This window comes from Anaeromyxobacter terrae (genome assembly GCF_022690685.1).
In the GTDB taxonomy this organism is placed as follows: domain Bacteria; phylum Myxococcota; class Myxococcia; order Myxococcales; family Anaeromyxobacteraceae; genus Anaeromyxobacter; species Anaeromyxobacter terrae.
The window spans coordinates 1-86,624 of the sequence record NZ_JALCYY010000020.1 but is presented as its reverse complement, the minus strand read 5'-3'; the positions used below and the strand labels follow the sequence as shown (position 1 = coordinate 86,624).

Below are 86,624 nucleotides of genomic sequence, written 5' to 3'. Positions count from 1 at the left end.
GCCCGCGGGGCGCGCCCGAGCGCGGCGTCGCCGAGCGTTCCGGTGACGGCGACGAGGTCGCCCGCGCGCGCGCCGCTGCGCAGCAGCGCCCGCCCCTCGGGGACCGCGCCGATGACGGTGACGGTGACGGACAGCTCGGACGCCCGCGTGACGTTCCCACCGGCCACGGCGATGCGGTGGCGCCGCGCGCAGGCGCCGAGCCCGCGGCCGATGCGCACGATCTCGGCGGCGCCCACGCCGGGCGGCACGCCCAGGCACACGAGCGCCCACAGCGGTCGCGCGCCCATGGCGGCGAGGTCCGACAGGTTCACGGCGAGCGCCTTCCAGCCGACGTCCTCCGGCGAGAAGGCGCGGTCGAAGTGGACGCCAGCCACCACCGCGTCGGCGGTGGCGACGAGCTCCTCGCCCCGAGGCGCGGCGAGCACCGCCGCGTCGTCGCCGGGGCCGACCCGCACGCCCTCGCCGCGGAGCGGCAGGGCGTTCGTGAAGCGGCGGATGAGCTCGAACTCGCCGGGCGGCGGCCGCCTGGGCATGCCGCGCTAGGAGGCGCGCCCGACGGCGGCGAGCGGGACGATGGGGGTGTAGGCGGGCGCGACGCTCGGGCGGAGCGGCAGCACGAGCGAGAAGGTCGTGCCCACGCCGGCCGTGGAGCGCAGCCCCACCTCGCCGCCGTGCGCCTCCACGAAGCTCTTCACGATCGCGAGGCCGAGGCCGGCGCCGCCGTACTCGCGCGTGGACGAGCCGTCCACCTGGTAGAAGACGTCGAAGACCTTGCCGAGGTGCTCCTCGGCGATGCCGATGCCGCTGTCCGCCACGTGGATCGCGAGCCGATCGCCCGCGAGCGCCTCGGCGAAGACCTTGATCGCCCCGCCCGCGGGCGTGAACTTCACCGCGTTCGAGCAGAGGTTCACGAGGCACTGGCGGAGCTTGTCGCGGTCGGCCTGGATGCGGGGCATCGCGCCCGCCTCGCAGGAGATCTTGAGCCCCTTCTTGCGCGCGAGCGGGAGCACGGTCGCCACCGCGTCGCGCATGATCTGGGTGGCGTCGACGTCGGAGAGCACGAGCCGCACCCGGCCGGCCTCGATCTTGGAGATGTCGAGGATCGAGGTGATGAGCTGCAGGAGGTTCTCGCCCTTCTCCATGATGATGCCGAGGTACTCGCGCTGCTCGGCGGTGAGCGGGCCGCCGAGCCCCTCGAGCATCATCTCCGAGTAGCCGATGACGCTCGTGAGCGGGGTGCGCAGCTCGTGGCTCATGGTGGCGAGGAAGTTCGACTTGAGCCGGTCGAGCTCCTTCAGCTTCGCGTAGCTGTCCTCGAGCTCGCGGTTCTTCTCCTGCAGCTCGCGGTAGCTCTCCTGCACCGCCTCGATGTGGAGCTTCGCGGCGATGAGGCTCTTGTGGCCGGTGAAGACCATCACGTCGAGGAGATCCATGAAGTGCTTCAGGATCTTCTCGGCGGTGGCGACCGAGACGCGCCGGATCTTCTGCTGGTAGCCCTTCGCGAGGTCCGCGTCGAAGTCGGGCGCGATGGCGGTGAGGGACGCGGGCAGCTCGGCGAGGTCGTCCGGGACGAACGGGCCGAACACCACCCGGCCGAGGAGGTCGCCCTCGTAGAGGATGGGCTGCACCACGTAGCGGCAGCCGGAGAAGCACTGCACGACGAGCGCGGTGGGCTCCTCCGGGAGCGGCTCGCCCTTCGCCTTGCCCACCGTGGCGATGCAGCCCTCGCGGCCGGCGGCCTTCGACCAGATGTAGCCGCAGAAGTCGGCGTTCCCCACCCGCACGTCCACGAGCTTGTTGCCCGCCTCGTCGAACACCTTGATCCCGACGCGGTACAGCTCGGAGAACGAATGGCACACGTCGCCGAACGCCCGGAGATCGAGCAGATCCCCGAGCGGCAGCCGCTGCTGCAGGAAGGACGGCGGCAGCGTCATCGCGCCGGCGCCTCCGCGAGCCGCGAGCCGCGCACGTCCACGTGCGAGAAGATCTGGCCGAGGAACTCGCGCTCCGACACCTGCCAGGTGGCCTCGAGGCCGAACCGCTTGTCGAGGGTGCGGTAGGTGACCTGGAGCAGCGCGTGCAGGGTCTCGAGGACGCCGTCGCCGCGGATCGCCACCGCCGGCACGATGCGCGGCTGGATCACGCGGAGCAGATCGCCGAGCTCGCCGTCGCCGCGCGCGTCGTCGAGGTCCCGCTTGTTCATCTGGATGACGATGGGCAGGGAGCGGTAGTCGAGCCCGTTCGCCTCCAGGTTCTTCAGCATGTTGTTCCAGTAGGCGAGCGTGGGCGCGGCCTCGCTGCGGCGCGAGTCGGCGACGAACACGACCGCGTCGGTGCCCTGCAGCACGATGCGCCGGGTGGACTCGTGCATCACCTGGCCAGGCACCGTGTACAGCTTCAGCTTCACCTTCACGCCCGCCCGGGTGCGGAAGAAGACGGGCATCATGTCGAAGAAGAGCGTCCGGTCGTCCTTGGTGTCGAGCGTCATGAGACGCCCGCGGATCTTCGGATCGATCTTCTGGAAGAGCGACTGGAGATTCGTCGTCTTCCCGGACAGCGCCGGGCCGTAATAGACGACCTTGACGACGATCTCGCGCGTGTCGGCGTTGAACTGGGCCATACGGTCGGTGGGGGCGGCGTTTCGCCCGAGGGGCTACTCTAACCGATCGGCGCGCGATCCCCGACGCCCCCGGCGGTGAACGGACGCCCGCTCGGACGGGGAGCCGGTGCTCCCTCGACGCACACCGGGCCCGGGATCACGGCCGGTGCGCCGGGGCGCGCCCGCCCTTCTCCCACCAGGCGCGCGCCTCCTCCACGCTCCGGAGGAGCGGGCTCCTCGGCAGGGTCGCGAGGAAGGCGCGGCCGTAGCCCTTCGTGACGAGGCGCCGGTCGAGGATCGCGACGAGGCCGCGATCGTCGCGGGTGCGCACGAGCCGGCCGAAGCCCTGGCGCAGCGCGAGGGCCGCCGCCGGCACCGACAGCTCGGAGAAGCCGTCCCGCCCCTCCGCCTCGAGCGCGCGCAGCCGGGCCGCCACGACCGGGTCACCCGGCGGCGCGAACGGGAGCCGGTCGATCACCACGAGCGACAGGGCGTCGCCCGGGACGTCGACGCCCTCCCAGAAGCTCGCCGTCGCGAAGAGCACCGACGGCTCGGCGCGGAACGCCTCGAGGAGCCGCGCCTTGGGGCGCTCCCCCTGGAGCAGCACCTGGTAGGGCAGGTCGCGGAGCGCCGCGTGCAGCGCGAGCATGTTGCGGTTCGAGGTGCAGAGCACGAAGGCGCGGCCGCCGGTCACCTCGGTGAGCGCGCGGATCGCGCCGGCGGCGGCGTCGAGGAAGCCGGGCGCGTTCGGCTCGGGGACCGTGGCGGGCGAGACGATGGCCGCCTGGCGCGGGAAGTCGAACGGGCCGGGATAGCGCGCCTCGTCCACGTCGAACTCGGGGGCGAGGCCGACCTGGCGGCGGAAGTAGTCGAAGCGCCCCTGGGCGGCGAGCGTGGCGCTCGTGAAGATCACCGTGTCGGTGCGCCGGTAGAGCCGGGCCTGCAGCTCCTCGGCGACGTCGATGGGCGCCGCGCGCAGGAACACGCCGCGCCCGCGCGCCTCGGCGAAGTACACCCGGGAAGGCTCCTTCATCGCCGTGACCGCCGCGAGCTCCACCCGCAGCTCGCCGGCGCGCCGCGCGATCTGCGCGAGCTGCGGCGCCTCGGCCTCGGCGAGGAGCTCGCGCAGCGCCTCGAGCGCGGAGTCGAGGCGCGCCTGGTCGCGCTCGCACGGCGCGAGGATCTCCTCGGCGAGCGGCGCGCGCACGCTCTCCTCCTCCGCGAGACGCCGCGCGCTCCGGCCCCGCGGGGCGCCGCGCGCGCCGAAGCCGCGCGACGGCCCGGCCCCGGCGCCGCCCGCGCGCAGGCCGTCGGCGACCGCCTGGAAGAACCGCTCGCCGGCCCGGCGCAGCTCGCCGGTCGCGTCGCGCATCATCGACGCGAGGTCAGGGCGGTCGCCCACCGCGCGCAGCGCGTCGCGGCCGAGCTCGTCCACCCGGTACGAGGAGACCTGGAGCCCGAAGTACTCGGTCGCGACCTCCTCGATGGCGTGCGCCTCGTCGAAGATCACGACGTCGTAGTCGGGGAGGATCTCCACGCCCGCGCGGCTCGTGCGCATGGCGAGGTCCGCGAAGAACAGGTGGTGGTTCACGAGGAGCACGTCGGACTGCCCGGCGAGCGCCCGCGCCCGCGTGACGAAGCAGTCCTCGTAGCGCTCGCACTCGCGGCCGGTGCAGGTCTCGGTCGTCGCCGACAGGTCCTTCCAGGTGTGGAGCTGGTCGGGCAGGTCGAGCTCGCTGCGGTCGCCGGTCTCGGTGGTGCGCGCCCACGCCTCGATGACCGGCCAGAGCGCCGCCTCCTCGCGCGCCGCGAAGGTCGGCGCCCGCGCGAACTCCGCCCCGCGCGCGAGGCAGTAGTAGTTCGAGCGGCCCTTCAGGTAGGCGGCGGCGAAGTCGAGCCCGCACCGCTCGCGCAGGAGCGGGATGTCCTTCCCCCAGATCTGCTCCTGCAGGGTCTTCGTGGCGGTCGAGACGATGACCCGCCGCCCGGAGAGCGCCGCGGGGACGAGGTAGGCGAGGGTCTTGCCGGTGCCGGTGCCGGCCTCGGCGACGAGGTAGCGCCGCTCGCGCAGCGCGCGCTCGACGGCGCGCGCCATCTCGAGCTGGTCCTCGCGATGCTCGTAGCCGGGGAGGGCCCCGGCGATGCGGCCGTCCGGGCCGAGGACGTCCTCGACGGTGAGCGCGGCGGGTGCGGGGATCAGGATCGGGCTCCGAGCGGTGCGAGGAGGTGGAAAGCGGCGAACGCGGCCGCGCCGAGGAGCGCCGCCGCGACGACGAGGAGGAGGCGCCGGAGCCCCACCGAGCGGGCGGGGGTGGGCGCGCTCCTCGGCAGGAGCGCGAACCCCTGCACCGTCGCCCGGCGGATCACCTCGTCGCGGAAGCGCGCCGCGAAGGGATCCTCCGGGCGCGCGGCCAGGGCGTCGCGGTAGCGCCGGCCGGCGACGGCGAGCCCGGCGAGATCGTGGAAGCGCGCGAGGTAGGCCCCATGCACCGCCTCGTCCTCCCATGCGGCCACGACGCGCGCCCAGGCCTCGGCCTCGCCGGGGTCCGCCTCCGGCTCCGGCGCGGAGGCGCGGAGGGTCTCGTCGGGCGACGTCATGGGACCGGCGAGTCTAGCCGATCACGCCCCGGCGCCGAACGCCGTCCCGCGAACCGGAGGGGCCTGGCGATCGCCCGCTAGAACGAGATGGGGACGGGGACGAAGGTCGCGAAGAACAGGAGCAGTGACAGGATCGCGATCGCCCGCCGGCCCGGCCCGAGCGGCTCCTCCTCGAGCGCGGCCGGGTGGCCGAGCCCGACCACGAAGCGGGTGAGGAACCACCAGATGAGCCAGCTCCAGGAGCCGAAGACTCCGGCGAGGAGCAGCCCGGCGCTCGTGACGCGCGCGAGGACGTGCGCGCGCCGGCGGCCGAAGAGCGCGTAGAGCACGTGGCCGCCGTCGAGCTGCCCGGCCGGCACGAGGTTCAGCGCGGTGACGAGGAGGCCGAGCGAGGCGGCGACGGCCACGGGGTGCATCACGACGTCGGTGCCGGGCGCGAGCGGGCCGACGACGAGCCGCTGTGCGGCGAGCGTGAGGAGGCTGTGGCCGAAGTGGATCACCTCGCCCGTGCCCTCCGGCGACGGTCGGCCCGAGAGCCAGGAGAGGAGCATCCCGAACGGTGAGACGGGCGAGCTCGCCGCCGAGACCGCCTGGACCTCGGAGTGCGCGAGCCCCCACACGAGCAGCGGGAGCGCCACGAGGAGCCCGGCGAGCGGGCCCGAGGCGCCGATGTCGAGGAGCGCGCGCCGGGACGGGATCGGCGAGCGCATGCGGATCACCGCCCCGAGCGTGCCGACGCCGAAGGGAACGGGGATGAAGTACGGCAGCGTCGTGTCCACGCGCGCGCGGCGGGCGAGCAGGTAGTGGCCCATCTCGTGGGTGAAGAGGATGCCGACGAGCGAGAGCGCGAAGGGGAGCCCCTCGAGGAGCACGGCCGGCGCATCGCGGACGCGCCCGAGGAGCTCGCCGATGGTGCGCACGTCCGCCGCGGCGGGCGAGAAGAGCAGCCCCGCCCATCCCGTCGTCGCGAGCGTCGCGAGGAAGAGCGCGAGGTTCGCCGCGGGGAAGCGGGCTCGCGGCCGGGGCCGCACGAGGACGTCGTCCATCCCCAGACAAGCTAGTGGCGGCCCCGGGCGCGGGCACGGGCAGGCAGGCGCCCGCTCCGGGGCGGCCCCCATCCCGAGCGGAGAGGACGCTCGCAAGTGCACCTGCAGGCGGGGGACGCGCGGGGAGAGGCTACATCCCGCCGGCGCCGGGGCCCGCGAGCTCCTCAGGCTTCATCTCGCGGAGACCGTTCGCGTCGACGGTGAGGAAGAACAGCTCGCGCTCGGGCGTCCGGTCGGCCCCCATCGTGAGCTCGCCGGTTGCGCCCTTGAAGCCGCGCACCGCCGCGAGGCCGTCGCGCAGGGCGGCGCGCGTCTGGGCGCGATCGTGCTCGATCACCTGGCGCGCCATCCCCGCGGCGTCGTAGGCGGACGCCTCGAGGATGGTGGGCGTCTGGCCGGGGAACTTGTGCTCGAACGCCTCGACGAAGCGCTTCGTGCCCGGGCGCGCCGAGCCGGCGAAGAACCCGTCCACGTAGATCGCGCAGCGCACGTGGCGGCCCGCGCCGCCCGGCGACTGGTCGAACAGCCCCGGGTCGCCGCCCCAGCCGTTCGCGCCGAACAGCTGCACGGGGCGCAGGTCGGGGCGGCCGGTGAGCTTCTTCAGCTTCTCGACGGCCTCCGGCTCGCAGGTCTGGGTGAGGACGTCCTCGACCGCCAGCGCGGGCGCGATGAGCTTCACGTTCTTCGCGAAGTCGGGGATGAAGATCGCGTCGAAGTCGGCGATGGGCGGGAGCTTCTCGCGCGCCTTCTCGAGCGCCTTGCGGCGCCGGAACGGGTCCTTCTCCTTCTCGGCGATCTCGCGCGACTGCTCCTGCCAGTCGCTGCGGTCCTCGAGGTAGAGCTTGCCGACCATGCTCTTCACGAGGGGCGTGAAGGTGGTCCGGTCGGGGGCGTAGGTCTCGGCGGCGCGCACCTCGCCGCCGCGCGCCTCGAGGTCGTCCCAGAACGCGTTCGCGAGCTCCACGCCGTAGCTCATCGACGGGTAGAGGACGGCGAAGCGGCGCATGCCACGCTTGCCCATGGCGAGGCCGACGATCGCCTCCGCCTGCTCGCTCGCGGTGAGCATGTTCTGGAAGACGAACGGCCCGGCGGCGGTGATCCCCTCCTGCTTGGAGAGCGAGACGAACGGGATCTGCAGCTCCTCGGCGGCCGCGGCCGCCCGCTCGCCCTCGGCGTTCGTGACGCCACCCACCACCGCGATGGCGCCCTCCTCCAGCACGAGCGCCTCGAGCGCCGCGGCGGCGCCGTCCGGCTCGCCGCGCGTGTCGCGCACCGCGACCTTCACGCCCGAGCCCTCGAGCGCCAGCGAGACGCCCTGCAGGATCGCCTCGCCCCAGCGCTTGTAGTTGCCGGAGAGCGGGACCGCGACGCCGAGCACGTTCGGGCGGACGTAGGTGAGGCGCGAGATCCGGTCGACGAGCCGCTTCGCGTCGTCCGCGTAGGGCCCGTGCGGCCAGCGCAGGAACACCTCTCGCGCCGCCTGCTCCGCGCTCGCGTAGTCGCGCAGGTGCAGGTGGACGCGCGCGACCTTCATCGCGAGCGGCTCCTGGAGGGGCGAGTCCTGCGGGAGCGCGCGGCGCAGCCCGTCGGCGTCCTCGAGCCCGAGCGCGTCGACCGCCGCGGTGGCGCGCGCGAGGGTCTTCGTCCGCGCCTCGCCGTCCTGCGTCTCGGCGAGCGTCGCGAGCCAGCGGACCGCGTCGGCCTCGGCGCCGGCGGCGAGCGCGGCCTCGGCGGCGCGGGCGGCCGCGCCAGGGCGAGCCTCGGCGGGGAGCTTCTCGTAGAGGGTGGCGAGGCTCGCGAGCCCATCGCGGGTCCGCCCGAGCTCGATGTCGGAGAGGGCGAGCAGGTACTTCGCCTGGACCGCGCGCGGGTGGAGCGGGTGCTCGCCGAGCAGCGTGCGGAGGTCCTCGGCCGCGCGGGCCGGATCGCCCGCCGCGCGCCGGAGCTCCGCCGCCTCGTGCAGCGCGTCGCCACCGGCCGGCACGCCGCGGTAGCGCGCCGCGAACGCCTCGAGCCGCGCCGCGGCCTGGGCGGGCGGCAGGCCCTTCCCCTCGGCGCGCACGCCCTCGAGGTCGCGGCGCGCGAGCGCGTCCGCGTCCTCGACCGACATCTCCTGGCCGTTCACGACCACCCGCTTCGGGCAGGCGGCGAGGGCGAGGAACAGGAAAGCGAGCACCTTCCGGGCGGCGACGCGCATGGGAACCCCGATCTACTGCGGAACCCGCAGGGTGGGAACAGATTCCCCGGCTCGGCGCACGATCCCGGGCCTGCGGCGGGCGTCCTCGCTCCTTGCGCCTGCGGCGCACTGCCAGGCGCCGCTGTGCGCGGCTCCCGTCGAAGGAGCGCCTCGGCGCGCGTCGCTGCGGTTGCCCGCCTCGGCTCCGGGCTCGTGCGCCTTGCGTGGAAGTTACCCCTTCGCCTCGCGCAGGAGGTCGCCGACCTTCTGCCAGAAGCTCCGCGCCTGCGGGTGAGTCTCCTCGCCGGAGAGCGCGGCGAAGCGCTCGAGCAGCTCGCGCTGCTCCTTGCCGAGGTGGGTGGGCGTCTCGACGAGGACGCGCACGTGCTCGTCGCCGCGCCCGCCGCCCGACAGCGCGGGGATCCCCTTCCCCTTCAGGCGGAACACCTTCCCGCTCTGCGTGCCCGCCGGGACCTTGAGCTTCGCCGGCCCGTCGAGGGTGGGGACGTCGATGGTCGCGCCGAGCGCCGCCTGCGCGAAGGAGATGGGCATCTCGCAGAGGACCTCGGTGTCCTCGCGCGAGAAGATCGGGTGGTCGCGCACCTGCAGCACGACGTAGAGATCGCCGGGGCTGCCCCCCGCGACCGGCGCGGGCTCGCCCTCGCCGGAGAGCTTGAGGCGCGTGCCGGTGTCGACGCCGGGCGGGACCTTCACCTCCACGGTCGCCTCCTCGCGGAGCGCGCCCTGTCCGCCGCAGGCCGGGCACTTGTCGACGATGACGCGGCCCGAGCCCTGGCAGTGGTGGCAGGTGCGGGCGATCGAGAAGAAGCCCTGGGTGAGGCGGATCTCGCCCGCGCCGCCGCAGGTCGGGCAGGTCTTCGGGCCCGTGCCAGGCTTCGCGCCGGAGCCGTGGCAGGCCTCGCACGCCTTCGGGCGCGGGATGGTGATGCGCGCGACCGTCCCGAACGCCGCCTCCTCGAAGCCGATCTCGAGGTGGTAGCGGAGGTCCGAGCCGCGGGTGCGCTGGCGCTGCTGCCGCCGCGCGCCGCCGCCGCCGAACATCTCCCCGAAGATGTCGCCGAAGATGTCGTTGATGCTGGCGCCGCCGCCGAACGGGAACCCCTCGGCCCCGGGCATGCCTCCGTTCGTGTGCCCGAACCGGTCGTAGCGCGCGCGCTTGTCGGGATCCGAGAGGACCTCGTAGGCCTCGGACGCCTCCTTGAACTGCTCCTCGGCGTGCTTGTCCCCCGGGTTCTTGTCCGGGTGGAGCTTGTGGGCGAGCCTCCGGTACGCGGTCTTGATCGCCTGCTCGTCCGCGGCGCGCTCGACGCCCAGGACATCGTAGTAGTCTCGCTTATCCACGTCTTTTCGCGCCCTTCCGCAGCGGACCGCCCGCGCCGGCGGCAATATAACGCACGCAACGGGGCTGACAATTCGGCCTGCCCGCCCTCGCCCGCAAAGGTGAGGCGCGGGCGCCACCCCGGAAGCCGGCTGGAGCTCGCCTCCTCGGCCCGCTCGGTGGAGGCCGCCGGCTAGCTGCCGCCGCCCTGCTGCGCGTAGATCGCGTCCGCGATCCGGTAGGCGCTGCCCTCGAGCCGGCCGAGCGCCTCCTTCACGGCGGCCGGGTCGCTGCCCTCGAGCGTCGCCTTCAGCGCGTCGAGGTCGGCCCGGATCTCGGCGAGATCGCCCTCGGCGAGCGCGCTCGCGTACTCCTCGAGGCTCTTCTCGGTCGTGTAGATGAGCCCCTCGGCGTTGTTCTTGAGGTCCGCGAGCTCCTTCTTCACGACGTCGTCGGCGCGGTTCGCCTCCGCGTCGCGGATCATCCGCTGGATCTCCTCCTCGGTGAGCCCGGAGGAGCCGGTGATGCGGATCTGCTGCTGCTTGCCGGTGCCGAGATCCTTCGCCGAGACGTGCACGATCCCGTTCGCGTCGATGTCGAAGGTGACCTCGATCTGCGGGACGCCGCGGGGCGCGGGCGGGATGCCCACGAGCTCGAAGCGCGCGAGGGTCTTGTCGTCGGCGGCCATCCCGCGCTCGCCCTGCAGCACGTGGACGGACACGAGCGGCTGGTTGTCGACCGCGGTCGAGAACACCTGCGACTTCTTGCAGGGGACGGTGGTGTTCTTGTCGATGATCTTCGTGAACACGCCGCCGGCGGTCTCGACGCCGAGCGAGAGCGGCGTCACGTCGAGGAGGAGGACGTCCTTCACCTCGCCCTTCAGCACGCCGCCCTGGATGGCCGCGCCGACCGCGACGACCTCGTCCGGGTTCACTCCCTTGTGCGGCTCCTTGCCGAAGAAGCGCTTCACGACCTCCTGCACCTTCGGCATGCGGGTCATGCCGCCGACCAGGATGACCGTGTCGATCTGCTGGACGGTGACGCCCGCGTCCTTGAGGGCGGTGCGGCACGGCTCGAGCGTCCGCTCGATGAGATCGCCGCACAGCTCCTCGAGGGTGGCGCGGTCGAGGGTCTCGGCGAGGTGCTTCGGGCCGGTCGCGTCGGCGGTGATGAACGGGAGGTTCACCTCGGTCTCGGTCGCGCTCGAGAGCTCGTGCTTCGCGCGCTCCGCGGCCTCCTTGAGCCGCTGCAGCGCCATCCGGTCGCGGGTGAGGTCGATGCCGGTCTGCTCGCGGAAGCGCCGCGAGAGCCAGTCGATGAGCCGCTGGTCGAAGTCCTCGCCGCCGAGGAAGGTGTCGCCGTTCGTCGCCTTCACCTCGAACACGCCGAGGTTGAGCTCGAGGACGGTGATGTCGAAGGTGCCGCCGCCGAGGTCGTACACCGCCACCCGCTCGGTCGCGCCCGCCTTCTGCTTGTCGATGCCGTAGGCGAGGGCGGCGGCGGTGGGCTCGTTGATGATGCGGAGCACGCTCAGGCCGGCGATGCGGCCGCCGTCCTTCGTGGCCTGGCGCTGGGCGTCGTTGAAGTAGGCCGGGCAGGTGACGATCGCCTCGCTGACCGGCTCGCCGAGGTAGTCCTCGGCGGTCTGCTTCATCTTCGCGAGGACCATGGCGGAGATCTCGGCGGGCGAGAACGCCTTGCCGCTCGCCTCCACCCACGCGTCGCCGTTGTCGGCCGGCACGATCCGGTACGGCACGAGGCCGGCGGAGCGCGCCACCTCGGGGTCCTGGAACTTGCGGCCGATGAGCCGCTTCACGACGTAGACGGTCGACTCGGGGTTGGTGATGGCCTGCCGCTTCGCGATCTGGCCGACGAGCCGCTCGCCGCCGTCCGTGAATGCGACCATCGACGGCGTCGTGCGCGAGCCCTCGCTGTTCGGGATGACGACGGCGTCGCCGCCCTCCATCACCGCGACGCAGGAGTTCGTCGTGCCGAGGTCGATGCCGATCACCTTCCCCATCGATCGATCACCCTTCCTTCGCGCCCGCGGCCGGAGGGGGCGCCGCGATCGCCACGCCCACCATCGCCGGCCGGACGAGCCGGTCGTTGAGCTTGAACCCCCGCGCGTGCTCGAGGACCACCGTCCCCGGCGGCTCCGCGTCGGTCGCGACCTGGAGGAGCGCCTCGTGCACGGCCGGGTCGAAGCGCTCGCCCATCGCGCTGAAGGCGGTGACGCCGTGCCTCGCGAGCGCCTGCTCGAAGGTGGTCCGCACGAGCCGCACGCCCTTCGCGAGCGCGTCGCCCTCGGGCGCCGCGGCGAGCGCGCGGTCGAGGCCGTCGAGCACGGGCAGGACGTCCTTCACCACCTTCTCGATCCCGAAGCGCTGCACCTCCTCGCGCTCCCGCGCCGCGCGCTTCTTGTAGTTGTCGAGATCGGCGGCGGCGCGGAGCAGCTTCTCGTGCTCGGCGCGGAGCTTCTCGAGCACCTCGCGCCCCTTCGCCTGGGAGAGCTCGAGCTCCGCCCGCACCCGCTCGAGCTCGCCGGGCTCGGCGGGCTCGGCGGGCTCGGCGGGCGCGCCCTCCACCTCGAGCGGCACCGCCTCGGGCTGGGCCTCGCCCCCCGAGATCCGCTCGACGGAGCGGAGCGCCTCCTCGACGGCGTCGAGGGGAATGTCCGCCCGGAAGGCACCTTTGTCGTGGGTGTCGGCCATCGCTCGCGATCGTGATCCGAAGGGGCCCGCGACGCGGCCGGCGCGCCTCGCGCCGCGCGCGCGCGCGCTCGCCGGTCATCATGGCACGGGCTCGACGGGCGGAACAAGGTTTGCGCCGCGAGGAGCGAGCCCGGACGCGCGGTCCGTGTGCGCCGGTCCCGCTAGCCGTCCGACAGCGCCGCGAGCGCGCGCGAGATGTGGCGCGCGGTGAGATCCACGAGCGGTATGACGCGCGCGTAGTTCATGCGCGTCGGGCCCACCACCGCGAGCGTTCCGAGCACGTGATCGCCGCGCCCGTACGGCGCGGCGATGACCGAGACGTCCGGCACCACCGCGAACTCGCTCTCCGCGCCGATGAAGATCTGCACCTCCTGCGAGGTGAGCACGCGGTCGAGCACGCGCAGGATGCGGTCCTTCTCGGCGAACGCCTTGAGCAGCGCCCGGGCCTTGCGCACGTTCGCGAACTCTGGCGCGTCGAGGAAGCTCTCCTCGCCGTCGACGAGCACCCGCTCCTCCCCCGGCGCGAAGGTCTGCTCCGCGAGCGAGAGCGCCATCTGGAGGAGGTCGTGCAGCGCGCTCTGGTCGGCGCGCATGTCGGCGAGGATCTGCTCGCGCACGGCGGGGAGCGTCTCCGCCGCCGCCGCGAGCGCCTGGATCTTCTCGTTCAGGTAGTGCGCCGCGCGCTCGAGGTCCGCCGCCGCCATGGGGAACTCGAGCTGCACGAGCTTGTTCGTGACGATCCCCGCCTCGGAGACGAACACCGCGAGCACCCGGTTCTCGCGCAGCCGCACGAACTCCACCTGGCGGACGGGATCGGCCCTCGGGCGCGGCGTCGTGACGACGCCGGCGTGGTGCGAGAGCGAGTGGAGGAGGTCGGCGGTGCTCTCGAGGAGCTGCCCCACGTCGCTCGCGGCGTGCGCGAGCCGCTCGATCCGATCCCGATCCTGCGCCGACGGCGGGCGCACCTTGAGGAGCGAGTCGACGTAGAGCCGGTAGCCGCGCTCGGTGGGGATCCGGCCCGAGGAGGCGTGCGGCTTCTCCAGGAAGCCGAGCTCCTCGAGGTCGCCCATCACCGAGCGGACGGTCGCCGGCGAGCAGTCGAGCTCGTGGCGCGCGAGCAGCGGCTGGCTCGCGACCGGCTCGCCGGTCTGGATGTAGTCCTGGACGAGCGCGCGGAGGATCTCGCGCTCGCGTCTGTCCAGCTCGCCCGTGGGCCCCGGCATCACTTCCGCCTATTCGCCGGCGAGGTGCCTCTCCGCAGCCGCGGCGAGGGCCGCGAAGCGGCTCCCGGAGAGCTCTCGCCAGCGCGCGCCCGCGAGCGCTCGGTCGCCCGCCGCCTCGGCGACGAGCGCCTCGAGGTGGGCGCGCTCCTCCGGATACACGTAAGCGAACGCCGCCCGCGCCGCACCGCCGTCGTCGAGCCGCAGGGCCTCGGCGAGCGCCGCGTGCGCGGGACCCAGCTCGCCGCGCCCGTCGGCGAGCAGGGCGATCGCGTACCAGGGCTCGGGTCGCGCGGCGTCGATGGCGCGCGCCGTCTCGAGGTACGCCTGGGCCGCGGAGACGTAGCCCTCCGCCGCGTACAGCTCGCCGAGGTTCACGAGCGCCGCCTGCTGCTCGCGTGGCTTGCCGCTCGCGACGACCTCGTCGAGCAGCCGCCGAGCCGCGTCTGCGTGCCCCTCGAGCAGGTAGCTCACCGCGAGGTCGTTGAGCGCGGCGAGGCGATCGGGATCCTGGGCGAGCGACGCCTCGAAGGACGCCCGGGCGCCCGAGAGGTCGCCCGCCCGGACGCGCTCCGAGCCGGCGCCCGGCGGGCTCGCGAGCGTGGCGAGCATGGGGGCGGCATCCTCGCGAGCGGCCGGGCGAGGCTCCGCCCCGCCGCACGCAGCGAGAGCGAGCGACGCGAGGGCCGCAGCGATGGAGGAGCGAGTGATCGAATGCCGCACGGGTGCCTCGACGGCGTTCCAGGGCTGGTCCGAGTGTAGCGGTGCCCCAGAGAGCGATCAAGGAAGCAGGTGGCGCAGCGGGCGCGGTGAGAGGGGGGGCGTTAGGATCTGGGCTGAGGCGTCGGGCACGGCGAGGATCGGCGTGAACGCTCCTCCGAAGTCGCGAACGCTCCCCAGGGGGCGAGCGACTGCGGCGGCGCGAGCACGGCGAAGGTCGTCCGTTGAGCCCGGCGCCTCTTCCTTTTGACCGCGTCCCGAGCGGGCATGAAACGCGGCGCGCCCCCCGGGCGGCGTCGCAAGTAAGATGCCGCCCCCCGAGCCGATCGCCGTGATCACGACGAAGCCTGCCTCAGACGAGACCCCCCCGAGCGATGCGCGCGCCCGCGTCCGGCGCGCCCTCGAGACCGACCGGCGCGCCGACGTGGTGGGCGTCGCCGGCGCCGCCCGCGGCTACCTGGTGCGCGACCTGCTCGCGCCCGGACCCGGGCGGGCGCGCTCCGTCCTGGCCGTCGCCCCCGACGAGGAGGACGCGGAGGCGCTCGCGCGCGACCTCGCCTTCTTCCTCGGTCCGGAGGGGGTGGTGCGCGTCCCCTCCGACGCGGTGCTGCCCTACGACGACCTCTCGCCCGACCGCGGCGTGGAGATGGAGCGGCTCTCCGCGCTCGCCCGGCTGCATCTTGCTGGGGGGCGCGACGAAGCTGCGCCCCCCAGACCCCCGCTCGCTCCGGGGCAGCCTCATCCGGCTGCCCCTGCGCTCGCCGATGCTTTCGCACCGGTGAAGGCGGTGGTGGTCTCGGCGCGCGCGCTCGCCCGGCGGATGGTGCCGCGGCGCGTGTTCGAGGCAGGGGCGGACCTGCTCGGCAAGGGCGTCGCGATCGAGCGCGAGGCGCTCGCGGCGAAGCTCGTCCTGCTCGGCTTCACCCGCACGCCGCTCGTGGAGGATCCGGGCACCTTCGCGATCCGGGGCGGCATCGTCGACCTGTGGAGCCCGGCGGATCCGGCGCCGGTGCGGCTCGAGTTCTTCGGCGACGAGATCGAGAGCTGCCGCGCCTTCGACCCGCAGACCCAGCGCAGCGAGGGCGACGTCGCCGAGGTGCTCCTCTGCCCGGCGCGCGAAGCGCTCTTCTCCGAGGAGGGGAAGGAGGCGGCGAAGGCGGCGGTGCGCGACGCGGCCGAGCGCGTGAACCGGCCGACCTCGCGGGTGCGCGAGGTGCTCGACGCCATCGACGCCGGCACCCCGTTCTTCGGGATGGAGGCGCTCCTCCCCGGCTTCCACCCGGGCGGCCTCGGCACGCTCCTCGACTACCTGCCCGCGGGCACCGCCGCCTACGTGGACGACGCGGCCGGCGTGGACGAGGCGCTCCAGGATCTCGACGCCGAGCTCGCCCGCGAGCACGAGGCCGCCCTCGGCCGCGAGGAGCTGGCGCTCCCGCCCGAGGCGCACTTCCTCCCCGCCGCCGAGGCGCTCGCCGCGCTCGCGGCGCGGCCGGCGGTGCGCCGCCACGGGGTGTGGCTCGGGACCTCGGAGCCGATCCGCTTCTCCTTCTCGGACACCCACGCCATCCGCGGCGAGATCGAGGCCGCCCACGGCGAAGAGGGCGCGCTCGCGCCGCTCACCCGGAGGCTCGACGAGTGGCGCCGGCGCGGCATCGCGGCGGTCGTCGCCTGCGGCTCGCCCTCCGCCGCCGACCGGCTTCGGAGGCTCCTCGAGGACCGGCGCCAGGCGGTGCGCGCGCACGAGGGCCCCCCCGGCGACCCGCGGGCGATCTTCGACCCCGCCATCCACGCCCACGTCTTCCAGGGCGAGATCTCGCAGGGCTTCGTGGACGGCGAGGCGGGGCTCGCCGTCGTCGCGGAGGAGGAGATCTTCGGGCGGCGCGTCCGCAAGAAGGCCCGGCGCACGAAGGAGGAGAACGCCTTCGCGGCGGCGTTCCGCGAGCTCAACGACGGCGACCTCGTCGTCCACGTCGAGCACGGCATCGCCCGCTACCTCGGCCTCACCAAGATGCAGATCCGCGGGGTGGAGGGCGACTTCCTCGTCCTCGCCTACGACGGCGCCGACCGGCTCTACCTGCCGGTCGCGAAGCTCCGCCAGGTGCAGAAGTTCACCGGCGCCTCCCCGGAGACGGTCCGGCTCGACCGGCTCGGCGGGCAGTCCTTCGCGCTCCGCAAGGCGCGGGTGAAGGAGCAGCTCCTCAAGATGGCGGCGGAGCTGCTCGACATCTATGCCGCGCGCGCGGCGCACCCGGGGTTCCAGTTCGCCGAGCCGGACGGGATCTTCCGCGAGTTCGAGGCGGAGTTCCCCTGGGAGGAGACGCCCGACCAGGCGAAGGCGATCGCGGACGTGGTGCGGGACATGCGCAAGCAGCGCAGCGGCGAGGCGGCCACGGCGCCGATGGATCGCCTCGTCTGCGGCGACGTCGGCTACGGCAAGACCGAGGTGGCCATGCGCGCCGCCATGCTGGCGGTGCTCTCGAAGAAGCAGGTGGCGGTGCTCGTGCCGACCACCGTGCTCGCCTCGCAGCATGAGCGCACCTTCCGCGAGCGCTTCAAGGGCTACCCGGTGCGCATCGAGGCGGTCTCCCGGATGAAGACCTCCGAGGAGGTGAAGCGGATCCTGAAGGACGCCGCCCAGGGGAAGGTCGACGTCGTCGTCGGCACGCACCGGCTCCTCGCCGCGGACGTGAACTTCAAGGAGCTCGGCCTCGTGGTGGTGGACGAGGAGCAGCGCTTCGGCGTCGCCCACAAGGAGCGGCTGAAGAAGCTCCGCAGGCTCGTCGACGTGCTGACGCTCACCGCGACGCCCATCCCCCGCACGCTGCACATGAGCCTCGCCGGCGTGCGCGACCTCTCCATCATCGCCACGCCGCCGGAGGACCGGCGCGCCATCCGCACCTTCGTCATGAAGTTCGACCCGCAGGTGGTGAAGGAGGCGATCGAGACCGAGCTGAAGCGCGGCGGGCAGGTCTACTTCGTCCACAACCGCGTCCGCTCCATCGCGGCGATGCAGAAGTTCCTCGCCGACATCGTGCCCGAGGCGCGGGTGGGCGTCGCCCACGGGCAGATGGGGGAGGGAAAGCTCGAGGAGGTGATGAGCCGCTTCGTCCGCAAGGAGCTCGACGTGCTCCTCGCGACGTCCATCATCGAGAGCGGCCTCGACATCCCGAGCGCGAACACCATCATCGTGAACCGCGCCGACCACTTCGGCCTCGCGCAGCTCTACCAGATCCGCGGCCGCGTCGGCCGCAGCCGCGAGCGCGCCTACGCGTACCTGCTCGTCCCGGCGCGGCGGCCCGTGACGAAGGACGCGCAGAAGCGGCTCGAGGTGCTGCAGCGCTTCAGCGAGCTCGGCGCCGGCTTCAAGATCGCGAGCCACGACCTCGAGATCCGCGGGGCGGGGAACCTGCTCGGCAAGGACCAGTCCGGCCAGATCGAGGCGGTCGGCTTCGAGCTCTACTCCGAGCTCCTCGACGAGGCGGTGCGCGAGCTCAAGGGCGAGCCGCCGCGCGAGGACATCGACCCCGACGTGCAGCTCCCGGTGCCGGCCTTCATCCCCGACCCGTACATGCCGGACGTCCACCAGCGGCTCTACTTCTACAAGCGGCTCGCCCAGGCGACGACCGACGAGGAGCTCGACGAGGTGCGCGCCGAGATCATCGACCGCTGCGGCGATCCGCCGGAGGAGCTCGACGCGCTCTGCGACGTGATGGCGGTGAAGGTGCGGCTGCGCGCGCTGCGCATCCGCGCGATCGAGGCCGGCCCCGGCCGCCTCGTCCTCACCCTCGGCGAGACCGCCGCGCTCGACCCTTTCCTGCTCGCGAAGCACGTGGCCGCCTCGGGCGGCGCCCTGCGGCTCACCCCCGACATGAAGCTCGTCTCCTCGCTCGGGGGGGCGAAGCCCCCGCCGGCGAAGGTGCCGCCCGGCAAGCCGGCGAAGGGGGCGAAGGGCAAGGCGGCGCGCCCCGCGCCCGTCCCGGTCGGCAAGGCGGCGGTGGGGCTCGTGCCGTCGCCGGCGATGGAGCTGTCGACCGGGCGGGAGCTCCTCGGCGCCGCCCGCGTGCTCCTCGCCGGCCTCGCGCGCTGCGCGCGGCCCGAGTGAGCGGCGGCGCGCCGGCCGCCCCGGCAAGCGGCCGCCATGAAAGGCGTTTCGACCGCGGGTGCGCGCCCGGGCGCAGGGGATGCGGCGGGGCCTCGCGCGGGTGCGTCGCGTCCTTGATCCCCCCCTCGTTCCGTGCTCTTTTCAGCCGCTCCAAGCCAGCGCCCGGGCCCCCGGCAGGGAAGAACGGGGCGTGGTCCTGCGTTGGCTGACCGGCCTTTTCCGCACATCTTCCCGAAGGAGCACCCGCATGCTGCGCCGTTCCCTCGTCATCGGCCTCTGCGCGCTCGCCGTCGCCTGCCAGTCGCCGAAGGACAAGAAGTCCGGCCCCGTGATCGCGAAGGGCAACGGGGTCACCATCACGGCCGATGAGTTCAAGGCCCGCCTCGACGAGCAGTCGCCGTTCATCCGCGCGCGCTACTCGACCCTCGAGCGGAAGAAGGAGTTCCTCGACAACCTCATCCGCTTCGAGGTGCTCGCGCGGGAGGCCGAGAAGCAGGGGCTCGCGACGGACCCCGACGTGCAGATGACCCTGAAGAAGATCATGGTCCAGAAGCTCGTCCAGAAGAACTTCCAGGACCTCGAGCGCGCGAAGGAAGTCCCCGAGCCCGAGCTCCAGAAGTACTACGACGAGCACAAGCCGGACTACTTCCGCCCGAAGCGCGTGCGCGTCGCCGCGGTGGTGTTCGAGGCGCCGGCCGGCTCGCCGGAGCGCGCGAAGAAGCTCGCCGCCGCGAAGGCCGCGCTCGCCAAGATCAAGGCCGACGAGAAGAAGAACCCGCTCGCCTTCAACCAGGCGGTCGCGCAGTACTCCGAGGACGCCGCCACGAAGAACGCCGGCGGCGACCTGCAGTACAAGTCGCACGAGGAGCTCACGGCGGCCTACTCGAAGGAGCTCGCCGACGCCGCCTTCGCGCTCTCCGCCGGGCAGACCTCGGACGTCGTCCAGACGCCGAAGGGCCTCTACCTCCTGAAGCTCACCGCCCAGCAGGAGGAGCTGAACCGCTCCTTCGATCAGGTGAAGGCGCAGATCGCGAACAAGCTCTACCGCGAGAAGAAGACGAAGGAGTTCGACGAGTGGCTGAAGCGCCTCAAGGACGAGGCGAAGATCTCGGTCGACGAGAAGGCGCTCGAGGCGGTGGAGGTCTCCGCCGCCGCGCCGGGCGCCCCCGGGATGCCGGGCACCGGGATGACGGGGGTCATGCCCCACGGCCCGATGCCGAGCGCGACCCCCGTCCCGCCGCCGGCGAAGTAGGCGTGCGCGCGAGGCTCCTCATCCCGCTCGTCGCGCTCGGCGTCCTCGCCGGCGCGGGCTGCGGCCGGTGCGGCGGCGCGAAGAAGGACGCGCCGCCCGCGCCGCGCCCCGTGGCGCTCGTGAACGGCGAGCCCATCGGCGCCGAGGTGCTCGCGCGCGAGCTGCGCGAGGCGCGCGCCGGCGAGGCGCAGGCCGAGGGGGGGGACACGCTCCGCCGCGGCATCCTCGACGAGCTGGTGGATCGGGCGCTCCTCCTCCAGGAGGCGCGCGCCCGGTCCATCGTCGTGGGCCAGGACCAGGTCGAGCGCGCGTTCCTGCGGGTGCGCGCCGAGTACCCCGGCTCGAACTTCGACGACCTCCTCGCCCAGCAGCGCCTCGGCCAGGCCGACCTCAAGGGTCGGCTCAAGGACCAGCTCACCATCGAGCGGCTCTTCGAGGAGCAGGTGTTCCCGCAGGTGCAGGTCGCCGACGCAGAGATCCAGCGCTACTACGCGGACCACGCGGCGGAGTTCGAGGAGCCGGAGAGGGTGCACGTGCTCCAGGTGGTCGTCTCGACCAAGGAGGAGGCGCTCGCGATCCGCGACCGCCTCCGCAGGAACCCCCAGACCTTCGCGGAGGTCGCGCGCAAGTCGTCGATCGCCCCGGAGGGCAAGGCCGGCGGCGACCTCGGCTACATCGGGCGCGGCTCCGGGTTCCCGGAGGTCTTCGACGTCACCTTCACGCTGCCGCTCAACAAGGTGAGCGACGTCACCCCCTCGCCTTACGGCTTCCACATCTTCAAGGTGGTCGACCGGCGCGCCGCGGCCCGGCGCACCCTCGACCAGGCGCGGGCCGAGATCGCCGAGAAGCTCACCCGCGAGAAGCGCGCGCGGGCCCAGGACGGTTATCTCAAGGCCCTGCGCGAGCGTGCCCGCATCGAGATCGACGAGAAGGCCCTCGCCGGAGTGACTCCGTGACCTCAGCTGCCCTCCCCCTGCTCGCCCTCCTCGCCGCCGCACCGGCGGCCGGCCCGAGCCCCCAGATCGTCGACCGCGTCGCCGGGCTCGTGAACGGCGAGGTGATCACCCTCTCCGAGCTCGCCGAGCGCGCCGGCCCCGCGCTGCTCAAGGCCGAGCAGCTCAGCCCCGGGCCGGAGCGCGACCAGGCCCAGTCCGCCGCGCTGAAGCGCGCCTTCGAGGACGTGATCGCCGAGCGGCTCCTCCAGTCGAAGGCGGCCGAGCTGCAGCTCGAGGCGACCGAGCAGCAGATCGACGAGGCGGTCGAGGACATCAAGAAGCGCAACAACTTCGACGAGCCGGCGCTCGATCGGGCGCTCAAGGAGCAGGGGCTCGACCGCGCGACCTTCCGCGCCAACGTGAAGCGCGAGTACGACGCGTTCCTGGTCCTGCAGTACCAGGTGCGCGCCAAGGTGAAGGTCTCGGACGACGACCTGCGCAACTACTACCAGTCCCACCCGCAGGAGTTCGGCGGGGAGGACGAGGTGAAGGTCCGCCATATCTTCCTGCCGGTGCCCGACAACGCCACGAAGGCGCAGGAGGCGAAGGTGCAGGAGCAGATGACCCGCGTCCTGCAGCGGCTCAAGACCGGCGAGGACTTCGCCGCGGTGGCGCGCGAGGTGTCGAAGGGCCCCTCCGCCGCCGAGGGCGGCGACCTGGGCTGGCTCCGGCGCGGCACCATCGAGAAGGCGCTCGAGGACGCGGCCTTCGCCCTGAAGGCGGGCGAGCTCTCGAAGCCCGTGCGCGCGGGACCCGGCCTGCACGTCTTCAAGGTCGAGGAGCGCCGCGTGGCGGGCGAGAAGTCGTTCGAGGACGCGAAGGAGGAGATCCGCGCCCACCTCGTCGACCAGCAGGCCGGCACCTACCGGACGCAGCTCATCGCCGAGCTGCGCCGCGACGCGCTCATCGAGCCGAAGCTCCCCGAGCTGCAGAAGTGAGCGTGCGCGCGCGCCGGGACGACGTCGCCGCCGCGCCGCGCGCCATCGTCTCGCCGTCCCGCGCGCCGGGGCGCCGCGCCGCCGCGCGCGCACGGCCGGAGCGCGCCCGGCTCCCCGCGCTGCCGCGCATCGCCGTGAGCCTCGGCGACCCCTCCGGCGTGGGCGCCGAGGTGACCGCCAAGGCGCTCACCGCCCTCCGCGGCGCCTTCGTCCCCTACGTCTTCGGGGACGCGCGCGTGCTCGCGCGCGAGCTCTCCTCGAGCGGGCTCCCGCTCGTCGTCCCCGGCGCGCCGCTCCCGCCGGAGGGCGCGCTCGTCACCGTCACCCGGCTCCCCGCCGGCGCGGTGCGCCCCGGCCGGCCCGACCCGCGCGCAGGCGCGGCGCAGCTCGCCGCCCTCGAGGCCGCCTTCGAGGCGGTGCGGCGCGGCGACGCCGACGCGCTCACCACCGCGCCGGTGTCGAAGGCGCAGGTCGCCCGGGCGCTCCCCGGCTTCGTCGGTCACACCGAGTGGCTCGAGGCGCGCTGCGGGGTGCGCCGCTCGGTGATGATGCTCGCCGGCGAGAAGCTCAAGATCGCGCTCGTCACGAACCACGTCGCCTTCGCGAAGCTCCGCCGCGCGCTCACCCCCGAGCGCATCGCGGAGACGCTCGTCATCACCCACCGCGCGCTGCGCGAGGACCTGGGCCTCGCGCGCCCGCGGCTCGCCCTCGCCGCCCTGAACCCGCACGCCGGAGAGGAGGGCGCCTTCGGCGACGAGGAGACGACGCTCCTCCCCGCTGCGCTCGCCCGCGCGGCGAGCCAGGGCGCGCGCGCGCGCGGCCCCTTCCCCGCGGACTCGGTGTTCTTCCGCGCCGCGCTCGGCGAGTTCGACGCGGTGGTGGCGCTCTACCACGACCAGGGGCTCATCCCGGTGAAGCTCCTCGACGCGGTCGCGGGCGATCCGGCGGTGAACGTGACGCTCGGGCTCCCCATCGTGCGGACGAGCCCGGATCACGGCGTCGCCTACGACATCGCCGGCTCGGGCGTCGCGAACCCGGCCTCGATGATCGCGGCGCTCCGGCTCGCGGCGCGGATCGCGGGCGTGCGCGCCAAGGCGCCCCGCCGGCTGCGACGGCGCTGAGCGCCGCTCGCCCGGCGAGGACGGCACTCGACCTCGACGCGGCGCACCTCAAGTCGGCTGGAGCGGCAGCTCGACCTCGAAGCACGAGCCGCGGCCCGGCTCGCTGCGCACGGAGATGGTCCCCTGATGCGACTCCACGATCTGGCGCGCGATGAACAGGCCGAGACCGAGCCCGCCGTAGTGGCGCGTCGAGGTGGCCCGCTCGAACCGCTCGAAGATGTGCGGGAGACGATCGGCCGGGATGCCGATTCCGCGGTCGAGGACCGTGATCCGCACGCGTCGGTCGCGCATCCGCTCGAGCGTCAGGTCGATGGGCTTCCGGCCGCCGTACGAGATGGCATTCGACAGGAGGTTCGTCAGCAGCTGGTCGATGCGCGAGCGGTCCCACCGCCCCACGATCCCCTCCTCGGCGTGGAGCGTGAGCGCCGTCCCGCCCCGCTCGAGCTCGACCTCCATGCGCTCGAGGATCCGCCGCGCCTCGGCGACGAGATCGAACTCCTCGAGCGCGAGCGTGAGGCGCCCGTCCTGGATGCGCGTGACGTCGAGGAGCTGCGTGACGAGCGCGGTGAGGCGCTGGGTCTCGCGGGCGGCGAGGGTGAGCATGTGGGGCGCGATGGACGGGTTCGTGGCGTGGAGCCCGCGCTCGAGGCTCTGCACGACGAGCTGCAACGACTGGATCGGCGTGCGCAGCTCGTGGGAGGCGATCGACAGGAACTCGTCGCGCAAGCGGACCGCCTGCTGCGCCTCGCGGTAGAGCTGGGCGTTGTCGATCGCGATCGCGGCGCGATCCGCCAGCTCCCGGGCGAGCTCCAGATCGGCGCGCTTGTATCGGCCCAGCGTGCCCGAGCCGAGCGTCAGGGCGCCGAGGACCCGCCCCCGCGCCAGCAGCGGTACGGCCAGCGCGCTCCGGCACCCCATCTCCGAGATGAGCCTGGCGTGCTCGTCATCGTAGCAGTACGCGCGAATGCCCTCGGCGGGCAGCTCGGAGATCAGGATGGGCTCGCCGCTGCGCAGGGCCCGGGCGGAAGGGTGAGGCGCGTCGTAGGTCGGCGGATAGCGCCTCAGGAGCTCCTCGATGACCGGCTCCTTCGCCGGATCGGCGTGCGCTCCGGCGATTCGCCGGAGCTGCTGACCCTCGACGAGATCGATCAGGCACCAGTCGGCGAGCGACCGCACGCACAGCCGGCCGACGCGTCTCAGCGTCTCCTCATGGTCGAGCGAGCCCGCGAGGAGCGCCCCCGCCTCCGCCAGGAAGGCCGACCGGCGCTCCGCCTCCTCGGCGGCTGCCTTCGCCTGCTCCGCGGCCCTCCTCGCGTCCTCTGCTCCAGCCCTTGCCCCGCGCTCCTGGGCGAGCAGCCGCGCGTTCTCCACCGAGATGGCCGCCTGAGCCGCGACCAGCCTTAGCGCCTCCAGGCGATCCCGCGTGAACGCCCCCACAACGAGGTCATTCTCCTCGTAGAGCAGGCCCACGGGCTCGGCCTGGCGCAGGATCGGCAGGCAGAGCACCGACCTCGGTCTCCGGCGGGCGAAGTAGGGGTCGGATGAGAACTTCCCCGACGCGCTGGCCGCATCGTCCAGGATGACGGGCTCCCGCGTCCGCCACGCGTACTGGACGAGCGAGGCAGGCACGGGCGGCACGGCGGGCGGGAGCTCGTCCGACGCCGCCGTGAGCGGCAGCGCCGGCCGGAGCTGGGTCGTCACGCCGTTTTCCCCGCCGACCGCCTCCGCCTCCATGAAGAGGTCGTCGCCGTGCGCCAGGAACAGGCAGACGCGTTGCGCGCCCCCTTGCTCGAGCGCGACCCTCAGGAGCGTCCCGACGAGCCTGTCGAACAGGATCTCTCCCGAGATGGTCTGTGACGCCTTGACGACGGAGAGAAGGTCCAGCTGCTCGGGACGCACCGCGATCGACGCGGTCGGGTCGAACGGCCCGGTCTCGAGGATGTGGCGATGGAGCCGCTCGAGCTGCCGCACCTTCCCATCGGCACCCCAGCGCCGGTAGCAGGCTCGCGCGTGGCGAACGTACGTGTCGGCGAACGCCTCGAACCCCCTCGTCCGGTAGAACCTCGACGCGAGCTCGCTCGCGATCGCCTCGTTCTGGACGAGCCCGTTGTCGCGCGCGGACCGGATCGCCCGCTCGTACAGGCGCATCGCCTCGAGGTCGTCGCCCGTGATGCGAGCCAGCTCGGCGGAGACGAGCGCACTCTTGCTGGAGAAGTTCTCGGGGCAGTTCTCGGCCCACTCGCGAAACTGCGCATGGTGCTCGCGCAGCGCCTCCAGGTACTCCCGCTGCGTCTGTGGCGGCGCGCCTCCGTGCGCGCCGGCGAGCGAGAGCGCCCGGTAGTAGTGGAACTCGGGGACCTGCATGTGGCCGGGAGTCGACCACAGCAGCGCTCGCGCCCGCTCTGCGGCCTCGATCGCCTCCGCGTAGTCTCCTGAGATGAAGCGCGCCGCGAGCTTGAGGATGTAGTACCAGCAGACGGTGAGCGGCCTGACCTCGCGATGGAGGTGCTCCTCGAACACCCGCTGATCGAACGTCGCGTCGTCGAACGTCGAGAAGCTCGCGGTGAGCCCCCGCATGTTCTGGATGAAGCGCTGCATGCTCACGATCTCGTCGACGACCGGCGCGTACCTGGCCTTGCGGACGAACTCGAGGCGCACCTCGGACTCGCGGTAGACCGTCTCGAGCGGCGAGCCCTGCGTGATCATGACCGTGACGATGTGGTTGGCGCAGTAGCAGGCGTAGGTCAGGTCACCCACCTCGACCGCGGCGCGGAACCCCTCCTCGAGATACCGGAGGTCGGTCTGCAGCGGCTTCGTCCAGAAGTTGATGAGATCGCCGAAGCAGATGTCGATCCTCGGCTTCAACGCGACGAGGCGGTGCCTCTGCACGTAGTCGTAGGCGAGCTTGCCGAAGCGATAGCCCTCCTGGTACTTGCCGAACACCGGGCCGAGCGTGATGCCGAGCCACACGTAGCCCACTGCGGACGCGGCGGCGTTCCCGTGACGCAGGCACAAGTTCACCATGTGGCAGCTCAGCTGCAGGAGCAGGTTCAGATCCGTGAACATGGCCGCGACCGTCGGCGCCGCGAGCGCTCCGAGCGCGGCTTGCGTCTCGCGATCCGTCATCGCCGGTAGATCGATCAGGTGTTCGATCTCTCGCGCGCCGAGGTTCCGCCAGAGCTCGTCGTACTCCTGCTGCACCTCTTCCCGGGTGGGGTGTGGCGTCAGCTCGATCCCGAACAGCGAGATGCACCGGAGGGCCGTTTCGACGGCCTTGTCGTTGTCTCCCTCGGTGGTGTGCAGGTCGACCAGGAACTCGTAGATGGCAGCCCGGTCGACCTTGTCGCGGGCGTGGGCGAGTAGCGCGGTGACGAGTTCCTGGGACCGGCCCCGGTTGCCGAGCAGGTACTCGAGCTGCGCCAGCTCCAGGTGCAGATCGTAGGTCAGCCCGTAGTCGACGTCCCAGCTCTCCTCGTCTACGAGCGCAACGCCGCGCAGGACGTACCCGGCGGCGCCGGCGTATGCGGCCGATGCCTTGGCTCGCCTCCCCGCGATGAGGTTCAGCTCGGCGAGCTTCGTCCTCTCGCTCCGGTCGGTGATCAGCGAGGAGCCGAGGTTGAGCTGGTTCACGATGTCGAACACGCTCTCGCCGAGCTGCTCGGCGGGTGTGTGGGCCAGGAGCAGCTGCCCGATCCGTAGGTGGGTCGCCCCTCGCCGCTCCTCGGGGATGAGCGCGTAGGCGGCCTGCTGCACGCGGTCGTGCGAGAACCTGTACCTGTCACCGGAGCGGTCGAGCAGCCCTTCTCGAACGAGCACCCAGAGATCGCGATGGGTCTCCTCCTCCGATCGCTCCCGCAGCATCGCCAGGGTGTCGGCGGCGACGACGTTTCCCACGCATGCGGCGAGCCTCACCGCCTCCTGCGCCTCCGCCGGCAGCCGCTGGAGCTTCGCCACCATCAGCTCGACGACGTTTTCGGTGTACCCCTTGGCGCGCGCTGCGGCGACGTCGGAGCGCCACGCCAGCGACTCCGGGTCGAAGCAGATGAGGCCGTCGTCCTGGAGCGAGGTCAGGAACTGGATGGCGAAGAACGGGTTCCCCGCCGTCTTCTCGACGACGAGGTCCGCCAGCTCCCGGATCTGCTCCGGGGAGCTCCGCATCGCGTCGGCGACGAACTGGCCGAGGTGTTCCCGGGAGAGCGGGGTGAGAACCAGCTCGTGCACCGCGACGGCGGCCTTGCGCAACCCGGCGAGCATCGCCATCAGCGGATGTGCCGCGGTGACTTCGTTGTCGCGGTACGCGCCGATGGCGAGCAGGTGGCGGGTGTCCTGGTGCGTGAGGACGTCGGCCAGCAGCTCGAGGCTCGCCGAGTCGACCCACTGCAGGTCGTCGAGGAAGACGGTGAGCGGGTGCTCCTTGCGCGCGAACACGCCCAGGAACTGCCGGAACACCATGTGGAAACGGTTCTTCGCCTCGGCGAGCGGGAGCTCGGGGACCGCAGGCTGCCTTCCGATGATGAGCTCAACCTCGGGGATGATGCCCCCGATGAGACGGCCGTTGATCCCCAAGGCACCCTTGAGCCGCTGACTCCACTCGCCGATGCGATCCTCACCCTCTGCCAGGACATCGCGCACCAGTCCGCGGAAGGCCTGGGCGATGGTCGAGTAAGGGACGTCGCGCTTGTACTGATCGAACTTGCCCTCGACGAAGAGTCCCCACCGTCGAACGATCGGCTTCTGGATCTCGTGAACCAGCGATGACTTGCCGACGCCGGAGTAGCCCGACACCAGTACGAGCGCGGGAGCTCCCGTATCGGCGACGCGCTCGAAGGCGTCCAGTAGCACGACGACCTCCTCGTCGCGCCCGTAGAGTCTTTGCGGGATCTGCAGCCGATCCGGCACGTCCCGCTCTCCCAGCGGGAACGGATCGATCCGGTGGCCGACGCGCCACTGCGCGAGGCAGCGCTCGAGGTCGAACTTCAGGCCGCGGGCGGTCTGGTAGCGGTCGTCCGCGATCTTGGCGAGGAGCTTCATCACGATCCGCTCGATCGCCGCGGGCACGTCCGGGACGAGCCGGGAGACGGCGGGAGGCGCGCGGGCCACGTGGCAGTGGACCCACTCCAGAGGATCGCCGGCCTCGAACGGCAAGCGCCCCGTGAGCATCTGGTAGAACGTGACGCCCAGCGAGTAGAGGTCGGTCCTGCTGTCGACGGAGCGGTTCATCCGGCCCGTTTGCTCCGGCGACATGTAGGGCAGCGATCCCTCGATGAGCAGGGGTGGCCGAGCCGCCTGCTGCTCGCGAGGCAGGCGCGTGGCGAGCCCGAGGTCGGCGAGCTTCACTTCGAGGGTGCGAGGGTCGACGAGGATGTTCTCGGGCTTCAGATCCCTGTGGATGACGCCCTGCCGGTGGAGCTCGGAGACCGCGCCCGCGATGCGTACGGCGAGGTCGAGGAACGTGTCCGTGGCCACGGGGGCCGCGAACACGCGGTCGAGAGACCGGCCGCCGAAGTCCTCGAGGACCAGGACTGGCAGGCCCTGGTAGGTCTCGAGGGCGAGGGACTTCACGACCGCCCGGACGTCGAGTGCGTTGGCGATCTCGTGCTCGTGGCGAAGCCTCTCGAGGTCTCTCGGGCGGCACCCCTCGGGCTCGAGCGTCTTCAGGACGACAGGGACGTGATCGGCGGCGCGGATCGCGCGGTACAGCGCCTTGCGGCCGTCCTTCCACACCGTTTCGGTGACGGTGTACTGGGGAGGCGCAGGGGTCATGTCATGCCCCCGCGAGGAAGCCCGCGCGCGCCCCTCGGGTGACGCGGATTACGCAGGCGAGCCACAATGGCGCTTCACGACCGACAACAGCCGGTCGAGATCGACGGGCTTCAGAAGCCACTCAGCCCCTAGGCTGCCCGCGACGCGAGAGGCGTCGCTGTCCCCCGACAGGATCACGACCGGGATCTCGGCGAGCTCCGGTTCTGCGCTTTGCACCTCGCGGAACGCTCGCCCGTCCATGCCCGGCATCCGCAGGTCCAGGAGGATCATGCCGGGGCGAAGCCCCGAACGCAGGTGACGGAGCGCCTCCGCGCCTTCGGCCGCGGTTACCACCGGATAGCCTTCCGCCTCGACGATGATCTGGACGACCTCGCGAATCGCGGCGTCGTCGTCCACCACCAGCACTGGGCGGCGATCCGCCACCGCGATATCCACGGCGATGAGAGCGGGGCAATTCACCTCTGCGACAAAGTGTGCTCGCATTCAGGGCGCCGACACAACCCCGACCCCCCGCACGGACGCAAGCTCGACGGGAGGGCCCACTCGGCGCACGGACGGACGATCGCCGAGGTGCGCTCCCGGGTGCGTCGGGGGCGGAGCCCGGGTTAGGCGCGTGCGGGCCCGCTCACCCGCTCGCGCGCGTCGCCCGCAGCGCGTCCTCGAGGATCCGCTCCATGCGCGCGTGGTGCGAGCCCGGCCAGTAGACGCGGCCGCACTCCGGACAACGACGGAACACCGCGTACCGCTCGCGCACGCGTGGGGGGAGCAGGTCCTGCACGTCCTCCTTGCGGACTGGCTCGAGCAGCGCATTGCAGCGGAGGCAGCGGCGGAAGGGCGCGACCGCGCGTCCGAGGTCGAAGCGCCGGATCACCTCCGCGAGCTGGCGAGGGGGATCCGCCTCCCGAACGCAGTAGCCGTGGCTCACTGCGCTCCGCTTCAGGAGGCCGCGATCGCGCGTGAGGAGGATGCGCCGCTCCTCGGAGGCTACGCGGGCGAGCGCGTCGTCCTTGGCGTCACGCTCCCAGCGCACGTCGAAGCCCGCCATCCGGAGGTAGCGCGCGAGCCTGCCGAGGTGGCCGTCCGCGACGAAGCGGGTGTCGCGCAGCGGCTCGGCGCGCACGCGTGTCACCGAGGCGACGTCGAGCGACTCGAACACCGGGTAGACGCTCACGCGCGCCCCGTCGCGGAGCCCCCAGCCGAAGTCCACCGCCTCGCCGTCGGCGAGGACGAGGTCCACCTCGGTGTGCGGGACGCCGAGCGACTCGATGACGTCCTTCACCGAGGGGGTGCCCTCGAAGGCGTGCACGAAAGGGACCCCCTTGCGCGCGGGCGGCAGGAAGTCGTTCAGCTCGGCGTAGAATCGGAACAGCGCGCGCCTCACGACCGGAGGGTGCGACCGGCGAGTGGCGCACGCCACGGGGCGGGCTGGCACCCGATGCGCGACTGGAACGTCGTCGTGACGGTGCAGGGCGGCGGCTACAACGACGCGCTGCGGCTGCTGCGCTCGCTCGCGCGCGTCGAGGAGACGCGCTACTACAACGTCCTCGTCGCCCACGCGGACGACCCGCGCGCGCTCCTCGCCACCCTTCGTGAGCGCGCCGCCAGCGATCCCGCCGCGACCGCGTCGCTCGCGCGGGTGACGCCGGTCGAGACCGTCTTCACCTTCTCGAGCCCGGAGGAGTTCGAGGCTCGCGCGCGGGAGGCGACGGCACGTTACGCGCCGGTGCTCGCGGGGAGGTCGTTCCACGTTCGCGTCCACCGGCGAGGGATGAAGTCGCGCCTCTCCGGACTGGAGGAGGAGCGCGTCCTCGCCGAGGGGCTCCTCGACCGGCTCGCCGCGTCGGGACAGGCGCCCCGTATCACGTTCCATGATCCTGACTACGTGCTGGACGTCGAGACCATCGGCTCGCAGGCGGGCGTCGCGCTCTTCTCGCGCGAGGAGCTGGAGCACCACCCCTTGCTGCGGCCGGGCTGAGCCATGGCGGAGCCGGACGCGACGCTCGACGCGGCCCTCGCGCCGCGGAACCGGGACGCGGGCGACGGGTGCCTGGGCGCGTGCTGCGCGCTGGCGACGTCGCTGCTGTTCGGCGTCGACCCAGGGAGGTCGGGGGCCGCGCTCCCCGCGGCGTTCTCCGCCATCCCCGGCGGCGCCACCTTCGCGAACGCGCGCGTGGTCCTCGCGCGGCTGTACCGGGTCCGCTCCGAGGTCGTCTCCGGCTCGCTCGCGCGGATGCTCTCCCTCTCCGGCGCGGCGGGGCTCGTCGTGCTCGGGGTGAACCCGCGCCTCGTCTACCCGGGCGCCGCACCCGGCCGCCACGCCGTCCTGCTCGCGAGCTCCACCGCGCTGGGCCCGGCCGCGTGGGCGTCGCGGCTCCTCGACGTCGCGCCCGGCGCCGCCCCGGACGCGCGCGTGCGCTTCATCGACCCGTCGCGCTCGCCTGCGCGTCAAGAGGTGCCGCTCGCGACGCTCGCGGCGGCCTTCGACGGCGCGGGGCGCGAGGCGCTGCTCGTCTCACCCGAGCGCGGCGAGCGGCACGGACAGCCGGTCGACCGGTGACCGAAGCCGACCGCGGGGCGCCGAGGCGACGACACCCGTCACGCCTTTCGATCGGACTCACCGCGGGAGGGGCGAAGCCCCTCCGGCGGGGAACCTGCGCGCACCCGCGACCGCGGGCGCGCAGGTTCACAGGCCCCGCCGAGCGGGGGTGGGGCCCCGGCGAGCTTCGCTCGACGGGGCGGGGGACGCAGTCCCCCATTCAAACACCCGACGCAGCCCCCCGTTAGACATTGAACCTGAAGTGCATCACGTCGCCGTCCTGGACGACGTACTCCTTGCCCTCGATGCGCAGCTTGCCCTTCTCGCGGGCGGCGGACTCGCTCTTCAGCTCCAGGAGATCCTCGATGCGGATCACCTCGGCCTTGATGAAGCCCTTCTCGAAGTCGGAGTGGATGACGCCCGCGGCCTGGGGGGCGTGCGTGCCCTTCTTCACGGTCCAGGCGCGGCACTCGTCCTCGCCGGCGGTGAAGTAGGTGATGAGGCCGAGCAGCCGGTAGCCGGCGTGGACGAGCCGGTCGAGCCCGGGCTCCTCGAGGCCGAGCGAGGCGAGGTACTCCTCGCGCTCGCCGGGGGCGAGGGCGGCGAGCTCGGACTCGACCTTGCCCGAGATCTCCACCATCCCCGCGCCCTCGGCTTCGGCGAGCGCCTTCACCGCCTGGATGCTCGGGTCGGTCGCCTCCTTGCCGAGCTGCGACTCGTCCACGTTGGCGATGTAGAGCACCGGCTTGGAGGTGAGGAGGAAGAGGTCCGCGAGCAGGGCGCGCTCCTCGTCGGAGAGCTTCTGCGCGCGGATGGGCGTGCCCGCCTCGAGGCCGGCCTTGGCGCGGTCGAGCGCGGCGAGCTCCGCCTTCGCGAGCTCGCCGGGCTTCCCCGGCGCCTTGGCGTTCTTCATCGCCCGCTCGCGCCGCTTCTCGACCGAGTCGAGGTCCTTCAGCATGAGCTCGGTCTCGACGACCTCCTTGTCGCCGCGCGGATCGACCTTGCCCGCGACGTGCACGACGTCGGGGTCCTCGAAGCAGCGCAGCACGTGGGCGATCGCGTCGACCTGGCGGATGTTGCCGAGGAACTGGTTGCCGAGCCCCTCGCCCTTGGAGGCGCCGGCGACGAGGCCGGCGATGTCCACGAACTCGAGCGTGGTGGGGGTGGTCTTCTTCGGCTTGAAGAGCGCGGCCAGCCGCTCGAGCCTCCGGTCGGGCACCGGCACGACGCCCACGTTCGGCTCGATGGTGCAGAACGGGTAGTTCGCCGCCGCGGCCTGCGCCGCGCCGAGGAGCGCGTTGAAGAGGGTGGACTTCCCCACGTTGGGGAGGCCGACGATGCCGATCGAGAGACCCATGCGACCTTGTTTCTAGCCCGCGGAAAAGAGAAACGCTCCGGCGGACGCGGGGCCCGCCGGAGCGCGATGACACCGGCCGAAGAGCGCGCTTACGCGGCGCGGTTCGCCGGGAGCTGTGCGATGTACTCCTCGACGAGCTGGCGCTGCGAGGCGTCGTCGAGGTTCGCCTTCACGAGGCGGGAGGCGGCGTCGATGGCGAGGTCCGCGACCACCGCGCGGAGCTCGGACATCGCCTTCGTCTTCTCCTCCTCGATCTGCTTGCGGGCGGAGGAGACGAGCTCGTCCGCCTCCTTGCGGGCGCGCGCGGTCAGCTCCTGACGGAGCGCCTCGACCTCCTGCTGGTTGCGCCGGGCGAGCTCAGCGGCCTCGCGCTGCGCGTGGGCGAGGGAGGCCTTCTGCTCACCGAGCATCCGCTCCGCCTCGGCGCGCTCCTTCTTGGCCGCCTCGATCGCCTCGCGGATGGTCCGCTCGCGCTCGTCGAGCATCTTGACGATGGGTCCCCACGCGAACTTGGAGAGGACCACGAGCAGGAACAGGAACGTGATGGCCGCCCAGAGGGTGAGGCCGGGGTTCAGGTCCGTGAGCCCTCCGGCTGCGAGGGGCAGGGACGCGAGGGAGGCCATGCGCGACTCCGTGGGTGAAGAGGAGGTGAGGGTTCGACGAGGCTTCGAGGTGCGACTTACGCCTTGATGGCGAGGAGCACGCAGACGACGATCGCGAAGAGCGTCACGCCCTCGATGAGGGCGGCGGCGATGATCATCGAGGTGCGGATGTCGCCGGCGACGGTCGGCTGGCGGGCGGAGCCCTCCATGGCGGCGGCGGCGAGCTTGCCGATGCCGAGGCCGGCGCCGAGGACGGCGAGGCCGGCGCCGAAGCCAGCGGAGAGGAACGCGAGGGCGGTGGAGGTCATGGTCTTCCTGCCTTGTCTTTCGAAAGGTGCGGGATTACCGGGCCGCTTGTTTCCCGTGGCGCGTGGAGCGCTCGACTACCCATGGCCGGGGGACGCCCCCGCCACGTGAGAACCGTGAGTGCCGTGATCGGCCGAGCCCATCCCCGGCTCGGCGTGGCCGTGCTCGCCGTGCTCCTCGTCGTGGCCGTGGTGCGCGAGGCCCTGACCGATGAAGAGCGAGGAGAGCATCGTGAAGATGTACGCCTGCACGAAGGCGACGAAGAGCTCGAGCATGTAGATGCCGAGCGCCATCGGCACCGAGCCGAACGCCACGCCCCAGTGCCCGAGGGCGAAGATGAGGCCGATGAGCGAGAAGATGACGATGTGGCCCGCCACCATGTTGGCGAAGAGACGGACGGTGAGGGCGAAGGGCTTCGTGAACAGGCCGAGGATCTCGACCGGGATCATGATCGGCCAGAGCCACGGCGCGACCCCGCCGGTGAGGTGCTTCAGCCACCCGCCGAGCCCCATCGCCTTGATCGCCGCGTACTGCGTGATGACGAAGGTGAAGAGCGCCATCGCGACCGTGACGGACAGGTTCCCGGTCGCCGTGGCGGACCAGGGGAGCAGGCCGAACAGGTTCACGAAGAGGATGAAGAAGAACGCGGTGACGAGGTACGGGACGAAGCGGTCGCCCTCGTGCTCGCCGATGTTCTTGCGGGCGATCTCGTTCCGCACGAACTGCACGAGCATCTCGAGGAAGTTGTAGAGGCCGCGCGGAACGAGCCCCTTCTTTCGCACCGCCGCGACGAACGCGACGATGAGCACGAGCGAGGCGAGCCACATCATCACCGCGTGCTTCGTGGGCGTCATGTCGAGCGCGCCGAAGACGAGCGGGCCGGACGCCTTGCCGGTGGCGGGGTCGCGCTGCGTGCCGAACACGTGGTCGAGGTCGATCTCGCAGTTCCAGGCGAAGCCGCCCTCGCAGTAGCCCGGGTACTCGAGCGTGTGACCGTCGGTCACGTGGTGCATGAGCGACTCGGAGAGCCCGCCGCCGTGCCCCCCGCCGCCGTGGCCGCCCTCGGCGGCGCCGTGCTCGCCGGCGGGCGCTTCGTGGACGGCCTCGCCGTGCCCGCCCTCCGGGGCGGGGGCGGTGGCCTCGTGCGCCGTCGCGGCATCGGTGCCGACGGCGGCGGGCGCCTGGGCGAGGGAAAGCGTGAGCGCGAGGGTCAGGATGGCGGTCATGCGGCCCTTCCCGTGTAGCGGCGGAGCGAGTGGAGGTAGGCGCCCTCGACGGCGCTGAAGGCGAAGTACGGCACGAAGAAGGCGACGACGAAGGCGAAGACGTTCTCGCCCGCGCGCGCGACGAACACCGTGCCGAGCGCGACGAGGAGGATGCGGGCGAGGAACGCGACGGTCATGACGAGCAGGGCGGGCTTGAGCGGCTTCTCGGCGTTCCGCACCGAGCGGGAGAGCACGAGCATCGAGCCGAGGGCCGTGAAGGTGCAGGTCGTCGCGCCGATGAGCGCCGCGCGCCGGTACTGCCCCGCGGCGAGCGCGAGGCCGACGAAGGCGAGCGAGAGGGCGACGGTGATGACCTGATGCTTCACTTCTTTCCCTTGAGGACCTGCCTGAAGAAGCTGATGAAGCCGCCCGTCATGCCGAGCACCGCCCCCAGCATCGTGAGCCAGGGGACCTCGTTCCCGAGCTTCCGGTCGGCGAGGTAGCCGAGGAACGTGAACACGCCGACCGCGCCGACGAGGCTCGAGGAGGCCGCCATGTACGGCGCGGCCTTCCGGTACCCCTCGGCGAGGCCGGAGAGCCCCTTGTCGTCAGGGGACCCGCGCTCTCGATCCTCGGGACCCGCCAAAGACCCTCCGCTGCCGGCCCCTCCGCACCCCGGAGAAGCGGGATTCCCCAATGCTTCCGCGGGCGGAAAGGCACGCCCGTATAGCAGGGGCGCGGCAGGGACGTCAATGGTCTCGCACCCCGACGGGAGCGCTCCCACCCCGCCCTCTTCAGGAGAGCGCGGCGAGCAGGCGGTCGGCGTCCTCGTCCGTGCTGTAAAGGTGCGGCGACACTCGGATCCGGTCGCCGCGCAGGGAGACCCAGACCTTGGCGGCGCGGAGCCGCTCATAGGCGGCCAGGGTGCCGGCGGAGGACTGCGCCCGCAGGCAGAGGAGGTGACTGCGCGCAGCCGGCTCGAGCGGGCTCGCGGCGGCGAAGCCGGGCGGCAGGCGCGCGAGGAGGCGATCGCCGAGCGCGCGCGCGTGGGCCTGGACCGCCGCGGGCGTGGCCTCGAGGAGGAGCCGGAGCGACTCGACGAACGGGAGGAGGTTGAAGAAGGCCGCCGTCTCGTGGGCGTCGTAGCGCTGCGCGCCGGCCTTGAGCTCGATGTGCGCGGGGAGGTGGTCGTAGTCCTCCGCCCCCTTCACCGCGAGCCAGTTCACGTCGCCCACCGCGAGCCGGTCGAGCACCTGCGCCGAGAAGAGGCCGAGCCCGCAGCCGTAAGGGCCGAGGAGGTGCTTGTAGGCCGAGGCGGCGTAGACGTCGACGCCGGAGCCTCCGAAGTCGAAGGGCAGCGCGCCCGCCGCCTGGCTCCCGTCCACCACCGTGATGGCGCCGAACCGGCGCGCCGCCTCCACGACGGGCCCGGGCTCGAGCCGCCCGCCGTGGAGGTACGAGACGTGGGCGAACGCGACGACCCGCGTGCGCGGGCCGACCGCCTCGGCGAGCCGCTCCGCCGAGACCGCGCCCGCCGGGTGATCGGGCTCGACGACGCGGATCGCGACGCCGCGACGCGCGAGCCAGCGCCAGGGGAGAACGTTCGAGGGGAACTCGTGGCGCGCGAGGACGACCTCGTCACCCTCGCCCAGATCGAGCCCGCGGGCGACCGCGTTCACCACCTGGCCGGCGCCGGTGACGAGCGCGACCGCCTCCTCGCGCGCGCCGAGGAGGCGCGCCGCGAGGGCGCGCGCCTCGGAGACCGCCGAGACGTAGGTCGCGCTCGAGATGCGCCAGGGGCGCTCCTTCAGCGCGAGCGCCTCGCGCCCGGCGCGCGACGCCGCGAGCGGGATGGGCCCCTGGCTCGCGGCGTCGAGGTAGGCGACGCCCTCGAACGGCGCGAAGCGCTCCGCCCAGCCGGGCGCCATCTAGACCTTCGCGGCCTCGGCGAAGGCCGCCTCGGCGGCGAGGAGCGTGTGCTCGACGTCGCCCTCGGAGTGCGCCGTCGAGAGGAACGCCGCCTCGAACTGCGAGGGGGGGAGGTACGCGCCGCCCTCGAGCATGCGGTGGAAGAAGGCGCCGAAGCGCTTCGTCGAGGAGTGCCGCGCGCTCGCCGCGTCGAACACCGGCTTCTCCGAGAAGAACACCGTGAGCATCGAGCCGACCCGGTTCACCTGGACCGGCACCTTCGCGGCCGCCGCGCGGGCGCGGAGCCCGTCCGCGAGCTTCGCGCCGAGCCCCTCGAGCTTCTCGTAGGCGGCGGGGGTCATGAGCCGCAGGGTGGCGTTCCCGGCCGCCATCGCCATCGGGTTCCCGGAGAGCGTGCCCGCCTGGTAGATGGGCCCCGCCGGCGCGACCCGGTCCATCACGTCGGCGCGCCCGCCGAAGGCGCCCACCGGCAGCCCGCCGCCGATGACCTTGCCGAAGGTGACGAGGTCCGGCCGGATGCCGTAGAGCCCGCACGCGCCGCCGGACGACACGCGGAAGCCGGTCATCACCTCGTCGACGATGAAGAGCGCGCCGTGCTTGCGGCAGAGCGCGAGCAGGCCCGCGAGGTAGCCCGCCTTCGGGACGAGCACGCCCATGTTGCCCACCACCGGCTCGATGATGACGCCGGCGAGCGTGTCGCCGCGCTCGGCGAAGAGCCGCTCCGCCGCGGCGAGGTCGTTGTACGGCAGCGTGAGCGTGTGCTTCGCGAGGTCCGCCGGCACGCCCGGCGAGTCGGGCAGCCCGAGCGTCTCGACGCCCGAGCCGGCCTTCACGAGGAGCGGATCGCCGGCGCCGTGGTAGCACCCCTCGAACTTGAGGATGTCGTCGCGCCCGGTGAAGCCGCGCGCGACGCGGATCGCGGCGGTGGTCGCCTCGGTGCCCGAGGAGCAGAAGCGCATCTTCTCGATCCAGGGCATCCGCTCGCGCACCAGCTCGGCGAGGGTGATCTCGCGCGGCGAGGGGGCGCCGAAGGACGCGCCCTCCTTCATGGCGTCCTGCACCTCGCGCATCACCTCGGGGTGAGCGTGCCCGACGATCATCGGGCCCCAGGAGAGCACGTAGTCGACGTAGTCGTTGCCGTCGACGTCGAACAGGTGGCTGCCCCTGCCGCGCGCGATGAAGCGGGGCGTCCCGCCGACGCCGCGGAACGCGCGCACCGGCGAGTTCACGCCGCCGGGGAACAGGGTCTGCGCCTTCGCGAACAGCTTCTCCGACAGGTCCGTCTTCATGGCTTTCCTCTGGGTGACTAGCGGAAGGCGGCGGCGCGATCGCCGGGCAGCGTCGCGGGCTTCGCCCGCTCGCGGCGCTCGGTGACCGCCTCGATGTTGGTCCGGATCGCGTCCGGGTTCGGGTGGATGGGCAGGGCGAGCGCGTACAGCTCGAGCGCCCGGTCGAAGCGGCCCGCCTGCGCGTGGATGAGGGCCTGCCCCTCGAGCGCGCGCGCCACGAGCTCCGGCCGCGGCTTTCGGTCGATGAGGGCCTGGAACGCCGAGAGCGCCTCGTCGTCGCGCTTCTCGAGCGACCACGCCTGCGCGGCGAGGAGCTGCGCCTCGTCGGCGAGCTCGTGGTCCGGCCACTTCTCGCGCAGGATGCGCGCCTCGGTGCGGGCCTGCGACCAGTTCTTGAGCTCGAGGTAGGCGCGCGCGACCTCGAGCTGGTAGCGCGGCGCCTCCGGCGCGTCCGAGGCGGCGACGTCGGCGTACTGAGCGATCGCAGCGAGCGGGTCGCGGAAGCGCTCGCGGTAGATGTCGCCGATCTGGACGCGCGCCTCGCGCGCCTCCTTGCCGCCCGGGTAGAGCGCCACGATCCGCCGGTAGTAGGAGATCGCGCCGGTGTAGTCGCCGAGCTCGAGGTACGAGACGTCCCCCGCGAAGCGGAGCGCCTTGAGGCGCACGGCCGCCTCGTCGGAGGAGAGCGCGGCGTCGCCGAGCTCGGCGAGCACCGCCTTGTAGCCCTGGAGCGCGCCCTTCGCGTCGCCCGCGTGGCGGCGCGCGGTCGCCTCCTCGAGGCGCTTCGCCGGCGAGGCGCAGGCGAGCGCGAGCGCCGCCGCGAGCGCGGCGGCGAAGGGGCCCGGGCGACGCCTCACGCGCCGGCCTCCGGCTCCCCGCCGCCCTCGTCCTCCGGCGAGCCCTCCGGCGGCTCCTCGCCCTCCGGCGCCTCGGCGACGCCGGCCGCGGCCGCCTCCGGGGTCGTCTCGGCGACGCGCGCGACGCCCACCACCTGCTCCGACTTCGACTCGAGCGTGATGAGCCGGACGCCCTGGGTGTTCCGCCCGATGACGCTGATCCCCCGCGCCGGCATTCGGATGAGCATGCCGCCGTTCGTGATGAGCATCACCTCCTCGGCGTCGGACACGAGCGCCGCGGCGACCACCGGGCCGTTCCGCTCGGTGGTCTTGATGGTGATGATGCCCTTCCCGCCGCGCGTCTGGACGCGGTACTCGGCGAGCTCGGTGCGCTTGCCGTAGCCGTTCTGGGTGACGGTGAGGACCGTCGGCGCGGGCTCGCCCTCCGCCGGCGCGGCGGGGATCGACTCGGCCGAGACGACCGCGTCGCCCGCCTCGAGGGTGATGCCCTTCACGCCGTAGGCGGTCCGCCCCATGGCGCGGACGTCCGACTCCTCGAAGCGGATCGCCATCCCCTGCGCGGTCGAGAGGAGCACGTGGCTCTTCCCGTCGATGAGCCGCGCCGCGATGAGCTCGTCGCCCTCCTCGATGCCGAGCGCGATGATGCCGGCGCCGCGCGGCCGCGCGAACTGCTCGAGGCGGGTCTTCTTGATGAGGCCCCGGCGCGTGGCCATGAACACGAACTGTCCGGCCTCGCCGGCGGCCGCCGCGCTCGCCTTCTCGGCGGGATCCGCTCCCTCGGCCTCGCCCGGCTCGGCGGCGATCTCGGCCGCCTCCTCGGCGCCGGCCGGCTCGGGGAGTCGCCGCACCGGCAGGATCGCCGCGACCTTCTCGCCCGGCGAGAGCTGCACGAGGTTCACGATGGGCTTTCCCCGCGCGGCCCGGCCGGCGGGCGGGATCTCGTGGACCTTGAGCCAGTAGACCTTCCCCTTGTCGGAGAAGACGAGCAGGTAGCTGTGCGTCGAGGCGACGAAGATCGACTCGAGGAAGTCCTCGTCCCGCGTCGCCGCGCCGGTCTTGCCGCGCCCGCCGCGCCGCTGGGCGCGGTAGAGCGACACCGGGTTCCGCTTCACGTAGCCGGCGTGGGAGACGGTGACGACCATCTCCTCCTCGGCGATGAGGTCCTCGGTGGAGTAGTCGGTCGCCTCGCCCAGGATCTCCGTGCGCCGCTCGTCGGCGAAGAGCTGCCGGACCTCCTTCAGCTCCGAGACGATGACCTCCATCATGACCGCCTCGGAGGCCAGGATCTCCTTCAGGCGGGCGATGAACTTCTGCACCTCGGCGAGCTCGTCCAGGATCTTCTGGCGCTCGAGGCCGGTGAGGCGCTGCAGCTGCATCTCCAGGATCGCCTTCGCCTGGAGCTCCGAGAGCGCGAAGCGCGTCATGAGCCCGTCGCGCGCGGTGTCTCGGTCGGGCGCCTTGCGGATGAGCTCGATGATCTCGTCGAGGTGGTCGAGCGCGATCTGCAGGCCGAGCAGGATGTGCTCGCGCTCGCGTGCCTTGCGCAGCTCGAAGCGCGTGCGGCGGGTGACGACGTCGCGGCGGTGGGCGACGAAGCGCTCGAGCATCTCCTTCAGGGTGAGGATGCGTGGCTGGCCGCCGTCGATGGCGAGGAGCGTCACGCCGAAGCCGGTCTGCATCTGCGTGTGCGCGTACAGGTTGTTCAGCACCACCTGCGAGACCGCGTCACGCTTCAGCTCGATGACGATCCGCATCCCCTCGCGGCTCGACTCGTCGCGGAGGTCGCTGATCCCCTCGAGGCGCTTCTCGCGCACGAGCTCGGCGATGTGCTCGACGAGCTTCGCCTTGTTCACCTGGTAGGGGATCTCGGTGACGACGATCGCCTCGCGCTCGGTCTTGGGGTGAACCTCGATCGACGCGCGCGCTCGCACCTGGATCGTGCCGCGCCCCTTCTCGTAAGCGGCGCGGATCCCGTCTCGCCCCTGGATGATCCCCGCCGTCGGGAAGTCCGGCCCGGGGATGAAGCGCATGAGGTCGAGGACGGTGGCCTTCGGGTTCTCGATGAGGTGCATCACCGCGTCGATCACCTCGCCCATGTTGTGGGGCGGGATGTTCGTCGCCATGCCGACCGCGATGCCCGCCGAGCCGTTGACGAGCAGGTTCGGGAAGCGGGTCGGCAGGACGAGCGGCTCGACGGTCGAGTCGTCGAAGTTCGGGCCCCAGTCGACCGTCTCCTTGTCGATGTCGGCGAGGAGGAAGTCGGCGAGCCGCTCGAGGCGCGACTCGGTGTACCGGTAGGCCGCGGCGGGATCGCCGTCGACCGAGCCGAAGTTGCCCTGGCCGTCGATGAGCGGGTAGCGGAGGTTCCAGTCCTGCGCGAGGCGGACCAGCGCGTCGTAGACCGAGGCGTCGCCGTGGGGGTGGTACTTCTTCAGCACCTCGCCGACGACGCCGGCGCACTTGGAGTAGCGCTTGTTGTGGTGCAGCCCCTCGGTGTGCATCGCGTACAGCACGCGGCGGTGCACCGGCTTCAGGCCGTCGCGCACGTCCGGCAGCGCGCGGCCGATGATGACCGACATCGAGTAGTCGAGATACGACTTGCGCATCTCGTCTTCGATCGCGACCTGGGCGCGGTGCCCGTCTCCGGGCGGCGGCGCCGCGGGGGCGGCGGGCGGGCTCGGCGGGAGGTTCTCTTCGGCCATCGGCGCTCTTCCCTCCCGGGCCAGAGGCGCGCGAGGGGGTTCGAGCGCGCGGGCCACCTGGGAGAAGGGGTGGTTTTAGCCGGTTTCCCTCGGAGATTCAACGCTTTTGCCCGTCCCGGGGCGGGCGTGCCGAGCCCTCGCCGCGATGAGCGCGCGGACCCCGCCGCGCCCTCCCGCGTCTTTCACGATCCGTCCGCTTTTCGTGCCTCTCGCGCCCTGAAAAAAGCAGCGGGGAGGCGCGCCATGCGCCTCCCCGCGAGGTCGAAGCCGTGAGGTGAGCGGACCTACCGCCCGGCCACCGAGAGCCGCGCCGCGGCCCGGCGCACGCGCGCCGACTCCTCGGCGTAGTGGCCGTCCTGCTCGGTCAGGCGGAGGAGCCGGTCCTGCGCCTCGTCGAAGGCGCGCTTCGCCCGCTCCACGTCGATGTCGGCCGCCGCCTCGGCGGTGTCGGCGAGCACGATGACCCGGTTGTCGGCGACCTGCAGGAAGCCGCCGCCCACCGCGTAGTGGTGCTCCCGCCCGCCCTCCACGTACGTGAGCCTGCCGGGCTCGAGCGCCGTCATGAAGGGCTCGTGGTTCAGGCGGATGCCGAAGCCGCCCGCGACGCCCGGCGCGCGGACCTCGTCTGCGGCGACGGAGAGGACACGCCGCTCCGGCGTGACGATGTCGAGGGTGAGCGCCATCGGTTACCCCGCGGCCAGCTTCTTCGCCTTCTCCACCGCCTCGTCGATGCCGCCCACCATGTAGAAGGCCTGCTCGGGGAGGTCGTCGTGCTTGCCGTCCACGATCTCCTTGAAGCCGCGGATCGTGTCGCTGAGCTCGACGTACTTGCCCGGGTTGCCGGTGAACTGCTCGGCGACGTGGAACGGCTGCGAGAGGAAGCGCTGCACCTTGCGGGCGCGCGCGACGGTGAGCTTGTCGTCCTCGGAGAGCTCGTCCATGCCGAGGATGGCGATGATGTCCTGGAGATCCTTGTAGCGCTGCAGCGTCTCCTGGACGACGCGGGCGACCTGGTAGTGCTCCTGGCCGACGACGAGCGGATCGAGGATTCGCGAGGTCGAGTCGAGCGGATCGACGGCCGGGTAGATGCCGATCTCGGTGAGCTTGCGGCTGAGCACCGTCGTCGCGTCGAGGTGGGCGAACGCGGTCGCCGGGGCCGGGTCGGTGAGGTCGTCGGCGGGGACGTAGATCGCCTGCACCGAGGTGATGGCGCCGTTCTTCGTGGAGGTGATGCGCTCCTGCAGCTCGCCCATCTCCGTGGACAGCGTCGGCTGGTAGCCGACGGCCGACGGGATTCGGCCGAGGAGCGCGGAGACCTCGGAGCCGGCCTGGGTGAAGCGGAAGATGTTGTCGATGAAGAGCAGCATGTCGCGGTTCTCTTCATCGCGGAAGTACTCCGCGATGGCGAGCGCCGAGAGGGCGACGCGGGCGCGCGCGCCGGGCGGCTCGTTCATCTGCCCGTACACGAGCACGCACTGGCTCTTCGAGAGGTCGTCCTTGTTGATGACGCCCGACTCGATCATCTCGTGGTAGAGGTCGTTCCCCTCGCGCGTCCGCTCGCCGACGCCGGCGAACACCGAGAAGCCGCCGCGCTTCTTCGCGACGTTGTTCACGAGCTCCATGAGGAGCACGGTCTTGCCGACGCCGGCGCCGCCGAAGAGGCCGATCTTGCCGCCGCGGAGGTACGGGGCGAGGAGGTCGATGACCTTGATGCCGGTCTCGAACGCCTCGATCTTCACGTTCTGCTCGACCAGGGTCGGCGCCGGGCGGTGAATCGGGAACTTGCGGACCGCGGCCACCGCCCCGCGCTCGTCGACCGGCTCGCCGACGACGTTGAGGATGCGGCCGAGCACCTCCTTGCCGACCGGCACGGAGATGGGCGCGCCCGTGGTCCTCACGCCCATGCCGCGCACGAGGCCTTCGGTCGAGTCCATCGCGATGCAGCGGGCGGTGTTCTCGCCGAGGTGCTGGGCGACCTCGATGACGAGGTTGTCGGCGCGCGCGTCGAGCGCGGGGTTCGTCACCGAGAGCGCGGTGTAGATGTCCGGCAGCGCTCCGGGCGGGAACTCCACGTCCACGACCGGGCCGATGACCTGGGTGATCCTGCCGCTCTGAACGTTCGTCGGGGTGGTCATGTCTTCCTTTCCCAAAGCTACTTGAGCGCCTCGGCGCCGCTCACGATCTCCATCAGCTCCTTCGTGACGTAGGCCTGGCGCGCGCGGTTGTACTGAAGGGTGAGCGAGGCGATCATCTCCTCGGCGTTCTTGGTCGCGCTCTCCATCGCGCTCATGCGCGCGCCGTGCTCGCTGGCCGCGGACTCGAGCAGCGCGCGCCACACCTGCATCGCGACGTGGCGGGGGAGCAGGTCGCGCAGGAGACCCTCGCGCGACGGCTCGTACTTGAAGTCGATGGCGGCGCCGCTCGCGTCGGCGCCGGGCGCCGTCTCGATGGGCAGGAGCTGGAACACCACCGGCTTCTGGGAGATGGCGCTCTTGAACTCGTTGTAGGCGAGGAAGACCGCGTCCACCTCGCCGGAGAGGTAGCGCTCCGTGTACTCGCGGGCGAGGTCCTCGGCCTTCTCGTAGGTGAGCGCCGCGTTCACGCCGGTGAAGTCCTTGCGGACCTCCACCTTGCGCGCCCGGAAGAAGTCGCGCCCCTTGCGGCCGACGGTGGCGAGCTGGACGCGCTCGAACCGGTCGGTGTTCTCGACGAGGAAGCGCTGCGTGCGCCGGGCGATGTTGGAGTTGAAGCCGCCGGCCAGGCCGCGGTCGCTCGTGATGACCACCACCTCGGCGGTGTGCTGGACGCGCGGGGCGAGGAGCGGGTGGGCGACCACCTCGTCCGCCGCCGCGCGCGCCGCGACCCGCGCGAGCGTCTGCTCGAGGAGCTGCGCGTACGGGCGCGTCTTCAGGATGGCGTCCTGGGCCCGGCGCAGCTTCGCCGCCGAGACCATCTTCATCGCCTTCGTGATCTGCCGCGTCGACTTGACCGAGCCGATGCGGTTGCGGATGTCGCGCAGTGAGGGCACGGGAGCTCGTCCTCGGAGGGCCTACTGGCCCTCGAACTGGAACACGCCGCGGAACTCGCGGAGCGCCGCGTCGAGCTGGGCCTTGATGCCGTCGTCGAGCGCCTTCTTCTCGGCGATCGCGCGGGCGACCTCCGGGTGGCGGCCGTCGAGGAACTCGATGAGCTCCTGCATGTAGCGGCCGATCTGCTCGACCGGCACCGGGCGGATCCAGCCCTGGCCGTTCTCGTCGCGCATGGTCGCGGCGTAGATCTGGATGACCTGCTTCTCGACCGGCATCGGCAGGTACTGGCCCTGCTTCAGCACCTCCACGAGCCGCTCGCCGCGGGCGAGGGTCTCCTGGGTGGCCTTGTCGAGGTCGGAGCCGAACTGGGCGAACGCGGCGAGCTCGCGGTACTGGGCGAGCTCGAGCTTGAGCGAGCCGGCGACCTGCTTCATCGCCTTGATCTGCGCGGAGCCGCCGACGCGGGACACCGAGATGCCGACGTTAATGGCCGGCCGGACGCCCTGGTAGAAGAGGTTCGACTCGAGGAAGATCTGGCCGTCGGTGATGGAGATGACGTTCGTCGGGATGTACGCCGACACGTCGCCGGCCTGCGTCTCGATGATGGGGAGCGCGGTGAGCGACCCGCCGCCCTCCTTGTCCGAGAGCTTCGCGGCGCGCTCGAGCAGGCGGCTGTGGAGGTAGAACACGTCGCCCGGGTACGCCTCGCGGCCCGGCGGGCGGCGGAGGAGCAGCGAGAGCTGGCGGTAGGCGACGGCCTGCTTCGAGAGGTCGTCGTAGATGATGAGCGCGTGGCGGCCGGAGTCGCGGAAGTACTCCGCCATCGTCACGCCGGTGTACGGCGCGAGGTACTGCATCGGGGCGGGGTCGGACGCGTTCGCGGCGACGACCGTCGTGTACTCCATCGCGCCGTGCTTCTTGAGCGTGTCGACGACGCGGGCCACCGTCGACTGCTTCTGGCCGATGGCCACGTAGAAGCAGTGGAGGTTGTTCCCCTTGTTGTTGATGATCGTGTCGATCGCGACGGCGGTCTTGCCGGTCTGGCGGTCGCCGAGGATGAGCTCGCGCTGGCCGCGGCCGACCGGGACGAGCGCGTCGATCGCCTTGAGGCCGGTCTGCATCGGCTCGTGCACCGACTTGCGCTTCACGATGCCGGGGGCCTTGATCTCGATCTTGCGGGTCTGCTTCGCGTTGATCGGGCCGCGGCCGTCGATGGGGTTGCCGAGGCCGTCGACCACGCGGCCGAGCAGCTCCTCGCCCACCGGCACCTCGGCGATCTTCCCGGTGCGCTTCACCGGGTCGCCCTCGCGGATGTGCTCCCAGGCGCCCATGATGGCGGCGCCGACGTTGTCCTCCTCGAGGTTGAGGACGAGGCCGCTCACCCCGCCCGGGAACTCGAGCAGCTCGCCAGCGGCGGCGCCGGCGAGGCCGTAGATGCGGGCGACGCCGTCCGCCTGGCTGAGGACGGTGCCGGTCTCGGCGACGTCGACCTTCTTGCCGTAGTCCTTGATCTGCTCGCGGATGATGCGGCTGATCTCGTCGGCGCGGATATCCATCGTGAGGCTCTCCGGAGGAGGATGAACTGACAGTTAAGGTTCGCTACTGCTTCAGCTGGCGCCGCAGATCCTCGAGCTGGGTGCGGACCGAGCCGTCGTAGACGACGCTGCCGACCTGCGCGACGACGCCGCCGAGCAGGGCGGGGTCGACCTCGCGGTCGAGGAGGACGGTCGCCTTCGTCGCCTGCGAGAGCCGGTCGGCGATCGCCTTCGCGGCGGCGGCGTCGAGGGGGACCGCGCTCGTCACCTTGGCGCGGACCCGGCCGAGGTGCGCGTCGGCGAGGGCCCGGAAGTGCTCGACGATGTTGCCCAGGTAGTCGAGGCGGTTCCGATCGCCGAGGAGGAGGAGCAGGTTCGCGGGCTCGGCCTCGAGCCGGAACGCGGCCGTGAGCTTCTCCACGATGGCCCGCCGCTGCTCGCGCGAGTACACCGGGTTGGACAGAACGTCGCGGAGATCGGCGGAGCCCTCGACAGCCTCCTTGAGGGACTGGAGGCTCTCGCTCCAGGGCTCTACTCGACCCATCTCCACAGCCAGGCTGAAGAGCGCCCGCGCGTACCGCCGGGCAATGGAACCCATGATCATAAGGGACGCGCTCCGTAGCACGGTGTGGGTGCGACGGTCAAGCACGAATCTCCCGACAGTACTTGGACTTACGCCTGTCCAAGCCCTCCCGTTTGACAGCCCGCGACCCCGCTTTACGTTCGCGTTGCCAAAAGGAGGATGAAAATCATGGCGATGCCGACGAGATGGGAGCCCTTTCGTGACCTCGCTCGTCTCCAGGACGAGATGAACCGGCTGTTCGACGACCGCACCTACAAGACCAGCGAGTCGGTCGGCTGGACTCCGCCCTGCGACATCTTCGAGGACGACGACGAGCTCGCGCTCCGCTTTGACCTCGCTGGGGTTGACCCGAAGGACGTGGACATCCGGTTCGAGAACGGGGTGCTCACGCTCAAGGGCGAGCGGAAGCTCGAGAACGAGGCGAGGCGCGACAGCTATCACCGCATCGAGCTGGCGTACGGGACGTTCACGCGCTCGTTCTCGCTGCCGGCCACGGTCGACGCCGAGAAGATCCGCGCCGAGGCGAGGAACGGGCTGCTCACCGTCCACCTGCCGAAGCGGGCCGAGACGAAGCCGCGGGCCATCCAGGTGAAGATCGGGGCGTAGCTCCCGAAGCGATGCCTGGGCGCTCCGCGCCCAGAGACGAGAAGAGCGGGCCCGGTCATCCCGGAGCCCGCTCTCTTCGTCTCTAGGGTGTTCGCGTGGTCGTGAAGGCTAGGACTTCACGGCGGCGACCGGGCCGGGAGCGGAGGCCGGCTTCGCGCCGCCCTTCTCCACGCCCTCCATCTTGGTCTGCCCCTCGAAGATCACGCCCTTCTCGATCATGAGGGACGGCGACTCGATGTTGCCGCGCATGCGCGCCGGGTGGTGCAGCTCGATCGCGCTCTTGGCGCGAACGTTCCCGTTGATCTCCCCGTGCACGATGATCGTGCCGCAGGTGATCTCGGCGTTGACCTTCGCGCCCTCGCCGACGACGAGCACGTCGTTCGTCACGATGGTCCCGGTGAACTTGCCGTCGATGCGGACGGTGCCCTCGAAGGTGAGCTTGCCCTCGAACTCGGACCCGCGGCCGAGCAGGGCGTTGAGATCGCCGGTGGGGGTGGGAACGGACGACAGCTCATCGCGCTTCAGCATGGCCATGTTTCTCGGCTCCTCGTTCGGTGACTTCGCGGGCGTGGGCGCTCCGGGTGCGTCCGCGCCGACCGCCGGCGACGTCGCCTCCTCCCGCAGCTTTGTCCAGAAGGACATCCGTCCTCGCTGTGGTTGCTCCCCGGACATCGGGGCTGCCGCCCCCTCGGGCGGCGGTACAGGGAACTACGCTCCAATCTTCGCGAGTATTCCGTCCAGCTCGTCGAGCGAGGAATATTCAATCTCCAGGCGCCCGGCGACTGCAGACTTGGGCACGACCCTACACCTGGCCCCCAGCCGGCGCTGCAGCCGCTGACCGAGCGCCTTGACGGCCGGGCTCTCGGAAGTGCTGGCGGGGCGGTCGCTTTCCTTCCGCCCGAGCGAGCGCACGAGCGCCTCGGTCGCCCGGACGGAGAGCCCCTCACGGATGGCCTTTTGGGCCGCCCGCTTGATGGCCTCGGCGTCGTCGATGGCGAGCAGGGCGCGGGCGTGGCCCATGTCGAGCTGACCCTGGCGGACCGAGTCGCGCACCTCCTCGGGGAGCTTCAGGAGCCGCAAGGCGTTCGCGACCGTCGAGCGCTCCTTGCCGACCCGCTTCGCGATCTCGTCCTGCTTGAGGCCGTGGTCGCTCGCGAGCACCTCGTAGGCCTCGGCCTCCTCGATCGCGTTCAGGTCGGCGCGCTGGAGGTTCTCGATGAGCGCGATCTCGAACGCCTGCCGGTCGCTCGTCTCGCGCACGATGGCGGGGATCTCGCGGACCCCGGCGCGCTGCGAGGCGCGCCAGCGCCGCTCGCCGGCCACGATGCGGTACTTGCCGCCCTCCTTGCGGACGAGGATGGGCTCCACCACCCCGTGCTCGCGGATGGACGCCGCGAGCTCCTCGAGCTTCGCCTCGTCGAAGCGCTTGCGGGGCTGCTCCGGGTTCCGCTCGATCGCCTCGAGCGGCAACGAGAGCAGCCCGCGTCCGGCGGCCGCCGGCGCAGCGGCGGGAGCCGACGCGGTCGCGACGCTCGCGGGCGGCGGCGCGTTCGAGAGCAGGGCGGCCATGCCCCGCCCGAGCGCCGGCCTCCGCTTGTCGGCCAGGCTCACGCGACACCTCCGAGCTGACCGAAGCGGCCCGTCACCTCGCGCGCGAGCTCGAGGTAGCTCTGGCAGCCCCTCGACGTCACGTCGTAGAGCAGGATGGGCTTGCCGTGGCTCGGCGCCTCGGAGAGCCGCACGTTGCGCGGGATGACGGTCTTGAAGACCTGGTCCGAGAATGTGCGCCGGATCTCGTCCGCCACCTGGTTCGAGAGGTTGTTGGGCGAGAACATGGTGAGGACGATGCCGTCCACCGTGAGCCCCGGGTTCGCGCTCGAGCGGACGAGCTCGATGGTCTTCAGCACGTCGGCGAGCCCCTCGAGCGCGTAGTACTCGCACTGGAGCGGGATGACGACGCCCTGGGCGGCGACGAGGCCGTTGAGCGTGAGGAGCCCGAGCGACGGGGGGCAGTCGATGACCACGTACTCGTACGAGCCCGCCACCTCGTCCACGGCACGCTTCAGGCGCGACTCGCGCGCCTCCAGCTCGGCGAGCTCGAGCTCCGCGCCGACGAGGTGCTTCGAGGCGGGGACGAGGTCGAGGAACTTGAGCTCGGTCTTGCGGACCGCGCTCGCCATCGGCACGCCGTCGACGAGCACCTCGTAGATGGAGTGCTCCGACTCGTCGCGCCGGATGCCGAGGGCGCTGCCGGCGTTCCCCTGGGGATCGACGTCGACGAGGAGCGTGCGCCGCTCGGCGGCGGCGAGGGAGGCGGCGAGGTTCACGGCCGTCGTGGTCTTGCCGACGCCGCCCTTCTGGTTCGCGATGGTGAGGATCCGGCCCATGGCCTGAGCATCCGTCCGCGGGGCGCGCGCCCCATCCGTCGTGTTCGCCAACTCGGGACCTCTCGGTTCGTTCGCGCGACCCCCTGGCCGCGCCGGCGCGCACTGTGCCCGATCGATCTGACACGACGCGGCGCCCGAACGCTTCCGGCGCCTCCGCTTTCCGCCCATCGTCGCCCTCGTCCTTCTCGCCTCCGGCTGTTCCACGTGGAACGTTCTCCCGGGCCAGGAGCGGCCGCGGGTCTGCCTGGCGGAATGTTTCACGTGGAACACCGCCACCGGGGGCCTGCTTCCCGCGGGCGCCGACCGGCCTGGCGCGCGTCCCCAGCTCAACGGCGAGCCGACGCGCGGACCGCCCGCGGCGCTCAGCCTGCCCGCGCGGCGCACTCTGCCGTCACCCCGATTCCGAGCCACCCGGCACGCGTGGCCCGGGAGTGGTCGCTGCCTTCAACGACGCGGCGCGACGGGTCGTCGTTCGAGAAGAGAGGAGCGTCACGCGGCCTGGCGCCGCGCCCGCCTTCGCATCGGCCGCGGATGCGATGCCCAGGCGGTGACCTCCCAAGAGCCAGCTCCCGGCTGACAGGCGCCCGGGGCAGGCCGACGCGGTCCTCATTCCGTGGACGGTGAGCCGCGCCCGCGCCCCAGCAACGTTCCACGTGGAACAGCGGCGGCGGCTCCTCGGCCTACTTCTGCGCGCGCCCAGAGCTCGGGAACCGACTCGGTGTCGCTCCTGGTGGGCACCGTTGCCTCGGACGACCGTACGTCTTCTGGGACGGGACGGGCCACGCCTCACGCACTCCATCGTGAAGCAGAGCCTCGACATAACGCCCGACGCTCGTCCACCGGGTGCTCTCGATCCAGGGCGCCGGCACCTCCGAGCCCGCAGCCGACTGTCACCCATGCTCCCGGTCTGGTTTGTTACCGAGGCTCCCGGTTCATGCACTGGCTCAGGACCAGCGATCTTCGATCCGCTCGTCGCTTACCCTGTCGAAGCACGAGCGGGGGAAGGTCGACGCAAGCGGCCACGGCCATCAGTCCGAAGGCGGGATGGGGATCGAGGTCCGGTGCAGACCCCGGATCCATCGGCGGCGAGAGGCCATCTCGAGCCGGCATCTCCCCGGCACCGCGCACGCACCGACGAGCCTCCGGGCCGCGCGCCGTGCCCGACGTTCCACGTGGAACACGCTCCACGCCTCCCGGCGAAGGGCGTGCCTCCAGAAGGCGACCCGTAGCTCCGAGGGCACCGTTCTCCGGCCACGGGCGCGGCGTTGGCCGCCCGTCCGGTCCGTGCGAAGCCGCGCCCGCCCACCGCACGCAGCCCACGGCCTCGGCCAAGCGCCGCTCGCGCGCCTCGCCATCGCTCCGGGCGCGATGGCCCCGGCGCCGCGAACCCGCACCGCCTCCGTCCCGGGAAATCCAGAAGCGCGACAGCCCGGACGCACGCACGTGCACGGACATCGCCCCGTCAGGAGACCGGGAGGCGCTGCATTCCGCCCGGGCGACCGCCCAGCGCCGGAGGGTACGGGCGCGATCGAGCATCGCGGAGACCGAGCGCGGCTCGATGGCGGAGGCGAACCGGGAGCTGAGAGCCCGTTGCGTTCGCCATCCTCGGGAAGCCCCCATCGCAGGACGAGCAACCGACCTGCGCTTGCGACGTCCGAGTCGAGTTCAGCACCCCCCGCGACCCGCGCCCGGGCTCACCCCGCGACGGTGGCGCCGAGCAGCGAGCCGAGTTTCTCGTCAGACCATTTGCGTCGCCCGCGCCCTGCGCCCACGCGTGCCTCGCCCCGCCAGCGCTCAGCGTCGCCATGGGCCTCCGCGCAGCGAACCCGCGCCGCCTCCAGCTTCTCCAGCTACCCGTCGTCACCGCGGGCATGGGACGCTCACCCCGCCACGCTCCCCGCTCTCTTCAGCGGTGGTGGGGCAGGGGCCGGACCTTCGCGACGGGTTCTCCGGGCGCCTTCACCGGCGAGCGGACCGCGCAGCCGGCGCGGGTCCGGGACCGCCTGGCTCACTCCCTTGCGACTCGCGCCGTTCCACGTGGAACATCGCCTTCCGGAACGAAGCTCCATCCCGGCGAGGACGCCCGCACCCGCGAGTGCGGGAACTGCTCGGAGGCCTGATGCAGGACCGGCCCCCGCGGACTCGCGTGCTCCTCCCGGGCCCCGTCGATCTCCTCTCGATGCCAGCGAGGCGATAGGTTTCGCCCCGCGCCCCCGCCGCCGCCTCGCGGAACGGGCCGAGACATCACCTCGTACGATGCAGACTTCGGGCGGCCCGGCGCACGACCGTGCCCTCCTGCTCGTGGCGCGCCCCCGGCGCGGCGAAGGACGACGTCCCTGTAGCGCGCGTCGAAGCCGATCTTGGCGAGGCGGCCTGAAGCGCCCGTGCGCCGGTCACGAGTACCGAGCGTTCATCGCATCCGGCGCGTGCTCGAGCATCGGCGGGTCGCGCTCCTGCGGTGCGTCTCGACTCGGCCACACGGGGAACCTCCACCGAGTCGGGGGAAGGGCGCGCCGGAGCCCTCGGATACCGCCTCGAGGCGACGGTGCACCGCATCATGAAAGCGAGGCGGAGCGCTTCGTGTACGCGCTTCGCCCTGAGCCCCGCCCGCTTCGCCATGGCGGGGATATGGAGGCGACCTACGCCTTCCTGGCGAAGGAGCGCTACGGACTCGTTCCCGACCCCGACGCCGGAACACCGTCGCGCACGACCCCCACGACACTGCCGGCGCTCTCATCGCTTCCCGAGCCCCTCGGCACGGCCGCCCTCTGGACCGGCGCGTTCGCCAAGGACATCGCCATGCTCGCCGCGGCCGAACGCCCCGGCGTTGGTGCACCTGAGCGGGTGCGCCTCGAGCGGCGCACCGCTCCTCGACGCGAGCAGCGCCGACCCCGAACGCGCGATCACCGGGTCTCCCGGTTCGACGCCGCAGCCGGTCGGCGTCCGGGCGCGAATCGCCGGCTCCTGGGGTTCGGAAGGGCCGCCCACCGAGAAGGCGCGCGCGCGATCCGCCGGAAGGGCTCGCTTCACTTTCCGTGACCAGGGCCTCCAGGACGAGCGCCCGCCGGGAGTTCCCAGTTGCACATACAACCACGAGGGCAGAGCCATGGGCGCCAAGTGGTCAGCCGCGCCGGGCGCGCGTGGGACCTCCTTGCCCGGGGCGCAAATGGGGCTCATCCTGTCCGCCCACTGCCCCGAGGCGCGAAGGCGTTGACGCCGCATCTCGACGCCTCTACAGCGGAGGCATGGTGCGACCCATCGTCAACGCGCTCGCCCTCGTCCGCGCTCGCCGCGTGCGGGCGTGCCTCGTCGCCGCGCTGCTCTCGGCCTGCCGCCACGCGCCCGTGACCGACGTCCCTCGCTTGACGCTCGCGGGACGGTGGGACGAATCGATCGCGGCGCTCGAGCGGGCGCTGGCCGCCCGCCGCGGGGACCGCGCGCACCTGCTCGTCCAGCTCTCGGAGGCCGAGCGAGAGCGCGCGCTCGCCCGCGGAGGCGACCTCGAGCCCGCGATCTCCCGCGCCGAGGAGGCGCGCGCGGCCGCCACGTCCCCGGCAGGCGTCGCCGACGCGATGGACGCCGGCGCGCTCGCGGCGTACTGGCGGACCTTGCTGGCGGCGCGCGGGGACTGGGGACCGATCGAGCGCGACTTCCGCGAGGCGCTCGCGCTCCGCCGCCCGCTCGGCGATCACGGCGCGCTCGCCGACTCGCTGTTCCACGTCGGCCTCGTCGCGCAGGTGCAGGGCCGCGACGCCGAGGCCGCTCACGGGTACGCCGAGGCGCTCGCCGAGGCGAGGGCCGCTGAGGACCCGATGCGGATCTCCTACGCCATCCGGCACCAGGCCGATCTCGCCGAGAAGGCGGGCCAGCCCGCGAAGGCGCTCGCGAGCCACCGCGAGTCACTGCGCCTGCGCGAGCAGGCAGGGTTCACGGTCGGCCAGGCGAACGCGCTCGTCGCGATCGCCTCGCTCGACCGCCCGAACGCGCGCGCCCACCTCGAGCGGGCCCGCGCGCTCGTCGCGTCCGTCGGGCACCTCGATCGCGCGGCTCGCGCGGATGACGCTCGCGGACTCGAGCGGCGACTGCCCGGGCGCGCGCGGGGACCTCGAGGCGGCGCGCCGGCTCGCGGAGGGGACGGACGCGGAGGCGGACGTCGCTCGGGCCGGTTCGCCAGGCAGCGAGCGGCACGGCTGCGCGCTCGGCCTGGAGCCTGAGGCCGCCCCTCCCGGTGGACGCTGAGGAGGCCGGGCGCAGTGCGGCGGGGAGCTGCGCCCGTGGTGGGGTACCCATCGGACGAGGAGCCCGAAGCGCCGCCCGCGCGCGACCATCGCGTCGCGCGAGCGCAAGGCTGCGTGCAGGACGGAGGGCGCGATGGCTTCCTATCTGGTGCTGTTCGGCTTCACGTCGAAGGGGATCGAGCAGATCAAGGGCAGCCCGGCCCGGGTCGAGGCCGCGAAGGAGACCGTCCGCAGCATGGGCGGGGAGGTGCGCGCCTTCTACGGGATCATGGGAAGCGCGCACGACACGCTGTTCATCGTCGACGCGCCGAACGACGAGGCGGTCGCGAGGATGGTCCTCGCCATCGCCGGGGCCGGGTTCGTCCGCACCGAGACCCACCGGCTCTTCACCGAGGACGAGTTCAGGAAGGTCGTCCGCTCCATCCCCTGAGCGTGACGGCGAGGTCACGGCGCGCGGGGAACCGCTGCCTGCGCCAGGCGGTCGGCGGCGCTTCGCCGGCGCCAGCTCGAGCCGCTCTAACCGACGCGCCAGCGCGCGATGGCGCGGGCGGAGCGGGAGAGCGGCAGCTCGAACCTCGCCACGTCGACGAGCGCGAGCCCGTTCGCCTCGCCGAGGGCGGCGAGCTGCGCCGGATCGACGTCGCGGCCGAGCATGGCGAACAGCGTCCCGCCCGGCGCGAGGTAGCGGACGCCGAGCGGCACCCACCGCTCCGGATCGGCGAGCGCGCGGGAGACCACCGCGTCGGCGCGGGGGAGCTTCTCCCGATCCGGATCGCCGTCGGCGCGGACGGCGAACGCGCGGACGGAGAGGTCGAGCTCGGCGGCGACCGCCTTCACGAACGCGACCTTCTTCGCCACCGAGTCGCAGCAGGTGACCTCGAGCCCCGGCCGCGCGCAGGCGAGCGGCACGCCCGGGAGCCCGGCGCCGGCGCCCACGTCGAGGAGCGTGCGCGCGCCGTCGAGGAGCGGGAGGAGGAGCAGGCTGTCGACGAGGTGCTTCTCGGCGACCTCGGCCGGATCGGTGATGGTGGTGAGGTTCACCTTCCGGTTCCAGGCGAGGAGCCGGTCGGCGTAGCGCTCGAGGAGCGGGAGCGCGGCGGCGGGGATGGACAGCGCGAAGGCCTCGATGCCGCGCCGCAGCGCCTCGTGGAAGGCGGGGTCCATCGCCGGCTACCTCTTCTTCGCGCCGCGCCGGCCGATCGCAGCCTCGACCTCGCTCCGGTGCTCGGCGAGGTAGGCGTCGACCTCGGCGTCCTGGAGCTCGAGGTCGCGCAGCACGCCCTCGTACACGAAGCGGAACCCGGCGGCGTACTCGCGGTCCTGGAGCTCGAAGGAGCGCCGGACCACAGCGGCCGAGAAGAGCCGCTCCGCCTTCGTGCGGGGACGCGCCACTACCGCTCGCCCCGTGCGGCCGGGATGACGAGCAGCTGCCGGAAGATTCCCTCACCCTCGCTGCGGGTGACGACGCCCTCGTGGTCGACGAGGGCGAGGTGGATCTGCCGGCGCTCGCGCGCGCTGATGGGCGCCACGGCGAGGACCTTGCCGGTGCGGATGGCGGTCGCGGCGAGCCGTTCCGCCATCGCCTTGACCGCCGGGTCGCCCTCCTGGGCGAACCCGCCCACCTCGAGGTTCACCCACTTGCGCCCCTCGGAGCGCGGGTTCACCACGCGGTTCACGAGGTACTGGATCGCCTCGACGAGCGCCGAGGAGAGCTCAAGCGCGTTCCCGGCGCGCGGGTTCAGGGCGACGCCGATCTGATCGGCCGTCTCCTTCACCTCGAGGTCCACCGCGGCGCCGAGCCGCTCGAGGAGCCCGGTGCAGAACTCCCGCGCCCGGGCGACCTTCTCCGGCGCCTCGGCGGGCGGCGGGCCTGCGGTCCCGTTCGTCTCGTCCATGGCTCCCCCGAGAGCTACCTGGCCTTCGCCGGCGCCGGCACGGCCGGCATGCGCCGCATCATCCACTGCTGCTGCGCGATGGACAGGAGGTTGTTCACGAAGATGTAGAGGGTGAGGCCCGCCGGCACGTTGATCATGAGGAGCGTGAAGAAGCCGGGCATGAAGTAGAGCATCATCTTCGCCTGCGCGTTGTCGGCCGGCTGCGGCGACAGCCGCTGCATGATGAACTGCGAGACGCCCATCGCGATCGGCAGGACGAAGAACGGGTCCTTGATCGTGAGGTCGTGGATCCAGAGGAACGGCTCGCGGTACAGCTCGACCGAGGTCTGGAGCGTCGCGTAGAGCGCGAACCAGATCGGGAGCTGGATCAGCATCGGCAGGCAGCCGCCGAGCGGGTTCACCTTGTGCTGCTGGTAGAGCTGCATCGTCGCGAGGTTCAGCTTCTCGCGGTCGCTGCCGAACTTCGCCTTGAGCTTCTCGATCTCGGGCTGCAGCTTCCGCATCTCGTTCATCGACTGCATCGACTTCGCGGTGAGCGGGTAGAGCAGGAGCTTCACGAGGAGCGTGAGGAGGATGATGGCCACGCCCCAGTTGCCGACCAGCCGCTCGAACCAGCGCATCACGTAGAGGAGCAGGCGCGCGAAGAACGCGAACGGGCGCGCCATCGCGCCGTAGTCGATGGCGCTCTCGAAGTTGCGGCCGTAGGCGCGGAGGTGGTCGAGGTCCTTCGGGCCGGAGTACACGGTGAGCGCGTACTTGCGGGCGCCGCCCTCGAACGGGAGGCGGAGCGCGGCGAGGGCGCTGCCCTTCTCCGTCCCCTTCGCGAAGATGCAGGTGCCGGCCGGCTCGGCCGGGAAGATCGCGGAGACGAAGTAGCCCTGGTCTAGGCCGGCCCAGGCCGCCGTCCCCTCCACCTTCTCGACCGCCTGGTCGCCGTCGACCTTGAAGCGCTCGGTCGTGGTGCCCGCGCGGCACACCGGGCGGATGAACTCGACCGGAGGCCCGGAGAAGAACCCGCCCGACTTCGTCGCGGGCGGCATGTGGCCGGGGTAGAGGATCACGATCCCCGCGCCGGAGGCGGCCGCGCCCTGCACCTCGAGATCGAGCGCGAGCTCGTGCGGCTTGCCGGTGAGGCGGTAGGTCTTCCGGACGGAGGCGTTCCCGGCGCGCCCCTCGAACGTCACCGAGCGCGCGTCCTTCGCCACGATCCGCATCGGCGCGCGGGCCGCCGGATCGCTCGCGGCGTCCTGGGCGCCGCCGAGCTCGGGCGAGGCGACCACCGCGAGCGGGTAGGGCTGATCCTTCGCCACCCGCACGAGGTCGATCTGCACGGGCTTGCCCTCGTGATCGCGGCGGAACTTCTCGCCCTCGAGCACGACCTCCTTGAGCGCGCCGCCATGGCTCGTGAGCACCACCTCGAACCCATCGCCGGTGAGCTTCACGAGCTCCTCGGGGGCGTTCTCCGGGACCGCCGGCGCGGCCGGCTGCGCCGGGGCAGGGGCGGCCGGCGCGGGCGCAGCCGGCGCGGTCTGGGCCGCCTCGGGCCGCTTCTGCGCGGCCGGCTTCGGCTTCTGCGACGGGAAGACGAACTGCCAGACGATGAGGACCGCCACGGAAAGGACGGTGGCGATGAGGACACGACGGTTCTCGGGACCCAAGGTTACCTCTCGGACTCCGGCACCGGATCGATGCCGCCGGGATGGAAGGGATGGCACTTGAGCAGACGCCGCGCCGCGAGCGCCGACCCCTTGAGCGCGCCGTGGCGCTCGAGGGCCGTCACCGCGTAGGCGGAGCAGCTCGGATAGAAGCGGCAGGAGGGCGGGAGCAGCGGCGACACGAGCCGCTGGTAGAGACGCACGAGGAGCACGAGGGCACCCCGGATCACGCGCTCCCCTTGGGTGCGAGCCGCACCCGCGCGGCGTCGAGCGCACGGCGGATCCCGTCCCTGCCCGCGGCGAGCACGCCCGCGCGAGCGATCACGACGAAATCCACCGCGGGCAGATCGCCCTGCATCGCGCGGAACTCCTCCCGCACCCAGCGCTTCACCCGGTTGCGCTCGACCGCGTTCGCGATCTTCGACGACACCGTGATCCCGATGCGCGGCCGGGCCCCGCCGGAGTCGAGCGACAGGACGAGCACGTCTCCGGCGTAGAGCCGCGTACCGCGCTGCTGGACGAGGAGGAATTCGCGGCGGCGGCGCAGACGCGCCGCCTTGGGTAGCTTCACCTGCAGTGCTACTTCTTCGGCGTGCTCGGCGTGAGGCGCTTGCGCCCCTTCGCGCGGCGACTCTTGATCACGTTCTGCCCGCCCGGCGAGCTCATGCGCTTCCTGAAACCGTGCGTGCGATTACGGCGCTGCTTCTTCGGCTGATATGTCCGCTTCATGGCGCGGCAACCTCCCCGATCAGCCGCGAGATGTCAAGGTTTCCAGAGACTTGGCCGGTTCCCGCGGATCCGTGCGCGATCCGTCACCGGCTCGCCGCGCGAAAAGCCCGTCCTTTCGCGAGCGAGGCACGACGCCCTTGATCCCCTCGGTGGACCTTGGCTAACTTCCGCCCCCACGCAACACGAGGCCGCCTGCACTCTCGCCCTCCGAGCGCCGAGTGAGCCGCCGTCCGGAAGCCCGGGCGTCGGAGGGGGGATCCTCGTTCCGTTGCGCGCACCTGGGGGGGCAGCAGCATGGACTCGCGCGCGAGCGCCAAGATGATCTCGCCGGCAGACGAGCTCTGGTCGCGCATCGACGCGTTCCTGCGCTCTAGGCTGCGCCCGGATCTGTACGACCGCTGGTTCGCCCCGCTCCGCCTCCTCTCGCTCGAGGGCAGCCGGCTGCAGGTCGCGGCGCCCGATCGCTTCCACCGCGACTTCGTCGAGGACAACTACCGCGCGTTCTTCGAGGAGTTCGTGCCCGCGATCGTCGGCCAGGCGGTGCAGATCGCCTTCGTCGTCGACGCGGCCCCGCGCCTCGCGCCGACGCCCTTGCCCCTGCCGGCCGGCCCGACGCTCACGCCGGTGCCGCGCGCAGGGGAGCCGGCCGACCCGCGCGACTCCCGGCCGAACCCGCGCTACACCTTCGACACCTTCGTCGTGGGCGAGTCGAACCGCTTCGCGTTCGCCGCCGCCCAGGCCGTCGCGGCGAACCCCGGCCACACCTGGAACCCGCTCTTCCTCCACGGCGACTCCGGCCTCGGCAAGACCCACCTCCTGCACGCCCTCGCCCACGCGATCCTGGACAAGCAGGGCGGCCGGGTCGCGATCGTCTCCTCCGAGCGCTACACCAACGACTTCGTCGCGGCCCTCTCCAAGGGGACCATGGACGAGTTCCGCCACAAGTACCGGGAGTGCGCCGCGCTGCTCGTCGACGACGTGCAGTTCCTCGCCGGGAAGGACAAGACCGCGGAGGAGTTCTTCCACACCTTCAACGAGCTCCACGATCACCACGTGCAGATCGTCCTCTCGAGCGATCGCAGCCCCAAGGAGCTGAAGGGGCTCGACGCCCGCCTCTGCTCGCGCTTCGAGTGGGGCATGCGCGTCCAGATCGAGGTGCCCGAGTTCGAGACCCGCGCCGCCATCCTCCAGAAGAAGGCGGAGGTCGAGTCGATCGACCTGCCCGGCGAGGTGACCCAGCTCCTCGCGAGCCACATCCGCTCGAACGTGCGCGAGCTCGAGGGCGCGCTCATGCGGCTCGCTGCCTTCGCCTCCTTGAAGAGCGAGCCCATCACCGTGCCGCTCGCGCGCGACGTGCTCGGCGACGTGATCCCGCCCGAGGGGTACAAGCCGCCCATCGAGCGCATCCAGGAGGCGGTCGCGGCGCACTACGGCCTCACCGTCGCGAAGCTCACGAGCGCCTCGCGCGAGCAGAAGATCGCCCAGCCGCGCCAGGTCGCGATGTACCTCTGCCGCGAGCTCGGCAAGGAGAAGTTCCAGTCCATCGCCGAGCGCTTCAACAAGAAGGACCACACCACCGTCATCGCGGCGGTGGAGCGCATCCGGTCGCTCATGGAGACGGAGGAGCCGGTCCGCTCCGCCGTGCAGGTCCTCACCGCGAAGCTCGCGCCCTGACCCGCGCGCTGCCCTCTCTACGCCGCTCCCGCCCTCGCGCAGGTCGCTCCACGGCGGCCTGCGCTCGCTTGCGTCCGCTCGAGGCCGCGCCCGCGCCGGCGCGCCTCGCTCCCGCCCTCGGCGCGGCATTGTGGATCATCTGTGGATCCAGCACCGATCCTCGTGGGGACGGGATGTGGGCGGCTGTTGACACCGTTTCTCGGCCCGCGCTACACAAACTCGACCCAAAGGGATCCGGAGAGTTTTCCAGGCCGAAAGCTCCAGGAGTTTCGCGGGTTCCGAGCTCTTTTCCACATACACTCGGCCCCTGCTGTTACTCCTAGATCAAAAGAAGAGGATCTTCCCATGGAACTGAAGATCGGAGTCGCTGAGCTCTCGAAGGCGCTCGGGCGCTCCCAGGGCATCGTGGAAAAGAAGAGCACGATGCCGATCCTCTCCCACGTCCTCCTCGAGGCGAAGAAGGGTCAGCTCGTCGTCTCCGCGACCGACCTCGACCTCGCCGTCTCGTCCGAGCACGACGAGAGCTGCGAGGTGCTGAAGGAGGGCGCCCTCGCCGTCTCCGCGCGCCACCTGTACGAGATCGTCCGCGCCCTGCCCGAGCAGCAGGTCACGCTCAAGCGGGCGAACAACAACTACCTCGAGGTGCGGAGCGGCCCCTCCGAGTTCCGCATCGTGGGCCTCCCCGCCGAGGACTTCCCGGCGCTGCCGCGCTTCGAGAAGGTGACCTTCGCGGACGTGAAGCCGGACGAGCTGCTCGAGATGATCGAGCGCACCTTCTTCGCCGTCTCGAACGACGAGACCCGCTACAACCTGAACGGCGTCTACTTCGAGCCCGGCCCCGAGCTGCTCCGCCTCGTCGCGACGGACGGTCATAGGCTCTCGCTCTCCGAGCGCGCGGTGAGCGGAACGTTCGGGCTGAAGCGCGGCGTGATCCTGCCGAAGAAGGGGCTCCAGGAGCTCCGCAAGCTCCTCGCCGAGGCGGTGGAGGGGGGCGAGGCGGGCGGCGAGACGAAGCTCGGCTTCGTCGAGAACAGCGCCATCTTCCACCGCAAGGGCGTCACCCTCTCGATGCGGCTCATCGAGGGGCTCTTCCCGGACTACCGGCAGGTCATCCCGAAGCAGGGGGAGAAGGTGGTGCGCATCGGCCGCGACCGCTTCCTCGAGACACTGCGCCGCATCTCGCTCCTCTCCACCGACAAGGCCCACGCGGTGAAGCTCGAGCTCTCGAAGGGCACGCTCCGGGTGCTCTCGCAGAACCCGGACCTCGGCGAGGCGAAGGAGGAGGTGCCGGTCGAGTACGAGGGCGAGCCGCTCAAGATCGGGTTCAACGCGCGCTACCTCATGGACGTGCTCGCGGTCGTGAAGAGCGCCGACGTGCAGCTCGAGCTCGCGGACGACCTCTCGCCAGGCGTGCTCCGCGGCGGCGACGAGAAGGACCAGGGCTTCACCGCGGTGGTGATGCCGATGCGGATCTGACGTCCCGTGTGAAGCTCCTCTCCCTCGCCGTAAAGGACTTCAGAAACCTCGCCGAGGTGGAGCTCGCGCCCTCGCCGCGCGCGACGGTGCTCCTCGGCGAGAACGGCCAGGGGAAGACGAACCTCCTCGAGGCCATCTACTTCCTCACCACGCTGAAGCCGCTCCGGGCGGCGCGGCTCGTGGAGCTCGTCCGCCACGGCGCCGAGAAGGGCGAGGTCGCGGGCGACTTCGACGGGCCGGGCGGGGTCCGTCGGGTGGCGGTGCAGGTCGCCGCGGGCGGCCGGATCGCGCTCCTCGACGGCAAGCCACAGGATCGGCTCGACGACTACTTCGAGGGGCTCGCCGCCGTGTGCTTCGCCCCGGACGACCTGCTGCTCGTGAAGGGCGGACCGGAGGGTCGCCGCCGCTTCCTCGATCGGGCCGCGTTCAACCGCTGGCCGGCCGTGCTGGGGGAGGCGCGCGACTACGTGCGGGCGCTGCGCGCCCGGAACGCGGCCCTGCGCGGCGGGGTCGCGGAGGTCGAGGCGAGCTTCCGCGCCCCGCTCGTGCGGGCCGGGGCGCGGCTCGTGCGGCGCCGGCAGGCGCTCGTCGACGAGCTCGCGCCGCGGGTGCGCGCCGCCTTCAGCGAGATCTCCGGCCCCGAGGCGCCGGACGCACGCTTCGCCTACCGGCCGGCGGCGGGCGTGCCCGGCGAGGGGAGCGAGGAGGAGGTGGCGGCGCGCCTCGACGCGGCCCTCGCGGCGCGGCTCGAGCGCGATCGGGAGCGCGGCTTCACCTCCGCCGGCCCCCACATGGACGAGCTGGTCCTCGCGCTCGACGGCCGCGGCGCGCGCGCCTACGCGAGCCAGGGGCAGCAGCGCGCGCTCGTGCTCGCCCTCAAGATCGCCGAGATCGAGAACCTGCGCGCGGCGCTCGGGCGCCCGCCGCTGCTCCTGCTCGACGACGTGTCATCCGAGCTCGATCCCGCCAAGAACCGCTACTTGCTCGCCTACCTGGCCGCGCTGCCGGCGCAGGCGTTCCTCACCTCCACCGACCGGCGCCTCATCGAGCCCGCGGCAGGTCCGGATACGACCTTCTATAGGGTGGAGCGCGGGGTGGTGACCCCGCTCGTTTCCTGAGTCGATCCGAAGACTTGGGTCGCAGAAGGGAACGTTGCCAGCAGCCGCCTTGCCTGCTATACCCCACTGTCTCGCCTAAGCTGCGGGAACCCTTCGGGGAAACGACGGAGGAACCCCACTGGAAACCGCCGAGAAGAGCCTCCAGCCGACGAACGGCTCGGAGGAGTACGGAACCGACACGATCAAGGTGCTCGAGGGCCTCGAGGCGGTCCGCAAGCGCCCCCACATGTACATCGGCGACGTCGGGGAGCGCGGGCTCCACCACCTCGTGTACGAGGTCGTCGACAACTCGGTCGACGAGGCGATGGCGGGGCGGGCGAGCGAGATCAACGTCACGATCCACGTCGACCGCTCGATCACCATCGTCGACAACGGCTCCGGCATCCCCATCGGCCCTCATCCCACGGTGAAGGGGATGGACACGCTCGACGTGGTGCTCACGAAGCTCCACGCCGGCGGCAAGTTCGAGTCGAACGCGTACAAGGTGTCGGGCGGCCTCCACGGCGTCGGCGTCACCTGCGTGAACGCGCTCTCGGAGTGGCTCAAGGCGGAGGTCTACCGCGACGGCAAGGTCTGGCAGCAGCGCTACGAGCGCGGCACGCCGGCCGGCAAGGTCACCGCGGTCGGCGAGACGCAGCGGCGCGGCACGAAGATCAGCTTCAAGCCGGACGCGACCATCTTCGAGGTGACCGAGTTCTCGTTCGAGACGCTCTCCGGGCGGCTCCGCGAGCTCGCCTTCCTGAACGCCGGCCTCAAGATCAGCATCGAGGACGAGCGGAGCGGCAAGAAGCACGAGTTCCTGTTCAAGGACGGCATCCGCGAGTTCGTGGCGTACCTGAACAAGAGCCGCGACGTCCTGTTCCAGCCCCCCATCTCGCTCCGCCAGGAGGTGGAGACCGATCGCGGCGCGGCGGTCGTCGAGATCGCCCTGCAGTGGAACGACGGCTACGACGAGAAGGTCTTCGCCTTCGCGAACAACATCCACAACCACGAGGGCGGCACCCACCTCATCGGCTTCAAGACCGCGCTCACCCGCACGATCAACGCGTACGGGCAGAAGAACAACCTCTTCAAGGACCTGAAGGACGAGCTGCCTTCCGGCGACGACATGCGCGAGGGGCTCGCGGCGGTGATCTCCATCCGCCTGCCCGGGGCGAGCTTCGAGGGGCAGACGAAGACGAAGCTCTCGAACACCGAGGCGAAGAGCATGGTCGAGACCATGCTCAACGAGCGGCTCGGCGCGTTCCTGGAGGAGAACCCCAACGTCGCGAAGCGGATCTGCGGCAAGGTGGCGGAGGCGACCCGGGCGCGCATCGCCGCGCGCAAGGCGCGCGAGACGGTGCGCCGCAAGGGCGCGCTCGACGGCGCCTCGCTCCCGGGGAAGCTCGCCGACTGTCAGTCCAAGGATCCGCGCGAGTCCGAGATCTTCCTCGTGGAGGGCGACTCCGCAGGCGGCTCGGCGAAGCAGGGGCGCGACCGGCGCATCCAGGCCATCCTCCCCCTGCGCGGCAAGATCCTGAACGTCGAGAAGGCGCGCTTCGACAAGATGCTCTCGTCGGCCGAGATCGCGACGATGATCACCGCGCTCGGCACCGGCATCGGGCCGGAGGAGTACGACGCCGGCAAGATCCGCTACCACAAGATCGTCATCATGACGGACGCGGACGTCGACGGCTCGCACATCCGGACGCTCCTCCTCACCTTCTTCTTCCGGCAGATGCCGGAGCTCGTGGAGAGGGGCTACCTCTACATCGCGCAGCCGCCGCTCTACCGCGTGCAGAAGGGCAAGAAGGAGAGCTACCTCAAGGACGAGACGGCGCTCGACGAGTTCCTGCTCCAGCTCGGCACGGACAAGGCGAAGCTCGTCTCCGGCGAGACCGTCGTCGAGGGGCGCGACCTGAAGCGGCTCGCGCAGGAGGCGATCGCCTACCGCGCGCTCCTCGCCCGGGTCGACCGCCGCCGCGACAGCCGCATCGTCGACGCGGCGATCCAGCTCGGCGATCTCGACCTCGACCTCCTGAAGCACCACGAGAAGGTGAAGGAGCAGGTCCAGCGGATCTACGACCGGGCGCAGAAGCTCCATCCCGAGCTCGAGGTGCGCCTCGCCAAGATCGAGCGCGACGAGGAGCACGGCTGCGACGCGCTCGTGTTCCAGACCACCATGTCGGGCGCGACCCGCACGACGCGCATCGACTTCGACTATCTGTCCGGCCCGGACTGGGGCGAGCTCGCCGCCCTGTACGCGGCGGTGAGGGAGATCGGCCCCGGGCCGCACCGGCTGCAGACCGGGGACGGCGACGAGGAGGTGGACGACGTCTTCGCCGCGGTGGAGGCGCTCAAGAAGAGCGCCACGGCGGGCCAGACCATCCAGCGTTACAAGGGGCTCGGCGAGATGAACCCCGAGCAGCTCTGGGAGACGACGATGGATCCCACCCGCCGCACGCTCCTGCAGGTCCGCGTCGACGACACCGTCGAGGCGGACGAGGTCTTCAGCGTGCTCATGGGCGACGCGGTCGAGCCGCGCCGCGAGTTCATCGAGAAGCACGCCCTCGACGTGCAGAACCTCGACATCTGACCCAAGCCGCCCGCGCGCGCGAGCCTCTGGGCAGCGCAGCGCGGGCGATCACCAAGGACCCCGCGATGCCCCGCGCCGCCTTCGCCGCCCTCGGCACCTTCGTCCCCGACCGCGTCGTCACGAACGAGGAGCTCACCCGCCGCATGGAGACGTCCGACGCCTGGATCCAGGAGCGGACCGGGATCCGGGAGCGGCGCTGGGTGCGCGAGGGGACCGAGAACTCGGACCTGGCCTTCGAGGCGACGAAGCGCGCGCTCGACAAGGCGGGGTGGAAGGCGAGCGACATCGAGGCGATCATCTACGCCTCCCTCTCGCCCGACCACATGTTCCCGGGCGACGGCTGCTTCCTCAACGCGAAGCTGGGCATCCCGGGAGTGCCGGCGCTCGACGTGCGCAACCAGTGCTCGGGCTTCCTGTACGGGCTCTCGGTCGCGGACGCCTGGATCCGCGCCGGCGTGTACCGGCGCGTCCTGCTCGTCGGCTCGGAGATCCACTCGACCGGCCTCGACGTGTCCACGCGCGGCCGGGACGTGGCGGTGATCTTCGGCGACGGCGCGGGCGCGGCCCTGCTCGAGGCCACCGACGAGCCGGGCCGCGGGGTGCTGTCCGTGCACCTCCACGCCGACGGGCGCTACGCGAAGGAGCTCTGGACCGACGCGCCCGGCTCCAAGTACCACCCGCGCGTCCAGGTCGCGCACATCGAGTCCGGCGCGATCTACCCGCACATGGAGGGGCAGAAGGTCTTCAAGCACGCCATCTCCAAGATGCCGGAGGTGGTGCGCGCCGCGCTCGACCGGAACGGGCTCACGACGAAGGACCTGAAGGTGCTCGTGCCGCACCAGGCGAACCTGCGCATCGCGCAGATGGTGCAGCGCAGCCTCGAGCTCGAGGACGCCCAGGTCTTCAACAACATCCAGAAGTACGGGAACACCACCGCCGGCTCGATCCCCATCGCGCTCGCCGAGGCCGTGGAGGAGCGGGGCGTGAAGCGCGGCGACCTCGTGGGGCTCTGCGCGTTCGGGGCGGGTTTCACCTGGGGGAGTGCCCTGGTACGCTGGTAGGTCGCTGCCGCGCGGGTGGAGGGGCCCGCGTCGACGAGAGGAACCCGCGCCGGGGGAGCGCAGCGAGGAAAAGCAGGCCGCCCGTGCGTCGCAACGATTCTGAGGCGTCGTCCAACGGCAGGACTGCGGACTTTGGATCCGCGTATGAAGGTTCGAATCCTTCCGCCTCAGCCAACTCCGGCCCAAGGCCCGGCAGCGCGCGCGCGGAGCTGAAGGCGCTCGCGCGCCCGAGCCACGTGCTCCTCGTGCCCCTCGGCGAGGTGGGCTCGAAGCTCGTCGCCGAGGCGAGCCACGCGCTGCGCGACGTGCTCGGGATCGCGGCGAAGGCCGGCCCCTCGCTCGACCGCCCGCGCTACGCGTTCAACGAGGCGCGCGGCCAGTACCACGCGACCTCGATCCTCCGCCGGCTCGCCTCGCTGCGCTCGGGCGGGAGCGGGCCCGTCCCGGTGGTGGGGATCACCGACGTCGACCTGTTCCTGCCCGACGCGCCCTACGTGATCGGCGACGCCGATCGCGACGCGGGCGCGGCGATCTTCTCGCTCGCGCGGCTCTCGCACGGCGAGCCGGGGGAGGTCCGGCGCCGCGCGCAGGTCGAGACCGTCCACGCGACCGGCCACCTCCTCGGCCTCTCGCACTGCACGGACTACCACTGCGCCATGTTCGTCTCGCGCGACGCCGCCGACTCCGACCGCAAGGGACCGGGCCTGTGCGCGAGCTGCCGGGCGGCGCTCGGCGCGGAGGAGTGAGGCCTCGCGGTGCTGCGGCTCTGCCAGACGGCGGGGGCGAGCTGCGGCGCGTGCTGCGGGCTCTACAACAGCCACGACCTCTCCCGCGAAGGCCTGCGCGCGGAGCTCTCCCGGCGCACCCGCGCGCTCGCCCGCGTCCCGCGTACCCCGGCCGCGTTCCGCGCCGCGGCGGCGGCGCTCGCCGAGGGCGCGCCCACGCCGCTCTTCCCCTCGGTGCGGATCTGCCCGCTGCTCGGCTTCCTCGACGCGGAGGAGACGCGCGTCGGCTGCCTCGCCCATCCGCTCGCGACGGGCGGCGCCGACCTGCGCGACTGCGGCGCGTACGACGTCGTCACCTGCGACGCGTTCCTCTGCCCGAGCCACGCCTGGCTGTCGGAGGAGGAGGCGGCGCTCCTCGCTCGCGCCCTCGCGGGCGACTTTCACCTCTACGGGCTCGTGGTCACCGACGTTCCGTTCCTGCGCGCGGCGCTCGCCGGCGTCGCGACGCGCACGGGGACGCAGGTGGAGCTCCGCCACCTCGAGCACGCTCCCTTCCGCGCCGCGCTGCGCCGGCTCCTCGCCCTGAAGGAGGAGCTCGCCCCCGGCTCGGAGGGGCTCTTCGGCGCGTTCCGGCCGGGCAACGACGGCGAGCCCCTGCCGCGCCGGATCGACTACGACGCCCTCGGCGCCGCGCCGTCGCCCTACGACGAGATCCTCACCTGCGTGGGCGCCGATCCGCGCTCCGGGAACGATCTCGAGTCGTTCGAGGGCGAGGTGGCGCGCCGGCTCGATGCGGCGGCGGCGGCGTTCCCGCGCCCCGCCGGCCGATGATCCTGCTGTCGAAGGGGTCGCGGCGGGCGGTTCCTTCACGCTCTCTCAGCAGAGGAAGCCCGCGCGGCGCGCGACGTCGCGGATGGCGTCGGCGATCGGGCCGGGCGCCTCCTCCTGCGGGTAGTGGCCGGCGGGGAGGCGCGTCACGCTCGCCTGGGGGAGCGCCGAGGCGACCCCGCGGAGCGCGCGGCCGAGCACCGGATCGCGCTCGCCCCACACGATCGCGGCCGGGCCGTCGAACGCGCTCGCGACGGCGAGCGCGCGCTCGAGGCCCGAGACGGAGGGGTGATCGGGGCGGAGCGGGACCATGCGGGCGAGCGCGAGGGGCGCGACGCGATCGCGGAGGCGGCGGAGCGGCCAGCGGTAGCCGCGCGCGACGTCGCCGCGGATCGAGCGGCGGTCGGCCTGGGCGAGGTGGAGCGCGTTCTGCGGGAAGCCGAGGAGCCGGAAGAGGAGCGCGGGGAGGACGGGCAGGTTCGCGAGCCGGTGGAACGCGGTCTTGCGCGCGCCCGGGCGCGGCGGGCCCACGCCGGTGTTGGTGACGACGAGGCCGGCGAGCCGGCCCGGCCGAGCGGCGAGCGCGGCGAGGCCGATGGGGCCGCCCCAGTCGTGCACGACGAGGACGAAGCGGCCGGGCGCCACGGCGTCGAGGAGGGCGCCCATCACGCGGGCGTGGTTCTCGAGCGTGTGGAAGCGCGGGTCGCGCGGCTTCTCGGAGAGACCGAGGCCGGGGAGGTCGGGCATCACCAGCCGGAGCGGCGCGTCCCGGAGCAGGAGGGCCACCTCGCGCCAGAGAAAGCTCCAGGTCGGGTTCCCGTGGAGGAGCACGACGGTGGGCGCGCCGGCGGGGCCCGACTCAACGACGTGGAGGGCGAGCCCGCCCGCGGCGACCGTCGAGCGCTCGAAGGGGAGCGCCCGGGCGAGGAAGGGCGGGAGCGGCGGGGCCGGGAGCCGCTCCACCATCCCCCTACCCTTCGCGCGGCGCGCGTGCGGCGGGGAGCCCGAGCGCGACGATCTCGGCGACGTCCATGACCTTGAGCTTCTCCTCGCGGCCGGTCTCGTTCACGCCGTCCTTCATCATGGTGAGGCAGAACGGGCAGCCGGTGGCGATGACGCCGCCCGTCTCGCCGAGCGTCCGCGCCGCCTCGTCCACCCGGTTCTGGTTCACCCGCGTGCCGAGCTTCTCCTCGAGCCAGAAGCGGCCACCGCCCGCGCCGCAGCAGAAGCCTTGCCGCCGGTTGCGCTCCATCTCGACGAGCTTCACGCCCGCGACCGCGCCGAGCGCCTCGCGGGGCGCCTCGGTGACGCCGTTCCAGCGGGCGAGGTAGCACGGATCGTGGAAGGTGACGGGCCCCAGCCCCTCCGCCGCTCCGGGCGTGAGCTTCCCCTCGGCGACCAGCTTCGCGATGAGCTCGGCGTGGTGCACGACCTCGTAGCGGCCGCCGAACTGCGGCAGCTCGTTCTTGATGGTGTTGAGGCAGTGCGGGCACTGGACGAGGATCTTCTTCACGCCGTAGCCGTTCAGCGTGTCGACGTTCGCCTGGGCCTGCAGCTGGAACAGGTACTCGTTGCCGAGCCGGCGGGCCGCCTCGCCGTTGCAGGTCTCCTCCTCGCCGAGGATGGCGAACGAGACCTTCGCCTCGCGGAGGATCCGCACGATCGCCCGTGAGACCTTCTTCTGGCGGTCGTCGAACGCACCCGCGCAGCCCACGAAGAACAGGTACTCGAACGGCTCGCCGGCCGCGGCGCGCGGCACGTCGAGGTCCTCGCACCACTCGGTGCGCTTGTTCGAGCCGATGCCCCAGGGGTTCCCCTGCGTCTCGATCCCCTTGAACACGCGCGCCGCCTCGTCCGGGAAGGCAGACTCGACGAGCACCTGCTGCCGGCGCATGTCCACGAGGCGCGGGATGTTCTCGATGAGCACCGGGCAGGCGGTCTCGCACCAGCCGCAGGTGGTGCAGGCCCAGAACGTCTCCGGGGGGATGACCGAGGTGATGGGCGGGAGCGCGCCGAGCGCGGCCTCGCGAGCGGCCGGATCCTTCGCGCGGGCCGCGGCGGTGAGCTGGGGGGCGACCTCGCCGAGGTGGTGCCGGATCGACCGGTTCACCTCCTTGTGCGAGAGCGGCTTGCCGGTGACGTAGGTCGGGCAGTGCGTCTGGCAGCGGCCGCACTCGGTGCAGCTGTAGACGTCCCACGCCTCCTTCCACGACAGGTCCTTCACCGTCGCGGTCCCGAAGCTCGCGTCCTCCGCCTCGAGCTCGAGCTTGCGGAGCGCGACAGCCGGGGGAAGCCGCGCGAAGAACACGTTCGGCAGGCCGGTGATGATGTGGAAGTGCTTCCCGAACGGGAGCACGTTCAGGAACAGGAGGATGATGGCGAGGTGCAGCCAGAAGGCGAGGGCGCCGAGCGCCTGCGCCTGGCCGGGCGCGAGCGGCGCGAGGAGCGCGCGGCCGAGCGCGCCGGCCGGTCCCCACGCGGAGCCGGGCGCGCCGCGCGCGAGGAGCTCCGCCCCCTCGAACAGGAGGTCCGTCACCATGAGGCCGGCGATGAAGAGCAGGATCACGACGCCCTCGGTCGAGAGCGTCACCCGGTCCGGCTTCGTGACGAGCCGCCGCCAGAGGAAGCCCGCGACGCCGACGAGCGCCGCGAGCACGACGAGGTCCTTCACGAAGCCGTAGACGAGGCCGAGCGGGGCCTCGGGCGCGAGGAGCGGCAGGTGGAACCCCTCCGCGAAGCCCATCCCGAAGAGCGTCACCGTGCGGAGCGCGAGCACGAGGAACGCCGCGAAGATGACGACGTGGAGGAGGCCGGGACCGCGCTCCTCCGGATCGACGAGCCGCTTCTGGCCGAGGCCGTAGCGCAGCAGCGTCGCGAGCCGCTCGCCGGTCCGCGAGATCCGGTCGTCGCGCCGGAGCGCGAGGAGCGGCGCGAGCCTCCGGAGCATCGTGAACGCGAAGAACGCGAGCGCGAAGACGAGCATCGCGGCCGTGAGGAGGGGGCTCATGACGCGGCACGCTATCACCCCGACCGGGCCCGGCAAGTTGCCGCAGAGGTCACGGCCGGGGCGGAAAGGCGGCGCGCCGAGACGCGAAGAGGCCGCCCGCGGACGGGCGGCCTCCGGGTGTTCTCGCACTTCACCGCCGCAGGGCGGGAAGCGCCGGGACGGCCTCAGCGCCGGCCGTTGCCGCGCCCGTTGTTCTCGTCGTCGTCGTTCTTCTTCTCGCCACCCTGACCCTTGCCGTTGCCGTTGCCGCGGGGACCGGCGCGATCCGGACGGCCGTTCGGGGCGGGTGCGGGCGTGGCCTGGCCGGGCGGCGTCCCGCCGTGGCCGGGGGCGGCGCCGCTGTTGCCGGGCGAGGAAGGCGCGGGCGCGGAGGGCGGCGGCTGCGTCGGCGCGGGCGGGGCGGCGCGACCGGGCGGCGTGCCGTGGTCGCGGTCATCGTCGCCGCGTCCGGGCCGGCTCGCCGGCGGGTAACGGCTCGGCGTCTGCGGGTACGTCGGCGACGGGGTGGCCTGGCCGGGCGGCGTGCCGCCGTGGCCCGGCGGAAGGTTGCCGTGGCCGGGGGCGTCGTCGCGGCCGGGCCGATCCGGGGTCGGGTACGGCGCAGGAGGTGGCGTCTGCGGATAGGGAGCCGGCGACGGGGAGGCGTGACCGGGCGGCGTGCCGCCGTGGCCGGGCGGGAGGTTGCCGTGACCGGGGGCGTCGTCGGAGTGACCGGGGCGATCCGGCGGCGGGTACGGGGGATAGGTCGGAGCGGGCGCGGGGGCGGGAGCCGGAGCCGGCGCGGGTCGCGGGGGCGGGTACGAAGGCGAGGGATAGGGAGCCGGGCGCGGCGCCGGGCGGGTGTCGGGGTAGCCGGGGCGCGGCGCCGGGCGCGCCTCACCGTAGTCGGGGTAGGCGGGACGGCGATCGTCGTAGGCCGGAGCCGGACGCGGCGCCGGGCGCCGGGCCGGCGCGACCGTCGGCCAGTAGTTCTGCGGCGGCGGGCGGTTCGGACGCCACCCGCCGCGGAAGACGTAGCCGCGCCCCCGGTTCCACGCGAAGTCCGGCCCGTCGGGCGGGAGGTACTCGTGCGTGTGAGGACCGCGCGCGTAGCACCAGCCGCGGCCGGGCACCGGGTGACCGCCGTAGTACGAGAACACGTACGGACCGCGGTAGGAGTAGGCCCCGTCGTAGACGTCGTAGTCGTCGAGGCGCTCGGGGGCGTAGTCGTGGCGGTGCGGTCCCTCCGCGTAGCACCAGCCGCCGCCGAACGCCTCGGGCACGAAGTGCTGGCCGTCGTACCAGACCACCTGGGCGCGGGGCGGCGCTGGAGCCGGCATGGGCGGGGGCGAGTAGACCGTCCGGCTCTCCACGGCGGGGACGATGCACCCCGAGGCGAGGGCGGTGACGGCGACGAGGAGGAGGCGCTTCATCGGGGACTCCTTCGCGAGGGCTCGCTCGATCGACGCGCGACGGGCGTCCGCATTCACCGGGGCGCCTCGCGGACCCCGCGGCGAGCGTAAACGCAACGCGCGTGCCGGGCGAGATCGCGGCGCAAATGCACGTGGAAGCGCGGCGAGGGGGATGTGGGCGTGCCCGCCGCGCACGGGCGCGGGCACACTCTTCGAAACGCTCAGTGAATGACGCGCGCCATGGGGATGCCGTGGCGCACCCGCGCGTACCGCTCCAGGATCTCGCGGTACTCGTCGATGGAGCGCGGGCCGGCGACGAGCCACTCCTCGCCCACGACGAGCGCGGGCGCGACCTCGACGCCCCGATCCACCGCCTCCTCGTAGCACGCGCGCACGCGCCGCTCGGTCCACGGGGTCGAGAGCGCGCTGGCGAAGCGGGAGACGTCGAGGCCGGCGCACCCGGCGAGCTCGTAGAGCACGTCCCGGCGCGACACGTTCACGCCGCGGAAGAGGGCCGCCTGCCGGAGCGCGGTGCGGAGCGCCTCCTCGCGCCCGACGCCCTGCAGCCGCGCCGCGGCGAGCGCCGCGAGCGGCGGGATGGACGAGAGCGGCGGATCCTGCGAGAGCCACAGGTCGGGCGTGATGCCCTGCGCCTCCGGCTCCTTCGCGGCGCGGCGCGCGGCGCGCGCGAGCCGCTCACGCTCGGTGCGCGACATGGCGCGCGGCTCGAGGCGCAGCGGGAACGGCTCGTGGCGGAGCGGCTCGTAGGTGCGCTCGAGGTCCGAGAGCGCGGCGGCGATGCGCTTCTCGGCGACGAGGCACCAGGGAGAGAGCGGATCCTCGTACAGCACGAGCGGGATGGGCTCGACGGGCGGGGTTCGAGGTGGCACGGGTGCGCGGATTCTAGATGTGGTGATCTGGTTTGGTGAAGGGGCGTCCGCGGGCTGGCCTGCTCGCCTGCCCGTTCCTCACCTCCACTCACACGAGGTGGCCGCCGGCGTAGCCGGAGTGGCGGGCGTGGCCGTACTCGATGGCGTGCGACACGTAGGCGGTGGCGATGTCCACGCCGGTGGCGGCCTCGAGCCCCTCGAAGCCGGGGGAGGAGTTCACCTCCATGATCTTCGGGCCGGTGCGCGCCTCGAGCATGTCGACGCCGGCGACCTCGAGCCCCATGACGCGGGCGGCCTTCACCGCGACCTCGGCGAACTCGCGGTCGAGCTCGACCGCCTCCGCGACGCCGCCGCGGTGGATGTTGGAGCGGAACTCGCCCGCGCGCGCGGTGCGCCGCATGGCGGCCACCACCCGGTCGCCCACCACGAGCGCTCGCACGTCCTTGCCGCGCGACTCGACGACGAGCTCCTGCAGGAGGATCTCCTGACCGAGCGTCCAGAGCGTGTCGAGCATGCCCTCCACCTCGGCGGAGGTGTGGGCGATCATGACGCCCACGCCCTGCGTCCCCTGGATGAGCTTGATGATGCAGGGGAGCCCGCCCACCATCTCCACCGCCTGGGGGACCTCGTCGCGGTAGCGGCACATCACCGTGCGCGGGATGTCGATCCCGAAGCGCGAGAGGAGCTGCAGCGCGCGGAGCTTGTCGCGCGAGCGGGCGATGGGGATCGAGTTGTTGAGGACCGGCACGCCCATCATGTCGAACTGGTTCACGACCGACAGGCCGTAGCCGGTGATCGACGCGCCGATGCGCGGGATGACGACGTGGAGGTCGGTCGCGAGGACCTCCTCGCCCGCGTAGAAGATCCGCGGCCGGTCGCGGCCGAGCACCATGTTGCAGCGGAGCGTGTCGAGCACGCGCGGGGAGTGCCCGAGCGCGAGCGCCGCCTCCACGAGCCGGCGGGTCGAGTAGAGCTTCGCGTTGCGTGAGAGGATGGCCACGCCGAGCCCCTCTCCCGAAGCGGTCGCGCGACGGCGGCGCGCGCGGGGTCGCGCTCCGTTCCTGCGGGGGGGCGGCATGAGGCGGGGAAGGTTAGCGGCGTGTCGCCCGGCCCGCAATGGAGCGCCCGGGCGAAGCGGTTCGTTGAAGAAGTGCCGCCGCGCTGCTAGAACCCCTGGTTTCCCAGAGGAAAATGCTCGTGGACTACAAGGACACCGTCAACCTCCCGAAGACCGCGTTTCCGATGAAGGCGAACCTGCCGCAGCGGGAGCCGGAGATCCTGCGCGGCTGGGAGGAGCAGGCGATCTTCCAGCGCCTCGTCGCCTCGAACGCGGAGCGGCCGGGCGCGAAGCGCTTCGTCCTCCACGACGGGCCGCCCTACGCGAACGGCGACATCCACATCGGCCACGCGCTCAACAAGATCCTGAAGGACGTGGTGGTGAAGTACCGCAACCTCAAGGGCGAGGTGGCGGACTACGTGCCGGGCTGGGACTGCCACGGGCTCCCCATCGAGCTCAAGGTGGACAAGGAGCTCGGGCCGAAGAAGCGCGACATGGATCGCGCCCAGATCATCGAGGCCTGCCGCGCCTACGCGCGGAAGTGGATCGATCGGCAGCGCGAGTCGTTCAAGCGGCTCGGCGTCTTCGGCCGCTGGGACGACCCGTACACCACCATGTCGAAGGGCTACGAGGCGGAGATCGTCCGGACCTTCGCGCGCGCCGCGGAGAAGGGCTTCCTCTTCCGCGGCAAGAAGCCGGTCTACTGGTGCATCACCGACCGCACCGCGCTCGCCGAGGCGGAGGTCGAGTACGAGGACCACACCTCGCCCTCGATCTACGTCGCCTTCGACCTCGTCTCCCCGCTCCCCGAGGCGAAGCTCGCCGGAAAGAAGGCGCGCCTCGTCATCTGGACCACGACGCCCTGGACGCTCCCGGCGAACCTCGCCGTGGCGGCGCACCCGGACTTCACCTACGTCGCCTACGAGCTCCACGGGCAGGTGCTGGTCGTCGCGAAGGACCTCCTCACCCGCTTCCTCGCCGACTGCGCGCCGGACGAGCTCCTCGTGAAGGACGTGCCGGTCGCGCACTCCCCCGACGCGCACGCCGCGGCGACGGGCGGGGGCGGGCTCGTGCCGAGCGCGCACCTCGTGCACCCGGAGCGGATCCTCGCCTACCTCGACGGGAAGGCGCTCGAGGGGCTCATCTACCGCCACCCGTTCATGGACCGCGAGTCGCCGGTGATCCTCGGCGAGCACGTGACCCTCGAGGCCGGCACCGGCCTCGTGCACACCGCGCCCGGGCACGGCGCGGAGGACTACCAGGTCGGCCTCGCCTACGGGCTCGAGGTGCTGAACCCGGTGGACGGCGCCGGCCGCTTCACCGAAGAGGCCGGCAAGTACGCCGGCAAGAAGATCTTCGAGGCGAACGCCGAGATCGTGGCGGACCTCCAGGCCTCTGGACACCTCCTCTCGGACCCCAAGGCCTCGCTCCGCCACAGCTACCCGCACTGCTGGCGCTGCCACAACCCGGTGGTCTTCCGCGCGACGGACCAGTGGTTCCTCTCGCTCGAGCACGACGGGCTGCGCAAGCGGACGCTCGCCGCGATCGACCGCGTGCAGTGGATCCCGCGCTGGGGACGGGAGCGCATCTACGGGATGATCGAGAACCGCCCGGACTGGTGCCTGTCCCGGCAGCGCACCTGGGGCGTGCCGATCCCGGTCTTCTACTGCGAGGGCTGCGCCGAGCCGCTCGTCTCGCCCGCGGTGATGGGGCGAGTCGCCCAGGCGTTCGAGGCGGAGGGCATCGAGGCGTGGTACCGCCACGCCCCGGCCGACTTCACCCAGGGCGACAGGTGCCCGAAGTGCGGGAAGGCCGAGTTCCGCCGCGAGCAGGACATCCTCGACGTGTGGTGGGACTCGGGCGTGTCGTGGGCGGCGGTGGCGGAGAAGCGCGGCTTCGGCGTGCCCGTGGACCTCTACCTCGAGGGCTCGGACCAGCACCGCGGCTGGTTCCACTCCTCGCTCCTCACGTCCGTCGCGATCCGCGGCCAGGCCCCCTACCGCGGCGTGCTCACCCACGGCTTCGTCCTCGACGGCCACGGCAAGGCCATGTCGAAGAGCCTCGGGAACACCGTCGCGCCCGAGGAGATCATCAAGAAGTACGGCGCGGACATCCTGCGCCTGTGGGTGTCTGCCGCCGACTACCGCGACGACGTGCGCATCTCGAACGAGATCGTGGCCGGCCTCGCCGAGGGCTACACCAAGATCCGAAACACCGTGCGCTACATGCTCGGCGCGCTCGACGGCTTCGACCCGGCCCGCGACGCGGTGCCGGTCGAGGAGCTCGAGCCGCTCGACCGCTGGGCCCTCGCGAAGCTCGCCGCCTGGGACGAGAAGGTGAAGGCGGCGTACGAGAACTACGAGTTCCACCTCGCCTACCACGCGACCATGCAGCTCTGCGCGGTGGACCTCTCCTCCCTCTACTTCGACATCATCAAGGACCGGCTCTACACCTGGAAGAAGGACGGGAAGCCCCGCCGCTCGGCGCAGACGGCGCTCTGGCTCGTCTGCCAGGACGTGCTCCGGCTCCTCGCGCCGGTGCTGTCGTTCACCGCGAGCGAGGCGTGGGGTCACCTGCCGGGGAGGCCCGCCGAGAGCGTGTTCCTCGCCGGGCTCCCGACCCGCGCGCGGCCGGCCGACGCGGACGCCCTCGAGGCCCGCTACGGGAAGCTCTTCGAGGTCCGCGCGATGGTGCAGAAGAAGCTCGAGGAGGCGCGGCGGGCGGGGCTCATCGGGAAGAGCCTCGAGGCCGCGGTGACGATCCGCGCGGAGGGCGAGACGCGCGCCCTCCTCGAGGAGGCGAAGGCGGAGCTGCCGACCCTCTTCATCGTCTCGAAGGTGACGCTCGCCGACGGCCCCTCGGGCGTCGACGTCGAGCGCGCGCCGGGCGAGAAGTGCGAGCGGTGCTGGATCTACGCCGACGACCGCGGCGTCGATCCGGCCCACCCCACCCTCTGCGGCAAGTGCGCGAGCGCCCTGCGATGAGCGCGAACCGGCCGTTCTCCAAGTGGGCGCTCCTCGCCCTCCTCTTCGTCTCGCTCGTCGCCGTCGACCAGTGGACGAAGTACCTCGCCGTCGAGCGGCTCACGACGCTGTTCGAGCGGACCGGCGCGCAGACGCTCGGCGAGCGGGTGGCGGGGTTCCTCGACCACGAGCACCTCGAGGCGATCTCGACGGAGCCGTACTACGTGTGGCGGCCGGTCTGGCGCATGAACTACGTCGAGAACCCGGGCGCGGCGTGGGGGCTGTTCCGCGGCCACTCCGAGCGCTTCCGCAACGGCTTCTTCACGCTCGTCTCGCTCGGCGCGGTCGCCTTCATCCTCTACTACTACCGGAAGCTGCGCCCCGAGCAGCGCTACCTCCAGCTCGCGCTGGCGCTCGTGCTCTCGGGCGCGGTGGGGAACTTCCTCGACCGGCTGGCCCGCGGGTACGTGATCGACTTCGTCGAGTGGTACTGGTGGAACCGGCCGGACATCCGCTGGCCGACCTTCAACGTCGCCGACTCGCTCATCGTGGTGGGCGTCGCGATGCTGGTGCTCCACCCCGGCGCCGGCAAGGCGGCCCAGGCGAGCACGCCCGCCGAGGGCGACCGGCGCGCGTCCAGCGGCGGCTAGGCGCGGCCGGCCGATCCCCGGCGCGCCCTCCGGCGCCCGGGGTCAGCCCGGCGTCAGATCCTCCGCCCGCTCCCTGCTCCGACGAGGCATCCGAATGCACCCCATCCTCCTGCACCTCGTCGTCCCCGAGGGCCTCGGCAAGCTCGTCGCCCTGGCGGTGCTCGTCATCGCAGTCATCGGGCGCGCGGCGTCGCGGCTCCGCGCGGCGCGGCGCGCGGACGAGCCGCTCTCGGCCGCACGGGCCTTCCGCGCCGACGCGCTCTCGAGCGCCGCGCTCGCCGCCGCCGTGGTCGTCCTCTGGCGCGCGGGCGTGCTCGACCGGGAGCTCCGGCTCCCCGTCCACGCCTACGGTCTCCTCATCGCCGCGGCGTTCGTCATCGGGATCTGGCTCGCGCAGCGCGAGGCGCGCCGCGTGGGGCAGGACGCCGAGCGGATCGCCGACCTCGCGTTCTGGGTGCTCGTCGCCGCGCTCGCCGGGAGCCGCGTCTACTTCATCCTCGTGAACTTCGGCGACTACTTCGGCCCGGGCAGCGCCCTCGTCGCGTCGCCCATCGGGCGGATCCCGCGCGTCCTCGCCATCTGGGAGGGCGGCCTCGTCTTCTACGGCGGCTTCATCGGCGCGGTGGTCGCCGCCGCGCTCTACATGCGCCGGCACCGGATGCCGTTCCTCGCCTACGCCGACACGCTCATCCCCTCGGTCGCGTTCGGCCACTTCCTCGGCCGGCTCGGCTGCTTCTTCGCGGGATGCTGCTGGGGCGGGCTCGCCGACGCGTCGCTGCCGTGGGCGGTGCGCTTCCCGCCCGAGTCGATGGCGTACCGGACCTTCCTCGACCGCCCGGACCCGGCGCACTTCCTCGCGGCGGGCGGGGCGACCACGCTCCCGCTCCACCCCACCCAGCTCTACGAGGCGTTCGGCGAGCTCGCCCTGTTCCTCGTGCTCGCCTTCGTCCTCCGGCCCCGCAAGCGCTTCCACGGGCAGGTGCTCGCGAGCTGGCTCCTCGCCTACGCGGTGCTCCGCACGGTCGTCGAGCTCTTCCGCGGCGACGTCGAGCGCGGCGTGTACCTCGGCCTCGGCGCGGGCCAGTGGACCTCGTTCCTGATCCTCGCGGTGGGCGTCGCGGTGTGGGTGGGTGCGCGCAAGGAGCGCCCCGCCGTCGCCGCGGCGGGTGCGCCGTAGCGGGAACGTTGATCGCCTCCGCGCGCGGCCGATAGACTCCGCGCGTGCCCGTCCCGCCGAAGCCGCCCGCGCGCCCCGGAGCTCCGCTCGCGAAGGGCGCGCCGGCCTCCGAGGATCCGCTCTCCAGGTCCCGCCGTGGCAAGGACGAGCTCGCCGTGGCGGTGCAGGAGCTCGAGGAGGAGCTCGAGACCCTCAAGGCCCGCTACGAGCAGTACTTCCTCGGCATCGAGCGACGCGAGCCGGCGCCCTGGCGCGAGGAGCTGAAGCGCAGCATCGCCCGGGTGAAGGGCACGTTCACGCGCAACGCCGCGCTCCGCTTCCGCATCCAGGCGCTCCACGCGCGCTACCTCTCCTACGAGCGGCTCTGGCTGCGGAGCGCGCGCGAGCGGGAGGAGGGGACCTACAAGCGCGATCTCTTCAAGGCGCGACTCCGCGCGCGGGAGGCCGGCGGGAAGAGCGCGGTGGACGGGGCCGCTGCCGCGGCAACGGAGCCGGCCCCGCCCGCGAGCCCGACGGCGACGTCCGCGCGGCCCGCGCAGACGCCCGCGCCCTCGCGCACCCCGGCGCCGGGCGGCGTCGGGGAGGCGCAGCTCCGGGCGCTCTACGACGCCTACGTCGCCGCGAAGAAGCAGTGCAACGAGGACGTCTCGCGCCTCACCTACGAGGCGGTCGCGAAGACCGTCGCGAAGCAGGTCCCCGAGCTCATGACGCGCTTCAAGGCGAAGTCCGTCGACTTCAGGGTCGAGGTGAAGGACGGGCGCGCCGTGCTGAAGGCGGTCCCCAAGGTGTAGGCCGGGAGGTGGGGCCGCACCGTCGCCGCTTCGTTCGTTGCAGGGCCAACGATCGCGCGCGGCGCTCGCGCGGCCGCGCGCCCGTCGCCGGGGTCGTCGATTCCGGGGCTCCCCTCCAACCGGGAGGGACCCGGGCGGCACGGCCCGAGCGGTTTTTCCGCCGAGGCGAGGCGGGGTTCCGCGTGCCGTCCTCACCCGGGTCCGTCTCGCGCGGAGGATGTGTCCGGGCGCCTGCGTGGAGACGTTCGAGCGGACCGAGGCGCGACGCCCGGTGGCCCTTGGAGGGAGGTCCGCTTGAGAACGCTCGCGCTTCTCGCCGCCGTTTCCCTCGGGGCCGCCTGCGGGCCGTCGAGGGAGCTCGAGGTGGAGCGCGCGCGGCTCCTCGCCGAGCGGCGCACGCTCGAGGCGACCTTCGATCACCTCGAGGACCGGCTCGTCGTGAACCAGGCGCGCGTCCGCTTCTGGCGGGAGATGCGCGAGCGGCACGAGGGCGTGACCGCCATCGCCTGCGCCTCGCTGGAGCAGCACGCCGAGGACATCGCCCGCCGGATGACGCCGCCGCCGCCCGCCCTGCGCCAGGCGCGCTCGTCCTTGCACAACTCGCGCGTCGCCGCGCGCGCCGTGCCGCTGGGCGAGCCGTCGCCCGCCGCCCGCGCCGACCGCTCGGAGTAGCGCGCGCACCGCCCGGAGGGCGCGCCGGCGCCGTCCGCGTTTTCGATTTGCCTTCCGGCCCCGGTCGATCGTAGAACGCTACCCCGCGGCGGCCCCCCGGCCTCCCGCGGACCGTTCGCCTGGGTAGCTCAGTCGGTAGAGCAGGGGACTGAAAATCCCCGTGTCGGTGGTTCGATTCCGCCCCCAGGCACTCACCGCGCTCGAACATCAGAGGCCCCGTGGACTGCGAAGTCCTCGGGGCCTCGCTGTCTTCGTCGCGCCGACGGCTGCGGACGCGCCGGTCGCGAGGCGGCGGGTCCAGACCGCTCGTGGCCGCCGGGCAGCCCCTTCATTTCGCAGCCGATCACGCGACGCCGTTCCTCCGGCTCGCGTCACCGGAAGTCGACCTCGACCAGGTACGGAAAGATCGTCTCGATGAACGGGTCGTTCGACGCCAGCATGCGGAGGTAGTACGTCGTGCCCGGAGCGAAGCGGTAGACGGGCCTCTCGCACCCGTGAACCCACTCGTACGTGTCGGTCCAGACGCTGACGCCGCTCGGCAACAGCAGATCCATCGAGGCCTCGGGAATGGGACAGTACCCCACCGCGCCCACGAACCACGCGACGGACACGGTTTGCCACGAGCCCGTCGCGTTCGAGATCGCGTAGTAGTCCTCGTCGTACCGCGTCGAGAACGTCGCCGAGATCACCGCGTCTGCTGCGATGGGGCCCATCGGCGCGTTCATCGAGTCGTTCGGCTCGGCCTCCACCGCCGTCCCTTCGGTTCCGGTCGTGAAGGTGAGCAGGAGGTCGTAGTCGAGGTCTCCCGTGTCTTCCAGGTGGATGATGCGGACGTAGTACGTCCCCGCGGGCTCCCACCACAGCATGTCCACGCAGGGCGCGGGGACGAGGTCGTAGGCCAGCGCGAGCCGCGTTCCGTCCGACGCCAGGAGCTCGACCATCGTCCGGGCCTGGTCACAGCCCGAGTAGGCATCCGGATCGGACGTCTGGAGGTGAACCCACCGACCTCCCTCCGGCACGGTGAACACGTAGAAGTCCACGTCAGGCTCGGGAGAGAAGGTCGCGTGAAACGGGGACCCCGCCGCGAGCGGCGTCGCGGTCTCCAAGGTGTCGTTCGGCTCGCCGTCGGACGGGCCGGACGGCGAAGAAGGTGCGCTCGGACCGCTGCACGACGCGAGCGCGGCGACCAGCACGAGAGCGAACGGGCGCGTGGACATGGGGGCCTCCGCCGGAAGAATGCTCCGAAAGGCTAGCACCTTCACACGCGCGAGCGGGCAACCGAGTTCACCCGCTGTGCGCCACGCACGCCCGGTGTGCGCGACGCGCAAGCGAACAGGCGCTCTCGGACGAGAGACGTGGTTCGCTGCATCTCGGGAGGAGCGCGACGCGTTTCCCTCGGCAGGTCGTCGCCGCCGGTGGTGGCCCCGACCAGCGAACGGTCGGTGGCGGTGGTGGGAGTTGCCCGCGTTGGGACGGCAACGGCCGCAGCGTTCGCGCTGATGCGTCTGACGCTGGCGGTCTTTCCCGTCGCGATGATGGCGCTCGCGGTGTTCGTCGCGGCATCCGCTGACCGAGTGCGGGAGGGTTTCCGCCGTCGGTCCCGCGCGGCGGTTGTGCAGCCCGCCGTTCGACATCTCGCCGATGACCTCGCTGGCCTGTGCCTTGGTGATGAACTCGATCTCCCTCGCCGGGTTGAGTAGGACGTGGCTGAGCTTGCAGATCTGTACGACTGCGGGTTCAATCGAGCGATGCGATGGGTCCCGCTGGCGGTCGTCTTCGTCGGCCTGACGGCGGTCTGGGGCGGCGCCTACCTCGGATGGCGCTGGTCCCGAAGGCGCCTCCGCCTCGACAAGCCGGACACTTCCGACATGGGGAAGCGTGAGAGGGACGTGCGCCGGAGCCTGCGCGCCCTTCTCGCCTTCAACTTCTTCGTCATGTGGCCGGTAGGGCTGCCTGCCTGCGTGATGGTCGCGATCCTCATGCTGAACGACCGGGAGATGCTTGGCCCGTCGGTCGCCGCTCTGCTTGGCATGATCAGCTTTACGGTCGCCGTCCCGTCGCTCATCGCGACGGCTCGACAACTGGAAGGGCACAGGCTCTCGGGGACGCCGGACGTCGCTCCACCCTCGTTCTGGATCGAGGGAGCCGCGGCGCTTATCGCCCGGAACGGAAGCGTTGGCGGTCGGTGGGTCAGGTACGCCATGCTCGCTGCGCTGCTGGTGGTCGGCATCATCAACTGGAAGATGACGCTCGTGATGATGTTCTACGTCGCGATCTTCACCGGGGCCTGGGCCGCCTGGAAGATGCTGACCGGGCGCGGGTAGTGGTAGCTCACGCTGGCGAAGCGCGAGCAACACTTCGCCTTCACCCGTGCAGGGCTCGGGAGCGCCGCCTCCCGAGCCCTGCTGCGTTCCTAGCCCTTGAGGACAACCCGTGGCTCGAGCCGCCGGACCGGGCGGACGAGGTCCGCCTCGTCCTCCAGGACCTCCTTGATGTCCCGGTACGCTTCGGGCGCCTCCTCGACAAGGCCGTGCGCGCGTCGTTCATCATGGATGACCCGGCGCATCGAGCGCGCGAGCCGTTCGACACTGACACGCTCGCGAGCCTCCCGCCGCGTCATCACCCTCCCAGCGCCGTGCGACGCCGACCCGAACGATGTCGGCTCGCCGAGTCCCACGGCGATGTAGGAGGCCGTGCCCATGGAACCTGGTATGAGCACCGTCGCGCCGGCAGGAGCAGCGATCGCGCCCTTCCGGTGGACCCACAACTTGCGCCCGAGATGCTCCTCGCGCGCGAAGTTGTGATGGCAGTCGATCCGGGTGGACGGGTCAGGTGTAGCGCCAGTGACCTCGTGGACGACCCGTACGGCCGACGCGAGGAGCGCCTCCCGGTTGGCCGACGCGAACGCGAGAGCCCAGCTCATGTCGGCCAGGCACGCTCCTCCCGCGTCGGAGTCCACCGACAGGCCGGGGATGTCGCCGACGCCGGACGCCTCGGCGGCCCTGAGGTGGTGGGCGCCGATGGCCGATCCGAGGCCACGCGAGCCAGAGTGGACGAGGAGCCAGATCCGACCCTCCATGTCGCGGTCGAGCTCGACGAAGTGGTTACCTCCGCCGAGCGTGCCGAGATGGCGGCGCATGAGCCGCTCCCGGGCGTGCTCGAGGGAGCTCGTCGAGAGCGGCTGGTTCGGGAGGTCGGGCGGTGCGGACACTCCCTTCCCGCGGTGCACCGCGTCGCCAACCGGGATGCGAGCAGACCAGCCCGCCAGGATCCGCTGCAGGTCCTGGCGACCGAGTGCCTGTGAGGACACGTCGAGCTGCACCGCCGCAACGCCACACCCGAGGTCGCCGCCCAGCGCGGATGGCACCACCACGCCTTCGGTCGCGAACACGGTGCCGACGGCCACACCGTGCGCGACGTGCAGGTCAGGCATGCCGGCGACGTGACCGACCACGTACGGCTGCGCAGCAATGCGCTCGAGCTGCGCGACGGCCGCGGGTGGCGGCTCCCGGCTCCAGACGTGAACCGGGACGGCCCCGCGTCCCGGAGGCGGCGGGATCACTCGTGCCATGGGGCACCTCCGGACGAGCTCGCGCCCGGGTCCTGAACGCCCACGAACGTGAAGGAGAGCTTCGGGAGTCGTTTGAGATCGAGCAGTGACGCGAGGCGAGCGCGGAGGAAGCCGGCGGCGCGCCCCAGCCCTGCGAGAGAAGCGGTCTCGACCTGGCGCTCGGCCGAGAGGGGCGCCTCGACGACGTAGCCGATGCGGGCGTGCCCGCCGTCGACCGAGAGGTGGACGGAGACGAGCCTCACGCCCTCGAGCGCGGGATCGGCGGCCTCGTCGCGGATGAGCGTCTGAATCTCGTCGTGAAGGATGCGTTCGAGTCGTTCCTGGCGATGCCCCGTGGCATCGGCGTCGGGATCTCCTGGGTAGAGAGGGGCCTGCTGGGCGCGCGACGGCCGCGCGCCGGCTCGGTGCGTTCTCTTGGACATGAAGACGGTTCCCTGCCGCGCCCTCGCCAGCGAGGGCGCGGGTGTACGTGCACTGGACGCAGCGCTCCGAGGAGCGCGCGCACCGGGACCCGTCAGTGAGGATCGAGCGGGGAAACGGCTACGCGCACTCCGAGGAGCATCCCGGGACACCGTCGAGCTGAATCGGCATGGGACACCTCCCCGGCGCAGAAGCCGCCTGAACGGCGCGGGATCTACAGCGCGGTAGGTGAGTCGTCAAGCACGACGTCCTGGTGCAACTCGCCCGCTAGCGCGGATGCGGTGAGCGTCTTGCCAACAAGCTCACCGCCCAGCGGCGGACGTGCTCGAGCTCTTCGCGCGGCGCCGCCACGCAACGCCCCGCATCCCGAGCGCCGCGAGGAGGACGAGCAGCGTCGACGCGCTCCCGCCCGCGCCGGAGCTGCAGCCTCCGCTCGAGGGGGCGCCGCCGGACGGCTGGGTACCGCTCCCGCGGACGCTCAGCGCGAGGGTGGGGTTCTGCAGGTCGTCGCTCGTCACGACGAGGCACCCCGTGTCCGCGCCGGCGTCGGCCGGGGCGTAGGTCGCGGTGAGCGTGACGCTCTGGCCGGCGGCGATCGTGAACGGCTGCGGGAGCGCCGTCCAGCCGAACTCGGTGCTCGTCGCCGGGCTGCCGCATCGGGCGATGGACGTCACCGTCAGTGTCGCCACGCCGGTGTTCTGGAGCTGAACGGCCTGCGACGCCGACGCGCCGACGGTCACGGAGCCGAAGTCGAGCGACGCCGGCGACAGCGCGGCGGTCGGCAGCGCCGTGGCCGTGCCCGTCCCTTGCAGCGCGACCGAGACGCTCGGCCTCGCGGCGTCGTCGCTCGTCACCACGAGCGAGCCGGTGTCGCTCGTCGTATCTGCCGGCGCGTACGTCACGGTGACGGTCTGGCTCGCGCCCGGCGCGAGCGAGAAGGTGGCGGGCGAGACGGAGTACTCGGAGCTCGTCCCCTGCGCGACGGCGACGCCCCCGGTGAGCGTGCCGGTCCCGGTGCTCGTGAGGGTGACGGTCTTCGTGGCGGAGGCGCCGACGCTGACCGTGCCGAACGCGAGCGACGTCGGCGCGACGCCGATCGCCGGCGCTCCAGCGCCGCTCACCGTGAAGGCGGGCAGCGCCACGACCTGGTAGCCGTGGTCGGGGTTGCTCGCATCGGCGGTGAAGTAGCCGGCCCGGAGCGTGGAGGACGTGCCGCTGCCGAACGAGGCCCCGGTCCCCTCGTGCGCGTAGTTGCCGTACCACGCGATCGCCCACGTGTACGTGCCGGGCGACGTCGGCGCGGCCGCGGTGAGCGTCACGGGGTAGCCGGTCGTCGCGCAGCCGCCCTGGCTTCCCGGACAGCTGCTGCGGGCGAGCTCCTTCATGCCCGCATCGAGGAGCAGGGCCCGGAACCAGCCGGACTGGTAGCCGCCGGTGATCGTCACCGTCACGGTCGCGCCCGGCGCGTAGGTGCCCTTGTCGAGCGCAACGGCGAGGTTGATGTCGCTCTTCGTCGCGCCCGAGTGCGTCCCGTGCGAGTGGCACCCGTTGCACGTCTGCACGGTCGAGGAATGGCAGCCGGCGCAGAAGTCGCCGTAATAGGCCTGGTGCGCGCGCGCCGGGGTCGCCCAGGCGGCGAGGGCGACGAAGAGGATGAGTCCGGCGCGATGGGGGTGGAGCACGTGGCGTTCCTCCGGGGCTGCGGCGAGATGCCCAGTATCACCGGACAGCTCGTCGCAGGGAATTTGGCGATGCCGAGCGAGCTCGCGCGCACCTCCGCCGTCGCGCCGCGACGGATCGATGTGTCCGCGGACGTGAGGCGTCGTGGGTGCGCGCCCTACCCGCCTCGTGGAATTCAGCGACCTTGCGGCGGGTGGGTGCGAGCGTGGCGCTCCAGCCTGTCGCGCGACCGCGGGACGACGGGATATCGAACGTAAACTGGTAGTGAATCGTCGCATTGACACGCTCGAACGGCGCTCCCTAACATCGCGGCGTCTTGTCGCAGGCCGTCGCCCGGTGGCGCGGCTCGACTCGGACCCGAGGGACCGATGTTCACGTCGTCGCCAGAGCGCGTCCTCACCCGCGATGCCGTCACGTCGACGGGCGACGGGAGCGCGCGGCCCTGGTGCAGCGCGCGCGCGCGGCGAGGCGGCCCATGACGCTCCCGGAGCAGCTCCGCGTCATGCCCGAGGTGCAAGGTGGCGTCCTCGGCGACGCACGCGGAGCGCTCCTCGACTCCACGCCGGGCACGCGGGACGCCGCGGACTTGAGCGCGCAGACGGCCGCGGCGATGAGCGCCCTCACGGCCGCGGGCAACGCCGCAGGGCTCGCCCGGCTCGAGACGGTCATCGTCAAGGGTGCGGCCAGCGCGTCCGCGATCGCACTTCGGGCGGACGCGTTCCTGCGCCTCGCGCTCGACGCCTCGAAGGCGACGAAGGCGGTGGAGACGGCGCTCCAGCACTGGTCGCGCGAGACGGTCCCTGCCCCCGCGCCCGCCCGCGCCCCGCGGCTCACGACGCTCACGCCGCCGCCGGTGCCCGCGCCGCCCGTCGCGGCGG

At 72.2% G+C, this 86,624-nt stretch carries 75 protein-coding genes and 2 tRNA genes; 28 read left to right on the top strand and 49 right to left on the bottom strand.

Features of this window, described 5'->3' with window-relative positions; all coding sequences use genetic code 11:
• From thiL to MNY62_RS11205, 12 genes are all read right to left on the bottom strand, one after another.
• Nucleotides 1-533 (bottom strand): thiamine-phosphate kinase (thiL, locus tag MNY62_RS11260; RefSeq protein ID WP_242344252.1); only part of this gene is annotated, 533 nt, incomplete at its 3' end.
• Nucleotides 534-539: 6 nt separating this feature from the next.
• Nucleotides 540-1,934 (bottom strand): sensor histidine kinase, encoded by a 1,395-nt coding sequence (locus tag MNY62_RS11255; protein WP_242344251.1) that lies wholly within the window; start codon nt 1,932-1,934, stop codon nt 540-542.
• Complete coding sequence (locus tag MNY62_RS11250; protein ID WP_242344250.1) at nt 1,931-2,620, bottom strand: GTP-binding protein; 690 nt, start codon at nt 2,618-2,620, stop codon at nt 1,931-1,933. Before MNY62_RS11250 ends, MNY62_RS11255 begins: the two co-directional genes overlap by 4 nt.
• A gap of 136 nt (nt 2,621-2,756) precedes the next feature.
• Nucleotides 2,757-4,694 carry an ATP-dependent DNA helicase gene (locus MNY62_RS11245; protein ID WP_242344249.1) on the bottom strand — a complete coding sequence of 646 codons (1,938 nt, stop codon included), beginning with the start codon at nt 4,692-4,694 and terminating at the stop codon, nt 2,757-2,759.
• Nucleotides 4,695-4,795: 101 nt separating this feature from the next.
• Nucleotides 4,796-5,197: a hypothetical protein gene (locus MNY62_RS11240; RefSeq protein ID WP_242344248.1), complete on the bottom strand. Its 402-nt coding sequence runs from the start codon at nt 5,195-5,197 to the stop codon at nt 4,796-4,798.
• 77 nt (nt 5,198-5,274) lie between these two features.
• Nucleotides 5,275-6,243, bottom strand: coding sequence for a site-2 protease family protein (locus MNY62_RS11235; RefSeq protein ID WP_242344247.1), 969 nt, complete (start codon nt 6,241-6,243; stop codon nt 5,275-5,277).
• Between the two features lie 130 nt (nt 6,244-6,373).
• Nucleotides 6,374-8,440, bottom strand: coding sequence for a penicillin-binding protein activator (locus MNY62_RS11230; protein ID WP_242344246.1), 2,067 nt, complete (start codon nt 8,438-8,440; stop codon nt 6,374-6,376).
• A 210-nt stretch (nt 8,441-8,650) separates the two neighbouring features.
• A complete protein-coding gene (gene dnaJ, locus MNY62_RS11225) occupies nt 8,651-9,781 on the bottom strand; it encodes a molecular chaperone DnaJ (RefSeq protein ID WP_242344245.1) in 1,131 nt (376 codons plus the stop codon).
• A gap of 170 nt (nt 9,782-9,951) precedes the next feature.
• Nucleotides 9,952-11,778 carry a molecular chaperone DnaK gene (dnaK, locus tag MNY62_RS11220; RefSeq protein ID WP_242344244.1) on the bottom strand — a complete coding sequence of 609 codons (1,827 nt, stop codon included), beginning with the start codon at nt 11,776-11,778 and terminating at the stop codon, nt 9,952-9,954.
• Nucleotides 11,779-11,785: 7 nt separating this feature from the next.
• Nucleotides 11,786-12,469, bottom strand: coding sequence for a nucleotide exchange factor GrpE (locus MNY62_RS11215; protein WP_242344243.1), 684 nt, complete (start codon nt 12,467-12,469; stop codon nt 11,786-11,788).
• A gap of 161 nt (nt 12,470-12,630) precedes the next feature.
• The gene (gene hrcA, locus MNY62_RS11210) at nt 12,631-13,692 is read right to left on the bottom strand and encodes a heat-inducible transcriptional repressor HrcA (protein ID WP_242344242.1); all 1,062 of its coding nucleotides are present in this window, start codon (nt 13,690-13,692) and stop codon (nt 12,631-12,633) included.
• A 9-nt stretch (nt 13,693-13,701) separates the two neighbouring features.
• Nucleotides 13,702-14,301 carry a tetratricopeptide repeat protein gene (locus MNY62_RS11205; protein WP_242344241.1) on the bottom strand — a complete coding sequence of 200 codons (600 nt, stop codon included), beginning with the start codon at nt 14,299-14,301 and terminating at the stop codon, nt 13,702-13,704.
• Between the two features lie 415 nt (nt 14,302-14,716).
• On the opposite strand from MNY62_RS11205, the gene mfd reads away from it, so the two are divergent.
• The 5 genes from mfd to pdxA all read left to right on the top strand — a co-directional run bounded on the left by mfd (nt 14,717) and on the right by pdxA (nt 22,817).
• Entirely contained in the window at nt 14,717-18,511 is a 3,795-nt protein-coding gene (gene mfd, locus MNY62_RS11200) for a transcription-repair coupling factor (protein ID WP_408629082.1), read from the top strand.
• 247 nt (nt 18,512-18,758) lie between these two features.
• A complete protein-coding gene (locus MNY62_RS11195) occupies nt 18,759-19,763 on the top strand; it encodes a peptidylprolyl isomerase (protein WP_242344239.1) in 1,005 nt (334 codons plus the stop codon).
• A 2-nt stretch (nt 19,764-19,765) separates the two neighbouring features.
• Entirely contained in the window at nt 19,766-20,719 is a 954-nt protein-coding gene (locus MNY62_RS11190) for a peptidylprolyl isomerase (RefSeq protein WP_242344238.1), read from the top strand.
• Entirely contained in the window at nt 20,716-21,696 is a 981-nt protein-coding gene (locus MNY62_RS11185; RefSeq protein WP_242344237.1) for a peptidylprolyl isomerase, read from the top strand. The genes MNY62_RS11190 and MNY62_RS11185 overlap by 4 nt, the downstream gene beginning before the upstream one ends.
• Nucleotides 21,693-22,817: a 4-hydroxythreonine-4-phosphate dehydrogenase PdxA gene (pdxA, locus tag MNY62_RS11180; RefSeq protein ID WP_242344236.1), complete on the top strand. Its 1,125-nt coding sequence runs from the start codon at nt 21,693-21,695 to the stop codon at nt 22,815-22,817. The genes MNY62_RS11185 and pdxA overlap by 4 nt, the downstream gene beginning before the upstream one ends.
• A gap of 48 nt (nt 22,818-22,865) precedes the next feature.
• On the opposite strand, the gene MNY62_RS11170 is transcribed toward pdxA, so the two are convergent.
• The 3 genes from MNY62_RS11170 to MNY62_RS11160 all read right to left on the bottom strand — a co-directional run bounded on the left by MNY62_RS11170 (nt 22,866) and on the right by MNY62_RS11160 (nt 29,961).
• On the bottom strand, nt 22,866-28,580 hold the full coding sequence (locus MNY62_RS11170; RefSeq protein ID WP_279426443.1) for a sensor histidine kinase: 5,715 nt from the start codon (nt 28,578-28,580) through the stop codon (nt 22,866-22,868).
• A 48-nt stretch (nt 28,581-28,628) separates the two neighbouring features.
• Nucleotides 28,629-29,015: a response regulator gene (locus tag MNY62_RS11165; RefSeq protein WP_242344235.1), complete on the bottom strand. Its 387-nt coding sequence runs from the start codon at nt 29,013-29,015 to the stop codon at nt 28,629-28,631.
• 190 nt (nt 29,016-29,205) lie between these two features.
• Nucleotides 29,206-29,961, bottom strand: a complete 756-nt coding sequence (locus MNY62_RS11160; protein WP_242344234.1) for a Mut7-C ubiquitin/RNAse domain-containing protein — start codon at nt 29,959-29,961, stop codon at nt 29,206-29,208.
• Nucleotides 29,962-30,015: 54 nt separating this feature from the next.
• On the opposite strand from MNY62_RS11160, the gene MNY62_RS11155 reads away from it, so the two are divergent.
• Complete coding sequence (locus MNY62_RS11155; protein ID WP_242344233.1) at nt 30,016-30,555, top strand: THUMP domain-containing protein; 540 nt, start codon at nt 30,016-30,018, stop codon at nt 30,553-30,555.
• Nucleotides 30,556-30,558: 3 nt separating this feature from the next.
• The gene (locus tag MNY62_RS11150; protein WP_242344232.1) at nt 30,559-31,137 is read left to right on the top strand and encodes a hypothetical protein; all 579 of its coding nucleotides are present in this window, start codon (nt 30,559-30,561) and stop codon (nt 31,135-31,137) included.
• Between the two features lie 223 nt (nt 31,138-31,360).
• Here MNY62_RS11150 and ychF read toward each other — a convergent pair whose 3' ends face one another.
• From ychF to atpH, 15 genes are all read right to left on the bottom strand, one after another.
• Nucleotides 31,361-32,473, bottom strand: coding sequence for a redox-regulated ATPase YchF (ychF, locus tag MNY62_RS11145; RefSeq protein WP_242344231.1), 1,113 nt, complete (start codon nt 32,471-32,473; stop codon nt 31,361-31,363).
• 89 nt (nt 32,474-32,562) lie between these two features.
• Nucleotides 32,563-33,096, bottom strand: coding sequence for a F0F1 ATP synthase subunit B (gene atpF, locus MNY62_RS11140; RefSeq protein ID WP_242344230.1), 534 nt, complete (start codon nt 33,094-33,096; stop codon nt 32,563-32,565).
• A gap of 56 nt (nt 33,097-33,152) precedes the next feature.
• Nucleotides 33,153-33,383, bottom strand: a complete 231-nt coding sequence (gene atpE / locus MNY62_RS11135) for an ATP synthase F0 subunit C (RefSeq protein ID WP_242334192.1) — start codon at nt 33,381-33,383, stop codon at nt 33,153-33,155.
• A gap of 75 nt (nt 33,384-33,458) precedes the next feature.
• Nucleotides 33,459-34,607, bottom strand: a complete 1,149-nt coding sequence (locus MNY62_RS11130; protein ID WP_242344229.1) for a F0F1 ATP synthase subunit A — start codon at nt 34,605-34,607, stop codon at nt 33,459-33,461.
• Nucleotides 34,604-34,972 carry a hypothetical protein gene (locus tag MNY62_RS11125; RefSeq protein ID WP_242344228.1) on the bottom strand — a complete coding sequence of 123 codons (369 nt, stop codon included), beginning with the start codon at nt 34,970-34,972 and terminating at the stop codon, nt 34,604-34,606. The genes MNY62_RS11130 and MNY62_RS11125 overlap by 4 nt, the downstream gene beginning before the upstream one ends.
• Nucleotides 34,969-35,232 carry an AtpZ/AtpI family protein gene (locus tag MNY62_RS11120; RefSeq protein ID WP_242344227.1) on the bottom strand — a complete coding sequence of 88 codons (264 nt, stop codon included), beginning with the start codon at nt 35,230-35,232 and terminating at the stop codon, nt 34,969-34,971. Before MNY62_RS11120 ends, MNY62_RS11125 begins: the two co-directional genes overlap by 4 nt.
• A gap of 148 nt (nt 35,233-35,380) precedes the next feature.
• Nucleotides 35,381-36,514, bottom strand: a complete 1,134-nt coding sequence (locus MNY62_RS11115; protein WP_242344226.1) for an aminotransferase class V-fold PLP-dependent enzyme — start codon at nt 36,512-36,514, stop codon at nt 35,381-35,383.
• Nucleotides 36,515-37,804 (bottom strand): glutamate-1-semialdehyde 2,1-aminomutase, encoded by a 1,290-nt coding sequence (gene hemL / locus MNY62_RS11110; RefSeq protein ID WP_242344225.1) that lies wholly within the window; start codon nt 37,802-37,804, stop codon nt 36,515-36,517.
• Between the two features lie 17 nt (nt 37,805-37,821).
• Nucleotides 37,822-38,661 carry a tetratricopeptide repeat protein gene (locus tag MNY62_RS11105; protein WP_242344224.1) on the bottom strand — a complete coding sequence of 280 codons (840 nt, stop codon included), beginning with the start codon at nt 38,659-38,661 and terminating at the stop codon, nt 37,822-37,824.
• Nucleotides 38,658-41,363 (bottom strand): DNA gyrase subunit A, encoded by a 2,706-nt coding sequence (gene gyrA, locus MNY62_RS11100; protein WP_242344223.1) that lies wholly within the window; start codon nt 41,361-41,363, stop codon nt 38,658-38,660. The genes MNY62_RS11105 and gyrA overlap by 4 nt, the downstream gene beginning before the upstream one ends.
• A gap of 284 nt (nt 41,364-41,647) precedes the next feature.
• Complete coding sequence (locus MNY62_RS11095) at nt 41,648-42,046, bottom strand: F0F1 ATP synthase subunit epsilon (RefSeq protein ID WP_242344222.1); 399 nt, start codon at nt 42,044-42,046, stop codon at nt 41,648-41,650.
• Between the two features lie 3 nt (nt 42,047-42,049).
• On the bottom strand, nt 42,050-43,498 hold the full coding sequence (gene atpD, locus MNY62_RS11090; RefSeq protein WP_242344221.1) for a F0F1 ATP synthase subunit beta: 1,449 nt from the start codon (nt 43,496-43,498) through the stop codon (nt 42,050-42,052).
• A gap of 17 nt (nt 43,499-43,515) precedes the next feature.
• The gene (gene atpG / locus MNY62_RS11085) at nt 43,516-44,391 is read right to left on the bottom strand and encodes an ATP synthase F1 subunit gamma (protein ID WP_242344220.1); all 876 of its coding nucleotides are present in this window, start codon (nt 44,389-44,391) and stop codon (nt 43,516-43,518) included.
• 21 nt (nt 44,392-44,412) lie between these two features.
• Nucleotides 44,413-45,948 (bottom strand): F0F1 ATP synthase subunit alpha, encoded by a 1,536-nt coding sequence (atpA, locus tag MNY62_RS11080; RefSeq protein WP_242344219.1) that lies wholly within the window; start codon nt 45,946-45,948, stop codon nt 44,413-44,415.
• A gap of 43 nt (nt 45,949-45,991) precedes the next feature.
• Entirely contained in the window at nt 45,992-46,531 is a 540-nt protein-coding gene (atpH, locus tag MNY62_RS11075; RefSeq protein ID WP_242344218.1) for an ATP synthase F1 subunit delta, read from the bottom strand.
• 147 nt (nt 46,532-46,678) lie between these two features.
• On the opposite strand from atpH, the gene MNY62_RS11070 reads away from it, so the two are divergent.
• Nucleotides 46,679-47,116, top strand: coding sequence for an Hsp20/alpha crystallin family protein (locus tag MNY62_RS11070; RefSeq protein WP_242344217.1), 438 nt, complete (start codon nt 46,679-46,681; stop codon nt 47,114-47,116).
• 108 nt (nt 47,117-47,224) lie between these two features.
• Here MNY62_RS11070 and MNY62_RS11065 read toward each other — a convergent pair whose 3' ends face one another.
• The 3 genes from MNY62_RS11065 to MNY62_RS11055 all read right to left on the bottom strand — a co-directional run bounded on the left by MNY62_RS11065 (nt 47,225) and on the right by MNY62_RS11055 (nt 49,503).
• Nucleotides 47,225-47,650: a bactofilin family protein gene (locus tag MNY62_RS11065; protein ID WP_242344216.1), complete on the bottom strand. Its 426-nt coding sequence runs from the start codon at nt 47,648-47,650 to the stop codon at nt 47,225-47,227.
• Nucleotides 47,651-47,824: 174 nt separating this feature from the next.
• A complete protein-coding gene (locus MNY62_RS11060) occupies nt 47,825-48,727 on the bottom strand; it encodes a ParB/RepB/Spo0J family partition protein (RefSeq protein ID WP_242344215.1) in 903 nt (300 codons plus the stop codon).
• Entirely contained in the window at nt 48,724-49,503 is a 780-nt protein-coding gene (locus MNY62_RS11055) for a ParA family protein (RefSeq protein ID WP_242344214.1), read from the bottom strand. The genes MNY62_RS11060 and MNY62_RS11055 overlap by 4 nt, the downstream gene beginning before the upstream one ends.
• Nucleotides 49,504-52,131: 2,628 nt before the next feature.
• On the opposite strand from MNY62_RS11055, the gene MNY62_RS11050 reads away from it, so the two are divergent.
• The 3 genes from MNY62_RS11050 (at nt 52,132) to MNY62_RS11040 (ending at nt 54,171) form a co-directional block, all read left to right on the top strand.
• Nucleotides 52,132-52,542: a hypothetical protein gene (locus MNY62_RS11050; protein ID WP_242344213.1), complete on the top strand. Its 411-nt coding sequence runs from the start codon at nt 52,132-52,134 to the stop codon at nt 52,540-52,542.
• 206 nt (nt 52,543-52,748) lie between these two features.
• A complete protein-coding gene (locus MNY62_RS11045; RefSeq protein WP_242344212.1) occupies nt 52,749-53,717 on the top strand; it encodes a hypothetical protein in 969 nt (322 codons plus the stop codon).
• 157 nt (nt 53,718-53,874) lie between these two features.
• A complete protein-coding gene (locus MNY62_RS11040) occupies nt 53,875-54,171 on the top strand; it encodes a GYD domain-containing protein (protein WP_242344211.1) in 297 nt (98 codons plus the stop codon).
• A gap of 86 nt (nt 54,172-54,257) precedes the next feature.
• Here MNY62_RS11040 and rsmG read toward each other — a convergent pair whose 3' ends face one another.
• Genes rsmG through rpmH form a run of 7 tightly spaced genes read right to left on the bottom strand, consistent with a single transcriptional unit; the run spans nt 54,258 to nt 58,020 of the window.
• A complete protein-coding gene (gene rsmG, locus MNY62_RS11035) occupies nt 54,258-54,905 on the bottom strand; it encodes a 16S rRNA (guanine(527)-N(7))-methyltransferase RsmG (protein WP_242344210.1) in 648 nt (215 codons plus the stop codon).
• Between the two features lie 6 nt (nt 54,906-54,911).
• Nucleotides 54,912-55,133, bottom strand: coding sequence for a hypothetical protein (locus tag MNY62_RS11030; RefSeq protein ID WP_242344209.1), 222 nt, complete (start codon nt 55,131-55,133; stop codon nt 54,912-54,914).
• Entirely contained in the window at nt 55,133-55,636 is a 504-nt protein-coding gene (locus MNY62_RS11025) for a Jag family protein (RefSeq protein WP_242344208.1), read from the bottom strand. The genes MNY62_RS11030 and MNY62_RS11025 overlap by 1 nt, the downstream gene beginning before the upstream one ends.
• Before the next feature lie 14 nt (nt 55,637-55,650).
• Nucleotides 55,651-57,294 (bottom strand): membrane protein insertase YidC, encoded by a 1,644-nt coding sequence (gene yidC / locus MNY62_RS11020; RefSeq protein WP_242344207.1) that lies wholly within the window; start codon nt 57,292-57,294, stop codon nt 55,651-55,653.
• 2 nt (nt 57,295-57,296) lie between these two features.
• Nucleotides 57,297-57,521: a membrane protein insertion efficiency factor YidD gene (yidD, locus tag MNY62_RS11015; RefSeq protein WP_242344206.1), complete on the bottom strand. Its 225-nt coding sequence runs from the start codon at nt 57,519-57,521 to the stop codon at nt 57,297-57,299.
• Nucleotides 57,518-57,862 (bottom strand): ribonuclease P protein component, encoded by a 345-nt coding sequence (gene rnpA / locus MNY62_RS11010; RefSeq protein WP_242344205.1) that lies wholly within the window; start codon nt 57,860-57,862, stop codon nt 57,518-57,520. Before rnpA ends, yidD begins: the two co-directional genes overlap by 4 nt.
• Before the next feature lie 8 nt (nt 57,863-57,870).
• Nucleotides 57,871-58,020 carry a 50S ribosomal protein L34 gene (rpmH, locus tag MNY62_RS11005; protein WP_242334129.1) on the bottom strand — a complete coding sequence of 50 codons (150 nt, stop codon included), beginning with the start codon at nt 58,018-58,020 and terminating at the stop codon, nt 57,871-57,873.
• Nucleotides 58,021-58,314: 294 nt separating this feature from the next.
• Here rpmH and dnaA point away from each other — a divergent pair, with 294 nt between their 5' ends.
• The 8 genes from dnaA to MNY62_RS10965 all read left to right on the top strand — a co-directional run bounded on the left by dnaA (nt 58,315) and on the right by MNY62_RS10965 (nt 67,480).
• Complete coding sequence (gene dnaA, locus MNY62_RS11000; RefSeq protein ID WP_242344204.1) at nt 58,315-59,694, top strand: chromosomal replication initiator protein DnaA; 1,380 nt, start codon at nt 58,315-58,317, stop codon at nt 59,692-59,694.
• Nucleotides 59,695-60,039: 345 nt separating this feature from the next.
• Nucleotides 60,040-61,170 carry a DNA polymerase III subunit beta gene (gene dnaN, locus MNY62_RS10995; protein WP_242344203.1) on the top strand — a complete coding sequence of 377 codons (1,131 nt, stop codon included), beginning with the start codon at nt 60,040-60,042 and terminating at the stop codon, nt 61,168-61,170.
• 8 nt (nt 61,171-61,178) lie between these two features.
• A complete protein-coding gene (gene recF, locus MNY62_RS10990) occupies nt 61,179-62,288 on the top strand; it encodes a DNA replication/repair protein RecF (protein ID WP_242344202.1) in 1,110 nt (369 codons plus the stop codon).
• 187 nt (nt 62,289-62,475) lie between these two features.
• Nucleotides 62,476-64,863 carry a DNA topoisomerase (ATP-hydrolyzing) subunit B gene (gene gyrB / locus MNY62_RS10985; RefSeq protein WP_242344201.1) on the top strand — a complete coding sequence of 796 codons (2,388 nt, stop codon included), beginning with the start codon at nt 62,476-62,478 and terminating at the stop codon, nt 64,861-64,863.
• A gap of 65 nt (nt 64,864-64,928) precedes the next feature.
• Complete coding sequence (locus MNY62_RS10980) at nt 64,929-65,924, top strand: 3-oxoacyl-ACP synthase III family protein (protein WP_242344200.1); 996 nt, start codon at nt 64,929-64,931, stop codon at nt 65,922-65,924.
• A 100-nt stretch (nt 65,925-66,024) separates the two neighbouring features.
• A tRNA-Gln gene (locus MNY62_RS10975) sits at nt 66,025-66,098 on the top strand.
• Between the two features lie 62 nt (nt 66,099-66,160).
• Entirely contained in the window at nt 66,161-66,670 is a 510-nt protein-coding gene (locus MNY62_RS10970; RefSeq protein WP_242344199.1) for an archaemetzincin, read from the top strand.
• 9 nt (nt 66,671-66,679) lie between these two features.
• Nucleotides 66,680-67,480 carry a hypothetical protein gene (locus MNY62_RS10965; protein ID WP_242344198.1) on the top strand — a complete coding sequence of 267 codons (801 nt, stop codon included), beginning with the start codon at nt 66,680-66,682 and terminating at the stop codon, nt 67,478-67,480.
• A gap of 45 nt (nt 67,481-67,525) precedes the next feature.
• On the opposite strand, the gene MNY62_RS10960 is transcribed toward MNY62_RS10965, so the two are convergent.
• The 5 genes from MNY62_RS10960 to MNY62_RS10940 all read right to left on the bottom strand — a co-directional run bounded on the left by MNY62_RS10960 (nt 67,526) and on the right by MNY62_RS10940 (nt 73,843).
• Complete coding sequence (locus MNY62_RS10960) at nt 67,526-68,443, bottom strand: alpha/beta fold hydrolase (RefSeq protein ID WP_242344197.1); 918 nt, start codon at nt 68,441-68,443, stop codon at nt 67,526-67,528.
• A 4-nt stretch (nt 68,444-68,447) separates the two neighbouring features.
• Nucleotides 68,448-70,484, bottom strand: a complete 2,037-nt coding sequence (locus tag MNY62_RS10955) for a heterodisulfide reductase-related iron-sulfur binding cluster (protein ID WP_242344196.1) — start codon at nt 70,482-70,484, stop codon at nt 68,448-68,450.
• 164 nt (nt 70,485-70,648) lie between these two features.
• Nucleotides 70,649-71,896: a glycoside hydrolase family 71/99 protein gene (locus tag MNY62_RS10950; protein WP_242344254.1), complete on the bottom strand. Its 1,248-nt coding sequence runs from the start codon at nt 71,894-71,896 to the stop codon at nt 70,649-70,651.
• 200 nt (nt 71,897-72,096) lie between these two features.
• A complete protein-coding gene (locus tag MNY62_RS10945; RefSeq protein WP_242344195.1) occupies nt 72,097-72,765 on the bottom strand; it encodes a DsbA family oxidoreductase in 669 nt (222 codons plus the stop codon).
• Nucleotides 72,766-72,853: 88 nt separating this feature from the next.
• Entirely contained in the window at nt 72,854-73,843 is a 990-nt protein-coding gene (locus tag MNY62_RS10940; protein ID WP_242344194.1) for a RimK family alpha-L-glutamate ligase, read from the bottom strand.
• Nucleotides 73,844-73,962: 119 nt separating this feature from the next.
• Here MNY62_RS10940 and MNY62_RS10935 point away from each other — a divergent pair, with 119 nt between their 5' ends.
• From MNY62_RS10935 to MNY62_RS10910, 6 genes are all read left to right on the top strand, one after another.
• The gene (locus tag MNY62_RS10935) at nt 73,963-76,806 is read left to right on the top strand and encodes an isoleucine--tRNA ligase (RefSeq protein WP_242344193.1); all 2,844 of its coding nucleotides are present in this window, start codon (nt 73,963-73,965) and stop codon (nt 76,804-76,806) included.
• Nucleotides 76,803-77,435, top strand: coding sequence for a signal peptidase II (gene lspA / locus MNY62_RS10930; RefSeq protein WP_242344192.1), 633 nt, complete (start codon nt 76,803-76,805; stop codon nt 77,433-77,435). The genes MNY62_RS10935 and lspA overlap by 4 nt, the downstream gene beginning before the upstream one ends.
• A 94-nt stretch (nt 77,436-77,529) precedes the next feature.
• Nucleotides 77,530-78,612 (top strand): prolipoprotein diacylglyceryl transferase, encoded by a 1,083-nt coding sequence (gene lgt / locus MNY62_RS10925; RefSeq protein ID WP_242344191.1) that lies wholly within the window; start codon nt 77,530-77,532, stop codon nt 78,610-78,612.
• 44 nt (nt 78,613-78,656) lie between these two features.
• Complete coding sequence (locus MNY62_RS10920; protein WP_242344190.1) at nt 78,657-79,403, top strand: MXAN_5187 C-terminal domain-containing protein; 747 nt, start codon at nt 78,657-78,659, stop codon at nt 79,401-79,403.
• A 294-nt stretch (nt 79,404-79,697) separates the two neighbouring features.
• Entirely contained in the window at nt 79,698-80,075 is a 378-nt protein-coding gene (locus MNY62_RS10915; protein ID WP_242344189.1) for a hypothetical protein, read from the top strand.
• Between the two features lie 117 nt (nt 80,076-80,192).
• Nucleotides 80,193-80,265 (top strand) — tRNA-Phe (locus MNY62_RS10910).
• A 181-nt stretch (nt 80,266-80,446) separates the two neighbouring features.
• Here the strand turns inward: MNY62_RS10910 and MNY62_RS10905 are convergent.
• A complete protein-coding gene (locus MNY62_RS10905) occupies nt 80,447-81,292 on the bottom strand; it encodes a hypothetical protein (RefSeq protein WP_242344188.1) in 846 nt (281 codons plus the stop codon).
• A gap of 138 nt (nt 81,293-81,430) precedes the next feature.
• Between MNY62_RS10905 and MNY62_RS10900 the strand changes: the two genes are divergently transcribed.
• Both MNY62_RS10900 and MNY62_RS10895 read left to right on the top strand, forming a co-directional pair.
• Complete coding sequence (locus MNY62_RS10900) at nt 81,431-81,775, top strand: hypothetical protein (protein WP_242344187.1); 345 nt, start codon at nt 81,431-81,433, stop codon at nt 81,773-81,775.
• Nucleotides 81,776-81,778: 3 nt separating this feature from the next.
• Nucleotides 81,779-82,399 (top strand): hypothetical protein, encoded by a 621-nt coding sequence (locus MNY62_RS10895; protein ID WP_242344186.1) that lies wholly within the window; start codon nt 81,779-81,781, stop codon nt 82,397-82,399.
• Between the two features lie 89 nt (nt 82,400-82,488).
• Here the strand turns inward: MNY62_RS10895 and MNY62_RS10890 are convergent, their stop codons facing one another.
• The 3 genes from MNY62_RS10890 to MNY62_RS10880 form a co-directional block, all read right to left on the bottom strand.
• Nucleotides 82,489-83,646, bottom strand: coding sequence for an RtcB family protein (locus tag MNY62_RS10890; RefSeq protein WP_242344185.1), 1,158 nt, complete (start codon nt 83,644-83,646; stop codon nt 82,489-82,491).
• Entirely contained in the window at nt 83,634-84,068 is a 435-nt protein-coding gene (locus tag MNY62_RS10885; RefSeq protein ID WP_242344184.1) for a ribosome-binding factor A, read from the bottom strand. The genes MNY62_RS10890 and MNY62_RS10885 overlap by 13 nt, the downstream gene beginning before the upstream one ends.
• Before the next feature lie 300 nt (nt 84,069-84,368).
• Nucleotides 84,369-85,748: a choice-of-anchor D domain-containing protein gene (locus tag MNY62_RS10880; protein WP_242344183.1), complete on the bottom strand. Its 1,380-nt coding sequence runs from the start codon at nt 85,746-85,748 to the stop codon at nt 84,369-84,371.
• 473 nt (nt 85,749-86,221) lie between these two features.
• On the opposite strand from MNY62_RS10880, the gene MNY62_RS10875 reads away from it, so the two are divergent.
• On the top strand, nt 86,222-86,624 hold a 403-nt coding region (locus tag MNY62_RS10875), incomplete at its 3' end, for a hypothetical protein (RefSeq protein ID WP_242344182.1).

Excerpts from the sequence above, each read along its gene's own strand:
- dnaK (WP_242344244.1), bottom strand. The coding sequence starts at position 11,778 with ATGGGGAAGGTGATCGGCATCGACCTCGGCACGACGAACTCCTGCGTC.
- MNY62_RS11070 (WP_242344217.1), top strand. The coding sequence starts at position 46,679 with ATGGCGATGCCGACGAGATGGGAGCCCTTTCGTGACCTCGCTCGTCTC.
- rsmG (WP_242344210.1), bottom strand. The coding sequence starts at position 54,905 with ATGGACCCCGCCTTCCACGAGGCGCTGCGGCGCGGCATCGAGGCCTTC.
- atpF (WP_242344230.1), bottom strand. The coding sequence starts at position 33,096 with ATGGCCTCCCTCGCGTCCCTGCCCCTCGCAGCCGGAGGGCTCACGGAC.
- MNY62_RS11065 (WP_242344216.1), bottom strand. The coding sequence starts at position 47,650 with ATGGCCATGCTGAAGCGCGATGAGCTGTCGTCCGTTCCCACCCCCACC.
- MNY62_RS11230 (WP_242344246.1), bottom strand. The coding sequence starts at position 8,440 with ATGCGCGTCGCCGCCCGGAAGGTGCTCGCTTTCCTGTTCCTCGCCCTC.
- MNY62_RS11095 (WP_242344222.1), bottom strand. The coding sequence starts at position 42,046 with ATGGCGCTCACCCTCGACATCGTCACGCCGGAGCGGCGTGTCCTCTCC.
- MNY62_RS11215 (WP_242344243.1), bottom strand. The coding sequence starts at position 12,469 with ATGGCCGACACCCACGACAAAGGTGCCTTCCGGGCGGACATTCCCCTC.
- MNY62_RS11240 (WP_242344248.1), bottom strand. The coding sequence starts at position 5,197 with ATGACGTCGCCCGACGAGACCCTCCGCGCCTCCGCGCCGGAGCCGGAG.
- MNY62_RS10980 (WP_242344200.1), top strand. The coding sequence starts at position 64,929 with ATGCCCCGCGCCGCCTTCGCCGCCCTCGGCACCTTCGTCCCCGACCGC.
- atpH (WP_242344218.1), bottom strand. The coding sequence starts at position 46,531 with ATGATCATGGGTTCCATTGCCCGGCGGTACGCGCGGGCGCTCTTCAGC.
- MNY62_RS11195 (WP_242344239.1), top strand. The coding sequence starts at position 18,759 with ATGCTGCGCCGTTCCCTCGTCATCGGCCTCTGCGCGCTCGCCGTCGCC.
- MNY62_RS11050 (WP_242344213.1), top strand. The coding sequence starts at position 52,132 with ATGGAGGCGACCTACGCCTTCCTGGCGAAGGAGCGCTACGGACTCGTT.
- MNY62_RS11040 (WP_242344211.1), top strand. The coding sequence starts at position 53,875 with ATGGCTTCCTATCTGGTGCTGTTCGGCTTCACGTCGAAGGGGATCGAG.
- MNY62_RS11045 (WP_242344212.1), top strand. The coding sequence starts at position 52,749 with ATGGTGCGACCCATCGTCAACGCGCTCGCCCTCGTCCGCGCTCGCCGC.
- ychF (WP_242344231.1), bottom strand. The coding sequence starts at position 32,473 with ATGGGTCTCTCGATCGGCATCGTCGGCCTCCCCAACGTGGGGAAGTCC.
- MNY62_RS11250 (WP_242344250.1), bottom strand. The coding sequence starts at position 2,620 with ATGGCCCAGTTCAACGCCGACACGCGCGAGATCGTCGTCAAGGTCGTC.
- mfd (WP_408629082.1), top strand. The coding sequence starts at position 14,717 with ATGCCGCCCCCCGAGCCGATCGCCGTGATCACGACGAAGCCTGCCTCA.
- dnaA (WP_242344204.1), top strand. The coding sequence starts at position 58,315 with ATGGACTCGCGCGCGAGCGCCAAGATGATCTCGCCGGCAGACGAGCTC.
- MNY62_RS10955 (WP_242344196.1), bottom strand. The coding sequence starts at position 70,484 with ATGAGCCCCCTCCTCACGGCCGCGATGCTCGTCTTCGCGCTCGCGTTC.
- MNY62_RS11235 (WP_242344247.1), bottom strand. The coding sequence starts at position 6,243 with ATGGACGACGTCCTCGTGCGGCCCCGGCCGCGAGCCCGCTTCCCCGCG.
- MNY62_RS11205 (WP_242344241.1), bottom strand. The coding sequence starts at position 14,301 with ATGCTCGCCACGCTCGCGAGCCCGCCGGGCGCCGGCTCGGAGCGCGTC.
- lgt (WP_242344191.1), top strand. The coding sequence starts at position 77,530 with ATGCACCCCATCCTCCTGCACCTCGTCGTCCCCGAGGGCCTCGGCAAG.
- MNY62_RS10940 (WP_242344194.1), bottom strand. The coding sequence starts at position 73,843 with ATGCCGCCCCCCCGCAGGAACGGAGCGCGACCCCGCGCGCGCCGCCGT.
- MNY62_RS10950 (WP_242344254.1), bottom strand. The coding sequence starts at position 71,896 with ATGAAGCGCCTCCTCCTCGTCGCCGTCACCGCCCTCGCCTCGGGGTGC.
- atpD (WP_242344221.1), bottom strand. The coding sequence starts at position 43,498 with ATGACCACCCCGACGAACGTTCAGAGCGGCAGGATCACCCAGGTCATC.
- MNY62_RS11150 (WP_242344232.1), top strand. The coding sequence starts at position 30,559 with ATGGCGGAGCCGGACGCGACGCTCGACGCGGCCCTCGCGCCGCGGAAC.
- lspA (WP_242344192.1), top strand. The coding sequence starts at position 76,803 with ATGAGCGCGAACCGGCCGTTCTCCAAGTGGGCGCTCCTCGCCCTCCTC.
- MNY62_RS11155 (WP_242344233.1), top strand. The coding sequence starts at position 30,016 with ATGCGCGACTGGAACGTCGTCGTGACGGTGCAGGGCGGCGGCTACAAC.
- hrcA (WP_242344242.1), bottom strand. The coding sequence starts at position 13,692 with ATGCCGGGGCCCACGGGCGAGCTGGACAGACGCGAGCGCGAGATCCTC.
- MNY62_RS11255 (WP_242344251.1), bottom strand. The coding sequence starts at position 1,934 with ATGACGCTGCCGCCGTCCTTCCTGCAGCAGCGGCTGCCGCTCGGGGAT.
- MNY62_RS10885 (WP_242344184.1), bottom strand. The coding sequence starts at position 84,068 with ATGTCCAAGAGAACGCACCGAGCCGGCGCGCGGCCGTCGCGCGCCCAG.
- MNY62_RS10905 (WP_242344188.1), bottom strand. The coding sequence starts at position 81,292 with ATGTCCACGCGCCCGTTCGCTCTCGTGCTGGTCGCCGCGCTCGCGTCG.
- MNY62_RS10890 (WP_242344185.1), bottom strand. The coding sequence starts at position 83,646 with ATGGCACGAGTGATCCCGCCGCCTCCGGGACGCGGGGCCGTCCCGGTT.
- MNY62_RS11115 (WP_242344226.1), bottom strand. The coding sequence starts at position 36,514 with ATGGCGCCCGGCTGGGCGGAGCGCTTCGCGCCGTTCGAGGGCGTCGCC.
- MNY62_RS11170 (WP_279426443.1), bottom strand. The coding sequence starts at position 28,580 with ATGACCCCTGCGCCTCCCCAGTACACCGTCACCGAAACGGTGTGGAAG.
- atpE (WP_242334192.1), bottom strand. The coding sequence starts at position 33,383 with ATGACCTCCACCGCCCTCGCGTTCCTCTCCGCTGGCTTCGGCGCCGGC.
- atpA (WP_242344219.1), bottom strand. The coding sequence starts at position 45,948 with ATGGATATCCGCGCCGACGAGATCAGCCGCATCATCCGCGAGCAGATC.
- MNY62_RS11245 (WP_242344249.1), bottom strand. The coding sequence starts at position 4,694 with ATGGCGCGCGCCGTCGAGCGCGCGCTGCGCGAGCGGCGCTACCTCGTC.
- hemL (WP_242344225.1), bottom strand. The coding sequence starts at position 37,804 with ATGAAGACGGACCTGTCGGAGAAGCTGTTCGCGAAGGCGCAGACCCTG.
- MNY62_RS11130 (WP_242344229.1), bottom strand. The coding sequence starts at position 34,607 with ATGACCGCCATCCTGACCCTCGCGCTCACGCTTTCCCTCGCCCAGGCG.
- gyrA (WP_242344223.1), bottom strand. The coding sequence starts at position 41,363 with ATGGCCGAAGAGAACCTCCCGCCGAGCCCGCCCGCCGCCCCCGCGGCG.
- MNY62_RS11055 (WP_242344214.1), bottom strand. The coding sequence starts at position 49,503 with ATGGGCCGGATCCTCACCATCGCGAACCAGAAGGGCGGCGTCGGCAAG.
- MNY62_RS11025 (WP_242344208.1), bottom strand. The coding sequence starts at position 55,636 with ATGGACGAGACGAACGGGACCGCAGGCCCGCCGCCCGCCGAGGCGCCG.
- MNY62_RS10960 (WP_242344197.1), bottom strand. The coding sequence starts at position 68,443 with ATGGTGGAGCGGCTCCCGGCCCCGCCGCTCCCGCCCTTCCTCGCCCGG.
- dnaN (WP_242344203.1), top strand. The coding sequence starts at position 60,040 with ATGGAACTGAAGATCGGAGTCGCTGAGCTCTCGAAGGCGCTCGGGCGC.
- rpmH (WP_242334129.1), bottom strand. The coding sequence starts at position 58,020 with ATGAAGCGGACATATCAGCCGAAGAAGCAGCGCCGTAATCGCACGCAC.